The sequence below is a fragment of the Streptomyces sp. NPDC088157 genome (assembly GCF_044741545.1).
In the GTDB taxonomy this organism is placed as follows: domain Bacteria; phylum Actinomycetota; class Actinomycetes; order Streptomycetales; family Streptomycetaceae; genus Streptomyces.
In genome coordinates this window covers 152,458-266,012 of record NZ_JBIUSU010000007.1, presented here as the reverse complement: position 1 = coordinate 266,012, position 113,555 = coordinate 152,458, and the positions used below count along the sequence as shown (strand labels likewise).

Sequence of the window (113,555 nt, the reverse complement as noted above, 5' to 3'; positions counted from 1 at the left end):
CCCGGCGCCCGTGAGGCCGCCCGCCTGACGATGCGTCGTGACGGGGCGGTTCGGGCCCGCAAGCTGTACAGCCCCGCCGTGCTCGCCGACGAGCGCGACCGGGAAGCCCTGCGTGAGATGGCCGCCCACGGCATGCAGATCCGGATCACCGCGACCCCGCTGTCCCGGGGAACCTTCTTCATCGACCGGCGAACCATGATCCTCACCAGCCCCATGACATCCGCACCGGCCGCCCCCGGACGCCGCACCTACACCATGAGCGCCACACCGGCCCTGGTCGACGGGGCGTACGCGCTGTTCGAAGCCGCTTGGGAGAGCGCCACCGACGTCGCGGCTTTCCTGCGCGGGGAATGGCCCAGGATCGACACCCAAAGCGCAAGGGTTTTGCGCGCCCTGGCCTCCGGCGCCACCGACGAATCAGCCGCACGGGAACTCGGCATGTCGTTGCGCACCTACCGCCGCCGGGTCGCCGAACTGCTTCTCGCCCTCAACGCGGGCTCCCGTTTCCAGGCCGGACTACGCGCGGGCGAGATGGGCCTGACCCACGGGTGATCACCGTCATCAACTGACACGCGGTCACGGCTACGGCTGTAGTCGACCACCAGCCCCTACAGGGGTGGTGGTTGCTGCGCGCCAGTGCCGCTGAGGCGGGGGGAGTGTGCCGCTGGCCCTGGCGCTTCGACACGGCGCTGTCCGGATCGCAGAGGATGCCCGGTCTGCCGGCTCCGGCGAGCCACCGGCCTCGGAAGAATCCGATCAGTCAAGCGTGACGCGTCGCAGTTGCCCGCATGGGCGGCGTTGAAATGCCCTCATGGGAACGGCGTGACAGGCTCGGAACCGCGCCGCTCACATCAGGTGGCGGGGCGTTCCAGGTTCGCTGAAAGCAGCCGGTGAGACCACCAACGAGGTCCGCATCGCGAGGAGGCAATGCGCATGCCGGTCGCCACGACTGGATCCGAGGCCGCGTCACCCCCGGACCCGCTGGACCCGCCGACGCTTCTCCGGAGCCGCGGGTACCTGGTGCTTCTGGTGATGTCCGCGCTGATCGGCGTGCCGGTGTCCGCGGCGGCGTTCGGCTTCCTCGCGCTGGTCGACGAACTCCAGCCATTGATCTACACGGATCTGCCGAAGTCGCTGGGGTTCGATGGAACGCCACCCTGGTGGCCGCTGCCGCTGCTCGCCGTAGGGGGACTGCTCGTCGGACTGACGGTTCAGTACCTGCCGGGACACGGCGGCCATGAACCGACAGCCGGATTCAAGACCGCCGGCGCGGCCAAACCCATCGAGCTGCCCGGCATCTTTTTCGCGGCCCTGGCGACGCTCTCCTTCGCGGCCGTCCTCGGACCCGAGTCCCCGCTCCTGGCGCTCGGCGGTGGGCTCGCCGCCGGCGCCGTGCGGATGGTCAAACGGGACCCGCCGGAGCAGGTGAGCGCGGTGTTGGGCGCGGCGGGCAGTTTTGCTGCCATCAGCTCGCTGCTGGGATCACCCCTGCTGGGAGCCTTCCTCCTGATGGAAGCCTCAGGCTTGGGTGGGCAGATGATGGCGCTGGTGTTGGTGCCCGGCCTCCTGGCTGCGGGCATCGGCGCACTCGTCTTCGTCGGACTGGGCTCCTGGACCGGGCTGGGCACCTACTCGCTGGCACTGCACGACGTCCCCGACGCCACGCGCCCGACAGCGGCGGAATTCGGCTGGGCTCTTGTCATCGGACTGTCAGCCGCACTGGTGGGCGTGGGAATCCGATGGCTCGCCGTCCGGCTCAAGACTCACGTCGAGAGGCGACGGGTGCCGGCCACGGTGGTCATGGGCCTGGTCGTGGCGGGGCTGGCGATCGGCTACGCGGAGGGCACCGACAAAGCAGCGACCGACGTGTTGTATTCGGGGCAGACGGCGCTGGATCCACTCCTCACGCACAGCGCGGCGTATTCGGTGGGAGCGTTGTTGCTGCTGATGTTGTGCAAGGGCCTGGCCTACTGCGCATCACTCAGCAGTTTCAGGGGAGGCCCGATCTTTCCCGCGATGTTCTTGGGAGCGGCGGGCGGCATCCTGTTCTCCCACCTGCCAGGGCTGACCCTGATCGCGGGGTTCGCGATGGGTATCGGAGCGATGAGCGCCGCGATGCTGAGGCTTCCGCTGGTCTCCGTCCTGCTCGCCACGCTGCTGATCGGGGCACAGGGGGTCACCGTCATGCCATTGGTGATCGTCGCAGTCGTCGTCTCGTACGTCGCGACGGCGAAGCTCACACCTCCTCCTGCCCCGGAGCCGGGGCAGGAACCGGGGCCACCTCGGCAGCAGCCGTGAGCTCGCTGCGAGCCCCCCGCTCGTCCCGCTCGCGGCAGTCGCCGAGGTCGCCGCGGTCGCCACGTGGCCACCGGCTGGGCCGTCCGCCGGAGCGAAGCGACCTTCGAGCGCCGGGGCCCACCCTCACGGTCATCGCGGTCATCGCGGTCATCGCTCCCGTGGCGGGCGCCGGCCCGCATCGCCGCAGCCGTGGGCAAGATCCGCCAGGCGCTCGCTCTGTCCTCGGCTGGGCCGAACACGCGATCAGACAGGCCGCGGCCGCGCACGGCGCCGTCGTCACGAGGGCGCGGCGACGGCGCCGGGCGAGGGAGCACTCCGATCGCGCCGGGAGGACCACCGGCCGAGAGGGAGGACCACCGGGAACACGGGCAGCCAGGTGCCGGGGACGTCGAGCAGATGGGCCATGGGTGGAGCGGCTTCGCCGGACCTAGCGGGCGAAGGAGCGGCTTCGCCCGACCTAGCGGGCGCGTGACCCGTTCTGAGCGTCGGCCGCGGACTGCCACGCCCGTGCACCCGCCCGGGACGCCTCCTTGGCCTGCTGCCACTTCGCGGCCGCCTGCTGGGCCGGGGGCACGTCCATGTCGCGGATCATGCGCCGACCTGCCGTGAACACGGCGAAGGCCCCGATGGCCATGCCGGCGCATGCCACCACGGCACCGGCCACGGTGAGCACGGCGCCGGTCGTGACGAGCCGGGTGTCGATGTCGATCGTCCGAGGGGACTGGTGGTGGTGCTGGTTCATGTCTCCACCATCCAACGGTGGGAACCATCCCGCATCCCGAACAACGGCTCAGAACGCCGTACCGGATCGGGTGTGCATCGCCAGATGATGCCTGGCCACGCCCTGGACGACGCGACCGCAGGGCCTGGCTGAGCACGCCCGCGTCAGCCGTGAAGCTGTGCATGTGCACGGCCGTTGCCGCCCCCTGCATCTGGCACGGCTGTGGCACGCGGCGATACGACCCCGCAGTCCCCGCTCTGCTTGTTGATCTTGTCGGTCCTGGTGCGGGAGTCTGAGCCGAACCAACCGGAGGGAGACGCAACGTGGCTGTCCCGTGGGGACTCCTGATATCCATTGCTGGAGGCATCACCGCCACCGTTGTGGGCGTCATCGCCGGTGGCGTCGTGGGACGGCGCAGTCAGAACCGTCAGTGGCTCCAGGAGGCACGAACCGCCGCCTACGAGAAGTTCCTCCAGGCCTTCGGGACCGTGGAAATGGAGCTCCGCGAAGCGTTCGTGGACCGACGCGCCCCCGCCGTCGTCTGGGCGCCGTTCAACGCCGCTCTGCAGTCGATGTCCCTGGTGGCAAGCCAGGAGGCGATGGCGGCGGCCGAGCAGATCTGCGACGTCATCGAGGAGTTCACGATCCTGTTCCACGGCAGTCAGCCGGCGCAGCTTGAAGGACTCCGGCCAATCCACAGCGGGTTGTACGAGGCCCACGTGAGGTTCGTCAACGCGGCCCGTCGCTCGCTCGACCCCTCGCAGGAACATCTCGTCCGGGCACTGGGCGGACCGTCATCGTGGCACGGCGTCGAGTCCGCTTGGTCGCTTGGGCACGAGGGGGAGGGGCCCGCAGGATAGGCCGTCTCTCCTCACGGCTGCGCGGCAGGACGGGCATCCTGCACAGCTCCCCACCATCCGCGCGCACGGCATGTGTGCCATAGGTGTGCCGCAAGCGCAGGAGCCCTCCCGTCCGCTGGACGGGAGGGCTCCTGCGCTTGGTGTTTCTCTGTGCCCCCGGCAGGATTCGAACCTGCGACACCCGCTTTAGGAGTTCGATCTGATCCCGCTCCAGCTGCTGTCGGCGACTGGTGCGACGGTCGGACAGAGACGCTGGCGTACGCCCGCGTTCGGCGTCGTTGATGTCAGCCGTGGATGTCAGACGCCTTCTGTTCCGTAGCTCTAGCGGGATCGGTCAGTTACGGCTATTCCGGCCGCTACCGAGCCCCGCAGGGGCGCTACCGGACGCGGGCGATCGCCGGGGTTGCGGTACCTGGCTGCTGTACCGCAGGATCCAAACGGGGGTGACCATGGAACGGCATGTGCTGGAATCGCTGTTGGCCGGTGATGACGAGGCGTCCGTGATTGCTCTGGCCACCCTCCGCAGCGGCGCCACCTACTGGGTGGCGGATCGGGCACAACCCGCAGGCCAGCATGCCGGAGTCTTCACGCGCCGACTTCAGCGCATGCGGATGCACGGACTCGAACCTCTTGGGCTGGAACGAGCAATGCAGCTCATCCGCGAACATGGCCAGCCCGTGCGCACAGGGGTTGTCGATGCTGCCGATCGGACATGGACCACCCTGCTCTTCCTCACCGAGGACTGCAGCGCACTAGTGGCCTGCGCCGGCTGGCCGCTGCCGCTGGCTGCCAGGAAGCCACCGCTTTAGGAGAGAGGCTGGGTAGTAAGGCAGGTGACCTGCGGATATCCCAGCCAAGCAAGTCGACACGATGGTGCCTGCCACTCACCCCTGTTAACCGCGGCTGACCCCTGCATCTGGCACGAATGTGGCACGTGCCGAGCAGACGGCTCGGAGCCCAGCCGGCGTCGCCGTTGTCCAGTGATATCCGCCGTCGCGACTGCGTAAATCCCGGAGCACTCCTGTCGGGTCCCAGGTGATGCTTGACGTTCGGGTCTCACCTGATGCTTGACGGTCGGCCTAGACGACATCGGAAACTTCACGGGGTTTGTTGGCTTTCACATTACGGACGGGGGCGTCGGTCGTGCGCCGGATGACCCGGACCTGGCCGTCCAGCTCGACGGTGATGGCCGAGTCCGAGACATGCGCGGTCACGGTCTGGCCCGCATAGGTCCGTCCCAGCGAGACGACCTGGCGGCAGACCATGATCGTGCCTGTCGCGCTGATCCGCCGCTGCACCCGCACCGGCTCGACGACCGGACGCGGCGGCGGGCCGGCCGGACGCAGTCCCCGCAACCGGCGGACTTCCTCGCCGGTCAAAGGGTTGGGCCGCACTCTCAGCAGTTCCCGCGAGGACGGATCGAAGAACGACAGCGTCTCGTCGTCGATCCGGATGCCGACCTGGCGGCCGCCCAGGATCTCCGCCGCCAGCACCTGGCGCCCGGCCAGGCCACCAGTCCGCTGTTGTTCACGACCCGGTCCACCTCGAACGCGGCCGCATCACCGGCAGGCAGCGGGGCCGGTCCGGCCGGACGTCCGCCCCGGGCCGCCAGCACCGCCAGATCAGAGACGGACAGGTGCGACCGCACCGTCTTGATCCGCGTCCCCGCGACCAGCAGATGGATCACCGATGTGTCGACCCAGAACGTCACCGTCAGCCCCGACCGCGTGGGACCGAGCCAGAACTGCTTGCCCGCAACCTGCAGATTCCCACTCGCAGGCACCACCCGCTCGAACTCCACCGGCCCACCGGACTCTACCGGAACCGGCACCGTCTCAGGCGGATCCGCAGGACCCTCGGGCGCCACATCGGCAGGATCTGCAGTGACGGGCGCCGTCCGCTGCTGCGGCACCAGTGCCAGCACCCCGGGCACCCGCACCCCCAGCACATCCCGCTCCGACTCGGGAACCGGGGCGAACCGATCCGCAGGAGACTGCATGTCCAGCGCCTGATGCGGCCGGACAGAGTTGTACTCCTCAACCCACACATCCAGTGCCGCCTGAGCTGCCTCGATGCTCTCGAACGCACCGCAGTCGTCGAGGAGTTCGCGCCGCAGCGTCTGATGGAACCGCTCGACCTTGCCCGTCGTGGTCGGCGACGCCGGCTGCGTCAGCCGGTGCGCGATCCCGTTCTCCCGGCAGATCCGGTCGAACAGCACCTCACCACCCTGCCCGAACCGGTCGGTGAACTGCTTACCGTTGTCGGTGAGCACCTCCTCCGGCACCCCGAACGCCTGCAGAGCCTGGGCGAACGCCGCGCACACCGCCCGCCCCGTTGCCCGCTCGACCACCGACGCGATCACACAGAACCGGGAATGATCATCCACCCCGGTCACCACCTTCGCCTCGGTCAGCTCCCCAGTGACCGGGTCGACCAGCATCACGCCGCCGACGATGTCCATCTGCCACAGCTGCATCGGCCTATCCCGCTGCCAGCGCTTGTAATCCGACCGCTTCCGGCGCCGCACCCCCGGCTCCACCAGGCCGTGACGGACCAAGATCCGATACACGGTCATCCGCGACGGCACCGGGCTCACCGCCTCGGAACGCTCCAGCACATGAGCGATCCGCCGCGGACCCCACCGAGGATGCTCACGCCGCAACTCGCACACAGCCGCCTCCACCTCGGCAGACGCCTGATGCGGACACGAAGCCGGCCTCCGCGACCGGTCCGCCAACCCGGCCAGACCCGAGGCTTCATACCGGGACTTCCACCCGCTCACCGTCTGCCGCGACACACCCAGCCGAGCGGAGACCTCCGTCACCGTCGCACCCGCCAGGACCGCAAGCACAGCCCGGTATCTCTGCTCGACAACCGACAACTCCACCAGAGCCAATCCCGGCCTCCCCACACGCGCCGAAACAACGCGCACAGCAAAGCCGATCACGGCCACCGTCAACCATCAGCTGGGACCGAAGTGTCAAGCATCTACCGGGACCGGACATCCCGGAGCACTCCTGTGAGTTACGACTTTCTCCACTGATTCAAGCCCCGGCTGCGCTCCGCTCCGCCGGGCGCGCTTCCCGGCTCTGGCTGCGCCCGCGCTCCTGCCTTCGGCCCGCTCGGCGCTGCCGCCGCCGACGCGCGCCCACGTGTGGATAGGGCCGGTGGCCATGAGTCGATCACCGCATAAGCGGCCCACGGTCAAGGCAATGCCTCCGGCGGGGGATCGGCCGGCACCGGGATGGAGGGGGCGCCGCTCTCGACCGCGGGCCCGTGGATGGGAGCTGGGGAGGGTGGTGGGTAGAGGAAGGAGGAGGCTGACACGTGGGTCGCCACTCATGCTCGCGGCCGCCTGTCAGGAGGATGAAACCCCCCATCTACCTGCAAGCTTTCACGAGCCGCGATGGAGAACGCGTCGCGAATTGAACGACACTCCTGAACCGTGTCGGCTGCATCGTCGAAGGGGGCGAAGCCTTCCAAGAGACCGACCACGTCGAAGAGCCTGTTATGGAGTTCTACAGCGGCCGTCGCTTCGCCAGGCGTACCTATCAGCGTGATCTCTGCAACCAGCTCTTCGAGCGCGTCCAGATTCTCGAATGCACTTTCGATTCCATCAACCAGGATGTCGCGGTTGAGAGCGTCGATGACACCAGGGATGCCCTCGTCTGGGATCAATAAGTGGGCTTGATCCGCTTTGACGGACATCCGAGATCAGGGGTTCTGCCCCGGGAGGATGTCCATCATGGAGAGCATGGGGAAGAAGAAGCCACGCCCTCGCCGCTCGTTCACGCCGGAGTTCAAGGCCGAGATCGTCGAGCTGTGCCGGCGCGGTGACCGGTCGGTCGGCCAGATCGCCAAGGACTTCGACCTGACCGAGACGGCAGTGCGGCTGTGGGTCAGCCAGGCCGAAGTCGACGCAGGCGACCTACGGGGTCCCGCGGGTCCATGCCGCCCTGCAACGACAGGGCGAGGACTGCGGACGGCGCCGCATCGCCAGACTGATGCGCGACGCCGGGCTGCAGGGCCGCCACCGCAGGCGACGGCGGCTGACGACCATCCCCGACCCGCGGGCCGCCGCCCGGCCCGACCTCGTCGTCCGCAACTTCGCTCCCGACCCGGACGGCCTCGACACCCGCTGGTGCGGTGACATCACCTACGTTGCCACCGACGAGGGCTGGCTCTATCTGGCCACCGTCATCGACATCGCCTCCCGCCGCGTGGTCGGCTGGTCCACCGCCGACCACCTGCGGACCCAACTGGTCGCCGACGCCCTCACGGCGGCCTGCCGCGAGCGTCGCCCCGCGCGGCCGGTGATCTTTCACTCGGATCGCGGCTGTCAGTACACCTGGGCTTGATCCGCTTTGACGGACATCCGAGATCAGGGGTTCTGCCCCGGGAGGATGTCCATCATGGAGAGCATGGGGAAGAAGAAGCCACGCCCTCGCCGCTCGTTCACGCCGGAGTTCAAGGCCGAGATCGTCGAGCTGTGCCGGCGCGGTGACCGGTCGGTCGGCCAGATCGCCAAGGACTTCGACCTGACCGAGACGGCAGTGCGGCTGTGGGTCAGCCAGGCCGAAGTCGACGCAGGCGAACGCGACGGACTGACCAGCAGCGAACGCGAGGAACTGGCCGCACTGCGGCGGGAGAACCGCCGACTGCGCGAGGACGTCGAGGTCCTCAAGCGGGCGACAGCTTTCTTCGCGAAGGAGACCCGGTGACGGTGCACCCGTTCATCGAGGCGGAAAAGCATGGCGGTCACAGCGTCAAGCGTGCGTGTGAACTGCTGCAGGTCTCCCGAACCGCCTTCTACGCCCGCCGCACCGCCAAGCCGGGGCCGCGGGCGGTCCGGGACACCGAGCTGACCGAGAAGATCACGGAAGTCCATGGGCGGTCCCGTGGAACCTACGGGGTCCCGCGGGTCCATGCCGCCCTGCAACGACAGGGCGAGGACTGCGGACGGCGCCGCATCGCCAGACTGATGCGCGACGCCGGGCTGCAGGGCCGCCACCGCAGGCGACGGCGGCTGACGACCATCCCCGACCCGCGGGCCGCCGCCCGGCCCGACCTCGTCGTCCGCAACTTCGCTCCCGACCCGGACGGCCTCGACACCCGCTGGTGCGGTGACATCACCTACGTTGCCACCGACGAGGGCTGGCTCTATCTGGCCACCGTCATCGACATCGCCTCCCGCCGCGTGGTCGGCTGGTCCACCGCCGACCACCTGCGGACCCAACTGGTCGCCGACGCCCTCACGGCGGCCTGCCGCGAGCGTCGCCCCGCGCGGCCGGTGATCTTTCACTCGGATCGCGGCTGTCAGTACACCAGTCAGCAATTCGCCACGCTGGCAAGGGAGTTCGGCGTCCGCCTGTCCGTCGGCCGCACCGGGCAGTGCTGGGACAACGCGCTCGCCGAGTCGTTCTTCGCCACCATCAAACGGGAATTGCTCGACACGAGCTCCTGGCCCAGCCGGGCCGCTGCCCGCACCGCGATCTTCGACTTCATCGAGGGCTGGTACAACTTGCACCGACTGCACAGCAGCCTCGGCTACCGCAGCCCCGCCGAATACGAGACCGCGCTCGCAGCCTGACCACCACACCGATGGTGTCCGTCAAAGCGGAACAAGCTCACTACAGGCTGTGGGAGCCATGCCGTAAGGCGGGCTCGTCCATCAAGCCCCACACCAGCGTGGCACTGGGATGTGTCGAGGCCCTGGCTGAACTGCACGTGCGCGGCTGGGCTCACGGTGATGTGCAGCCCGCGCACTTCATCGTCGGGCCGGAGCGAACGCACCTCATTGACCTCGCCCTGGCCCAGGGCGGACAGGTCCCCAAGGGGTACGACTTCCCATTCCGCGGCTGCCTCGTCCACTACGAGGCACCGGAGATCGCGCGCAGCGTGCTCGAGACCGGGCAAGCGGAGCCGACGCCGGAAGCCGATATCTACGCGCTCGGGGCCTCGCTGCTCATCTCCGCCACGGGATGGCGGGCGGTCGAGTACCCGGACGACGCTCCACGCCCCGTGCAGCGAGAGGCAGTGGCCAACGGTCGACGTCGGCCCGTGAAGGTGCCCGGTGAGCTGGGCGAACTGGTCGACGCGATGCTCAGCCATTCGCCCGGGGATCGGCCTTCCATCTACGAGGTGGGCAAAGCGCTGATCTGATCCCGAAGCCCCAGCTCGTCTCGCGTCACGTGCGCGGACGCCAACAACAGAAGACCGGACCACCCTCAGCCTCGACAGCATTCCGGGTGGTCCGGTCGCGGAAGCCCTGATCAGGACCCCGGTGCCGATGGTACCGGGGCGGTCGGCGTGCTCGGATTCGGGTGCGGCTACAACCCCTGTCGGCCATGGGGCTGCGGCGCGGTGAACTCATCGGTCTGCGCTGGACCGACGTGGACTTGGACAAGCGCGTCCTGTACGTCCGCCAGCAGACGCAGCGGCGGCGCGGGGTCCTCTATGACGACGACACCAAGAACCGCCGTAACCGTGCCCTTCCGCTCCCGGCCATGTGCATCGCTCCGCTGCGCTGGCACCGGATGCGGCAGGTGGCTGCCAGGCAGCGCGCGGGGGAGTCGTGGGATGACGGCGGCTACGTCTTCGCCACCCGGAACGGCCGTCCGGTCGAGCCGCGCAACGTGTACCGCTCCTTCACTCGAATCGCCGAGTCCGCCGGCCTCCGCGTGATCCGGCTGCACGACGCCCGGCACGGGTGCGCCACGCTCCTCACCGCTGCCGGGGTGGCTCCCCGCGTCGTGATGGAGATCCTCGGGCACAGCCAGATCAGCATCACCATGGACGTGTACACACACGTCGTCCAGGACACCCAGCGCGAGGCCATCAGCCACATGGATCGCCTGCTCAAGAGGCGGCCCGGTCGTGAGTGATCGCCCTCGTTGATGTCAAAAGTGGATGTCAAAGGCCACCTAGGAACGTTCCTAGGTGGCCTTTTCCCTGGTGCCCCCGGCAGGATTCGAACCTGCGACACCCGCTTTAGGAGAGCGGTGCTCTATCCCCTGAGCTACGAAGGCGGGGTCGTGGCCCTGTGGGTCACAGGCGTCAGCCCGTGGCCCTGTGGGTCACAGGCGTCAGCGTACCGGATTCGGGTTGGGGGGTGTGGGGGTCAGGTCAGGGGGACGTGGGTGAAGCGGGCGGCTGTGTGGAGGTCTGTCTCGATGTGGGAGGCGGTCGCGAGCAGGGCCGGGAGGATGTCGTGGACGCACTCCTCGGCCGTGCGGCGGGCGACGTGGGTCGCCGCGTTCAGGGCGGCGATCACCTCGCCCTCCCGGTTGTGGATCGGGACGGCGATCGCGCGTACGCCCTGTTCCAGCTCCTCGTCGGCCAGGGCGTGGGCCGGTGCCGGCTCAGCCAGCAGGAGCCGGCCCATCGACGTCGAGTGGGCCGGGAGCCGCATGCCCACTCCGATGTCCACGCTCATGACGTGGTCCGCGGTCACTCGGGCGGTGTACTGGACCTCGTCGCGCCGTTCCGTCAGGACCGCCAGGGAGGTCGTCTCCTGGATCTCGCTCGCCAGGGTCGTCATATGGGGGGTCGCGACGCGGGGGAGGGACGTGCGGGAGAGGGGTGGGAAGCCGAGGGAGAGGACCTGCGGGGTGAGGGCGAACGTGCGCGGCGAGGTGGGGGCCACCAGGCCCAGGTGCTCGTACGTGATCAGGGCGCGGCGGGCCGTCGCCCTGGCCAGACCCGTCGCCTTCGCGACCTCCGCCAGGGTCAGCTCCGCCCTGCCCTCGTCGAACGCCGTCAGGACGGTCAGGCCTCGGGCCAGGGACTCGATGAACTCGCGGCCCAGTTCCTGCTTGGACGCGCCCGTCCAGGTCGCCAGACCCGCGGGGGCCGGCCCCGGAGCGGGGTGCGGTGCCCGGCGCAGGTCCTCCTCCATCGCCGCCACGGCCGCGCGAAGGCGGGGGAGGAGCGTGTCGCGAAGGTCCGCCGACGTGTGCCGGCTCGTGTGGCTGACGACGTTCGCCACGCACGCGATCCGGGCCGTACGGGGATCCCGCACGGGGACGGAGATCGCCACCAGCCCCGGTTCGATCAGTTGGTCGTCCAGGGCGCAGTTCTCCGCCGCGGCCTGCGCCGTCCTGTCGACGAAGCCCTCGTCGCCCCACGTGCTCCGGGGCGGCAGCGGCGGGACGGTCGGGAAGTCGCTGTTCCTCGGGTCCCGCGCCCTGCGGGTGCGCCACGCCTGCCAGACCTCGTCCGTCCACTCCGCCGCGAACAACGGGCCGGGCGCCGTGCGTTCGGCCGGGAGCAGGTCGCCGATGCGGAAGCTCAGGGACATCGCGCGGCGCCGGGTCGCCTGGTGGATGAAGCGGATGCCGTCGCCGTCGGCGACCGCCAGGGAGACGGACTCGTCCAGTTCGTCGGCCAGGCGGTCCGCACGGGCGGACAGCAACGCGGGCAGGCGCAGCGCCGCCAGGTAGGCGTTGCCCAGCGCCATGACGCGGGGAGCCAGGGCCGCGTCCCGGCCGTCGAGGCGGACGTAGCCCATGTGGGCGAGGGTCGCGGTGATGCGGTCGACCGTGGAGCGCGCGAGGCCGGTGGCCCGCTCCAGTCCGCTGAGGCTCATCGTGCCGCCCGCTCCGGTCAGTTGCCGCAACACGGCGACCCCGCGGATCAGCGGCGCGACGGCCTCCGCCGGAGCCGTCCCTTTCGCCGGGATCATCAGGTCCGGGACCGGGACCGGGACCGGGACCGGACCTGATCCCGGGACCGGGGCGGAGGGGGTCGTCTTCGCGGACATTGGTGCTCGTATCTCCGATACAGGTGGACTGCGTACTGGCCTGGCTGTACGGGCTCGGCTGGCTGTACGGCCTCGCTGCAGGGCTACGGTAGCCCCGGTCGCCCCGCGGCCCGCACGGCGCCGTACCACGGCGTGGCCCCGCACGGCGCCGTACCACGGCGTGGCCCGCACGGCGCCGTACCAGGCGGCATGGCCCAAGGTGCTGCTGGCGGCCACTGCGGCCACCGCGGCCCACGTCAACCGGACATGGCGCCGCGGGCCACTGCGGTCCCTGCGGCCCACGTCGGCCGGACATGGCGCCGCGTAGGACCGCGTGGCACCGCACGGGCGCGCCCGTCCTACCCGCGGCTCACCCGTCGCACCCGCGGCTCACCCGCGGCTCACCCGGCCTCACCCGCGGCTCACCCGTACCCGGTAGGCCCCGTTCAAGTCCGCTCCCACCACCGAGATACGGATGCCCCTCTTGGGGTCCTTGAACGTCTCGCCCGGGGCGAAGGGGGCGTCGGAGAGTTCCGCGTGGACGTTGGGGCTGCGGGTGCAGCCGCCGCTGTCGGTGTGGGAGTCGTAGACGGTGACCGGGCCCATGCCGGTGTCGACGTCGGCGTCGACCTTGTAGATGAGGATGCCCGGGCGGCACACGGTCTCGTCGTTGCCGCCGCGGGCGCGCAGTTCGACGGCGTAACCGGTGCGGTCGCTGACCGGGACGACGACCAGCTTCGGGCCGGCCGGGCGGGAGAGGGGGGTCAGGGGGTGTTCCGTCGTGCCCGGTGTCGCCACGCAGGCGATCTGGGAGGCGTCCAGCCAGCCCAGTTTCCATTTGTGCCAGCCGAGCAGATCGTTGTTGGCGCCCCAGTCCTCGCTCATGATGTCCCAGTGGCCGACCGCGCCCCCGCCCTCCTGGGTGTAGAGGTCGGGCAGGCCGAAGACGTGGCCGTTCTCGTGGGGGAGCACGCGGTAGCCGGTGCGGTCGTAGGAGCCGGAGCCGTCGTCCTGGCGGGAGTAGACGAAGGACGCGTTCGCCACGGTCACCCCGTCGGCGACCGGCGCCTCCGCGTTGCCGGCGAACGTCACCGAGAGGACCGTGTCCAGAGCGGAGGGGCCCGCGTTCGGGGTGACCAGCACGTTCAGCAGGTCGTACGAGCGGAAGTCCACCGCCGGGTCGGCGGCGGCCACGATGTCCTGGACGAGTTCGCGGTAACCCGGATCGAAGGGCGCGCCGCGCTCTATGCCGTACGCGCGGAACGGTTTGGGCATGCGCAGCCAGTGCCGGACGGGGGTCTCGGCGCGGTAGTCGAGACGGCCGTAGGACGCCGTACGGAACCATTGCTCGGTCTGCGGGATGAACTCGCGGTAGCGGCTGAGCGCGCTGCCCCGGCCGGGCGCGTCCGAGAAGTCGATCATCAGGGTGAGGGCGCGGACGGTGCCGGTGGAGCGCGAATAGCCGCTCGACGTGGGCAGTCCCTCGGACATCTGGACGGTCGCGCGCCCGGTGATCATGCAGGGAGCCAGGGCGGAGGAGCGGGCCAGGGAGACGGGGCCCGCGCCTGCCGTCGTCGGGCCGGGGGCCGGAGTGAGATGTCCGGTACCGGCCGACGTGCTGACCGCGAGCGTCACGGCCGTGACGGAGACGAAGGCGGCGACGCGGCGCGGGCGTATCCGGCGGCGGAGCGGCTCGCCTGCGCGGGCCGGAGCGGTCCGCGGGGGCTGCGGCTGCATGCAGGGGCCTTTCGCTCCAGGCAGCCGCCGGTCACCGACTGCACCCTTTCGATCACCCTCCGACGGAGGCCGAGCGGACGCGCGCTGGAGGAGACCGATCGTGGATTACCGGCCGGTACGGCTCGGGCAGTGCTTTCGGCAGTACTTTCGGCGGGGCTCTGGCGGGGCTGCGGCAGGGCTGCGGCGGGGCTCTGGCGGGACTGCGGGGGTGCTTCGGGGGCTTCCAACGGTGCTCCGGAGGTGCTCCGGGGTCTTCTGACGGTGCTCCGGGGGTCTTCTGGCGGTGCTCTTCGGGCGCCGCGACCCCGGGCGCTCGACCCCTCTCCACCCCTCTCCGCCCCCTTCCGTTCCTGGTCGCAGCCCCCTCGGCCTGTTCCGTCGCGGGCGTGACCCAGGTCACATCGAAAAACTTCCGGGTTCGGGAAATAACCGGGGACGCCTTCCCCGTTTAGCCATGTGTCCGAGCGAAACGGGGAGTCGATCCCCGGATCGTCAAAGTCCCGAAATCATCGAAGCGTTCGAAACGTCAGAAGGAGTGCGCCGTGCAGACCGCGACCGCAACCCCCGCCGTGCGCAAGGTGGCCCGGCCCCGCGCCGATGCCCTGCGCAACCGGGAGCGGATCGTCGTCGCCGCCCGCGAGATGTTCGTCGAGTTCGGCGCCGATGTGCCGCTCGACGAGATCGCCCGCAGGGCCGGCGTCGGCAACGCCACGGTGTACCGCAACTTCCCCGACCGTGACGCGCTGGTCCGCGAGGTCGTCTTCTCCGTGCTGGACCACACGGTCCAGCACGGACAGGTCGCCCTCGCCGAGACCGGTGACGCGTTCGGGGCGCTGGAGCGGTTCGTGCACGCAACCGCCGACGAGCGGATCAGCGCGCTGTGCCCGATGATCTCCAGCACCTTCGACGAGCACCACCCCGACCTCGAAGCCGCGCGCGAGCGGGTCGAGCGGATCATCGAGGAGATCATGGACCGCGCGAAGGCGGCCGGGCAGCTCAGGCCCGACGTCGGCGTGGGCGACGTGATGATCGCGGTGGCCCAGCTCAGCAGGCCCCCGGCCGGTACCGCCTGCCTGAACGCCGACCGCTTCGTCCACCGCCACCTTCAGCTGCTCCTTGACGGGATGCGGGCCCCGGCCCCCTCCGTCCTGCCGGGCTCGGCTGTGACCATGGAGGATCTGCGCCAGGCCTGAGCGAGCAGCCGGTGCGCGCAGACGCACCAGCACAACGCGGCAGCACGCATCGACAGCACACATCGGCGGCGCATCGCAGCCGCACAATTCGGCAGCACATCGAGTGAACGGCCCGTCAGCGCGGACGAGCCTCCCCTTACCTCATCTTTTTTCCGTCACGAAGTCCCGAAGCGGGTATCTCCATGTCTGAAACAGCCCAGAAGGCTCCCGGTAAGACGGGCGCCCCGGACGCCAACCGCTGGAAAGCGCTGGCCTTCATCGCCCTCGCCCAGCTGATGGTCGTCCTCGACGCCACCATCGTGAACATCGCGATGCCCTCCGCCCAGCAGGACCTGGGCATCTCCGACGGCAACCGGCAGTGGATCGTCACCGCCTATGCCCTGGCCTTCGGTGGTCTGCTGCTCTTCGGCGGCCGGATAGCCGACCTGTGGGGCCGCAAGCGCGCCTTCGTCGTCGGTCTCGGCGGCTTCGCCGCGGCCTCCGCGCTCGGCGGCGCCGCCGCCAACGAGGCGATGATGTTCGGTGCCCGCGCCCTGCAGGGTGCGTTCGGCGCCCTGCTCGCGCCCGCCGCGCTCTCCCTGCTCGCCGTGATGTTCACGGACGCCAAGGAGCGCGCCAAGGCCTTCGGCATCTACGGCGCGATCGCCGGTGGTGGCGGCGCCGTCGGCCTCATCCTCGGCGGCTTCCTCACCGAGTACCTGGACTGGCGCTGGACGTTCTTCGTGAACATCCCGTTCGCGATCGTCGCCGCGGCCGGCGCCTACTTCGTCATCCGTGAGCCCGAGGGCGGCCGCAACCGTTCCCCCCTCGACATCCCGGGCGTCATCCTCTCCACCCTCGGTCTGGTCTCCCTCGTCTACGGCTTCACCCGCGCCGAGTCGGAAGGCTGGAGCGACTCCCTGACCATCGGCATGTTCGTCGCGTCCGCCGTCCTGCTGGCCACGTTCGTGATCGTCGAGTCGAAGGTCAAGGCCCCGCTGCTGCCGCTGCGCGTGATCACCGAGCGCAACCGCGGCGGTGTGTACCTCTCCCTCGGTCTCGCGATCATCGCGATGTTCGGCCTGTTCCTCTTCCTGACCTACTACCTGCAGATCGTGAAGGGCTACTCGCCGGTCAAGACCGGTTTCGCCTTCCTCCCGATGATCGCGGGCATGATCACCGGCTCCACCCAGATCGGCACCCGTCTGATGACGCGGGTCGCCCCGCGCCTGCTCATGGGCCCCGGCTTCCTGGTCGCCGCGCTCGGCATGCTGCTGCTGACCCAGCTGGAGATCAACACCTCGTACGCGGCCGTGCTACTGCCGGGGATGCTGCTGCTCGGCCTCGGCATGGGTACGGCGTTCATGCCGGCCATGTCCATGGCCACGCTGGGCGTCGAGCCGCGGGACGCCGGTGTCGCCTCCGCGATGGTCAACACCTCGCAGCAGGTGGGCGGCGCGATCGGCACCGCCCTGCTGAACACGATCGCCGCGTCCGCGACGACCTCGTACATCAAGGACCACATCACCGGTGCCGCCTCCAAGCCCCAGCAGCAGCTGGTGCAGCTGGAGGGCATGGTGCACGGCTACACCAGCGCCATCTGGTTCGCCGTCGGCATCCTGGTCGCGGCCGCCGCGATCGCCCTGACCCTGATCAACGCCGGCAAGCCGGACATGGGCGTGGTCGCGGGCTCGGGGGCGGAGGACGCCGAGGACGCGGTGCCGGTGATGGTCCACTGACCCGGCCAAGGAACTGACCCGCCCTCGGGTCTGACCGACCCGGCTACGGGTCCGACCGACTGGGGCGCGGGTCCGACGGACCCGGCCACGGTTCGACCGACCCGGCCACGGGTCTAGCGGAGCCAGGGCAGGTCCGCACCCGCTTCGTTGGGCTGAAGTCCCTCGGCGACGATCTGCATGATCTCGCCGAGGGACTTCTGCTGTTCGGGGGTGAGCCGGTCGAACACCGCGTGGCGTACGACGGCGACATGGCCCGGCGCGGCGCGCTTCAGCACTTCCAGGCCCTGGTCGGTCAGTACGGCGAACTGGCCGCGCTTGTCGGAGTCGCACTCCTCGCGGCGCACCCAGCCGTTCTTCTCCAGCCGGGCGATGGCGTGGGAGAGGCGGGAACGGGTGATCTTCGCGTACTTGGCCAGCTCGGTCATCCGCAGGCGCCGGTGGGTGGAGTCGGCGAGTTTGACGAGGAGGCCGTAGTAGACGTGCGGCATGCCCGCTTCGCGCTGGAGCTGGCGGTCCATGTGATCTTCGAGGAGGGTCGTGGCGTGCACGTAGGAGCGCCAGACGCACTGTTCCTCGGCGGTGAGCCATTGGGGCTCGTCGGCGGATGCGGGTGCCTTCGTCATGTACTCCACTGTAAACGCCTGCTCCTTGAAATTTAAACCAGTTGGGAATATGCTGCGTGATGTTGACGTTTTAGATTTCAAGCAATCCTCGAGAGTGTCCGACGTCAGGGGCCGAGGTCCCGGAAGGAGCAGCCGTCATGTCCACCGCACCCCAGGAGCGTGTCCTGCCCCGGGAGCGCATGCCCGCGCTCTACCTCAGCCACGGCGCCCCGCCCCTCGCCGACGACCCGATCTGGCCCGGCGAGCTCGCCGCCTGGTCCGCCGACCTGCCCCGCCCCAAGGCGATCCTGATGGTCTCCGCCCACTGGGAGGAGGCCCCGCTCGCCCTCGGCGCCGTCGACCCGGTCCCCCTCGTCTACGACTTCTGGGGCTTCCCCGAGCACTACTACCAGGTGAAGTACGACGCCCCCGGCGCACCCGAGCTCGCCGAGAGCGTACGCAAGCTGCTGCGCGCCCCTGGCGTCCCCGTGCAGGACATCCCCGACCGCGGTCTCGATCACGGCGCCTACGTGCCGCTCGTCGAGATGTTCCCGACCGCGGACATCCCGGTCCTCCAGATCTCCATGCCGACCCTCGACCCCGTCAAGCTGATGGAGATCGGCCGCAAGCTCGCGCCGCTGCGCGACGAGGGCGTCCTGATCGTCGGCTCGGGCTTCTTCACCCACAACCTGGCTGCGCTGCGGCACACCGGCGGGGGAGTGCCCACCTGGTCCTCGGAGTTCGACGACTGGGGTCGGCGCGCGCTGGAGACCCGCGACTGGGACGGCCTGCTGGACTTCCTCCACAAGGCCCCGGCCGGACGGTACGCCCACCCCCGCACCGAGCACTTCGCCCCGCTCTTCGTGACCATGGGCGCGGCGGAGATGTCCGGCGAGCTGGACGCGCAGAAGTCCGTGATCGACGGGTTCTGGATGGGAATGGCCAAGCGGTCGGTGCAGTTCGGCTGAACGAGGGGCGGGGTCGTGTCGCGCGGGAGGAGGGTCAGAGCTCCTTCTCGTACCAGGCCACGTCCCAGTAGCGGCCGAACTTGCGACCCACCTCGCGGTACGTGCCCACGTGCCGGAAACCGAAGCGTTCGTGCAGTCGCGCGGACGCTTCGTTGGGCTGCGCGATGCCCGCGTAGGCGCGGTGCAGATCCTCGTGGGCCAGCGCCTCGAAGAGCGCCTTGTAGAGCAGTGTGCCGATGCCGCGCCGACCGGCGTGCGGGGCGACGTAGACCGTCACCTCCACCGAGGTGGAGTAGGCCGCCTTCGGCCGGTAAGGGCTGGATGTGGCGTAACCCAGGATTTCCTGTGAGCTCCCCCGGATGCCCTGTGAGTCCGCTTCCGTGGCAACCATCAGGCGGTACGGCCCGTCTTCAGGGTGGGAGAGCAACCAGGAACGTCGCTCTTCCGGAGTGAAGGTCACGGTGTCGAATGTGATGGGCGTCTCACGTACGTAGTGGTTGTAGAGGCTCGTGAGGGCTTCGAGGTCACCCTCGACCCCCGGCCTGACCTGCACCTCTGTACGTTCTGACAACCTCATACCCCCTCACGTGGTCGGACAGGGTACTGCAAGATCATAAAAATCGGGGTGCGGGTTGGGAATTCTGTCCTGATTCCAGTCGTTGTTTCCATCGGATGCAGGGCACCCGAGGAGAGTGCCGAAAGTGCCGAGCGTCCGTAGGGCAACCCGCTGAACCTCCATCGCAAGGGAGCACGCATGGCAACCCGTGCCGTCGCCCGTCGCAAGTCCGCCACCGGCGAGACGACCGACGCGGCCCGCAGTGTTCGCGCCCATGGCGGCGAGATCGCCGACCGCGACCTGGTCGGCATGTACCTCGACGAGATCGCGCGCACGCCTCTGCTCGACGCCGCCAAGGAAGTCGAGTTGTCACAGATCATCGAGGCGGGTGTGTTCGCGCAGCAGGTCCTCGACGGCGACGAGGAGTCCAGGGCGGACGCCTCTCGCGAGGAGCTCGAGGCCCTGGTCGCCGACAGCGAGCGGGCCAAGGACGTCTTCATCCGTTCCAACCTCCGCCTGGTCGTCGCGGTGGCCCGCCGCTACCCCCGTAGCGGTCTGCCCCTGCTCGACCTGATCCAGGAGGGCAACGCCGGCCTGGTGCGCGCGGTCGAGAAGTTCGACTACCGCAAGGGCTTCAAGTTCTCCACGTACGCCACCTGGTGGATCCGTCAGGCCATCACCCGCTCGATAGCGGACCAGTCGCGCACGATCCGCCTGCCCGTCCACCTGGTGGAGGAGCTCGGCCGGATCCGGCGCGTGCAGCGTGAGTTCAACCGGGAGAACGGCCGCGACCCGGAGCCCGCCGAGATCGCCACCGAGCTCGGTTCGACGTCGGCGCGCGTCACGGACGTCCTGGACTGGGCCCGCGACCCCGTCTCGCTGAACATGGCGGTCGACGACCAGGGCGAGACCCAGTTCGGCGACCTGCTGGAGGACACGTCCGCGGTCTCGCCGGAACAGTCCGTACTGACCCTGCTGCGCAGTGAGGAACTGGACGGCCTGATCGACCGCCTCGAACCGCGCACGGCCTCCATCATCAAGATGCGGTACGGCATTGACGACGGCCGTGAGCGCACGCTGACCGAGGTCGGCAAGGAACACGGTCTGACCAGGGAACGCATCCGCCAGATCGAGAAGCACGCCCTGCTGGAACTGAAGAAGCTGGCCCGCGACACGGGCTTCGAGGCAGCGGCGTAAGGCGGCGCAAGCCTCGAACTCCGCCGGCCGGGGCGCAACGCCCCGCCGGGCGGCGCCGGTTGATGGTCGACCGGTCCTGACAGCGCGCGGGCGGCGCCGGTTGGTGGTCGGCCGGTTCTGAACGCTGACGGGGCGGCACCGGGTGGTCGTCGACCGAGGTGCCTGGCTGCGCGAGGCGGGCCGTGCCACTCGTTCGACCGGAGGCTCGGGCCTGTCGGGACGACGTGGGCCGGGCCGGTTCTCGGCGGCATCCGTGCCGCAGTGGTCGCGGCGTCGGTCGATCGGCACCACGCCGGTGGCGAACGCTCGCACGGACGCAGCCAGCATGTGACGTCGACGGCCAGCGCCAGCCGGTCCGGCTGAGGATCGTGCCGGGGCGGTCAGGCCGGAGCTGTACGGGCTGCGCAGGGAAGCGCAGGATGTTGCGGGGTTGCGGGGTTTGCCGGAGCGGGCCGTCCAGGGGCGGTGCCGGGCTCTCCCGGGTCATGCCGTGCAGGGGGGCTGGACTTCGTCGGCTCGGGACGGACGGGTCGGACTCTGCGGAGTCGGATTGGACTTTGCCGGGTCGGGCTGTGTCGGGTCGGTTTCTCGGGGCACGTTGAGTTGAGGCCGGGGGCTGCGGCGAGTGGGCCTCAGGCGCCCTGTGTGGTCGGGCTTCCGCCCGCGTGCGCCGGGTGGTGAGGAGCCGCGCAAACATGGCGGAGGAACGCCGCTTCAACGAGGAGGAGCGCGGGAACAAGACTTCTGGGCACGGGAGTCCGAGCCGGCACAGGATGTTCGGGCCGACCGGACCTCGTAGCCCTCTGTGAACATCTCCGCCCTACCTGAGCCAAGTCCCGACGCACACATCCCCCCGGCGCCGGGACTCTCCCCGAGCCGGGCTTCGGTGCCTCTCCCCCCAGGCGCCGGAGCCCGGCTCTTTTTCAGGGCCGCTGCCGAGGCCGGGACCGGACGGTCCGAGCCGAGGCCGGGACCGGACGGTCCGAGTACCTGGCCCGAGCGGGAATTGCGGGCGCACATACGCCGCTGGGCATATGACACAGCGGACGAGCACGCCGAGAGGGCGGGGCACCCCGTACCTGAACCACGGGGTGGCCCGCCCGAATGGCAGATTGTGCCACATGGGCATAGCCTGCCGAAGTGATCAGCTCGACCCCGAACCCCGCCTCGCCTTCGCTGACCGAGCGGCGCAAAGCGGCGACCCGCATGGAGATCGCCCGTGCGGCGGCAGGCCTCTTCGTCAGCCGGGGCCTGAAGGCCACCAGGGCCGAGGACATCGCCCAGGCCGCAGGCATCGCCCCACGCACCTTCTACCGCTACTTCGCGACCAAGGAAGAGGCCGTCGCCCCGCTCTACGCGGCGGGCGCGGAGCGCTGGGCGGAGGCGGTCCGCGAGGCCCCGGCCGAGCTGACCGTGCCGGAGGCCCTGGAACACGCGGTCCGGCACACCCTCGTCCCCGGCCGGGGTGTGTCGGGGGCTTCCTGGGAATGGGTCCGCACCCTGATCCGGCTGGCCGGAAGCAGCCCCGCCCTCGGCAAGGTCTGGGCGGAGGTCTGCCACACCTCGGAGGCCACTCTCGCGGAGGTTCTGGCGGAGCGGACGACACCGGCAGTGACGCGGCGGGCCACCCCCGCGTCGCCCTCAGCCCATGACCCCCTCGTCACCCCCGACCCCGATCCCGACGTCACCCCCGACCCCGAGCCCGCGTCCGCCCCCGTTCCCACCTCCACCCCGGTGCGCGCTCCCGACAACGTTGCCTCCCCCTACCGGCGCTTCACCGCGACGGTGGCCAGTGCCGCGGTCCGGGTCGCGGTCGAAAGCTGGGCGGCGACGAACTCGCCTCCCACCGGCCGACAGGGCCCGGCAGAACTGGCGTTGCACAACCTGCGGGCTCTGCAAGGGTTCGCGTGGGAAGAAAGGCCGACGAGGAGGCCTGACGAGGCCTGACGAGGCCTGAGGAGGCGCGACGAGGCTCGACGAGGCGCGACAAGGCTCGACGAGGCCTGACGCGCGCACTCTCCGCGTTCAGTCGCTCAGCGCGCGCCCTTTCCGCGCTCGCCGCCGCCATGGGCACCGCTTCCCCGCTCACCCTCTGCGGGCTCGCTCTCTCCGCCTCCCGCCGCTCGTCCCAACCGTCCGCCCAACTTCTTTACGCAGTCCACCAGTTCCTGCGGCCCCCCGACCGAGAACTCGCAGCCCAGCATCGCCAGCCGCATGGCGACCCACTCCACCGGATCACTGGTCGTCCCCCGAATCCGGCATCCGCCCTCGCCGTTCGGCGGCGCCTGTTCCTGTGCCCGTGGCTGTGCCAGCGCCTCCGCCCGTGGCTCCGCGTCCGCCTCCACCCGTGGCTCTGCTTGCGTTTGTGTCTGCACCTGGGTCCGTGTCCGTGCCTGCGCTCGCGGGTTCGCGACCGGCGTTCCCAGCCACGTCGGCAGTCGTGCGGCGACGAACTCCGGCGGTGCCTCGAACGTGACGTCGAGTTCGTACTCGTAGGCGTCGGACCGCCGTTGGATGGACCGCCGGAGGTATTCCGCCGCGCTCCCCGTCGGCAGCTCGCGCGGAGTGAAGCGGGCGCCGGTCGCGAACGGGTCCCCGACCCGGTCCACGCGGAAGGTCCGCCAGTCCTCGCGGTCGAGGTCGTACGCCACCAGGTACCAGCGTCGGCCTGTGGACACGAGCCGGTAGGGCTCGGTCAGGCGGCGCGATTCGGTGCCGTCCTTCGCGCGGTAGGCGAACCGCAACCGTTCCTGCCCGGCCACCGTGGATGCCATGACGGTCAGCGTTTCGGGGGCGATGCTCGCGCCGTCTCCGCTGGTCAGGGGTGTGGTCGCGGCCTGGAGGGTGGAGACGCGGTGGCGCAGCCGGGCCGGCAGTACCTGCTCCAGCTTGGCCAGGGCCCGTACGGACGCCTCGTCGACGCCCTCCAGCGCGTGCCCGGCCCCCGCCCGCAGGCCGACCGCGATCGCGACCGCCTCCTCGTCGTCGAGGACGAGCGGCGGCATCGCCTTGCCCGCGACCAGCCGGTACCCGCCGTCCGAGCCCAAGGTGGCCTGCACGGGATAGCCCAGGTCACGGAGCCGGTCGATGTCCCGTCGGACCGTGCGGCGGGAGACCCCGAGCCGGTCGGCGAGCTCGCCGCCGGGCCATTCGCGGGGCGTCTGGAGGAGGGAGAGGAGTTGCAGCAGCCGAGCCGGAGTGTCCGTCGTCATGCGTCCGAGGATGCCGCACAACTAGGACACGATCTGACCTAGTGCGGTCCTACTGTCACACCATGACCTCCACGGAGACCTTCCCCGAGAACCCGCCAGAGTCCTCGCCCGAGTCCTCGCCCCACCCGCGAACGGGGCAGGCGGTGCAGGGTGACCGTCGTCGCTGGTTCGCGCTCGCCATCGTGATGACCGCGGCTTTCATGGACCTCGTCGACGTCACGATCGTCAACATCGCCATCCCCTCCATCCAGGAGGACGCGGGCGCCTCCTGGAGCCAGATCCAGTGGATCACCGCCGGTTACGCGCTCGCCTTCGCCGCCGGGCTCATCACCGGCGGCCGGCTCGGTGACATCCACGGTCGCAAGCGGCTGTTCCTCCTCGGTATCGGCGGCTTCACCCTCGCCTCCGCGCTGTGCGGCTTCGCCGCGAACCCGGAGATGCTGGTCGCCTCCCGCATCCTCCAAGGCGCCATGGCGGCGATGATGGTGCCGCAGGTGCTGTCGATCGTGCACGCCACCTTCCCGGCGCACGAGCGGGGAAAGGTCTTCGGTCTGTTCGGCGCCATCGTGGGGCTGGGGGCCGTCTCCGGGCCGCTGCTCGGCGCGCTGCTGACGGAGTGGAACCTGTTCGGTCTGGAGTGGCGGCCGATCTTCCTCATCAACCTGCCGGTCGGCATCGCGGGACTGATCCTCGGCAGCCGCTTCATCACGGAGTCCAAGGCGCCGAAGGCGCTGAAGCTGGACCTCGTCGGCGTCGTCCTGGTCACCCTCGGCCTGCTCATGCTGCTCTACCCGCTCACCCGAGGCCGCGAGCTGGGCTGGCCCGTCTGGGGGTACGTGTCGATGGCGGGCTCGCTCGTCGTCTTCGGGGCGCTGGTCGCGTACGAGAGGCGCAAGGGCGCGCGGGACGGCTCGCCGCTGATCGAGCTCTCCCTCTTCCGGGTGCGCAGCTTCGCGGCGGGCGTCGCCGTGCAGACCGTCTTCGGGGTCGGACTCGGTGTGTTCTTCCTGGTCTGGACGCTGTACATGCAGACGGGGCTCGGCTGGAGCCCGCTGCGGGCGGGTCTGACCGGGGTTCCCTTCTCGCTCGCCGTCTCCACGGCCGCCGGGCTGTCCGTCCAGAAGCTGGTCCCGCGCTTCGGACGCAAGGTTCTCCAGACGGGTGCCCTGGCCATGGCCATGGGAGTGCTCCTCTACATCTGGGAGTCCCAGCGGTACGGCCTCGGCATCACCTCGTGGCAGATGGCGCTCCCGCTGGTCGTCATGGGCGTCGGCATGGGGCTGATCGTCGCTCCGCTGACGGACGCGGTGCTGTCCGATGTGCCGCGCGAGCACGCGGGTTCGGCGTCCGGCCTGATCAACACCGTTCAGCAGATGGGCAACGCGCTCGGGCTCGGTCTCGTCGCGGTCGTCTTCTTCGGCCAGATCGGCGACCGGCTGACCCGAGCCGAGGTGGGCCCCGCCTTCGTGAACGCCTTCGAACACGCTCTGGGCTGGGTGGCCCTGGTCATGGTCGCCATCTTCCTGCTGATGTTCGCCCTGCCCAAGCGCCCGGCCCAGCATGTGGAGGGCGGCGCCACGGACCCCTCGGAGGCGGCCCCCTCCGGGGAGCGGGAGCCCGAGCTCGTCGCCTGAGCCGAGCTTTCCGCGCGAGGGCCCGTCACCGCAGTGGTGACGGGCCCTCACACGTGTTTCCGACCGGCAGCGGGGACGGCGAAGTCCGTTCCTGCCCGAATCGTGCCCGAACCTGTTTACTTTCTGGAAATCCGGGCGTACCTTGCGAGGCGAAACCACAGGTTCGGGCACAAAGCTGATGACGGTCGGAGGAGAACGGACATGTACGCACCGGAGCGGCAGCAGGAGATCCTGCGGCTCGCCCGTGACGGCGGCCGCGTGGACGTCCTGTCGCTGGCCGAGGAGTTCCAGGTCACGGCGGAGACGATCCGCCGCGATCTGAAGGCCCTCGACCGTGCAGGCCTGGTGCGTCGCGTGCACGGCGGTGCCATACCGGTCGGACGCCTCGACTTCGAACCGGACCTCGCCGAACGCGAGGGCACCTCCGCCGACGAGAAGGACCGCATCGCCAAGGCGGCCCTCACTGAACTGCCGTCCGAGGGCACGATGATCCTCGACGCCGGCACGACGGTCGCCCGCCTGGCCGCGGCCCTCCCGCTGGAGGCCTCGCTCACCGTCGCCACACACAGCCTGCCCATCGCGGCCCGCCTCGCGGACCACCCTGGCATCCAGCTCCACCTCGTCGGGGGGCGCGTACGGCACCGCACACGCGCCGCCGTGGATGCGTGGGCGCTGCGTGCGTACGGCGAGATCCGTGCCGACGTCCTGTTCGTCGCCGCCAACGGCTTCTCCACCGAGCACGGGTTGACCACTCCCGACCTCGCCGAGGCCGCGGTGAAGCGGGCGGCCGTCGCCGCCGCGCGCCGCGTGGTGCTGCTCGCCGACTCCGCCAAGCACGGCCAGGAGCACTTCGCCCGCTTCGGCGACCTGAGCGACGTGGACCTGCTCATCACCGACAGCGGGCTGAGCCCCGAGGACGCGGCCGCCATCGAGCGCGGCGGCACGGAAGTAGTACGCGCATGAGCGGCACCGGCTCCCGTGGCACGAGCCCCAGTGCTACGCGTACGGGTGATTCGAGCCCGACGGGCGTGCGTACGAGTGGTTCGAGCATGAGCGGTACGAGCACGAGTGGTTCGAGCATGAGCAGTACGAGCACGAGTGGTTCGAGCATGATCCTCACCGTCACCCCCAACCCGTCCCTGGACCGTACCTACGAGGTCCCCTCTCTCGACCGCGGTGAGGTCATCCGCGCCACCGGCGAGCGGATGGACCCGGGCGGCAAGGGCGTGAACGTCTCGCGCGCCGTCGCGGCCGCTGGGCGGCGCACGGTCGCCGTGCTGCCCCTGGGTGGTGCGCCGGGCGCACTGGTCGCCGATCTGCTCGACGCGCAGGGCATCGAGGTCGCGCCGGTCCCGGTCGCCGGAGCCACCCGCTCGAACATCGCGCTCGCGGAGTCGGACGGCGTCCTCACCAAGATCAACGCGCCCGGGCCCGAGCTCTCGCCGGAGGAACAGGAACTGCTCCTGGAGACGGTGCGCGAGCAGTCGCGCGACGCCGACTGGATCGCCTGCTGCGGGAGCCTGCCCCGGGGACTCGCGCCCTCCTGGTACGCCGAGGTGGTCGCACGGGCGCACGCCGGGGGCGCGCGCATCGCCCTGGACACCTCGGGGCGCGCCCTCCTGGAGGCGCTGCGGGAGCGGCCCGACGTGGTGAAGCCGAACGCCGAGGAGCTCGCGGAGGCCGTCGGGCGCCCTCTGGCCACCGTGGGCGACGCGGTGAAGGCGGCCGAGGAGCTGCGCGAGATGGGCGCCCGCGCCGTGCTCGCGAGCCTGGGCGCGGACGGACAGCTGCTCGTGGAGGACACGGGAACCTGGTTCGCGAGCGCGCGCGTCGACGTCGTACGCAGCAATGTGGGCGCGGGTGACTCCTCCCTCGCCGGCTTCCTCGTCGCCGGCGGCCGCGGCCCCGCGGCGCTCGCCTCCGCCGTCGCGCACGGTGCGGCCGCCGTCCAGCTGCCCGGCAGCGTGATGCCGACCCCGGACGACCTGGACCCGGCGGCGGTGACGGTCACGGCGCACGTGCCGGTGGACCGTGAACTGAAGGAGCCGGTGTCATGACGACGCCTTCCGCGTCCCCTGCCCTCCCGGTGATGCCGGAACTCCCGGTGATGCCTGTGTTGCCGACGTTCCCCGGGAGGCCGTCGATGCCCGGCGAACAGGCCCTTGAGAGGGGGCGTTCCTCGTCACTCGCCGTCCGGCGCGAGCGGCGGGGCCGCCGCCTGAGCCGCGCTGCCGAGCGGGGGAGTCACAGCCCGACCCCTCCGAACCCGTCCGCCACCCCGCGGACGCGGGGCTTCCCCGGCCCCGCCTCCCTCTCCCTCACCTCCCCCCACTGCACCGCCGTGACAACCCCCGTCCCCACCCCCGCCCACCGCCCCGTGCCCCGGGCGATACGCGTGCGAAGGAGCCCGCGATGAGCGACATGATCACCGCGGACCTGGTCGATCTCGACCTGTCCGTCGAAACAAAGGAAGCGGCGGCGCGGTCCCTCGCCGAGCGCATGGTGGCCCTGGGCCGGGTGACCGACCTGGAGGGCTTCCTCGCCGACGTGGCCGCCCGTGAGGCCCAGATGCCCACCGGCCTCGACGGCGGCATCGGCATCCCGCACTGCCGCAGCGCCCACGTCACCGAGCCGACGCTCGCCTTCGGACGCAGCGCCGCCGGCATCGACTTCGGCGCCGCCGACGGCCCCGCCGACCTGATCTTCCTGATCGCCGCCCCCGCCGGCGCGGACGACGCCCATCTGACGATCCTGTCGTCGCTGGCCCGCCAGCTGATGAACGCCGAATTCACCGACGCCCTGCGCTCGGCCGGCGACGCGGCGGCCGCGGCGGCGCTGATCCGCGGCGACGAAGTCCCGGTCGCCGAAGTCCCGGTCGCCGAAGTCCCGGTCGCCGAGGCCCCCGTCGCCGAGCCTTCCGTCGGCGAAGCCCTGCCCGCCGCAGCCGAAGACACTTCCGCAGACTCCGTGTCGGCGTCGGCGGCGGCCTCCGCCGACGCCGACACGGTCACCACCGCGGACGCGCACGCCGACGACACGGACGCCCGGCCCGCGCGCCCCTTCCGGATCGTCGCCGTCACCTCCTGCCCGACCGGCATCGCCCACACCTACATGGCGGCCGAGTCCCTGGAGAACGCGGGCCGTGAAGCAGGCGTCGAACTCGTCGTCGAGACGCAGGGTTCGGCCGGCTTCACCCGGCTCGACCCGGCCGTCATCGCCGCGGCGGACGGCGTGATCTTCGCTCACGACGTCCCCGTGCGCGAGAAGGACCGCTTCGCCGGCAAGCCCACCGTGGACGTCGGCGTGAAGGCGGGCATCAACCGTCCCGCCGCGCTCATCACCGAGGTGCGCGGGAAAGCGGCGCGCGGTGAGGCGACCGCGGCGGCGACCGGCGGCGGGACGCCGGTCGAGCGGACCGGTGAGTCCGGGGACAGCTACGGCACCAAGCTGCGCAAGTGGCTGATGACGGGCGTCAGTTACATGGTCCCGTTCGTCGCCGCGGGCGGTCTGCTGATCGCGCTCGGGTTCGCGATCGGCGGCTGGGAGATCAACAAGGCGCCCTCGGTCATGGAGCACTTCTCCTGGACCCAGGTCGACAGCTGGGGCGCCCTGCTGTTCCAGATCGGCGGGGTCGCCTTCGGCTTCCTCATCCCCGTTCTCGCCGGGTACATCGCGTACGGCATGGCGGACCGCCCCGGTCTCGTGCCCGGCTTCGTCGGCGGCATGATCGCCTCCAACATCGCGGCCGGCTTCCTCGGCGGTCTCGTCGCCGGTCTGCTGGCGGGCGGCATCGTCCTCGCGATCCAGCGGATCAAGATCCCGCCGGTGCTGCGCGGCATCATGCCGGTCGTGGTGATCCCGCTGATCTCCTCGCTGGTCGTCGGCTTCCTGATGTTCGTCGTGGTCGGCAAGCCCATCGCCGAGGCCCAGAAGGGCATGACGGACTGGCTGGCCGGCCTCTCCGGCACCAACGCCGTCCTGTTGGGCGTGCTGCTCGGCCTGATGATGTGCTTCGACCTCGGAGGCCCCGTCAACAAGGTCGCGTACGCCTTCGCCACGGCCGGTATCGCGGTCCAGGACCCCAGCGACTCCGCGATGAAGGTCATGGCCGCCGTGATGGCCGCGGGCATGGTCCCGCCGCTGGGCATGGCGCTCGCGACCACCGTCCGCAAGCAGCTCTTCACCCCGACCGAGCGCGAGAACGGCAAGGCCGCCTGGGTGCTGGGCGCCTCCTTCATCTCCGAGGGCGCGATCCCGTTCGCCGCGGCCGACCCGCTGCGCGTCATCCCGGCCTCGATGGCGGGCGGCGCGGTCACCGGTGCCCTGTCGATGGCCTTCGGCGCCACGCTCCGCGCCCCGCACGGAGGCATCTTCGTGGTCCCGCTGATCGGCAACCCGTTCCTGTACCTGATCGCCATCGCGGCGGGCGTGTGCGTGACGACGGCCCTGGTCGTCGTCCTCAAGGGCCTCCGCAAGCCGGCCCCCGGCGCCTCCGAGCCCGGGATGACGGAAGACCCCGCGGCCACCACGACGGCGCAGACGAAGCAGCCGGTGGCCGCGTGACGTCCGCGGCTGTCCGCGACCGCGTGCGGCTGCATGCCGCTGCCGGCGACTGTCTTGGCCGGTGTCGGCCGCGGGCCGCGGCCATGGGTGACCATCTGCGGTGATTCGCGAATCTCCGCATGGAACGGGCCTATCGCGTGATCTGCGCGATAGGCCCGGCCTGCGAGATACGTCACGGTCCGGGGCCTGGGTCCCGGACCGTGGTGTCTACTGGTTGGTATGCCTGTGCATCTCACGCCCTCTCAGCTGGCGGCCCTGACCGTCCTCGCCGTGGCGTCCATCGCCTGGCTGATGTTCGTGACCCGCCTTCTGCGGCGCGGCCGCTCAGGCAGCGAGACCCACGCCGTGCTCCCCGCCCCGCCGGCCCTGCCCGCCCTGCCGCGCCAGCGGCAGTCCGGTCCCCGCCTGGAGACCGTCGAACTGACCCCGGCGGAAAAGGACGCCTTCGCCGGCCTTGTACGACAGCTCAGTGGTGGCGGCTGAACGGCAGCTGGTGGCGGCGGCTGAACGACAGCTCGGCGGCATTCACTGAACGGCTCGGGATGCCTGCGCCGCCCTGCGTTCCATCGCGTCCCTGGCCGCGGTCTCGGACACGTAGACCTCGCACATGTGCCGCCCGTCGGGCGTAGCCGTGTGCTCGACCTCCCACAGGGAGATCTCCCGGCCGTCACGCAGCAGGAACGCGTGCTCGTAGAGCGAGTAGCCCAGGCCGATCCGTCCCGCCCGGCAGGGACGTCCGAAGGCCTGGGTGATCTGGTGCGCGAAGGCCGACTTCAGCAGCGCGGACGTGTCCGCGTCGGGCCGGTCGGGGTTCTCCGCGCGGCGCAGCAGTCTGCGCGCGTGGTCCGCCGAGTCGTCCGGCACGTACACGTGCCGAGGCCCTGGGACCGGCGAAAGCTGCACCAGCACCGGCAGTTCGAAGTCCGGCGTGTCCGACGGCAGCGGCAGCCGGGCCGTGGCGGCGCGCAGCTCCTCCTCGTCGACGTACACCTCGTGCTGCGGCTCGCTGCCCGGCGCGGTGTTGTGCACGAGCTCCCACAAGGTGAGCGCGCAGCCGTCGGCCAGTAGCCAGGTGTGCCGGTACGTCTCCCGGTGCAGACCCGCGCTGTGGTGCGCGGAGTGCAGGGAACTGTCATGGGCGAGTGCGCAGTCGAGCCGCCGCAGGGCTTCGTCAGGCAGCTCGAACGAGTTCAGGGCGCGACCGAGCAGTCGCGCGAGGTGCTCCTCCGGAGACTCGGGCGACTCGGCTGGTTCGTACGCTGTCGTCTCGTACGGAACGCTCAAGGTTTCTCCCGGCGTTGCTGCATGTCACCTTGTGGGTGCATACCGTAGCCCCTCGGTCGGACATCATGTCCGGGAACCGAGAAAACGTACGCCGTGAAAACGAGGCGGCCGCGCGAAAAATTCCCGCGCGGCCCGACGGCCCGTCAGAAATCGCCGGTCAGAGGGTGTCTCCGGCGATCAAGCGGTGCCCCCTGCGGTCCACTCGGCCCAGGACATGTTCCAGCCGTTGAGCCCGTTGTCCGGGGAGACCGTCTTGTCGGGGGAGTTCTTGACGATCACCACGTCGCCGATCAGCGACTTGTCGTAGAACCACTTGGCGGACGTGTCGCCCTGCGCGCCCTGTACGTCCGCGAGCCCCACGCAGCCGTGGCTGGTGCCGGTGCGGCCGAAGGGAGGGTTGCCCTTGTTGTACCAGTAGTTGCCGTGGATGAAGGTGCCGGACGTCGTCAGGCGCATCGCGTGCGGGACGTCCGGGATGTCGTACTCGGCTCCCAGGTTGACCGTCCGGCTGTTCATCCGCGTCTGGGTGAACTTCTCGGAGATCACCATCTGGCCGTTGTACGTGGTGTGCGCAGCGTCGCCCGTGGAGATCGGAACGGTCTTCAGGGTCTGCCCGTCCCGCACCACCGTCATGGTCTGCGTGTTCGCGTCGACCGTGGAGACCTGCGAGCGCCCGATCGTGAAGGTGACCGTCTTCTTCTGCACCCCGTAGACGCCGTTCGCGCCCTCGACGCCGTCCAGGTCGATCTTCATCGTGACCTTGGAGCCGGCCTTCCAGTACTCCTCGGGCCGGAAGTCGAGTCGCTGCGCCCCGAACCAGTGCCCGGCCACCTGCTGGCCGCTGCTGGACGTGACCGTGATGTGCGACTGCACGGCCTTCGTGTCACCGATGGCCTTGTCGAAGGTGAACGAGACCGGCATGCCGACGCCGACCGTCGTGCCGTTGTCCGGGGTGTAGGTCCCTATGAAGCTGTTGGCCGACGTGACCGTGGTGAAAATGGAGTTGGCGGCGGCGGTCTTGCCGTTCGAATCCTTCGCGGTCGCCGAAATCTGATACTTCGTCCCGCGCTCCAGCTGCTCCTTCGGCTTCCAGGTGCTGCCGTCGGCCGACAGCGAGCCCTCGACGGCCTGCCCCGACCCGGCCACCGTCATCCTCACCTCGGTGATCCGGCCACCACTCGCCTTCACGCCGGTCGCGTTTATCGACGCGCCTGTCGAACCGTCCTTCGCCGAGATGACGATCTTCGCGGTGGACGTCTTGACGCTGCTCCCGCCGCCCTTGGCGTCGTCGGTCTTGTCCTTCGCGGTGGCGCTGCCCCCGCAGGCGGTCAGGGTCAGGGCACCGACCACCAGGGCGGCACAGGCTCCCACTGCGCGCCGCACCGCTTTGTCCGCCGTTGTCACTGGCTGCTCCAGCTTCATGTGATGTGAGTGATCCGCTCCGGTACGTGGAGAAGGAGGGGCCCGGCGGCCAGTGAGGTTCCCTCCGGCCGCCGTTGGCACCATCACGTGACAGAACCCGGACAATCGGCCGCCCCGGTGCCCCGGTCTCCAAGGCGGTGCTCGTCTCGACACTCTTCTCGGGCCGCGGCGTCACCGGCCGCCGTACAACTCCTCGTACGACGGCCACGCCCCGCCCGGCCCGTCCACCGACTCGGCGGCGCGTACGGCCCGTACGATCGCGCGCGTCACCATGTCGGCGCCCGCCGCGAGGACGTCGTTCAGGGCGAGCGGGCGCTCGGGGTCGAGGGGACGGACGCCTGTCGCCAGTGTGAAGACCGTGTCCCCGTCGTTGAGCAGGTGCACCGGCCGCACGGCACGCGCGATGCCGTCGTGCGCCGTGCCCGCCAGTTTCTGCGCCTGTGCCTTCGACAGATCGGCGTCGGTGACGACCACCGCGAGCGTGGTGTTGAGCGGAGGAGGCGCGCTCAGCGCAGCGGCCTCGGCGAGACGCCGGCGCGCGGCCTCGTGCACGCGACCCTCTGGGTACTCCACCCGCCCCTGGAACAACTCCCCGTACAACACGCCCGTCTCAGGATCCGCCACCGACCCCGCCGCGTTGGCCACCACCAGCGCGGCCACCGTGATCCCCGAGTCGAGCAGCACGCTGGCGCTGCCGACCCCGCCCTTCATCGGCCCGACAGCCGCACCCGTCCCGGCGCCCACGCACCCCTCCAGCACCCGGGCCCCGGGAGCGCTCGCCGCGGCCGCCTCCACGGCCGCCCGGCCGGTCGCCGCGTCCGGGCGGGCCCGGAAGTCGCCACCCCGCCCCAGGTCGAAGACACAGGCCGCGGGCACCACCGGCACGACGTGCGCCGGGTCCGTGCCGACGCGGACTCCGCGCCCCCGCTCCTCCAGCCAGGCCATCACACCGGAGGCCGCGTCGAGCCCGTAGGCGCTGCCGCCGGTCAGCACGATCGCCTCGACCCGTTGCACGACATTGCGTGGGTCGAGGGCGTCGGTCTCCTTGGTGCCGGGACCGCCACCGCGCACGTCCACGGCGGCCACGGCACCGCCCGCCGGCGCGAGGACGACCGTCGTACCGGTGAGCCAACCGTCGCCGGTCCGCGTGGCGTGTCCCACGCGCACGCCGGCGACGTCCGTCAGAGCGTCAACTGTCATGGGAGCCAGTCTCGCCCCGCTCGCGCCCCGCGCGGTGGTGTCACACCACGTCACACCACCGCGCTCGAAGTCCGCGCGGAGCTCTCCCGCGACTCCCGCGCGACCAGGCGCGCGGTCAGGGTCGTCCCGGTCGCCACCGCCAGCGCCGACACCAGGCCGGCCGCGAGGACCGCCCACTCGCCGACGAAGGTGCAGCAGATCACCAGCGCCGCGGTGACGGGCAGCACCAGCTGCTGGGGCAGGCCCACCTTGAAGTGGCGTGCGTGCAGCGCCCAGACCGTCAGCAGGTACAACGCCGTCGGCACGGTGACCGCCATCGATGCGGCGCGCGTGGAGAGATGGGCCTCGCCGACCGCCTGCTCGACCGCGACCTCCAGGCCCGCGCCGATGGCCGCGGCCGAGGCGAAGACGAGGTAGTGCCCGTAACCCCACAGGAACGACTGCCTGTTGGAACGCAGATGGCCATGGATGGGCACCACGAAGTAGATCCACCAGGCGGCGAAGACGATCAGCAGCCCTCCCACCGCGATCGGCAGCAACTCGCCCAGCGCGTCGTTCTTCTCGATGCCGGACTTCACGGCGACCGTGGCCGCCGCGATCGTCTCGCCCAGCACGATGATCGTGAACAGCCCGTAGCGCTCCGCGATGTGATGCGGATGCCAGGACGTCGGATGGTCCTTCTCCGCGTAGATCGGCACGCACATCTCCAGCGGTGCCATCACCAGGAACAGCCAGGCCCTGCCGCCCTCGGGCAGAATCAGCAGCCCCAGCCAGCCGATCTGGCAGAGCAGCACACCCCCGGCGTACCGCAGGGCCATCGTCCGCTCCGCGCCCTCGGCGGACCACGCGACGCGCAGCCACTGCGAGCTCAACGCGAACCTCATGATCGCGTAGCCCAACCAGACGGCCACGAACTCGTGGTCCTCGAACGCCCGTGAGACGCCCGCCGCGAGCACCAGGACCCCGGCGATCTGCACCAGCGTGACGATCCGGTACAGCACGTCGTCGTTGTCGTACGCCGAGGCGAACCAGGTGAAGTTCATCCAGGCCCACCAGATGGCGAAGAAGACCATCGCGTAGTTGAGGATTCCCTCGCCCGCGTGGGACTCGGCCACGGCGTGCACCAGTTGGATGCCCGCCTGGGCGATGGCCACCACGAAGCACAGGTCGAAGAACAACTCGAGTGGCGAGGCGACCCGGTGCGTCTCGCCCCGCCCGCGCGCGGTCAGCCTGCGCAACGGCTTCATGCGGCTGGGTGCCGGGGGGACGGGAGTCCCTGAGGGAGGGGGAGTGGCCGACGGGGGCGTGCTGGACGTCATGGGTACCAGCACAGCAGACAACCGTCGGAAAATCTTCCACGGAATCCATGGGTCCGCGGAGTGCGCGGCCGGCGGTCCGGCCCAGACCCGAGCGGGTGCCGGGGCCGTACCCTGGACGGATGAGCACCTCCTCCGCCTCCGAGCCGCGCGACCCGAAGGCCGCGCTGATCTTCGACGACCCGCTGGACCGGCAGTCCTCGGACGACACCGACCGCGGATGGGGCGAGCGGCCGGCCTCCGAGGCCGGCAGCGCCGCCGACCTGAAGCGCTTCCTCGACGAGAAGCCGCCCCACCACGTCTGAAGCCGACGTACCGGGGCGGTGCTCCGACAGGCCCGGTGGCCCCGGCGGAGCACCGACCGCAAGGCTCCCAGGAGCGTTGCTACCGCTCGTTGTGGCCCGTTCCCCGCTGGGCCACCAGGGCGTCGCGAATCTCCTTGAGCACCTCCAGCTCGGTCACCTCGATGACCTCGTGCGTGCCCTCCTTGGCCTTCCTGCGGGCCTCCACCGTCGCCAGGTACTTCGACATGGGCAGGACCATCAGGAAGTAGACGACCGCCGCGGTGATCACGAAGGTCAGGGTCGCGCCGAGGACGGACCCCCACAGGATCCGGACGCCCGTCGCGCTGTCCCCCGTCCCGGTGCACGGACCCTTGAGACAGGAGCTGTAGCTGTCCAGGTTCTTGGTGCCGACCGCCCCGATGAGCGGGTTGATGATCCCCTTCACCACCGAGTTGACGATGTTCGTGAAGGCCGCGCCGATCACCACCGCGACCGCCAGATCGACGACGTTCCCACGCATCAGGAAGGTCTTGAAGCCCTGCCAGACGCTTGCCTTCTTTTCGCTCACCTCGGGGACACTCCTCGCATGTACAGGTTGTGGAACAAACAGCTCCGCAACCTACGTCAACGCCAGGCGGCCGTGTCCAGTGCGGGCCCTCGAAAGAAGGACTCGACGTCACCACAGGGTCACCGCCAGCCGAGCCGTCGCGCTCGCCCCCGCCAGGCGCGCGGCGGTGGACCGGGGCACCGAGAGGACGACCAGCGCCCCGTCGTCAGCCGCGCCGACAGTGCTGTCCAGCGGCTCCGGCACCTTCGTCACCAGTGCCCCGTGCGCGACCACATGAGCGTCGACGCCCGTGCCGCCCACGCCGCCCGTCGCCGTCTGCTCGGCGGCGATGACGTCCACCCGGTCACCGGGGCGCAACAGCCGGACCGTGGCCGCGTCGGCGATCCGTACCGGCGCCGTCACCTTCTCCACGGCGCGAAAGCCATGCTGTGGGGCGCTCGCCGACGCCTGTGCGCGGGCGTGCGCCCCCCTGCGTGCGTCCGCGCGTGACGCACCCTCACCGGGATGCGTGCGCCCCGAGGCGCCGTCCCCCGGGCCGGCCACCACGAGCGCGACTGCGGTCACGGCGAGGCTTAGGGCGAGCGCCCGCCGCCGGCTCCGTACGAGCCGACCCAACCGGTACCGTCCGCCGCGAACCCGCACGGGAGCGAAGGACGGCACCTCGCAGGTGGCCGGAGCGTCCGCGCCGGGTGGGCGCGCCACGAACGGGAAAGGGGAGGGTGCAGGGAAAGGGAACGGACGGGGAGGAGACGGCGGAACGCGGGAGTCGGACATGGATCACCACCTGCGAGGAGGGACGGGCTTGCGAAGCCACGATGAGGCTTCGCGCCGCCGCTCGCCGGAACCGGTGGACCACGGACGGGTTGTGGACAACTCCCTCACCCGAAGGAGAACTTCCGCTCCGAGGACCCGCCTTTCCCGGCCCTGCCGGCGACCCGTCAGGGCAGATCGAACCCCGGATCCAGTCCGCCCAGCGCGTTCACGCACAGGCAGTCCCGCTCCCCGTCGGAGGGCAGCGCGGCCACCGCGTCGAACAGCACGCCCCGCAGCCGGTCCACGTTCGCCGCGAACACCCGCAGCACCTCCTCGTGCGACACGCCCTCACCGCTCTCGGCGCCCGCGTCCAGATCGGTGACCAGCGTCAACGATGTGTAGCAGAGCTCCAGTTCCCGGGCGAGCGCGGCCTCCGGATGGCCCGTCATGCCCACCACCGACCAGCCCTGAGCCTGGTGCCACAACGATTCTGCACGAGTCGAGAACCGCGGCCCCTCGATCACGACCAGTGTCCCGCCGTCCACCGGCTCCCACTCCTGGCCGCGCGCTGCCTTGAGGGCCGCCGAGCGCCCCACCGGGCAGTAGGGATCGGCCAGGGACACGTGCACCACGTGGGGAACCGTGCCGTCGGGCAGGGGCAGCCCGTCGAAGTACGTTCCGGTCCGCGACTTCGTACGGTCGACCAGCTGATCGGGTACGAGCAGTGTGCCGGGCCCGTACTCGGGGCGAAGACCGCCGACCGCGCACGGCCCGAGTATCTGGCGCGCCCCGACCGAGCGCAGTGCCCAAAGGTTGGCCCGGTAGTTGATCCGGTGAGGCGGCAGATGGTGTCCGCGGCCGTGCCGGGGCAGGAAGGCGACCCGTCGGCCGGCGATCTCGCCGAGCAAGAGCGAGTCGCTGGGCGGTCCGTAGGGGGTGTCGACCTGGAGCTCGGTCACGTTGTCGAGGAACGAGTAGAAGCCCGAGCCGCCGATCACGCCGATCTCTGCGTTCGCCTTGTTCGCCATGCGTCGCACCCTAACGGCCCCGGGAAACGCCGAAGACCCCGTCGTCGTACGACGACAGGGTCCCGTGAGCGAGCCTTACGCGGCTGAGCTGCTGCCGGTCGAGGTGCCGGTGCTCGACGACTTCGAGTCCGAGGACGAGGTCGACGAGGTCGACGGCTTCGAGTCGGAGCCGGACGTCGACGTCTTCGTGGACGGCGCCGGCGAGCTGCTCGACGAGGAGCCGCGGCTGTCATTGCGGTAGAAGCCGGAGCCCTTGAAGACGATGCCGACGGCGGAGAACACCTTCTTGAGGCGGCCACCGCAATTGGGGCACTCGGTCAGGGCATCGTCGGTGAACTTCTGCACCGCCTCGAGGCCCTCGCCGCACTCGGTGCACTGGTACTGGTAGGTCGGCACTGTCTTCCTCCTGGCACTCTCACTCAGTGAGTGCTAACGACGGTCTATCTTGACGCATTCCCGAGGATCAGTCCACTGTCACCGGCACGCGGTGACCGACGCCACGTGCGACGGTCACCCCGCGAGGGCGCGTCGCGAGCCGTGAACGCAGTGCCAGCAGGGTCGCCAGGGCCAGCACCGTGCCGCCCATGGGCACCAGGAAACCGGCGCCGCCCCAGAAGCGGTCCTCCAGCTGTCCGGCCACGGTGACGGCCGCCGCCTGCCCGAGCGCGACCGCGCCGGTCAGCCAGGTGAACGCCTCGGTGCGGGCGCCGGCCGGGACCAGGTCCTCGACCAGGGTGTAGCCGGTGATCAGCGCGGGCGCGATGCACATACCGACCAGCAGGCCCAGGCCCGCCAGTACCAGCAGCGAGTGCGCGGCCCACAGGCCGGAGGCGACGAGCGCCAGCGCGGCGTAGGCGACGACCAGACGCCGCCGCGGGGCGACCTTCCAGGCGATGGCGCCGCAGACCAGGCCGGAGAGCATGTTGCCCGCGGCGAAGGTGCCGTACAGGATCCCGTTCAGGCCGGGCTCGCCGATGGACTCGGTGAAGGCGGCCAGCGAGACCTGCATGCCGCCGAACACGGTGCCGATGCCGAGGAAGGTCACGATCAGCACCCGCACCCCGGGGACGCGCAGGGCCGAGGCGTGCTCCACGCGTGCGTGCCCGGCGACGGCGATGTGGGGCTGGGTGCTCTTCCGCGCGGCGAACAGCAGACCGCCGAACAGGGTCAGCGACGCCTCGGTGATCAGGCCGGCGGCCGGGTTGAGGCCGGTGCACAGGGCGGTCGCCAGCAGCGGGCCGAAGACGAAGGTGAGCTCGTCGGTCACGGACTCGAAGGCCGCCGCGGTGGTCATCAGGGGCGAGCCCTTCAGCTGAACGCCCCAGCGGGCCCGCACCATGGGCCCGATCTGCGGCACCGAGGCGCCGGTGGGCACGGCCGCCACGAACACCGTCCACAGGGGCGCGTGACTCAGGGCGAGCACGGTGAGGGTGAGGCCGGACAGGGTGTGCACGAGCACGCCGGGGATGAGTACCGCGCGCTGCCCGTAGCGATCGGCGAGACGCCCGCTGTAGGGCGCGCACAGGGCCATGGAGACACCGGTGACGGCCGCGGCGGCACCGGCCGAGCCGTACGAGCCGGTGGTGTGCTGCACGAGCAGCACGATGGAGATGGTGAGCATCGCGAACGGCTGTCGGGCGGCGAAGCCGGGCAGCAGGAACGTCCAGGCGCCGCGGGTGCGCAGCAGCTGCCCGTATCCCGGGCGGGAAGGGGCCGACGAGTCCTTCGACGGCTCGGTGGTGACCGTGGATGCCACGGCCCGTGCCTTTCTGCCGCCTGGTAGCGCGACCCCGTTCTGTGGACGGAGGCGCCGAGAGCTGTCCTCTTGCGCGTGCTGCGGTAGATGCCGGTGCTCGCCGCACGAGGGTGCTCCGGCCGCCATACGGTCGCGCCAGCTCTGCGTCAGGCAGAGTTGGTTCGATCAAGGTGTGCCTTCATCTTACAGGGATCAAGGCTCTTCACCCCTGTGAAAATGAGCACCATAGGGCGAGTCGCCTCCGAATGAAGGGGGTGTGAACGGTGCGAAACCTGCACTTAACGCGCGCCGCCCGTGCCCAGCCACCCGGCGAGTTTGCCGCCGTGTCCCACGGCGCGCAGTCGCCGTTCGGCCGCGTCGCGGACCGGGTCGGTGGCGACGACGAGAAGTTCGTCTCCGTGCCGCAGCACGGTCGTCGGCAGCGGCACGAACGACGTCCCGTCGCGCACGACGAGGGTGACGGCCGCCCCGGCCGGCAGCCGCAGCTCGTTGACCTCGACGCCGTGCATCTTCGACCCCTCGGGGATCGCCACCGACAGCAGATGCCCGCGCAGTCGCTCCAGGGGCGCCGATTCGACGCCGAGATCGGCGGCCTCGGGGTCCCCGCCCAGCCGCAGCTTGCGCGCCAGCCAGGGCAGCGTCGGTCCCTGGATCAGGGTGTAGACGACGACCAGCACGAAGACGATGTTGAAGATGCGGCGGCTGGCGTCGACGCCGTTCACCATGGGGATCGTCGCCAGGATGATGGGGACGGCGCCGCGCAGCCCGGCCCAGGACATGAGCGTCTGCTCCTGCCAGGGCACCCGGAACGGTGTGAGGCACACCACGACGCTGAGCGGGCGGGCCACCATGGTCAGTACCAGGCCGATGACGAGCGCGGGCAGCACGTCGTCGCCCAGTTCGTGCGGGGTCACCAGCAGGCCCAGCAGCACGAACATGCCGATCTGCGCGATCCAGCCGAGGCCGTCGGCGAACCCGCGGGTGGCCGGCCAGTGCGGCAGTTTCGCGTTGCCCATGACCATCGAGGCGAGATAGACGCCCAGGAAGCCGCTGCCGTGCGCCAGTGAGCCGGCCGCGTAGGCGGTGACCGCGATCGCCATGACGGCGATCGGGTAGAGGCCGGAGGCGGGCAGCGCGACGTGCCTGAGGCCCCAGGAGCCCAGCCAGCCGACCGCGAGGCCGATGGCGGCGCCGATGGCCAGTTCAAGCACTATCTCGCCCAGCAGCAGGTACCAGTGCTCGACGGGGCCCGCTGTGGAGAAGGCGACCACCAGGATGACCACCGGGGCGTCGTTGAAGCCCGACTCGGCCTCCAGCGTGCCCGTCACGCGTGCGGGGAGGGGGATCTTGCGCAGGACGGAGAAGACCGCCGCCGCGTCGGTCGAGGACACCACCGCGCCGATGATCAGCGCCTGTCTCCACTCCAGCCCGGTCACGAAGTGCGCGGCCGTCGCGGTGACGCCGACGCTGACCGCGACCCCGGCCAGTGCCAGCGCCGTGGCGGACGGCAGGGCCGGTTCGATCTCCTTCCACTTCGTGCTGAGGCCGCCCTCGGCGAGGATCACGACCAGGGCGGCGTACCCGATGACCTGGGTCATCTCGGCGTTGTCGAAGTGGATGTTGCCGATGCCGTCCTGGCCCATGAGGACGCCGATGCCCACGTACACGAGCAGGCTGGGGAGCCCGCTGCGCGAGGAGATCCGGACCGCTGCGACGGCGACGAGCAGGACGAGCGAGCAGACGAGCAGGAGCTGGTTGAGGTGGTGGACAGTCAGCGGCAGTTCCCTTCACCGGCGCGCGCGGCTTGAGCGCGGGCGCACATGTGCATCGGATACATCGGACACGAAGCTGCGCGCTCCGGACCCAACTACTTCGTTACCTTACCTAACTCTTGACGATTTCTTGACACTCGCTGAGGGAAGATCGAACACTCCTCCGTGCTGGTACCCGACTCCGCGTCAAGTGGCTCGAGGCCCTGCGCCTATGGTTGCTCCAGCGCTCAGTAGAAAGCACAGCCCGCCCTGCCGCTCGCGTTAGGACAGCAAGGACAGCGATGCCCTCCAACACCACCGCCACATCGGGTGACAAGCCCGGCAAGTCCGGCAGGAAGAAGGGGCGCAAAGCCCGTTTGGTCGTGCTTGTGCTGGTGCTGGCCATCATCGGAGGCATCGCCTACGGCGCCTACTGGTCCATCAGTACCGTCCGCGCGTCCTTCCCGCAGACCAAGGGTTCGATCACACTCGAAGGCCTGACCGGGCCCGTCGACGTGAAACGGGACGGCTACGGCATCCCGCAGATCTACGCGGACTCCGACGAGGACCTGTTCATGGCGCAGGGCTACGTCCAGGCCCAGGACCGGTTCTACGAGATGGACGTGCGCCGTCACATGACCTCCGGGCGCCTGTCCGAGATGTTCGGCAAGGGCCAGGTCGACAACGACGAGTTCCTGCGCACCCTGGGCTGGGACCGGGTCGCCAAGCAGGAGTACGACACCAAGCTGTCGGCCGCCACCAAGAAGTACCTCCAGGCCTACGCCAAGGGGGTCAACGCCTACCTCAAGGGCAAGGACGGCGCCGACATCTCCCTGGAGTACGCGGCCCTGGGTTTCACCAACGACTACAAGCCCGCCGAGTGGACACCGGTCGACTCGGTGTCGTGGCTGAAGGCGATGGCCTGGGACCTGCGCGGCAACATGCAGGACGAGATCGACCGCGCTCTGATGACCAGCCGCCTCGGTCCGGCGCAGATCGCCGAGCTGTACCCGCAGTACCCGTACGACCGTAACCAGGCGATCGTCCAGGAGGGTCAGTACGACGAGCTGACCAAGACGTTCGAGCAGAGCGACGGCCAGAGCGACTCCGACGGCGGCTCCACGAACGGCGGCTCGAACACGTCCTCGGGCTCGTCCTCGGGCACGGACGGCTCGGCCCTGCAGAGCCAGCTCTCGGGCCTCTACAACGTGCTGGACGACCTGCCCACGGCCGTCGGTGTGAACGGCAACGGCATCGGCTCCAACTCATGGGTCGTCGCCGGCAAGTACACGATCACCGGTAAGCCGCTGCTGGCCAACGACCCGCACCTGTCGGCTTCGCTGCCGTCCGTCTGGTACCAGATGGGCCTGCACTGCCGCACCGTCTCCAGCAAGTGCGAGTACGACGTCTCCGGCTACACCTTCGCGGGCATGCCCGGTGTGATCATCGGACACAATCAGACCATCTCCTGGGGCATGACCAACTCCGGCGTCGACGTCACCGACCTCTATCTGGAGAAGCTGTCCGGTGACGGCTACCAGTACAACAACAAGGTGAGGCCCTTCACCACGCGCGAGGAGACCATCAAGGTCGCCGGCGGCGCGTCCAAGACGATCGTCGTGCGGCAGACGGAAGACGGGATGCCCCTGCTGTCGGACCGCGACGACGAACTCGTCAAGGTCGGCAAGAAGGCCACCGTGGACACCGCTGCGCCCGACCGCGGTGACGGCTACGGGGTCGCCCTGAAGTGGACCGCGCTGGATCCGGGCAACTCCATGGACGCCGTCTTCGCCATGGACAGGGCGAAGGACTGGGACGGCTTCCGCGACGCGGCCAAGCAATTCGACGTGCCCTCGCAGAACCTCGTTTACGCCGACACCTCGAACCACATCGGCTACCAGCTGCCCGGAAAGATCCCCACGCGCGCGAAGGGCGTCGACGGCTCGATCCCCGCGCCCGGCTGGAACTCGAAGTACAAGTGGACCGGCACGATCGACTTCGACGAGCTGCCCTACGAGTACGACCCCGCCCGCGGTTACATCGTCACCGCCAACCAGGCCGTGGTCGACAAGGACAAGTACCCCTACACGCTCACCACGGACTGGGGCTACGGCGCACGCAGCCAGCGGATCACCGACCTGATCAAGGGCAAGATCAAGGGCGGCGGCAAGGTCTCCACCGACGACATGCGCCAGATGCAGCTGGACGACGACAGCGAGATCGCCAAGCTGCTCGTGCCCGTGCTGAAGAAGATCAACCTCGACGACCCGGACGTACGCGAGGCGCAGAAACTGCTGGAGAACTGGGGCTTCACCCAGGACGCCGACTCGGCCGCCGCCGCCTACTTCAACGCGGTCTGGCGCAACATCCTCAAGCTGGCCTTCGGCAACAAACTGCCCAAGGAGCTGCGCGTCGAGGACCAGTGCCTGTGGGTCGACCCGGTCAACACCACCGGCCCGGTCGACGACACCGACAAGGTCCGCGAGTGCGGCCAGCGCGACGCCGACCAGGCGCAGCCGGACGGTGGCGACCGCTGGTTCGAGGTCGTGCGCAACCTGATGTCGAAGCCGGACAGCGACTGGTGGACGACGCCTGAGTCGGGCACCCGCCCCGGTGCCGACCACAACCGCGACAAGCTGTTCGCGCGCGCCATGATCGACGCCCGCTGGGAGCTGACCGCCAAGCTCGGCAAGGACATCGACACCTGGAGCTGGGGCCGGCTGCACCGCCTGTTCCTGAAGAACCAGACCCTGGGCACCAGCGGTCCCGGTTTCCTCCAGTACATCCTCAACCGTGGCCCGTGGAAGCTGGGCGGCGGCGAGGCGACGGTCAACGCGACCGGCTGGAACGCGGCCGGCGGCTACGGCGTCGTGTGGGTCCCGTCGATGCGGATGGTGGTCAACCTCGACGACCTCGACAAGTCGAAGTGGATCAACCTCACCGGGGCCTCGGGACACGCCTTCAGCGCGCACTACACCGATCAGACGAGCAAGTGGGCCAACGGCGAACTGCTCGACTGGTCCTTCTCGAAGAAGGCGGTCGACGACAGCACCAGCGACGCCCTGGTGCTCAAACCCTGAGCGACTGACTCACCGTCATGCGGAAGGGGCCCTCCACACGCGCGTGGAGGGCCCCTTCCGCATGACGGCACGCCTGTCAGATGAAGCGGCGCGACCCCGAGGGCGTCACCACCGCGTGCACAGGCCGGTCGTGCGCCTCCTCGGGGACGCGCTCGACGACCTCGGCGTCGTACAGGAGCACCACCAGCGAGGGGCGGGCGCCGGAGTCCGCCAGCCGGGCCAGCACGCGGTCGTAGGACCCTCCGCCCCGTCCCAGCCGCATGCCGCGCTCGTCGACCGCCAGGCCGGGCAGCAGCACCACGTCCGCGGCTGTCACGGCGTCCGGGCCGAGGCGCTCGCCGGCCGGCTCCAAGAGAGTCATCCGGCCGCCGTGTTGGACCCGCGCGAGAGAGCCCTCACCGGCGTAGGCGCCCCAGTCCAGGTCGTTGTCGGGCAGCAGCGCAGGAAGCAGCACGCGCACGCCCCGCGCGTGCAGCGCGTCCAGCAGCGCCAGGGTGCCGGGCTCGGTACCCACGGAGACGTAGGCCGCGACCGTGCGCGCGTGCGCCAACTCGGGCAGCTCCAGGGCGTGCTCGGCCAGCACGACGGCCGCCGCGCGCACGTCATCGGTCGTCAACCTGTTTCTCACGGCGAGGAACCCTCGCCGCAACATACGTTTGTCAGACTCTGGTCCGCCTTCGAGGTGGCTCATAGGTCGCTCCCCCACTCCTCCCACACCGCTCCAATGCGTCCATATGATCATTAATTAACCGGAGCTACAGATCTCTCTCAAAGTCACCGGATAAGGTTGCCGCCATGACTCAGTCGCACCCCAGGATCAGCAAGGCTGTCATCCCCGCAGCCGGCCTCGGCACCCGGTTCCTGCCGGCGACCAAGGCCACTCCCAAAGAGATGCTGCCGGTCGTGGACAAGCCCGCTATCCAGTACGTGGTCGAGGAGGCCGTCTCCGCCGGCCTCGACGACGTCCTCATGGTCACAGGCCGCAACAAGCGCCCCCTGGAGGACCACTTCGACCGCAACTACGAACTCGAGTCGGCCCTCCAGAAGAAGGGCGACGCCGCCCGGCTCGCCAAGGTCCAGCAGTCCAGCGACCTCGCGACGATGCACTACGTGCGCCAGGGCGACCCCAAGGGCCTCGGACACGCCGTCCTGTGCGCGGCCCCGCACGTCGGGCAGGAGCCCTTCGCGGTGCTGCTGGGCGACGACCTGATCGACCCCCGCGACCCGCTGCTCCAGCGGATGATCGAGGTGCAGGAGCTGCACGGCGGCAGCGTCGTCGCGCTCATGGAGGTCGCCCCCGAGCAGATCCACCTCTACGGCTGCGCGGCCGTGGACGCCACCGTGGACAGTGACGTCGTCAAGGTGACCGGGCTCGTCGAGAAGCCGGAACCGGCGGACGCGCCGTCGAACTACGCGATCATCGGACGCTACGTCCTCGACCCGAGCGTCTTCGGCATTCTGCGCGGTACCGAGCCCGGCCGCGGCGGCGAGATCCAGCTCACCGACGCCCTCCAGCAGCTCGCGCAGGACGAGAAGATCGGCGGCCCCGTCCACGGCGTCGTCTTCAAGGGCCGCCGCTATGACACCGGCGACCGCGGCGACTACCTGCGTGCCATTGTCAGACTCGCGTGCGAACGTGAAGATCTGGGTCCGGACTTCCGGTCCTGGCTTCGCAGTTACGTCACCGAGGAGATGTAGCCACTTTGAGCACCGCCGCGCCCCGCCCCACCGGCCAGGACCACCTCTGGTCGGTGGACGAACACCTGGAGGACATCCTCGCCACCGTCCGCCCCCTGGAACCCATCGAGCTGCAACTGCCGGACGCCCAGGGCTGCGTCCTGGTCGACGACGTCACGGTGCCGGTCTCACTGCCGCCCTTCGACAACAGCTCCATGGACGGGTACGCGGTGCGGGTCGCGGATGTCGCGGGCGCGAGCGAGGAGTTCCCGGCGGCTCTGGACGTCGTCGGGGACGTCGCGGCGGGACAGGCGGCCGATTCGCTGTACGTGGGACCCGGCCAGGCCGCCCGGATCATGACCGGCGCCCCGCTCCCGGCCGGCGCCGAGGCAGTCGTCCCCGTGGAGTGGACCGACGGCGGGCTCGGCGAAGGCCCGGTCAGCGGGATGCGCGCCCGCAGTCTCGCCCCCGAACAGGCCTCGGGGCACGTGCGCGTGTACCGGCCCGCCGAGGCACGCGCGCACGTACGCGCGAAGGGCAGCGACGTGAAGGCGGGCGACCGCGCCCTCGACGCCGGGACCGTCCTCGGGCCGCCCCAGATCGCCCTGCTCGCCGCGATCGGCCGGGGCGCCGTACGCGTGCGCCCGCGCCCGCGCGTGGTCGTGATGTCCACCGGCAGCGAACTCGTCCAGCCCGGCGAGGAGCTGGGCAGCGGCCAGATCTACGACTCCAACAGCTTCGCCCTCACGGCTGCCGCCCGGGACGCCGGCGCCATCGCCTACCGGGTCGGCGCGGTCGCCGACGACGCCGACACGCTCCGCTCCACCATCGAGGACCAGCTCGTCCGCGCCGACCTCGTCGTCACCACCGGCGGGGTGAGTGTCGGGGCGTACGACGTCGTCAAGGAGGCGCTGGAGCACGTCGGCGACGAGGACGAGGCGGGCGGCGGTGTCGAGTTCCGCAAGCTCGCGATGCAGCCCGGCAAGCCCCAGGGCTTCGGCTCCATCGGCCCCGACCACATCCCCCTGCTGGCCCTGCCCGGCAATCCGGTGTCGTCGTACGTCTCCTTCGAACTGTTCGTGCGCCCCGCCATCCGCACCCTCATGGGTCTGGAGGACGTCCACCGGCCCACCACGCGCGCGAAGCTGATCGCCGACAAGCCGCTGACCTCGCCGAAGGGCCGCAGACAGTTCCTGCGCGCCACCTACTCCGAAGGCACCGTCCGCCCGGTCGGCGGTGCCGGATCCCACCTGATCGCGGCCCTCGCGCACGCGGACTCGCTGATCGTCGTCCCCGAGGACGTGGAGTCCGTCGAGCCCGGCGCCGACGTCGAGGTGGTCCTCCTCGGCTGAGTCCTCCTGGTTGGGGGTACCGTGTCGCGCACAACAGGCCGGACCGGGAGCGCCACACCACCATGAGCACGCAGGACCGACTCACGCACATCGACGACGCGGGCGCCGCCCGCATGGTCGACGTATCGGCCAAGGACGTCACCGCACGCACCGCGCGTGCCAGCGGGAGGGTCCTCGTCTCGCCCCGTGTGGTCGAGCTGCTGCGCGGCGAGGGGGTCCCCAAGGGGGACGCTCTCGCCACCGCGCGGATCGCGGGCATCATGGGCGCCAAACGCACCCCCGACCTCATCCCGCTGTGCCACCCCCTGGCCGTCTCCGGTGTGAAACTGGATCTGTCGGTCGCGGACGACGCCGTGGAGATCACCGCCACGGTGAAGACGACGGACCGCACGGGCGTCGAGATGGAGGCGCTCACCGCGGTCTCCGTCGCCGCGCTCACCGTGATCGACATGGTGAAGGCGGTCGACAAGGGAGCGGTCATCACGGACGTGCGCGTGGAGGAGAAGACGGGCGGCAAGTCGGGCGACTGGAGCCGGGTATGACACTCGACACGTCGCTCGGCGGCGCTCTGCTCGCTCCGTACAGCGCCCTGGTCGTGACCGCCTCCAACCGGGCCGCCGCCGGCGTCTACGAGGACAGGGGCGGCCCGCTGATCGCCGAGGGCCTGCGCGGCTTCGGCTTCGCCGTCGACGGGCCGCAGGTCGTCCCCGACGGCGACCCGGTGGAGGCCGCGCTGCGGGCCGCCGTCCACGCCGGGTACGACGCCGTCGTCACCACCGGCGGCACCGGCGTCTCGCCCACCGACCGCACGCCCGAGGCGACCCGCGCGGTGATCGACCGAGAGGTACCGGGCATCGCCGAGGCCATCCGGGCGTACGGCCGGGAGAAGGTGCCCACCTCGGCGCTCTCCCGTGGACTGGCCGGACTGGCGGGCGGCACGCTGATCGTCAACCTGCCGGGCTCCACCGGCGGAGTGAGGGACGGCCTGGCCGTCCTGGAGCCCCTGCTGATCCACGCCGTCGACCAGATCCGCGGCGGCGACCATCCCAGACCCAGCCACGGGGGTGCCAGCTGAACAGCTCATCCTGGCCCGTCGAACTGGTGGAGGGCGACATCGTCCTGCGGCCCATAAAGCTGCGCGACCAGCGCGCCTGGCGCGAGGTCAACCGCCGCAACCGGGACTGGCTGCGGCCCTGGGAGGCGACGATCCCGCCGCCCGCGCCCAGCGGGCCGATCGCGCACCGGCCGACCTACCGCCAGATGGTCCGGCACCTGCGGTCCGAGGCGAACGCGGGACGGATGCTGCCGTTCGTCATCGAGTACCAGGGGCGGCTCGTCGGGCAGTTGACGGTCGCCGGGATCACCTGGGGGTCGATGTGTTCCGGGCACGTCGGTTACTGGGTGGACGAGTCGGTGGCCGGCCGCGGCGTGATGCCGACGGCCGTCGCGCTCATCGTGGACCACTGTTTCCGGACCGTCGGACTGCACCGCATCGAGGTCTGCATTCGGCCCGAGAACGGCCCCAGCCGTCGGGTCGTGGAGAAACTCGGATTCCGTGAGGAAGGGCTGCGGCCGCGCTATCTCCACATCGACGGCGCCTGGCGCGACCACCTCGTCTTCGCGCTCACGGCCGAGGAGGTCCCCGAGGGCCTGCTGAACCGGTGGCGGCGCACACGCTCGCAGAAGGCATCCAATTGAATTAGCCGAATAAATGTTCGAAAATGATCGGTTGATCGCACCTGTCGCAAAAAAAGTTCGAAATATCAGCCAGATCGTGCGACACACCGGCCCAATTGGCGGATGGCCTCACGTAAACCCCTCTACCGTGTGAGACGTGAGCAGCAGCGGCCTCATCTACGCAGTCATCGTCGGGGCCTGGGCCGCCTACTTGGTGCCTATGTGGCTCCGTAGGCAGGACGAGCTGAACGAGGCCCGTCCGACGGAACGCTTCAGCACCGCCATCCGGCTGCTTTCCGGACGGGCGGGCATGGAGCGCCGGTACGCCAAGGACCTGCAGGCGCGCTCCACCGAGGAGGGGGAGTCCGACGCCGACGTTCCGGACGTCGCCACCGCATCGGTGGACGTCCGGTCCTTCGCCATGCCTCCGACCCGCCCCCAGGTGAAGACCCCGGTCCAGGAACGCGCTCAGGAACGAGCTCAGGAGCGCGGTCATGACCGCGGCCAGGAGCGGGGGCCGGGACGTCCCGAGTCGGCGCGCGAGCCCGCGCGTGAACCGGCGCGTGAGCCGGCGGCCAAGCCCGCGCAGGACCAACGCGAACGCGAACAGGGCGCCAAATCCACGCGCGAGGGGAGCGCCGCTCCGGCAGGCCGACGCGTACCGGTCGCCCGGCGGACGCCAGCCGAGCAGGCGTCCGCCGCGCGCGCCCAGCGCTCGAAGGCGCTCGCGCGCCGTCGGCGCACCACCGTGATGCTCTTCATCGCCTTCACACTCGGCGCGATCGTCGCGGCGGTCGGCGGGCTCACGTTCCTCTGGGCGCCCGCCGTGCCCGCCGTCCTGCTCAGCGCGTACATCGGGTACCTGCGCTCCCAGGAACGCCGCCGCTTCGCCTACCAGATGGACCGCAGGCGGGCCGAGGTCGCCGCACAGCGCCTGCGGGAACGTCAGTCGCGCCGGCGTGCGCCCGCCTCGGCGAGCGCCTCCTCCGTCGACTCCGGCTCCGACGCCGGCGCAGAGGAGCCGCACGCGGGCCCCGAACCGGAGACCGACCCGGGCCTGCTGGCCCTCGCCGCGGACCGCAGGGCGCTCGTCGAGCAGACCGATCACGCGGAGTGGGTCGACCAGCAGCGCGAGCGGCAGCGCCGGCCCGGACACGGCGAGAGCTGGGACCCGGTACCGGTACCGCTGCCGACGTACGTGACCGCGCCGGTGGCCCCCCGGGCCACCTCCGACGTGGACCTCGGCGCCCCGGACGCGTGGAGCTCGGCCCGCTCGGGTTCGATGGCGCCGGAGCACGAGGCGGCGGACGACGCACCGGCGGGGGAATCCGACGAGGCGGACACCGCGGAGGACCGGGAGGCGGACGGCGACGAGCGCAGCGACGCCCGGCGCGCGGCCTCGGCCCGGCGCTCGCGCGAACGCGGCCGCACTCCGCTGTTCGACCAGTACGAGGACGGCGAGCGGCCCCGGGCCGCCAACGAATGAGGGGCTGCACCCCACGCCCGGCCTCGGAGAACGGATTTCCAAGCAGGTCGACGGGGATGCTAGAGTTTCACTCGTTGCAAGGGCCTGTGGCGCAGTCTGGTAGCGCACCTCGTTCGCATCGAGGGGGTCTGGGGTTCAAATCCCCACAGGTCCACGCATCATAGAGCCCCCGTCGGGTAACCGACGGGGGCTCTATCGTGTTCACGCTGGTTCGCGTCGGGCGGGACGGGTGCCGGGAGTGCGTAGTGCCGGTGCCGTCGACGCCAGTGCGGTGGTTGTCGCGAGCAGGGCGCATGCTCCTGACGTCCAGCCGAGCGCCTGCCAGGGCAGGACGATCGTCGCCGGGGCCGAGAGCAGTCGTAGCGCGCCGCCCAGGCCGGCCAGGTTGACGGCCGTCACCAGCAGGCCCAGCAGCCCGCCCAGCGCCACGGCGGTCAGCGCCTCCGTGGCCGCCAGCCGCAGTACCTGTCCGCCCGTGGCGCCCGCCAGTCGCAGGGCCCTCAGCTCGGGCCTGCGTTCGGCGGCCGCCATGACCAGCGTGTTGGCGAGCGAGATGCCGGTGTAGAGGAGCGCGATGCCCAGGACGAGCAGCATGCCGAGCCGGGTCGTGCGGTTGGTCTCCGGGTAAGCGGCTGCAACCCACTGCGCCCTGTCCGTGACCCGCACCCCGTCGACGGCCCGCAGGCCCGCCGCGACCGCCGCCGCGTCGGCGCCCGCCCGCACCCGTACGTCCACGCGGTCCACGTCGCCGTCTCGTCCGCCGCCCGCGTTGGCCGGGGTGACATAGGCGCTGTTGTCGCCGGTGCCGATGGTCAGCACGGCGGCGATGCGGAGGGTCTTCGGCGTACCGTCCCCGAGCCACACCCGCACCCGCTGTCCCACCCGGTGCAGCACCCACTCCTCGGTCACGACGATCGACCCGTCGTCGAGATCGGTGAGCCGCCCGGCGGTCACCGGCAGCCCCACCGTGGCGGCGAGCAGCGCCGGATCGGCCGCCCGGGCCTCGGACTTCACCAGCGCCACGCCGTCCTCCAGCGTGTACACGGCGGTGGCGGAACTGGCGGACACGACCGTGCCGGGCACCTGCCGGAGCCGCTCGAGTGCCCCTGGACGCAGCGCCGTTCCGCCCTGCGGGGTCACCACGAAGTCGGCGACCGTCTGCTGCCGTACCTCCGTCGCCCGCGCCTCGCCGATCGTGGCCGTCGCGCCCAGCAGGGAGCCCGCGAGCGCCACGGTGACCAGGACGGGCGCGGCCACGGCGGCGGTGCGGCGGGCCCCGGCGACCGCGTGGGCTCGCGTCAACAGGCCGATCACGCCCGGCAGTCGGGGCACCATCGGGCGCACCGTCAGGGGCGAGAGCAGCGCCACCGCCGTGATGAGCAGCATCGGACGGCTGATGTACGACTTGCGGTGCAACAGCTCGCCCGGGTCGGTCACCAGCGCGTACGCCAGGGTCGCGACGGCGGTGAGCAGCAGCGCCGTCCCGCACACGCGCCGTCCTCGGGTCAGGGCGCGCACGTCCACCGACGCCTCGCGCAGCGCCTGCGCGGGGGCGGTCCGTCCGGCCCGCCAGGACGCGGCCAGCGCACCGCAGACGGCGACCAGCAGGCCCGTCCAGAAGGCGAGGTGATACGGCCAGACCCCGGCCGAAGGGCCGCCGATCGCGTACCACTGGGGTGCGAGCCCGCCGTCGACCACCAGCTTCCCCAGGTACGGCGCGCCGTACCCGCCCAGCGCGCAGCCTGTCGCCGAGGCGAGCGTGCCGACCAGCAGGGCCTCCGCCAGGACCGTCCGCCGGACCTGGCCGGGTGTCGCCCCGGCGGTGCGCAGCAGCCCGAACTCGCGGCGCCGCCGGTCGACCGCGAAGGCGAAGGTGGAGGCCACGACGAAGACGGACACGAAGGCGGTCACGCCGCCGGCCGTGCCGAACAGGGCGTTCAGCGCTGTGAGGGCCTCGGCGTCCCGGCCCGCGTCGGCGTCGGCCAGCCGCCGGGCGTCCCCGGTCAGGATCCGGACACCTCCGTCTCCGTCCTCGTCCGGGACCGCTGCCCGTACGGCAGCCGCGTCCGCCTCCACGACCAACTGGTCCGACTCCGGGGCGAGTCGGGCGGCCCGGACGTCCGGGTAGAACACGGCGTGCTCGACGCCCGGTCCGCGCACCGTCCCGACCACCCGTGACGGGCCGTCCGCGGTGCGCAGTCGGGCGCCCACGGTCGCCCAGTCGCCGCTGGTCACCACCTCGTCCGCCGCTTCGGGCGCCCGGCCCGCGGTGAGTACGTAGGGGGCGAAGCGTGCCGTCGACCAGGGGTGTCCGATCAGGTCGCCGGGTGCGGCGGGGGCGCCGTCCACCCGGACCGGGAAGGAGCGGTCCTCGGTGACCGGGCCGAGCGCGCGGAGCGCGGCGACGGTCGCGGCGGGCACCGGACGCGGCCGGGCCAGCGCCTTCGTCCGCTCACCGGTCGCGGTCACCACCCGCAGGGTGTCCTGACCCTTGACCACCACCGGCGCCGCAGCGAAGCGCTCCGGGGCACGCGCGGGTGCCTCCAGTGACGCGGCCAGCGCCTGACCCATCACGGTGAGCAGCGCGACGCCCACCGCGAGGGCGACGAAACTGCCCGCGAAGGCGGCCCAACGGGCGCGCAGGGTGCGCAGGGCGACGCTCAACACGGGGCACCCGCCCGGCCGCCTGACGGGGTGCCCGACGAGGTGCCCGCCACGGGGCGCCCGGACCCGCCGGCCTCGCTCTCCAGCCCCGCCATCCGCGCCGCGATCGCCTCCACGGACGCGTCGGCGCCGTGGAGTTCACCGTGCACGCGGCCATCGACGAGGAAGATCACCCGGTCCGCGTAGGAGGCGGCGAGCGGGTCGTGGGTGACCATGACGACGGTCTGGCCGGCCTCGTCGACCATGGAGCGCAGCAGGGTCAGCACCTGGCGGCCGGTGGCGGAGTCCAGCGCGCCGGTCGGTTCGTCGCCGAACAGGACCTCCGGGCGGGTGATCACGGCGCGGGCCAGGGCGACCCGCTGCTGCTGGCCGCCGGAGAGCCGGTCCGGGCGGTGGCCGGCGCGGTCGGCGAGTCCGACCTGCCGCAGGGCGTCGCGGACCTGTGCCCGGGGCGGGCGGCGGCCGGCGAGCCGCAGCGGAAGGGCGACGTTCTGCTCGGCGGTGAGGGCGGGCAGCAGGTTGAACGCCTGGAAGACGAAGCCGATCCGCTCCCGGCGCAGCAGCGTCAGCCGCCGCTCGCTCAGCCCGGTCAGCTCGGTCCCGTCGATCCGCACCGATCCCGAGGTCGGCCGGTCCAGTCCGGCGGCGCACTGGAGCAGCGTCGACTTGCCCGAGCCGGACGGTCCCATGACGGCGGTGAAGGAGCCCCGGGGGAGGGCGAGGGTGACGTCGTCGAGCGCGGTCACCCCGGTGCCTGGGGCACCGTATCGCCTGCTCACGGACGTCAGTTGGACGGCGTGTGTGGTCATGGCTCCACGAAACCGTGCGCGCCCCTGTCCGGTCTGTCGGGCAGGACCTAGACCTGGGGTAGGGCCAGGCATACCTCCGAACCTCCGTCCAGACCGATGGCTCCGGCGCGCCGCCCCTTCTACGGTGATCCGCATGCAACCGCGAAACGTGTGGCAGGCCCTGCTCCGCCCGGGATACCTGCTGTCGCCGTGGCCCTGGCGGGCCGTCGCCTATCTGCTGACGGGCGCGTTCACCGGAGCCGCCGTCCTCGTGGGGCTGGTCGCGGTGGTGGCGGTGGGCGGAGTCCTCGCGGCCGTCCTCGTCGGACTGCCGCTGCTCGCGGTCGTCGTCTTCGCCGGGCTGCCCGTGGCCGCCCTGGAGCGGCGCCGACTGCGGCTGGTCGACGCGGACGACGCACCCGGCGCGCACGTGGAACCCGCGGTGCCGGGCCTGCGCAGCTGGCTCACCACCCGGCTGCGGGAACGGGCCACCTGGCGGGAACTGGGCCACACCCTCCTCACCGCCTGCCTCCTCTGGCCGGCCGAGGCACTGGTGCTCACGGTCGCCCTGTTCTTCCCTCTCGCGACGATCGCCACCCCGCTGCTGCTCGCGACGGTCGGCGAGGGCCGTGAGACGAAGGTGCTCAAGGTGTGGACGGTCACCGGCTGGCCGACCGCCCTCGGCGCCGCCGCACTGGGCGTGCTGCTGCTGGCCGCGGGCCTGTACGCCCTCGGGGTGGCGGCGGGCGCCCGGGCCGCGCTGACCCGGTTCCTCGTCGCCCCGCGCGCGGGCGACCCGCAGGCCAGGGTCGTCGAACTGACCCGCTCCCGCGCGCGGTTGGTCGACGCGTTCGAGGCCGAACGCCGCCGCATCGAACGAGATCTGCACGACGGCGCCCAGCAGCGGCTGGTCGCGCTCACCATGAACCTCGGCCTGGCCCGGCTCGACGCCCCGCCCGGCGGCCCGCTCGCCGAGCAGCTCGCCCGCGCCCACGAGGAGGCGGGCGCGGCCCTGGCGGAACTGCGCGAGCTGATCCACGGCATCCATCCCCAGGTGCTCGCCGACTACGGCCTGGAAGCGGCCGTCGCCGACGCGGCCGACCGCTCGCCCGTCCCCGTGGACGTGGAGTTCGCCCGGCCGGCCCCGCGGCTCCCGCAGGCAGTGGAGGCCGCCGCCTACTTCGTGGTCCGCGAGGCGCTGGCCAACGTGGCCCGGCACAGCGGGGCGCGGCGCGCACGCGTGCGTGCGGAGCACCGGGCCGGACGGCTGCTCGTCCTGGAGGTGACCGACGACGGCCGGGGCGGGGCCGACAGCGGCCGCGGCACCGGCCTCACCGGGCTCGCCGACCGGGTGTCGGTGCTCGATGGAAGACTGACCCTGACCAGCCCGCCGGGCGGACCGACCCTGCTGCGTGTGGAGATCCCTTGCGAGCCGAGCGAGCCGAGTCAGCCGAGCGAGCCGAGTCAGACCGGTCAGCTGAGTCGGACCGGTCGGCCGAGTCGGACCGGTCGGCCGAGTCGGTCGACCGAACGGCCGACGGACGCGGTGACCGAGGCCTCCGCGTAGTTCTCGCCGAGGACGGCGTTCTGCTGCGCGACGGCCTGACGACGCTCCTCACCCGCTTCGGGCACGAGGTCGTGGCGGCGGTGGGCGACGCGCAGGAGCTGATGGCGGCGGTCGCCGACCACGCGCCCGACGTCGTCGTCACCGACGTCCGCATGCCGCCCGCCTTCCAGGACGAGGGGCTGCGGGCGGCGGTCCGGCTACGCGCGGAGCGGCCCGGACTGCCGGTGCTCGTCCTCAGCCAGTACGTGCAGCGCGCGTACGCGGCGGAACTCCTCGACTCCGGCGACGGCACCGGCGTCGGGTACCTGCTCAAGGACCGGGTCGGCCAGGTGGAGCAGTTCGTGGACGCCCTGTGCGAGGTCGCGGCCGGCGGCACGGTCGTCGACCCGGAGGTCGTACGACAGCTGCTGCGCCGGCGCCGCGACCCGCTGGCCCGGCTGACCCCACGCGAGCGGGAGGTGCTGGCGCTGGTGGCGGAGGGGAGGTCCAACGGAGCGATAGCCCGTCAGCTGGTGGTGTCGGAGGCGGCCGTCGGCAAGCACATCGGCGGAATCCTCACCAAGCTGGACCTGCCTCCGGCGGACGACACCCACCGCCGCGTCCTGGCGGTGCTGGCCTACCTCAGAAGCTGAGGGTCGCCAGTAGCCGCGGTACGTCAGGTTCTTCGGGAGCCGAGTGTGTTCAGCGCCTCTTCGGGCGCCGAGTTCCTTCAGGCGCCGGGTTTCTTCAGGAGCTGAGGTTCTTCAAGAAGCTGAGGTGCTTCAGGGGCCGAGCGGCTTGGCGTAGCAGCGGCTGTTCTCGTACTCGCGGTAGTAGCCGAACTTCGTGCACGGTTCGTACCCGCTGGACGTGTACAGGGCGATGGCCTCCGGCTGTTCCGTGCCCGTCTCGAGGACCATCCGAATACGGCCGGCCGCCCGGGCGTCGTCCTCCAGCGCGGTGAGCATCCGCCGGGCCAGTCCTCTGCCGCGTACTTCCCGGATCACGAACATCCGCTTGAGCTCGGCGTCGCCGTCCTCGTGGCCCTTGCCGTCGTCGTCCTGGCTGCGCCAGCCGCCCGTGGCCACGGGCCGGTCCCGCTCGTCGTAGGCGATGAGGTAGATCCCGCGCGGGCGCTGGAAGTCGGACGGCTCCAGGACCGTGGCGTCACCGCCGTCGCCGTACCGCTCGTGGTACTCGGCCTGGACCTCGTCGTTGAGCTTGACTGCGTCGGGGTGGTCGAAGGGGACCGGACGTATATTCATGCTGCTCACAGTAGTTGTATGCACAATTCTGGAAAAGTGGATTCTGGACCTGGTCCAGTGTGCCGGTATCCGGCCGGAACCCGGCCTGTATCGTGCCCGGGTGCTGACCGTGACCTCCGTGAATGTGAATGGACTGCGTGCCGCCGCGAAGAAGGGCTTCGTGGAGTGGCTCGCGGACACCTCCGCCGACGTGCTGTGCCTCCAGGAGGTGCGGGCCGAGCCGGAGCAGCTGCCGGAGACGGTCCGCGCCCCCGAGGGCTGGTTCGTCACCCACGCCCCGGCCGCCGCCAAGGGCCGCGCCGGCGTCTCCCTCTACAGCCGCCGCGAACCGGACGCCGTCCGCGTCGGCTTCGGCTCGGCCGAGTTCGACGGCAGTGGCCGCTACGTCGAGGCGGACCTGCCCGGTGTGACGATCGCCTCCCTCTACCTCCCCTCCGGCGAGGTCGGCACCGACCGGCAGGACGAGAAGGTCCGCTTCATGGACGAGTTCCTGGCCCACCTCGAGGAGCTGCGAGCCCGCGCCGCCGCCGACGGTCGCGAGGTCCTCGTGTGCGGTGACTGGAACATCGCCCACCAGCAGGCCGACCTGAAGAACTGGCGCTCCAACACCAAGAACTCCGGCTTCCTCCCGGAGGAGCGCGACTGGCTGACCCGGGTCTTCGCCGCCGAGGGCGGCGGCTACGTGGACGTCGTACGGGCGCTGCACCCGGAGGTGACGGGGCCGTACACGTGGTGGTCCTACCGGGGGCGCGCCTTCGACAACGACGCAGGATGGCGCATCGATCTTCACGTCTCGACGCCCTCTCTCGCGGGCAAGGCCGTCAAGGGGTTCGTGGAGCGGGCGGCCACACATGGCGAGCGCTGGTCGGACCACGCTCCTGTCACCGTGGTCTACGACCTCTAGAGCGACCCGGGGGGCGGTCTCTCGTACGACTTGAGGAGGACTCCGACGCGACCTCGAGTGCGTTCCCTCGAGTACGCCCTCCAGGCGAGTGAGGCCCTCAGTGGGCGCGATCCCTAAGTCGCCTTGTGCAAGCGCCGGTCCAGGGCCAGTGAGAGTTCTGCCTCGACCACGCTGTGGGCCAGTGGGCGCAGGCGGGGGAGGTCCTCCTCGGTCGCGTGGCGCAGGATCAGGTCGGTGAAGAGGGCGGCGAGGGCGTCGGCGTGCTCGCGGACCAGGACCCCCGCCGCGAGTACCTCCGCGAGGGGGATGCCCTCGCGGACCAGGGCGGAGGAGACGTCCAGCAGGCGGCGGCTGATGTGGACGATCTCGTCGCCGTCGGTGCCCAGATAGCCGAGGTCCAGGGCGGCGGCGAGGTTCTCCGTGGTGACCTGGCCCTCGAAGCGCGCGGCGAGTTCCTCGGGGGTCAGGCGGACCGGTTCCTCCTCGGTGGGGCCGCCGACGCCGAGCAGGTCGGCGACGCCCCGGCCGTGGTCGAGGGCGTCCGCCAGTTCCGCGATGCCGCTGAGGGTGTGGCCGCGTTCCAGCAGCGCGGCGATCGTGCGCAGACGGGCCAGGTGATGGTCGTCGTACCAGGCGATACGGCCCTCGCGGCGGGGCGGCGCGAGGAGTTTGCGCTCGCGGTAGAAGCGCAGGGTGCGCACCGTGATGCCGGCCTCCCTGGCCAGCTCCTCCGTTCGGTACTCCCGCTTGTCCGTCACGGGCGAAGCCTATGTTGTACCGCCAGTAACTTTCCTTCTCCCGGCCCTACCCCTCAGTACGGAGCTGCTCTACGCTCCCATTGCGCCAGTGTTCACTGGCAGAGTCCGTAGGGTCGCACGCACGGCTAGGAGGTTTCGGGATGACCGAACACGTACGGGTGGCGGTGATCGGGTCCGGCTTCGGTGGGCTGGGGGCCGCCGTGCGGCTGCGCCGCGAGGGGATCACCGACTTCGTCGTCCTGGAGCGGGCGAGCAGCGTCGGCGGGACCTGGCGGGACAACAGCTACCCGGGGTGCGCCTGTGACGTGCCCTCCCACCTGTACTCCTTCTCCTTCGCGCCCAACCCGGAGTGGCCGCGCACCTTCTCCGGGCAGGAGCACATCCGCGCCTACCTGGAGCACGTCACGGATGTCTTCCGGCTCCGTCCGCACCTGCGGTTCGACTCCGAGGTGCTGCGGATGACATGGGACGCGCAGGAACTGCGGTGGGACATCGAGACCGGTGGCGGGCGGTACTTCGCCGACGTCGTCGTGTCGGCCACCGGGCCGCTGTCCGACCCGAAGATCCCGGAGATCCCCGGCCTCGACTCCTTCCCCGGCAAGGTCTTCCACTCGGCCCGCTGGGACCACGACCACGACCTCACCGGGCAGCGCGTCGCCATGGTCGGCACCGGCGCCTCAGCCATCCAGATCGTGCCCGCCGTCCAGCCCGACGTCTCCAGGCTGACGCTCTTCCAGCGCACCCCGCCCTGGGTGATGCCCCGGGTCGACCGGGCGATCAGCGGCGCGGAGCGCGCCCTGCACCGGGCCCTGCCCGTCACCGCCCAACTGCGCCGCGGGCTGCTCTGGGGCATCCGGGAACTGCAGGTCCAGGCGTTCACCAAGCACCCGAACCAACTCGGGTTCGTCGAGCGGCTCGCCAGGCAGAACATGGCCCGCGCCATCAAGGACCCGGCCCTGCGCGCCAGGCTCACCCCCGACTACCGCATCGGCTGCAAGCGGATCCTGCTGTCCAGCACCTACTACCCGGCCCTCGCGCAGCCCAACGTGGACGTCGTGGCGAGCGGGCTGAGCCAGATCCGCGGGTCCACGCTGGTCGCCGCGGACGGCAGCGAGGCCGAGGTCGACGCGATCGTCTTCGGCACCGGCTTCCACGTCACCGACATGCCGATCGCCGACCGGGTGGTGGGCGCCGACGGGCGGACCCTCGCGGAGAGCTGGAAGGACGGCATGGAGGCCCTGCGCGGCGCCTCCGCCGCCGGCTTCCCCAACTGGATGACGATCATCGGCCCCAACACGGGCCTCGGGAACTCCTCCATGATCCTCATGATCGAGTCCCAGCTGAACTACATGGCCGACTATCTGCGCCAGCTCGACGTCCTGGGGGTCCGTCCAGGCCCTCAAGGCACTGGGGGACGACGCGTGGCTCTGGACGCCCGTCCGAGCGCCGTGCACGCCTGGAACCGCCGGGTGCAGGACCGGATGAAGCGCACGGTGTGGAACACGGGCGGCTGCACCAGCTGGTACCTGGACGCGAGCGGCCGCAACACCACCATCTGGCCGGGCACCACGGCCGAGTTCCGGCGGGCCACCCGACGCGTGGACCTTGCGGAGTACGAGGTGCTGCGCGGGCCCGCCGTGAAGACGGCCGCCGAGGAGCCCGTCGAGGAGTCCGTCGACGGGAACGAGGTGACGGCGTGACCTCCCCGGCCGACCCCTCCGGCAAGCCCACCCCCGAGCCCGTCCTCGCGCCGACCACCGCGCCCGCCCGTGAGCTCACCGCCGTCTCCGCCGACGGCACCCGTCTGCACGTCGAGATCCACGGCCCCGCGACCGCGCCCGCCGTCGTCCTCGCCCACGGCTGGACCTGCTCGACCGCGTTCTGGGCGTACCAGATCCGGGAACTCGCCGTGGACCACCGGGTCATCGCCTACGACCAGCGCGGCCACGGACGCACCCTGCCGAGCCCGGCGTGCACCACGGACGCGCTCGCCGACGACCTGGTGGCCGTCCTCGCCGCGACGCTCGCGCCCGGCGAGAAGGCCGTGGTCGCCGGGCACTCGATGGGCGGCATGACGGTGCTTGCGGCGGCCGCCAGGGACGCCTTCCGGGAGCACGCCGCCGCGGTCCTGCTGTGCAGCACCGGCGCCTCACGGCTGGTCGCCGAGTCCACCGTCCTGCCCCTGCGGCCGGGCCCGTTGCGGACCTGGCTGACCCGGCACGTCCTCGGCTCCAGGGCGCCCCTCGGACCCGTCACGCCGGTCGCGAAGCGGATCCTCAAGTACGCCACGATGGGCGCCGGTTCCGCCCCGCACATGGTGGACGCGTGCGCCCGCATCGTGCACGCCTGTCCGCGCAAGGTGCGGCACGCCTGGTCGCACGTGCTGAACGTGCTCGACCTCGACCACGGCGTACGGGAGTTGCGCGTGCCGACCGCGGTGATCGTCGGCACCGGCGACCGGCTCACCCCGCCGGTGCACGCCCGCCGGATCGCCGCCGAGCTCCCGACTTGCGTCGGCCTCACCGAACTGCCCGACGTCGGCCATATGACGCCGGTCGAGGCACCCGACCTGGTCACCGGCCGGATCCGGGAACTCGTCACCACCTACGCACAGTTGAAGGAGGGCGCATGAGCAGGGTCAGCCTCGAAGGACAGGTCGCCGTCGTGACCGGGGCCGCGCGGGGTGTCGGGGAGCTGCTCGCCCGCAAGCTCTCCGCCCGCGGTGCCAAGGTCGCGCTGGTCGGCCTGGAGCCGGACGCGCTCAAGCAGGTCTCCGACCGGCTGCACGGCGACAGCGACCACTGGTTCGCCGACGTCACCGACCACGAGGCGATGACCCGGGTCGCGGCGGAGGTGAAAGAGCGCTTCGGCAAGGTGGACATCGTGGTCGCCAACGCCGGTGTCGCCAACGGCGGACCGTTCGCCGACTCCGACCCGGAGGCCTGGCGCAGGGTCATCGAGGTCAACCTGATCGGCTCGGCGGTCACGGCCCGCGCCTTTCTGCCGCTGCTGCGGGAGAGCCGCGGCTACCTCCTCCAGATCGCCTCGCTCGCCGCGATCACCCCGGCGCCGATGATGACCGCGTACTGCGCGTCCAAGTCGGGTGTGGAGGCGTACGCGCACAGCCTGCGCGCCGAGGTCGGCCACCAGGGTGTCGGGGTCGGCGTCGGCTATCTGTCCTGGACCGACACCGACATGGTGCGGGGAGCCGATCAGGACGAGGTGATGCGGGAGTTGAGGCAGCGGCTGCCGTGGCCGTCGAACAAGACGTACCCGCTGGGGCCGGCCGTCGACCGGATCGTGGCCGGGATCGAGCGGCGCTCGGCGCATGTCTACGGCCAGTGGTGGCTGCGGGGGATGCAGAGCGTGCGCGGCTATCTGCCCGGGATCATCGGGACGGTCGGCCGGCGCGAGATGAAGCGGTTCGCGCCCAGGCTGCAGGGGATGCGGACGGGGCTGGTGGGCGCGGGCGGTTCCGCCGACGAACAGGCGAGGGCTACGCAGCGTAGTTGATCGACATGCGCCGGGTGAGCGCCCGTGTGAATCTGGTCGAGGCCCCACCACGGGGCCCCAACCCCCCTCATCTCCTACAGGAGTGAACCCACATGGGTATGAAGGAAAAGTTCCAGGACCAGTCCGAGCAGTGGAAGCAGCAGGCCAAGCAGAAGGCCGAGCAGGCCAAGGAGCAGGCTCAGCAGCGTGGCAAGCAGCGCCCGGGCGAGCGTCCCGGTGAGCGTCCGGGCGAGCGGGCCGGTGAGCGTCCCGGTGAGCGTTCCGGCGGCCGCCCCGGCGAGCGTCCGGGCCAGCGTCCCGGCCAGGACACGGAGCGTATGCGGCGCGAGGACGACGACCGCATCGGCCAGGACTTCGACGTGTAGCTGAGCTCGGCCACCGTCGTTGACGTGGGGCGCCCTCCTTCCGGGAGGGCGCCCCTGCGCTTTCCGGGAGGCCCCGGTGTTGCGAGGCCCCGGTGTTTCAGGGGCCCCTGCGTTTCAAGGCGCGCTGCGTTTCAAGGCCTCTGGCGCGGCGGCAGGTTGGGGCGGGAGCGGTCGGGGACGTCGTCGTAGGTCGGCGGGGCCGCCGGGGGGGCGGCGTCGAGGAGGTCCAGCGCCAGCCGTACGGCGTCGTCCAGTTGGGCGTGGCGGCCCTCGGCCCAGTCGAGCGGGGTGCGCAGCACCTCGAGGTCGGGGGTGACGCCCTTGTTCTCCACCGACCAGCCGTACGCTTCGAACCAGGCCGCGTTCATGGGGACGGTGATGACCGTGCCGTCACCGAGCTGATGGCGGCCGGTCATGCCGACCACGCCGCCCCAGGTGCGCTGGCCGACCACCGGGCCCAGCTTCAGCAGCTTGAAGGCGGCCGTGATCATGTCGCCGTCCGAGGAGGTCGCCTCGTCCGCAAGGGCCACCACCGGACCCCTCGGCGCGTTCGAGGGGTACGACACCGGCTGCGCGTCGCGGGTGAGGTCCCAGCCCAGGATCCTGCGCGTCAGTTTCTCCACCACCAGCTCGCTGATGTGGCCGCCCGCGTTGCCGCGTACGTCCACGAGCAGCGCGGGCCTGGACACCTCCATCCGCAGGTCGCGGTTGAACTGGGCCCAGCCGGAGCCGCCCATGTCGGGGATGTGCAGGTAGCCGCACCGGCCGCCGCTCAACTCCCGTACCACGGCACGCCGTTTGGCCACCCAGTCCTGGTAGCGCAGGGGGCGTTCGTCGATGAGCGGGACCACGGCGACCCGGCGTGGGCGGCCCGCCTCGCCCTGGGCCGGGGTGAAGGTGAGTTCCACGGTCGTGCCGCCCGCGCCGGCGAGGAGCGGGTACGGGCCGGTCACCGGGTCGACCTCCCGGCCGTCCACGTGCGTGAGCACCGCCCCTTCCCGGATCCCGGTGCCGGCCAGCGGTGAACGGGCCTTGGAGTCGGAGGAGTCGCCGGGCAGGATCCGCCGGACCGTCCAACCGCCGTCCCGGTGTACGAGGTTGGCGCCCAGCAGGCCCTGGAGGCGCTGGTAGTGCGGCGGGCCCTCGTTGCGGCGGGCGGCGGTGACGTACGCGTGGGACGTGCCCAGTTCGCCCAGCACCTCACGCAGCAGGTCGGCGAACTCGTCCGGCGAAGCGACCCGTTCGACCAGCGGCCGGTACTGGGCGAGCACCGCGTCCCAGTCGATGCCGCACATCCCCGGGTCCCAGAAGTAGGCGCGGATCAGCCGCCCGGCCTCCTCGTACGACTGACGCCACTCGGCGCCGGGGTCCACCTCGTGCAGGATGCGCCGCAGGTCGATCCAGACCGTCGAGTCCAGGTCGCCGGACTCGGCCGACGGCACCGCCCGCAGGTCGCCCTCGTCGACCACGACCAGCCGGGAGCCGTCCCCGCTGAGCGCGAACCAGTCGAGGTGGTCGACGAGTTCGGACTTCTTCGCCTTGCTGATGTTGAAGTGCTCGAGCGTCGGCCGCCCGCTGGTGTCGTCCGGGTTCGCGAAGGTCTCGCCCAGCGCGCCCGAGATCGGCCAGCGCAGCCACACCAGCCCGCCGCCCGCCACCGGGTACAGCGCCGAGTACTTGGACGCCGGCACCGGGAAGGGCGTGACCCGGTTCTCCAGCCCCTCGATCTCGACGGTCACGGCCCCGTCGCCGCTCTCGTCGTCCTCCACCGGGTCCAGGCCGCCGGCGGCCGGACGGCCTTCCGGGGTCAGGGCGAAGGGGGAGGGGGTCGCCGAGGACAGCGGCACCAGGTAGGGGCGGCAGCCCAGCGGGAAGGACAGGTCCCCGGTGTGCACGTCGTACACCGGGTCGAAGCCGCGCCAGGAGAGGAACGCCAGGTAGCGGCCGTCCCTGGTGAAGACCGGGTTCTCGTCCTCGAACCGGCCGTTGGTGACGTCCACGATGAACCGGTCCTTCATGCGGGCCATCTTGATCTGCCGCAGCGACCGCCCGATTCCCGGATGCGACCAGGTCAGCCAGTTCCCGTCGGGGGAGAAGGCCAGGTCCCGCACGGGTCCGTTGACCGACGAGATCAGCTCGGTGACCTCACCGCCCGGGTCGGCGGTGCGGCCCGGGTCCCCGGCCTCGGTGACCTCGCCTGCGGCCGCGTCGCCGGGCACCGTGATGTCGTCAGCCACGGTGGTGTCGTCAACCAGGTCGATGTCGTCGGACACGTCGATGTCGTCGGACACGGTGATGAGGAGCAGTCGTCCGTCGTGCGAGGCGACGGCGAGCCGCTCGCCCCGGGGGTCGGACACCATCTCCAGCACCCGGCCGAGCCGCCCGGACGCCAGCCGCCGGGATTCGCGGTCTCCGGTGGCCCGGGGCAGGTAGGCGATCTCGACGGCGTCCTCGCCCTCCGCGTCCGTCACGTAGGCGACCTGGCCGCCCGAGCCGAGCATCTCCGGCAGCCGCACCCGTACCCCGGGGGTGTCGGTGATGGTCCGGGCGGGACCGTCCCGGTGCGTCAGCCAGTACAGGCTGCCGCGTACGACGACGGCGCTCGCCCGTCCCGTCTCGTCCACGGAGATGCCGTCCACGTGCTGGGCGGCCGGGATCTGGTACGGCCGCCGCCCCGCGCGCGGGCCGCTCAGCCGTACGTCGATCCGGCGCGGCCCGGAGTCGGCGGCGAGGTCGTCGACGATCCACAGGTCCCCGGCGCACTGGTACACCACCCGGGTGCCGTCGCTGGAGGCGTGCCGGGCGTAGAAGGCGTCGTGGTCGGTGTGCCGGCGCAGGTCGGAGCCGTCGTGGGCGCAGGAGTAGAGGTTGCCGACGCCCTCGTGGTCGGAGAGGAAGGCGATCCGTCCGCCGACGAAGAGGGGGGAGTGCAGATGCCCGTCGAGGCCTTCCAGGAGTCGCTGCCCGTGCAGCCACAGGCGCCCTGTCGCTCCGCCCCGGTAGCGCTTCCAGCCGGCGGGCTCGTGCGGTGGGGTGCCGGTGAGCAGGAGGGTCCTGTGTTCGCCGTCGATGTCGGCGCTCTGGAGGTCGGAGACCGGGCCCCAGGGGAGTTTCCGGCCGGGGGAGCCGTCGGTGGGGACCTTGTAGGCCCAGGTGAAGTAGGAGAAGGGCTCGCCGTGGGAGGCGACGGCGAGGATGTCGGCGTTCCCGTCCTGGTCGGGGGGTGTCCAGCCGCAGACCTGGGTGTCCGAGCTGCCCCAGTACGTCAGCCGGCGCCCCGGTCCGCCGTCCACGGGCACCAGATGGATCTCCGGGACGAGACTGCGCCAGCTCGTGTACGCGATCCGGCTTCCGTCGGGGGAGAAGCGGGGGTGTCCGGCCTTGGTGCGGTCGACGGTGAGCCGCCAGGCGCGGCCGGGGCCGTCCAGGGGGGCCAGCCAGAGGTCGTCCTCGGCCACGAAGCACAGCAGGTCACCACTGAGGTGGGGCAGACGCAGATAGCTCACCTCCCCATGTTTTTCCGGCGAATGGGGCCGGGCAACTTATGTGTCCTTCACGTTCGTGAGCCAGCACACGTACGAAACGGTTTCGTTTCGCTGATCCTCGGGGTATCTTCTTGGTGTACGAGACGAGTTGGCGATGACGGAGCCGGAAGGTGAGTGGCATGACTGAGATCGCAACGGCGCGTCGCAGTCGCATCACGCCCGAGCGCGAGGCCGAGCTGTACCGGGCCGTGCTCGACCTGCTCCGCGAGGTCGGCTACGACGCCCTCACCATGGACGCCGTCGCCACCCGTACCCGATCCAGCAAGGCGACGCTCTACCGCCAGTGGGGCGGCAAGGCCGAGCTGGTGGCGAAGGCGGTGCGGTACGACAAGCCGGGCGCCTCCGCCGGCGGTGTCGACACCGGATCGCTCAGGGGCGACCTGCATGCCCTCACCATGCGTTCGGACGACTGCGAGATGGAGCAGAACTCCGCGCTGATGCGAGGACTGGCCATGGCCATCCATGGCAATCCGGACCTCCTGAAGGCGTTCAAGGAGCATCTCGTCGAGCCGGAGATGGCGGAGTTCCGCAAGGTGCTCCAGCGGGCGATCGACCGGGGCGAGGTCCTCGCGGACAATCCCGCCCTCGGTTATGTGCCGCACATGATGATCGGCGCGTTCGCCGCCCGCACCATGCTCGACGAACAACCGCCGACGCAGGCCTTCCTCCTCGCGTACATCGACGCCGTGGTCCTCCCTGCCCTCGGCGTCTCCACCACCACCTGACCGTCCCCACGGTCCGCCCATCCTGACGTCACCGCTCACGTCGTCGGGCCGATCACCCCTGCTCTCCCCGCCGGGTTGGTCAACCCTGCCCCTGGGGCCCGTGCAGGAATGCCGGCCCCCACACACACGACCTGACCGGGAGTACGCCTCCGTGGCCACGTTCCTTTACAAGCTCGGCCGGCTCGCCTTTCGGCGACGCCATTTCGTCGCCCTGATATGGGTGGCGCTGCTGACCCTCGCCGGCGTCGGCGCCGCCTCCGCGCCCGCCGCCGGATCGACCTCCTTCTCCATCCCCGGCGTCGAGGCCCAGAAGGCCTTCGACCTGCTGGAACAGCGCTTCCCCGGAGCCAGCGCCGACGGCGCGACCGGGCGCATCGTGTTCAAGGCGCCCGAGGGCCAGAAGATGACGGACGCCGCCAACCGGGCGACCGTCCAGAAGACCGTCAAGACGCTGGGCGACGGCTCCGAGGTCCTCTCCGTCACCGATCCGTTCACGACCAACGCCGTGAGCAAGGACGGAACGGTCGCCTACACGTCGGTGAAGTACGACGCCCCCGGCATGGAGCTGACGGACACGACCAGGGACGCCCTCGAGGCGGCCGGGGACGCGGCCCGGGACACCGGACTGACCGTCGACGTCGGAGGCGACGCCCTCCAGGCCGCCGCCGAGCCCGGTGCGGTCGGCGAGGTCATCGGTCTCGCGATCGCCGCCGTGGTCCTCGTCATGACCCTGGGTTCACTGGTCGCGGCCGGACTGCCGCTGCTGACGGCGATCATCGGCGTCGGAATCGGCGTCTCCACGATCACCGTCCTCGCCAAGGCGCTCGACCTGGGCGACACCACCTCCACCCTCGCGCTGATGATCGGCCTCGCGGTCGGTATCGACTACGCGCTGTTCATCGTCTCCCGTTACCGGAGCGAACTGGCCGAGGGCCGCGACCGCGAGGAGGCGATCGGCCGCGCCACCGGCACGGCCGGCTCGGCGGTGGTCTTCGCGGGACTCACGGTCGTGATCGCACTGGCGGGCCTCTCGGTCGTCAACGTGCCGATGCTGACCAAGATGGGCCTCGCGGCGGCGGGCACGGTCGTGGTCGCCGTCCTCATCGCGCTGACCATGATCCCGGCGCTGCTCGGGTACGCGGGCAAGAAGGTCAGGGCGACCGGCGAGAAGCGCAGGCCGGCCAATGAGAAGAGCGGGCAGGGCAAGCCCGGCCTGGGCGTCCGCTGGGCGAGCTTCGTCATCCGCCGTCCGGCCGCCGTGCTGCTGCTCGGCGTGGTCGGTCTCGGCGCGATCGCCGTCCCGGCCACCCAGCTGGAACTGGGCCTGCCCGACGACGGCTCGCAGCCGACGTCCACGACCCAGCGCCGGGCGTACGACCTGCTGTCGGAGGGCTTCGGCCCCGGGTTCAACGGCCCCCTGATGATCGTGGTCGACGCCCGCAACAGCGACGACCCCAAGGCGGCGGCCACCACGGTGACCGACGGGATCAAAAAGCTCGAGGACGTCGTGACGGTCACCCCGGCGATGTTCAACAAGGCCGGCGACACCGCGACGATCACCGTGATCCCGGACTCCAAGCCCTCCTCGACCCAGACCGAGGACCTGGTGCACGCCATCCGTGACCAGGGCGCCGGCATCCGGGCCGACACGGGCGCGCAGGTGCTGGTCACCGGCACCACCGCGATGAACATCGACTTCTCGCAGAAGCTCAACGACGCGCTGATCCCCTACCTGGGACTGGTGGTCGGCCTGGCCTTCCTGCTGCTGATCGTGGTCTTCCGCTCCATCCTGGTCCCGCTGAAGGCGGCCCTCGGCTTCCTGCTCAGCGTGCTCGCCGCGATCGGCGCCGTGGTCGCGGTCTTCCAGTGGGGCTGGCTCAGCGGTCTGATCGGCGTCGAGGAGACCGGCCCGATCATGTCGATGATGCCGATCTTCATGGTGGGCGTGGTCTTCGGTCTCGCGATGGACTACGAGGTGTTCCTCGTGACCCGGATGCGGGAGGCGTACGTCCACGGCGAGAGCCCGAGCCAGGCCATCGTCACCGGCTTCCGGCACAGCGCCAAGGTGGTGGCCGCCGCCGCGATCATCATGATGGCCGTCTTCGGCGGCTTCATCAGCTCCAGCGAGTCGATGATCAAGATGATCGGCTTCGGTCTCGCGATCGCCGTCTTCTTCGACGCGTTCATCGTGCGCATGGCGATCGTGCCGGCGGTGTTGGCACTGCTCGGCAAGAAGGCCTGGTGGCTGCCGAAGTGGCTGGACCGCGCCCTGCCCAACGTGGACGTCGAGGGCGAGGGTCTGCGGGCCCAGGACGAGGCCGCCTCGTCCGGGGACGGCGACGAGGACCGGGAACTGGTACGCGCCTGACCCACCCGTCCACCGAAGACCGCCGGTGAGGGCTCCGTGGGGACGGGGCGCCCTCACCGGCTTCTTTTTTCGCGGCCGCGCGCCGCGCGCCGCGCCTCGGAACACCGGCCTCCCGCGGAGTGGGCGGTCGGAACACCGGCCTCCCGCGGAGTGGGCGCACATCCCGGCCGCCGTCCCCGGCCCCGGATGCGGACAACTCGTTCGCCTGCCCCATACACCGACCGCTAGCGTGCCGTGCATGACGACGACAGCCGCCCACCCCCGGTTCGCCGAGGCGCTGCACGACCTGGGCCTCGACCAGCTGAACAGTCGTGTCCGCCGCTTCCCCGAGGCGACCCGGGCCGCCGCCGACGTCGTACGGGAGACCACCGGGTACGCGATCGGGGGCGTGCCGCCCTTCGGGCACCGGACGCGGACGCGGGTGCCGGCCGACCGCGACCTGCTCGCGCACGCCGTCGTAGGGGCCGCCGCCGGCAACCCGCACGTCGTCTTCCCGATGGCGCCCCAGGACCTGGTCCGGCACGCCGACGCGACCCTGGTGGACGTGCGCGAGCACACCGCGTGACCCCGCTGGTCACCGCGGCCGTCCTGCTGGCGGCGAGCACCCACGCCTGCTGGAACGCCATCGCCCACCGGATCACCGACAAGCTCGTCGGGTTCACGCTGATCGCCGGTGGCGGCATGCTCATCGGGCTGGCGCTCGTGCCGTTCACCGCGTTCCCGGCGGCCCGCGCGTGGCCGTACCTGCTGTCCTCCGCCGTCGTCCACATCGCCTACTACGTGTTGCTGATGCGGTCGTTCCGGCTCGGCGACTTCGGACAGGCGTATCCCATCGCGCGCGGTTCCGCGCCGCTCGTGGTCACCGTCCTCGCCGCCGTCTTCGCGCACGAGGTGCCGGACGGCTGGGCGGCCGCCGGTGTCGCGCTGTCGTGCGCGGGGCTGACCGGCGTCGCCCTGTGGGGACTGCGCGGCGGGCGGCCGAACTGGGCGGCGATCGGGGCCGCGCTGGCGACCGGGGTGACCATCGCCGCGTACACGGTCATCGACGGGCTCGGCGTCCGCGCCTCCGGATCCTCTCTCGGGTACATCGGCTGGCTGATGGCCGTGCAGGGGGTCGTCATCCCGGCGTACGCCGTCCACCGCTGGCGCGGACGGGCCGTCGCCGGCCTCCGCCCCTTCGCCGCCCTGGGCCTCCTCGGCTCCGCGCTGTCCGTCCTCGCGTACGCCCTCGTCCTGTGGGCACAGACCCGGGCCGAACTGGCGCCGATCGCCGCGCTGCGGGAATCGTCGGTCATCGTCGGAGCGGCCATCGGCGCCCTGTTCTTCAAGGAACGGTTCGGCGCCCCCCGCCTCGTGGCCGCCGGGCTGCTCGTCGTCGGCATCGGGCTGATGCTGCACACCGGTTGAGCCGCTTTCCCGACGTCCTGAGACCGGCGCGTGAGCCGCGTCCCGGAGGTGACCGAGGCCGGTCGGGGCCCGGCTGGTTAGGGTGAATCATGTTCGAGACCACGCCGTTCGCCCCGGGCGAGCTTGACGCGTATTTCCGGCGGATCGGCTGGGAGGGGGACCGCCGTGCCGACGCGGCGACCCTGCGGGGCGTGCATCTGGCCCACAGCCGCGCCATCCCCTTCGAGAACCTGGACCCGTTGCGGGGCACCGTCCCCTCGCTCGCTCCCGGGGACCTGATCGCCAAGCTGGTCCGCGGGGGCCGGCGCGGCGGCTACTGCTACGAGCACAACACGCTGTTCGCGGCCGTCCTGGAGGCGCTGGGCTTCGGCGTGACCCTGCTGACCGCGCGGGTCGTCGTCGGCGCCCAGCGGTTCGAGGAGCGGCCCCGCACCCACATGGCGCTCCTCGTCGAGGTCCCCGCGGACCCGCGGCCGTACCTCGCCGACGTCGGCTTCGGCGCCCCGGGAGCCCTGCTGGAACCCGTTCCGCTCACCACGAACGTCGAGTGCCACGCCGCGGGCCGCCGCCATCGCCTCGTCCACGCCCCGCACCGCGGTCCGCTGGAGCTGTGGGTACTGCAGGCGCGCGGGGGGCTTGGGGCCGACGGAGCCGCCAGGGCCTCCGGTGCCGACGGGGCCTCCGGGGCGAAGGGGGCTTCCGGGGCAGCCGGGGCCTCCGGGGCGGACCGGGCGGACGGGGCGTCCAGTGCGGACGGGGCGGACCGGGCGGACAGGGCGTCCAGTGCGGACGGGGCCTCCGGGGCCTCCGGGGCCTCCGGGGCGTCCAGTGCGGACGGGGCCTCCGGGGCATCCGGTGCGGACGGGGCGTCCGGTGCCGACGGGGCTTCCAGGACGAACGGGGCTTCCAGGACGGACGGGGCCTCCGGGATGTCCGAGGAGGGAGCCTGGCAGGCGCAGTACGCCTTCACGCTCGAACCCTTCGAACGGCCCGACTACGAGGTGATCAACTGGCACATCGCGACCAACCCCCGTTCACCGTTCAACCGCCGCGCCTACGTCCAGCGCGTCACCCCCGACGGCCACCTCCTGCTCGACGGCCCGCTTCTCACCGAGAGCCACGCGGACGGCACCGTCGAGCAGCGCGAGCTCACGGACGAGACGGAGGTGCGCCGGGTCCTCGACGAGCGGTTCGGCATCGCCGTACCGGACGGGACGCGCCTGTTGCCCTGAGCCGACTGGGTGCGTCCGCCCGCTGTCGGGAGCACTCTGGAATGAGGACTTCCGGAGGTGACTCCCAATGACCACTACGCACACCACTGTCGGATGGCATGTCGAGCTGGAGTTCGAGGAGGATGGCCGGCACACGCGCGCGGTCGCGATGGTGCGCCTGCCCGACGGCACCGAGATCAGGACCCACGGGCATGCCACCCGGCACAACGTGGACGTCGACCAGCCACGGGTCGGCGAGGAGATCGCCGGCGCGCGCGCCCTCAACGAGATCGCCATGCAGCTGCTGACCAAGGCCCATGTGGAGATCGACGAGGACTCGGGCCGCAGGTCGCACTCGATCAACGTGTGAGCGGCAGCGGTCGGCAAGCCGGCGGCGGCAGCGGTCGGCAGGTCCGCGGGTCAGCCCAGGGACGTCGTGGCCGTCCGCAGCGCCCGCAGCAGCGCCTGGGCGCGCGGGTCGGCCGTCACGCTGGTCCTGAAGCCGTTGGTGACGTAGCCGAAGGCGATGCCCGACTCGGGGTCGGCGAGGCCGAGCGCGCCGCCGCGGCCCGGGTGGCCGAATGAGGTGGGGGACAGCAGCGGGGACGCGGCTCCGTGCAGCATGTGACCCAGGCCGAACCGGGTGTTCACGACGAGCACCCGGTCCGGGCCCGACGACTGCTCGCCACGTGCCAGGCGCACCGTCTCCGGGCGCAGCAGCCTCGTCCCGCCCTCCACCTCGCCGATCAGGGACGCGTAGAAGCGGGCCAGGCCGTCGGCGGTGGCGATGCCGTTGGAGGCGGGGAGTGCGGCGGCCCGGTAGGCCGGGTCGTTCTCGTCGGGGAGCGGGGTGATCGCGGCGAAGGCGCGGCGGGTGAGGGAGGCGGGATCGGCGTAGGCGGCGGTGACGGCGGGCTTGGGCCGGGTCTTCAACGCCCCCTTCTGCGCGGGCGCGTCCACCTGCCCCACGCGCCCCACCCGCGCGCGCTGCGCCTGCGGCAGTCCGAGCCACAGGTCGGCTCCCACCGGCCCGGCGATCTCGTCGGCGACCCACTCGCCGATGGTCCGCCCGGTGACCCTCCGGACCAGCTCGCCGGTCAGCCAGCTGTACGTCTGCGCGTGGTACCCGTGGTCCGTCCCGGGTTCCCAGGCCGGCGTCTGCGCCGCCACCGCCGCCGCGCCGAGGTCCGGATCGGCCGCCTCGGCGGGCGTCAGCGGCCGGTCCAGGACGGGTACGCCCGCGCGGTGCGCGAGCAGGTGCCGGACGAGTGTCCGCTCCTTGCCGGCTGCCTTGTACTGCGGCCAGTACGTCCCCACGGGCGCGTCCAGGTCGAGCTCACCGCGCTGGTGCAGCAGCAGGAGCACGGCGGCGGCGACACCCTTCGTCGCCGAGCGCACGATCTGCGCGGTGCCCTGCTCCCAGGGCGCCGCGCCGGCCGCGCCGTCCACGTCCCGCGTGCCACCCCACAGGTCGACGACCTTGTGCCCGTCCCGGTAGACGGTCACCGCCGCGCCCCGGTCCCCGAGCACCTCGAAGTTCCGTACGAACGCGTCCCGGACCGGCTCGAAGCCCTCGGCCACCGCACCGCTCACGTTCACGCCCGCACGCCCTCTCGAAGACCGCCTTCAACTCCTGGGGGAACGCCCCCACGGAGCCTGCGATTCCTTCGTGCCGCTAGCCGAGAATGATCGTTACGTCGATGTTGCCGCGTGTGGCGTTCGAGTAGGGGCACACCTGGTGCGCCGCGTCGACCAGCTTCTCGGCGAGCTCCGGGTCGAGGATGGGGAGCGAGACGCTGAGCGCGACGGCCAGCCCGTACCCCTTGTGCTTGTTCGGGCCGATCCCGACCTTCGCCGCCACCGTGGACCCCGCGAGGTCGAAGCCCGCGCGGTTGCCGACGAGGATCAGCGCGTTGTGGAAGCAGGAGCTGTAACCGGCCGCGAAGAGCTGTTCCGGGTTGGTGCCGTTGCCGTCCCCGCCCAGCTCCGGCGGCATCGCCACCTTCAGTTCGATCTGGCCGTCCTGACTGGTCACGAACCCGTCGCGGCCACCGTGCGCGGTCGCCTCGGCGACGTACGTGATCTTCGTCGGACGGGTGTCGACGGTGTCGACGGCGGTGCCTTCGGTCACGGCGGGACCTCCCCCAGAATCTTGCCCAATTACATCGTGCACAAGGTACTCGCCGGTAGGTCGATGTGTGTCTACCAGGGGGTAGTAACCGCGGGTAACTTCAGCTGCGGCCAACGGTAAGCCCCGGGACGGGCGCACCGGCGGCCTCGCGGGCGGGCTCATGCGCGGACGTGAGTGGGCTCATGCGCGGACGTGAGTGGGCTCATGTGCGGACGTGGATGGGCTCATGTGCGGAGCCGATGCCGGGCCCGGGTGGATGCCTCAGCGGGTGCGGTCCGCCGCGCCCTGCGCCCGTTCCGCGAGCCTCCACAGGTCCTCGCGCAACCGCGTGACCTCTGCCGCCTCCAGCCCCGTCGACGCGAGCAGATCGCCGGGTACGCCCTCCGCGCGCCCCTTCAGCTCCTCACCGCGCCCGGTGCACGCGACGAGCACGGAGCGCTCGTCCCGCGCCGAGCGCTCCCGGCGCACCAGCCCCGCCGCCTCCAGTCGCTTCAACAGCGGCGACATCGTGCCGTAGTCGAGGCGCAGGGCCGACGCCAGCTCCTTGACGGTCGTCTCACCGCGCTCCCACAGGACCAGCAGCACGAGGTACTGGGGGTAGGTGAGCCCCAGTTCGTCCAGGAGCGGCCGGTACGCGGCCGTCACCGCTCGCTGGGCCGCGTACAGCGCGAAGCACAGCTGCTCGTCCAGGAGCAGCGTGCCGGCGGCGGGGGGTGCCTCGTTCGTCACGCGCCCATTGTTGCCGAGCGCGGGTCGAACCCGAAGGGCAACTCCAGGCGATGTGCGCGCATGAGGGCGTCGTCGGCGAGCAGATCGCCGGTCCGGCCGTCCGCCGCGATCACACCCTCGCTGAGGATCAGGGCCCGCGGGCACAGCTCCAGGGCGTACGGCAGGTCGTGCGTGACCATGAGCACCGTGACGTCCAACGACCTCAGGATGTCGGCCAGTTCGCGGCGAGAGGCGGGGTCGAGGTTGGAGGACGGCTCGTCCAGGACGAGGATCTCCGGCTCCATCGCGAGCACCGTCGCGACGGCCACCCGGCGGCGCTGGCCGAAGGACAGGTGGTGCGGCGGACGGTCCTTGAACTCCGCCATGCCGACCTGGGCGAGCGCGTGGTCCACCCGCGCCTCCAGCGCCGCCCCCCTCAGCCCGGCCGCCGCCGGTCCGAACGCCACGTCCTCGCGGACCGTCGGCATGAACAGCTGGTCGTCCGGGTCCTGGAAGACGATGCCGACCTTGCGGCGGATCTCGGCCATGTGCTGCTTGCCGACGGGCAGCCCGGCCACCGTCACGGTGCCCGCGCCGCCCGTCAGGATGCCGTTGAGGTGCAGCACGAGGGTCGTCTTGCCGGCGCCGTTGGGCCCGAGCAGCGCGACCCGCTCGCCTCGCGCGACGGCGAAGTCCACGCCGAACAGGGCCTGGTGGCCGTCGGGGTAGGCGAAGGCCAGACCGGCCACTTCCAGGGAGGGCGAAGGCGTCACGGCGTCAGTCACAGGGCCCATCCCAACACGCAGACCATGAGCGCGGCGAACGGGAGGGTCAGCGCGTACGACCACTGCGCCCGAGACGCGGTCACCTCGTCGATCACCGGCATCGAACCGGCGTACCCCCGGCTGACCATGGCCAGATGCACGCGCTCCCCGCGCTCGTAGGAGCGGATGAACAGCGCGCCCGCCGACTTCGCGAGCACCCCCCAGTGCCGCACGCCCCGCGCCTCGAACCCGCGCGACTCCCGTGCGATCCGCATGCGGCGCATCTCGTCGGTGATGACGTCGCCGTAGCGGATCATGAACGACGCGATCTGCACGAGCAGCGGGGGCAGCCGCAGCCGTTGCAGCCCGAGAAGCAGCTCACGCAGCTCCGTGGTGGACGCCAGCAGCACGGAGGCGGCGACACCCAGGGTGCCCTTCGCGAGGACGTTCCAGGCGCCCCACAGCCCGTTGACGCTGAGCGACAGGCCGAGGACGTCCACCCGCTCGCCCTGCGCCACGAACGGCATCAGCACCGCGAACGCGACGAACGGCACCTCGATCAGGAGCCGTTTCAGCAGGAAACCGGCGGGCACACGCGCGCGATGCGCGACGAGGGCCAGCAGGAGCGCGTACAGGCCGAACGCCCACATCGCCTCGCGCGGTGTCGACACCACGACCACCACGAAGGCGAAGGCGGCGGCGAGCTTGGTGTGCGGCGGCAGGCCGTGCACGGGCGAGTGCCCGTGCCGGTACAGCCGGTGCGCGTGCCCCGCGCCCATGACGTCAGACGCCCTCTACGGCCGTGGGCGACACGTCGTCGCCCGCCCGGCGCCTGCGCACCGCCCAGAACACCGCGCTGCCCGCGACGACGGTCGTGCCGACGCCGATCACCCCCGCGAGACCACCGGACAGGCGGGCGTTCGTCACGTCCTTGACGCCGTAGTCGGCGAGCGGGGAGTCGGCGGACGCGTGCGCCCCGGTCTTCTTGTCGATGCCCTTGTCGGCGGCGATCTTCTCCAGGCCGTCGGGGTTCGCGGAGGCGTAGAAGCTGACGAAACCGGCCAGGACGAGGGAGGTGACCAGACCGGTCAACCACAGCGTGCGCCGGGAGGTGCGCGCCGCCACGGGCGCCGGGCGCGCGCCGGCCGGGGCCCCCTCGGCCGCCGGGGCGTCGACGAGTTCGCCGTGCACCCGCAGCTGGAGTTTCTGCCGCAGATCGCGCGCGCCGTAGACGAGATCCGGCCGTACGGCGATGACGGCGCCCACGGTCAGTGCCGTGATCACGGCCTCGCCGATGCCGATCAGCACGTGCACGCCGATCATGGCGGTGGCCACCTTGCCGATCGCCACGTCGGTGGTGCCGCCGATCCAGTACAGGAGCGTGAAGGCCACGGCGGCGGCGGGCACGGACAGCACGGCGGCGACGAAGGACGCGGCCGTGATGGACCGGCGACCGCGGGGCAGCACCTTCACCAGGGCGCGGAAGACGGCGTACGACACGATCGTCGTCACGATCGCCATGTCGGTGATGTTCACGCCGAGCGCGGTCAGTCCGCCGTCGGCGAAGAGGATGCCCTGCATCAACAGGACGACGGACACGCACAGGACCCCTGTGTAGGGGCCCACGAGTATCGCGGCGAGCGCGCCGCCGAGCAGGTGCCCGCTGGTCCCCGCCGCGACGGGGAAGTTCAGCATCTGCACGGCGAAGATAAACGCCGCCACGAGGCCGGCCAGCGGCGCGGTCCGGTCGTCGAGCTCACGCCGCGCGCCGCGCAGACTCACGGCGATGGCGCCGGCGGCGACGACTCCGGTCACGGCGGAGGTCGGGGCGTTGATGAATCCGTCGGGTACGTGCACCCGACGATGATAGTGGCTTAATGCGAATGGTTCGCAAGAGCGAGAAGCTCGTCGATCAGGGTGGCTGCCTCTCGCACGCGTGAGATATGCCGGTGCGAGGAAGCGCAATCCGCAAAATATGCGACATTGGAGGGAGAGCGGATTTACAGCTTCCGCACAGGTCACCCTGCGTGAGAGGGCCGGTCGATGTCTGTAGTCGAACAGTACGCGCGAGCCCATATCGTCACCGACGCCGACCGAGCCGAGGAAGACACGGCCGTACCCGTCGTCCTGCGCTACGACCCCGAGGAACCCCGGTCGGTACGCGTCGGGCTCCCCGACCGCCGCGAGTGGACGTTCTCCCGCAGCCTCCTCGAACAGGGGCTGCGCGCCCCCACCGGCACCGGCGAGGTGCGGGTCTGGCCGTGCGGGCGCGTGCAGGCCGTCGTCGAGTTCCACTCCGCGCACGGCGTCTCGGTGGTCCAGTTCGAGTCGAGGACGCTGCTGCGGTTCCTGCGCCGCACCTACATGGCGACGGCGCAGCAGCCCGTCACCCACCAGGTGTATTGATCACGAGCGTTGTTGACACTCGTGGGCCCGGCACCGGCCGCGGAGGGGTTCCGGTCCGGTCGGGGTGTCAGCCGCCCATCCGCAGCAGGGACGCCACGATCGGTCCGGCCGTGTCGCCGCCGTGGCCGCCCGCCTGTACGACACCCGCGGCCGCCAGGTCGCCGCGGTAGGCGGTGAACCAGCCGTTCGGCTTGTCCTGGTTGTCGACCTCCGCCGAGCCCGTCTTGGCGCCGTAGTCGGGGCCCAGACCGGACATCGCCTCGGCGGCGGTGCCGGCCGCGGCGGTGTAGTTCATCAGCTCCCGCAGCTGCGACAGCGTGGACGACGACATCGTGCGCGAGGCCGTCGCCAGCGTGCGGTCGTCCACGGACGGGGCGACCAGGTACGGCTGGTGGAAGGCGCCCGCCTTCACGGTGGAGGCGACCGACGCCATGTTCAGCGGGTTCATCCGGACCCCGCCCTGGCCGATGAGCGACGCCGCCATCTGGGCCGCCGACTGCACCGGCACCGAGCCGTCGAAGGACGGGACGCCGATGGCCCAGTTGTTCATCGACAGGCCGAACACCTGCTGCGCCTGCTTGGTCAGGCTGTCGTTGCTCAACTCGGGCGCCTGGCTGATGAAAGCGGTGTTGCAGGAGCGCGCGAAGCTCGCCTTGAACGTGCCGCCGGTGATCTGGAAGTCGTCGTCGTTGTGGAACTTCCAGCCGCCGTAGCTGAACGTCTTCGGGCAGGGATGCGCCTTGTCCGCCGACGCCAGGTCCTTCTCGATGAGCAGCGACGAGGTGATGACCTTCATCGTGGAGCCGGGCGCCAGCGAGCCGTTGAACGCGGTGTTGAAGCCGTGACCGGCGTTCGCCACCGCGAGGATCTCGCCCGTGGAGGGGCGCATCACGACGACCGAGGAGCGCGCGGTCGTCGCCACCTGCTGCTCGGCGGCCGCCTGGAGGGTGGGGCTCAGCGTGGTCCGCACGGTGCCCGGAGTGCCCTTGCTGAGCTCCAGCAGCGTCTTGTCGGAGGCCTTCTTCGCCTTCGACGCCTTGCCGCGGACGACTTGGAGCTCCACGCCCGCCTTGCCGCCCGCCTTCTTGCCGTACTTCTCCCGCAGCCCGTCCAGGACCGGTGCCAGGGAGGGGTACTTGGCGACGGTGAGCTCGCCGCCCTTGCTGTCGACGGCCTTGACGGGCGGGGTGCCGGACTCGCCGGTGACGAGCGTGTCGCCGTCCTGGAGGTCCGGGTGGACGACGGACGCGTGCCAGTCGACCTGCGCCTTGCCGTTCTCGGGGTTGCGGACGACGGTGAGGGCGCTGTCGTAGGCGAGCGGCTTGCTGACGCTCTTGTACTTCACCGTGCCCTTCACGGAGAACGGGACCTTGGTGCCGCTGGGCGTGCCGGCGGTGAGGGTGACGCCCGTGATGCGGGCGTCCTTGGTGTAGCCGGTCAGGAGGGCGGTGGCGGCCGCGGAGTCGTCCGTGGCGGCGGCCGCCCCGGTCACCTTGCCCTGCTGCCAGGCCGACAGGAACCGTGCGGCCGTGGACTTCGCCTCGGTCGCCGACGGCGGGTCGGCCCTGACCCTGGGCACCTGCCTGCCGTTGGCGGCCGCGGCCGACCCCTCGTCGGCCGCCGCTCCGCCGCCGTACAGCGCGTAGACACCGAGCCCCGCCCCGCCGACCACGACGGCGATCATGCCGCCGACCACGGCGGGGCGCCGCTTACTGCGCCGCTCTTCGACGCGCCTTCTCTTGCCCACTGCCAGATCCTCCGGATCCCCAGGGGCTTTCCCCCCAGCCCCGCTGCCCTCACCGACCCCAACGACGGCAACCACACTAGAGTCCCGCGCTGTGAGGGTGACGTCACGTGTGACGTCAGCCACCGTCCCCGACGGTTCAGCCCGCCCGGAGCACGTCCACGACGATCGGGCCGGACGCGTCGACGCCGTGCCCGCCGTCCTGGGTCATCGCGGCGGCCGCGACGTCCCCCCGGTACCCGGTGAACCAACTGTCGGACTTGTTCTGCCCGTCGACCTCGGCGGAACCGGTCTTCGCGCCGATCCGGCCGCTCAGCCCGGCCATCACCTGGGCCGCGGTGCCGCTGGTCGCGGTGCGGTTCATCATGGAGCGCAGTTGCTGAACGGTGCTCGACGACAGGCCACGCGCGTGTGCCGGCGTCCGCCCGTCGAGGCTGAGCGGCACGATCACCGGCTGCCGGAAGGCGCCCGTCATCGCGGTCGCCGTCACCGACGCCATGTTCAGCGGGTTCATCTGGACCTGGCCCTGGCCGATCAGCCCGGCCGCGGTGTCCGGTCCTCCGGCGGCCGGCACGGAGCCGTCGAACGAGGGGATGCCGGTCTGCCAGTCGAGGCCGATCCCGAAGCGGTCCTTGGCCTCGGCGGTCAGCGAGTCGACCTTCACCTCGTCCGCGAACTTCACGAACGCCGTGTTGCAGGAGCGGGCGAAGCTCTCGGAGAGGGTCGCGTTCTCGTCCGGCTTCATGTCGGTGATGTTCTTGAAGGTCTGGCTCTCGGAGACGGCCGAGGGCGGACAGGGCGCGGGACCGTTCGCGGTGGTGAGCCCGTTGTCGATGAGGGTCGCCGCGCTGATGATCTTCATCGTGGAGCCGGGCGCCACCTCCCCCAGGAAAGCGGCGTTCCAGCCGTCCGTCCGGTTGTTGGCGACCGCCAGCACCTCTCCGGTGCTCGGCTTGACGGCCACCACCGACGACTGGGCGTACTTGCGCACCGCCTTCTCGGCGGCCGCCTGCACGCTCGCGCTGAGGGTGGTGGGCAGCTTGCCCGCCTTGCCCTCGGCGAGGGGCAGCAGCGGTGTGTCGGCGGTGTCCGGGGTGGCGTGTCTGACGGCCAGCTCGATGCCGGCCGTCCCGCCCGCCTTCTCGCCGTACTTGGCGCGCAGCTCGTCCAGGATCGGCCCGAGGGAGGGGTACTTCTCCTTCGTCAGCACCTTGCCGTCACGGTCCACGGCCTCGATCGGCGGCGCCGCCGACGCGCCCGTGACCAGCGTGTCGTCCATGGACTTCAGCCCGGGATGGACGACCGACGGCTCCCAGTCCACCAGCGCCTTCCCTGTGGTGACGCCCCGTACGACCGTCAGCCGGCTCTTGTAGGCGAGCGGCTTGGACTTCCCGTCGTACGACACGGTCGCCCTGACGCTGTACGGCACGCTGTCACCGACCGCCGCGCCCGGTGTGATCTTCACTCCGGTGATGTGCGCCGCCTGGCCGTACGAGGTCAGCAGGGGCTCGGCCTTCGCCGCGTTGTTGGTGAGGTCGGCGGCCGCGGCGGCCTGCCCCTTCTCCCAGGCGGCGAAGAACTTGCTGCTCGTGTCCTTCACCTCGGACCCGCTGGGCGGCCCGGTCTTCACGACGGCCGGCTCGCTGCCCGCCGACCCGTCGCCCCCGTTCCCGCCCCCGTTCAGCGCGTTCACGAAGTTGAAGGCCCCGTATCCCGCCCCGCCCACCATCACCGCGAAGACCGAGCCGACTACGGCCGCTTTGGCCCCCTTGCGCATGTGCATCCTCCCCGTTGACCCCGCCGCTGCCCTCGCGGGCCTTTCTGAACGTGTTCAGAAAGTTGCGCTCAGGGTCACAGTAAGCGGAAAGGACGGCTCACGGAGCGAGAGTTTCCGCAATCGTTAGACCCACGTATCCAGCCACATACGTGAACGCCAGTCGTCGATCGGGATCGCCTGGCCGGTGTACAGGGGCCAGAAATAGATGAAGTTCCAGGCGATGAGCAGGACGAGGACGCCCGCGCCCGTGGCTCCCGCCACCCGGCGGGTGTCGCTGGAACCCGGTGGGCCGACGAGGGCGCCGATCATCATCGCCACCGCCAGGCACAGGAAGGGCAGGAAGACGACGGCGTAGAAGAGGAAGATCGTGCGTTCCTGGTACATGAACCACGGCAGGTAGCCGGCCGCGACGCCGCAGACGATCGCGCCCGCACGCCAGTCGCGTCGGAAGAGCCAGCGCCACAGGACGTACAGGAGCGCGAAGCAGGCCGCCCACCACAGCAGCGGGGTGCCGATCGCGAGGACCTCACGGGCGCACTTCTCGCCCGCGTCGGCCGGACAGCCGTCCGTGCCGGGGGCGGGGGACTCGTAGAAGTACGAGACCGGGCGGCCCAGGACGAGCCAGCTCCACGGGTTCGACTGGTACGTGTGCGGCGAGGTGAGGTGGGTGTGGAACTCGTAGACCTCGTGCTCGTAGTGCCACAGGCTGCGCCACCAGTCGGGGAACAGCCAGGTCCAGTTGCCGCCCTTGCCATCGGTGGCCGCCCAGTTGCGGTAGTAGCCGCCCTTGCCGTCGGTGGCGGACAGGATCCAGCCCGTCCAGGACACCAGGTAGGTGACCAGCGCCACCGGGACCGTGGCCAGGAACGCGAGGCCCGTGTCGCGCTTCAGCACCGCCAGATACGGGTGCCGGGCGCCCGCCACCTTGCGCGAGCCGGCGTCCCACAACACCGCCATCAGGCAGAACGCGACCAGGATGTACAGGCCGTTCCACTTCGTGCCGATGGCCAGGCCCAGCATCAGGCCCGCGGCCCAGCGCCAGGGCCGCCACCCCAGGCCGGTCGTCTCGGCGATGTGCGGGTCGGGACGACAGCGGCCGTCCACGTCCGACGGGAGCGCGGCGGCGAGCCTCTCGCGCGCCCTGTCCCGGTCGACGACCAGGCAGCCGAACGCGGCCAGCACGAAGAACATCAGCACGCCGTCGAGCAGCGAGGTGCGGCTCATCACGAAGGCGAGCCCGTCGACCGCCATCAGCGCGCCCGCCAGGCAGCCCAGGAAGGTGGAGCGGAAGATCCGGCGGCCGATCCGGCAGAGCAGCAGGACGCTGAGGGTGCCGAGCACCGCCGTCATGAACCGCCAGCCGAACGGGTCGAACCCGAAGATCAGTTCGCCCAGTCCGATCACGTACTTGCCGACCGGCGGATGCACGACGTACGCCGCGTCCGTCGGGATCGTCACGTGCCCGCCCGAGGAGAGGATGACGTCGTTGGCGTTCTTGTCCCAGTTGACCTCGAACCCCCGGTGGACGACCGCCCACGCGTCCTTCGCGTAGTACGTCTCGTCGAATATCACCGCCTTGGGGCTGCCCAGGTGCCAGAACCGCAGCACGCCCGCAAGCAGCGTGACCAGCAGCGGACCGCCCCAGGACGACCAGCGCGCGATCCGGTCCGTCCACCGGGGCGGGAGGCCCAGCGCCTGCCACAACCGGGGGCTGGGCTGCGCGAACGGCGGCACCAGCCGCTCCCGGACGTCGGCGGAGGGCTCCGCGGTGTATCCGAAACGGCGCAGCCGTTGCTGCCACGACGGCCGCTGATCGGGCGGCGTCGGGCCCTGCCGGTAGTCCGTGGAGTCCATGGAGGACGCGGTACTGGTCACCGCGCCATCGTAGGGAACAGGTCTGTGTGAGTCCCGTGCATGGGCCCCAACCGGCCTGGTCGATCGAGTGGGGCCCGCCCTGCGAGGATGGAAACGTGACAGCTACGCCCGGAATCCTCGTCCTTGCCGGTACTCCCATCGGCGACGTCTCCGACGCCCCGCCCCGGCTCGCCGAGGAGCTGGCCGGGGCCGACGTCATCGCCGCCGAGGACACGCGCCGGCTGCGGCGGCTGACCCAGGCGCTGGGCGTGACGCCCAAGGGGCGGGTCGTGTCCTACTTCGAGGGCAACGAGACCGCCCGTACCCCCGAGCTGGTCGCCGAACTGGTCGGCGGCGCGCGCGTGCTGCTCGTCACCGACGCCGGGATGCCGTCCGTCTCCGACCCCGGGTACCGGCTGGTCGCCGCGGCCGTGGAGCAGGACATCCGGGTCACGGCCGTCCCCGGCCCGTCGGCGGTGCTCACCGCGCTGGCCCTGTCCGGGCTGCCCGTCGACCGGTTCTGCTTCGAGGGGTTCCTGCCGAGGAAGGCGGGGGAGCGGCTGTCCCGGCTGCGGGAGGTCGCGGAGGAACGCCGGACCCTCGTGTACTTCGAGGCCCCGCACCGGCTCGACGACACCCTCGCCGCGATGGCCGAGGTGTTCGGCACGGACCGGCGGGCCGCCGTGTGCCGTGAGCTGACCAAGACGTACGAGGAGGTGAAGCGCGGCCCGCTCGGCGAACTGGCGGAGTGGGCGGCCGAGGGCGTGCGCGGCGAGATCACCGTCGTCGTCACCGGGGCGCCCGAGCGCGGGCCCGAGGAGCTCGACGGGGCGGAGCTGGTACGGCGGGTGCGGGTGCGCGAGGAGGCGGGCGAGCGCCGCAAGGAGGCCATCGCGGCGGTGGCGGCGGACGCGGGGCTGCCGAAGCGGGACGTGTTCGACGCGGTGGTGGCGGCGAAGAACGCCGGAGCTCCGTGACCGCCTGCGCCGGGATGCCGTGACGGTCGCCGCCCGGACGCTGTGACGGCTGTTGCCCCGGTGGTGTGAAGGGGCTCACACCCCCTCTGAGCAGGGCGCATGTCGTCTGAGCGTGCGCCCCATGTGCGGGCAAAGGGCTGCGGGCGTTGGGGCAAGGGACGCCCAAATCGGCTTCAACAGTGCACAGGTCGAGTGCATTCGCCCAGGGGGAGGCGTCCACTGGATGACGGGACTTCAACCGTCCCACCGGCGGACCACAGGAGCGGTCATGAGTGAGATCACAGGGCAGACCGGCCTCCGCGGCGGCGCGAGCGCCGTCGTCAACGAGTCGTACTCCTTCGCCTGCATGCGCTGCGGGCACGGCTGGGAGCAGGCCTACGAGATAGAGCACCACATCGACGCCGACGGCCACGAGTTCGTCCTCTACGTGGCGGACGGCCGGGTCGTGCCGTCGCCGCTGAGCCGCCCCGCGTGCCACAACTGCGACGGGCACGTCGTGCGCATCATGGCGGCCGGGCAGGTCTCCTCGGTGCTCAGCGCGGCCCGTCAGCACAAGGCGCCCCCGGCCGGACCGGCGGAGGCGCCGGTGACGGCGGCCGAGGAGCAGCCCGGGACGCGCGTCGAGGGACAGCCGCAGCACCACTGGCACCTGTCCGACCTCCTGCACCCGTTCCGCAAGGCGAGCTAGCCGGGAGGGCGAGCCCCTTCCGTAGGATCGGGGCATGCCTTCGAACGCCGACAAACGCGCCGCCAAGAGCGCCGCACCGCCGCTCCCGGCCCCTCTCGGGGTACCGGTCGCCGACTCCCACACCCACCTCGACATGCAGTCGGGCACGGTGTCGGAGGCCCTCGCGAAAGCCGCGTCGGTCGGTGTGACGACGGTCGTCCAGGTCGGCTGCGACGTACGGGGCTCCCAGTGGGCGGCCGAGACGGCGGCGGTCCACGACAGCGTCCACGCCGCGGTCGCCCTGCACCCGAACGAGGCGCCGCGCATCGTGCACGGAGACCCCGACGGCTGGTCCCGGCAGGGCGCGCGGACGCCGGGTGGCGCCGGGGCGCTCGACGAGGCGCTCGCGGAGATCGACCGCCTCGCCGCGCTTCCGCACGTCAAGGGCGTCGGCGAGACGGGACTCGACCACTTCCGCACCGGCCCCGAGGGCAAGGAGGCCCAGGAGCACTCCTTCCGCGCCCACATCGAGATGGCCAAGCGGCACGGCAAGGCCCTGGTCATCCACGACCGCGACGCGCACGCGGACGTCCTGCGCGTCCTGAAGGAGGAGGGCGCTCCCGAGCGCACCGTCTTCCACTGCTACTCCGGCGACGCCGAGATGGCCGAGATCTGCGCCCGCGCCGGATACTTCATGTCCTTCGCCGGCAACGTCACCTTCAAGAACGCCCAGAACCTCCGGGACGCCGTCGCCGTGGCCCCGCCGGAACTGCTTCTGGTGGAGACCGACGCCCCCTTCCTGACCCCGGCGCCCTACCGCGGACGGCCCAACGCCCCGTATCTCGTGCCGGTCACCGTGCGCGCCATGGCAGCCGTACGGGACATCGACGAGGACACCCTGGCCACCGCACTCGCCGCCAACACCGCACGCGCGTTCGGCTACTGATCACCCGTCCCTCGTCGAACACAACTCTCAGTAGCCGCGCCACTTTGGAGAGTGACCGTCGCTCCGCTAGGTTCTGGGGGCCCGATCCGGACCCCTCCCCTGGAGCGTCGGCGTGAGCAACTCGCAGTACCTCGACTACGAGCCGTACGGCGGTGGTGAGCCGTACGTCGACCTGCACAACGCCGAGACGATCGCGTACGGCGTGTACGCGGCGCCCGGGACGTACGACGACACGTACCGGCCCGCGTACGAGGCGTACGAGACGTACGAGGCGCCGCCCCCGCCTCCCGAGACCCTTCAGCTCCCCGAGCCGGTCCAGCTCCCGGAGCCGGTCCAGCTCCCGGAGCCGGTCCAGCTCCCCGAGCCGGCCGGGTTCGCCGAGACGGTCCGGCTCACCGGGACCGCCCGGTTCGCCGAGCCGGTCCAGTCGGCCGGGACCGCCCCCTACGCCGAGACGGTCCGGCTCTCCGGTCCGGTGCTGCCCCGGCTGTCGCCGCTTCCCCGGCAGGAGGCGGGACGGCGGGCCGCGCGTCGGCGCAGGACGCGCTCCGCCGAGCGCCCGGAGTCCACGATGCGCCGACTGCTCCCGCAGGCACTGGTCGTCGCGTTCCTGGCCGGCGGCACCACCGCGTTCGTCGCCGAGGACAAGGCGGTCGAGCTGACCGTCGACGGCAAGCCGCGCACCCTGCACACGTTCGCCGACGACGTGACCGAACTCCTGGCGGAGGAGGGCGTACGGGTGGGCGGGCACGACGTGGTCGTGCCCGCCGCCGGCACCGACCTCGCCAGCGGCGACGAGGTCGCGGTGCACTACGGGCGGCCCGTCCGGCTCACTCTGGACGGCCACCGGCACGAGGTGTGGACGACGGCGCACACGGTGGAGGAGGCACTCCGGCAGTTCGGGGTGCGCGCGGAGGGCGCGTACATGTCCGTCTCGCGCTCCCAGCGGATCGGACGCGCCGGGCTCGCGCTGGACGTGCGCACCGAGCGCTCGGTCACGGTCATGGCCGACGGCCGGGCCCGCACCGTCCGCACCAACGCGGCGACCGTGCACGAGGCGGTGGAGGCGGCCGGGATCACCCTGCGCGGGCAGGACACCACGTCCGTCGCGCCCGGCAGCTTCCCGCGCGACGGGCAGACGGTGACCGTGCTGCGGATCACCGGCACCCAGGAGGTGCGGGAGGAGCAGATCCCGTTCCAGGTGCGCCGCTCCGACGACGCCTCGCTGTTCAAGGGCACGGAGGTGGTGGAGCGCGCCGGGCAGCCCGGGCTGCGGCGGATCACGTACTCCCTGCGCACCGTCAACGGCGTGCGGCAGACACCGCGGCGGATCCGCGACGAGGTCGTGCGCGAGCCCCGCGAGCAGGTGGTGAAGGTCGGGACGAAGCCGCTGCCGGCGTCCGTGCGGGGCGCCGACGGCCTGGACTGGCAGAGCCTCGCGGTCTGCGAGTCGGGCGGCCGGCCGAACGCGGTCGACCCCTCGGGCACGTACGGCGGGCTGTACCAGTTCGACACCCGCACCTGGCAGAGCCTCGGCGGCAGCGGACGGCCTCAGGACGCCCCGGCGGCGGAGCAGACGCTCCGCGCGAAGAAGCTGTACGTGCGACGCGGGGCGAGTCCCTGGCCGCACTGCGGGACGCGGCTGCACGGGTGAGAGGTGCGGCGGCGGACGGTGTCCGTGCGCCCCCGTACCCTTGTCCCGTGAGTACCAGCCCCGCCCCCGACGCCCTCCTGGGCCCCGCCGACATCCGTGAGCTGGCGGCGGTCCTCGGCGTGCGTCCCACCAAACAGCGCGGCCAGAACTTCGTGATCGACGCGAACACGGTCCGCCGTATCGTCCGCACCGCGGAGGTCCGGCCCGACGACGTGGTCGTCGAGGTCGGCCCGGGGCTCGGCTCGCTCACCCTGGCGCTGCTGGAGACCGCCGACCGGGTCACGGCCGTCGAGATCGACGACGTCCTGGCCGGCGCGCTCCCCGCGACGATCGCGGCGCGCATGCCGGAGCGCGCGGAGCGCTTCGCGCTGGTGCACTCCGACGCGATGCGCGTGACCGAGCTGCCCGGCCCCGCCCCGACCGCGCTGGTCGCGAACCTGCCGTACAACGTGGCCGTGCCCGTGCTGCTGCACATGCTGGAGACCTTCCCGAGCATCGAACGCACCCTCGTCATGGTCCAGTCGGAGGTCGCCGACCGGCTCGCCGCCGGGCCCGGCTCGAAGGTGTACGGCGTGCCGTCCGTGAAGGCCAACTGGTACGCCGAGGTCAAGCGGGCCGGCGCCATCGGGCGCAAGGTCTTCTGGCCCGCGCCGAACGTGGACAGCGGGCTGGTGTCGCTGGTGCGGCGGACCGAGCCGATCAGGACCACGGCGTCGCGGCGCGAGGTCTTCGCGGTCGTCGACGCGGCGTTCGCCCAGCGCCGCAAGACCCTGCGGGCCGCGCTCGCCGGGTGGGCGGGATCCGCGGCCCGCGCGGAGGCGGCCCTCGTGGCGGCCGGCGTCTCGCCGCAGGCGCGCGGCGAGGCCCTCACCGTCGAGGAGTTCGCCCGGATCGCCGAGGCCGCGCCGCCTCCGCAGACGTCGCCCGACTCGCCCGCGCCCCTCGAGACCCCGGCGCCCCTCGGATCCGCGAAGCGGAAGGACTCCGAGTGAGCGTCACCGTACGGGTGCCCGCCAAGGTCAACGTGCAGCTCGCGGTGGGCGCCGCCCGCGCGGACGGCTTCCACGACCTGGCGAACGTCTTCCTCGCGGTCGGTCTGTACGACGAGGTCACCGTGACCCCCGCCGACGGGCTCCGCGTCACCTGCGTGGGCCCGGACGCCGGCCAGGTCCCCCTGGACCGTACGAACCTGGCGGCGCGGGCCGCGATCGCGCTGGCCGAGCGGTACGGCCGTACGCCCGACGTGCACCTGCACATCGCCAAGGACATCCCCGTCGCCGGGGGCATGGCGGGCGGCAGCGCCGACGGCGCGGGTGCGCTGCTGGCCTGCGACGCGCTGTGGGGCACCGGCGCCTCCCGCGAGGAACTCCTCGGCATCTGCGCCGAGTTGGGCAGCGATGTGCCGTTCAGCCTGGTCGGCGGCGCGGCCCTCGGCACCGGGCGGGGCGAGCGGCTGACGGCCCTGGAGGCCGGCGGCTCCTTCCACTGGGTGTTCGCGATGGCCGAGCGGGGCCTGTCGACGCCGGCGGTGTTCCGGGAGTTCGACCGGCTGGCGGAGGGCCGGGAGGTCCCCGAGCCGGTGGCTTCCCGGCACCTCCTCGACGCCCTGGCCGAGGGCGACCCCGACGCCCTCGCGGCCACCCTCTCCAACGACCTCCAGCCCGCCGCGCTGTCGCTCTTCCCCGAGCTCGCCGACACCCTCGCCGCCGGCCGGGCGGCCGGCGCCCTCGCCACCCTCGTCTCGGGCTCCGGTCCGACCACGGCGCACCTCGCCCGCGACCCGGACGCGGCGGTGAAGATCGCGGAGGCGCTGCGCGTCTCGGGCACCTGCAAGGACGTGCGGGTGGCGGCGGGACCGGCGCCGGGGGCGACCGTCGTCGGGGGCGCGCGGTAGTCCGACTGCACGAGTCATTCGGCTGCCGGACATCGGGCTGCCGGACAACGAGTCATTCGGCTGCCGGACATCGGGTCGCCGGAAATCGGGCTGCTCCGAGTGGCCCGTGCCCTCTAGGCTCCCCCGGCCGGTACCACCGGGGAGCCGGGCTGGGAGGAACGTGTATGGGGTCGGCCGATCTGGTCGCGGCCGTGCGGCGCGGGGACGTCGAAGCCGTCTACCACCTGATCGACGGCGTGGAGGACGCGAACGCCTGTGACCCGGCCGACGGCGTTCCGCTGCTCTGCGTGGCCGTGGCGGCCTACGACGAACCGGTCGCCGAGGTGTTGGTCAAAGCAGGAGCCGATCCGCTGCGCCCCCTGGCCCGGGTGCCGGGCGGGGACCCCGGGCTGCCGGGCGGGGACACCGCGCTGACGCGGGCGGTGGACGGCGGCTGCTCCTGGATGACCGGCACGCTGCTGCCGGAACCCGTGCGCCTCGACGCCGACACGCGTGCCGACCTGCTGGCCCGCGCGCGGTACTGGGCCGAGGCGGACCTCGCAGCCGAGCTGCGGCGCAGGACGGGAGCGACCGGGCCGGCCGAGCGAGGACGCGTGCGGAACGACTCCTGGTCCTCCGGCTACGAGCGGTACACGCTGGGCGGGCAGACCGTGTGGGACGGCCACCCCGGCGTCCTCACCCAGCTCGAGGAGCGCTTCGGGATCCGTACGCCGTTCGACGAACTGGTCTTGCGAGCCCTCAGCCGCCCGGACCGGGACCACGGCGCCTGGTCCGACGTCGTCATCCACCTCGCCCGGCGTCAGGACGCCGAGACCTGGGCCGCGGCCAAGGCGTTGCGTGACCACCCCGACCGGCTCCGCCGTGTCTTCGCCGCGGATGTGCTTCGCTGTCTCGTCATGGGGTTCGGGACCATGACCGACGCCGTGAGCGGGCGACGGTCGGCCGTGGTCGAGAAACCCGCGTCCGAGGTGTTCCTGCCCTGGGCCCTGGAGGAACGCGACCCCGAGGTGCTCGCCATGGTGCTGTCCGGGTTGAGCGAGGGCGGGGAGGAGGACCCCGACCGCATCGCGGAGTGCGAGGCCGTCGCTCTGTCGTACGCCGGGCATCCCGACCCCCGGGTGCGCAGGGAGGTGCCCGACCTGTTGCCGTTCGGGCCCACGCCCGTGCCGCCCGGGAAGCTGGCGACCGTCTACGCGCTGGCGCGCGATCCCGATCCCGCCGTGCGCGAACGGACGGCCTACTGGCTGGCGAGCTGCACGGCGCAGGCGCCCGGTCTCACCGACGTGCTCGCCGGTCTCGGCGACGACGAGCTGCGCGAGACCCGGGTGCACGCCGCCTGGGGGCTCGCGCGGCGCGGCGACCCACGCTGCGTGGAGGCCGAACGCCGGCTTCTGCCCCTCGACCCCGACGGATGGCCGGACGGCGACCTCATGCGGGCGATGTGGCGGTACGAGGAAGGCATGCGGGAAGGGTCGGGTGAGGGCGTGCGGGAAGAGTCGGGTGAGGGCGTGCGGGGAGGGGCGCGTGAAGGCGTGCGCGAGGGAGTGTCCGCCGGGGGCGCGCAACCGGCCGCCGCCGCAGGCGATGCACCGGCCGACATCGGGGAACAGGGGGCGTGAGCGCTCGCAGGCGCGCTGGGACGGCCGACGTGCGCGACGCTCACGAGCCTGTCCGCGCGATGCGTGCGCCCCGCGCGTCCGTTCGTCGGAGGCCTCCGCCGTCGGGGTTCCCGCGGCGGGGCTCGCGCTGCGGCCCCGAGGGGTCCCCTTGGGGGGCTTCCCCGGGCCCCCGGACGGGCCGTCCCCGGACGGGCTGAGTGGCGCCACGCGCCGCCGGATTACCCTGGAGGGTCGATCGACCCCCCGGGCAGGAGAGAAATGGCCGTCAATCTGGTCAATGTCGAGAACGTCAGCAAGGTGTACGGGACCCGTGCGCTCCTCGACGGCATCTCGCTCGGCGTGTCCGAAGGGGACCGGATCGGCGTCGTGGGCCGCAACGGCGACGGGAAGACCACGCTGATCCGCATGCTCGCCAAGCTGGAGGAGGCCGACACCGGCCGGGTCACGCACTCCGGCGGGGTACGCCTGGGCGTTCTCACCCAGCACGACTCGCTCGACTCCACCGCGACCGTCCGGCACGAGGTCATCCGGGACATGGAAGACCACGAGTGGGCCGGCAACGCCAAGGTCAGGGACGTGCTCACCGGGCTCTTCGGCGGGCTCGACCTGCCCGGGTTCCCGCAGGGCCTGGACACCGTGATCGGCCCGCTCTCCGGCGGTGAGCGCCGGCGGATCGCGCTCGCCAAGCTGCTGATCGAGGAGCAGGACCTGATCGTCCTGGACGAGCCGACCAACCACCTCGACGTCGAGGGCATCTCCTGGCTCGCCCGGCACCTGCGCGAGCGCCGCTCCGCGCTCGTCTGCGTCACCCACGACCGCTGGTTCCTGGACCAGGTCTGCACGCGCATGTGGGACGTGCAGCGCGGCGACGTCCACGAGTACGAGGGCGGCTACTCCGACTACGTCTTCGCGCGCGCGGAGCGTGAGCGTATCGCCGCGACGGAGGAGACCAAGCGGCAGAACCTGGTCCGCAAGGAGCTCGCCTGGCTGCGTCGCGGAGCCCCCGCGCGGACGTCCAAGCCGCGGTTCCGCGTCGAGGCCGCCAACGAGCTCATCAAGGACGTGCCGCCGCCCCGCGACAGCAGCGAGCTGATGAAGTTCGCTTCCTCACGCCTCGGCAGGACCGTCTTCGACCTCGAGGACGTCACCGTCCAGGCCGGCCCCAAGGTGCTGCTCAAGCACATCACCTGGCACCTCGGCCCCGGCGACCGCATCGGCCTCGTCGGCGTCAACGGCGCCGGCAAGACCTCCCTGCTGCGGGCCCTGGCCGAGGCCGCCCGCACCGAGGGCGAGGTACAGCCCGTGGCCGGCCGGGTCGTCGTGGGCAGGACCGTCAAGCTCGCCTACCTCTCCCAGGAGGTCGGCGAACTCGACCCCGGGCTGCGGGTCCTGGAGGCCGTGCAGCAGGTGCGGGAGCGCGTCGACCTCGGCAAGGGCCGCGAGATGACCGCCGGGCAGCTGTGCGAGACGTTCGGCTTCAACAAGGACAAGCAGTGGACGCCGGTGGGGGACCTGTCGGGCGGTGAGCGCCGTCGCCTGCAGATCCTGCGCCTCCTCATGGACGAGCCCAACGTCCTCTTCCTCGACGAGCCCACCAACGACCTCGACATCGAGACCCTCACCCAGCTCGAGGACCTCCTCGACGGCTGGCCCGGCTCGATGATCGTCATCTCCCACGACCGCTTCTTCGTCGAGCGGACGACGGACCGGGTCTTCGCCCTCCTCGGCGACGCCGCCCTGCGGATGCTCCCGCGGGGCATCGACGAGTACATCGAGCGCCGGCAGCGGATGGAGGAGACCGCGGCCGCCTCGGCTCCGGCGGCCGTCGCGAAGCCCGTGACCGAGAAGAGCGCCGCGGACCAGCGCGCCGCCAAGAAGGAACTCCAGAAGATCGAGCGGCAGTTGGACAAGGTCTCCGACAGGGAGTCCAAGCTGCACGCCCAGATCGCCGACAACGCCACCGACTTCGAGAAGGTCGCGAAACTGGACGCCGAGCTGCGGGAGTTGACCGGGGAGCGCGAGGAGCTGGAGCTGCGGTGGCTGGAACTCGCCGAGGACGCGTGAAGGGTGCGTGAAGGCGCATAACGACGGCATCACAGGCCGGTTCTCCCTTGGGAACAGGGGTGGATCGGCCCCTGGAGCCGTCGGTCACGGGTGATAGAAAGAGCCGTCTGAGAACTTTCTGAAGACGGCTCCGGGTGGGTCACTGACCTGGGGGCGTGGCTAAAAAACAGTGACATAGGGGGAACACGCTGATGGCTCAGCCGCCCAATCAGCCGCCGCAGCAGGGTGGTTTCGGAGCACCGCAGGACCAGCCGCAACAGCCGCCGGCAGCGCCGTCGCAGGGTGGCTTCGGCGCACCTCAGGGGCCGCCGCAGCCGCCCCAGGGCCCGCCCGCCCAGCCGCCGCAGCCGGGCTACGGCTACCCGCAGCAGCAACCGCCGCAGCAGCCCGGACCGTACGGTCAGCCCCAGCAGCCGGGCCCCTACGGCCAGCCCGGTCCCTACGGCGGCCAGCCCGGCCCCTACGCCCAGCCGGGGCCGTACGGTCAGCAGAGCGGGCCCTACGGCCAACAGCCCGGTTACGGCTATCCGCAGCCGCCCCAGTTCCCCGGCGCGCCCGGCGCCCCCGGTACGCCGCCGGGCGGTCGCAACCCCTTCAAGGGGCGGCCCGCGCTGGTGATCGGGGCCGCGGTGGCGGCGCTGCTGGTGATCGGCGGGACGGTGTACGCGGTCACGAGCGGCGACGACAAGGACGGCAAGAAGCCGGTCGCGGGGCCGAGCGACGACGGCAAGGCGACGTCGACGTCCAGCGGCGGACCGGTGAACCCCGGTGACGGCGGTGGCGACGGCGGCGAGGACACCGAGGACTTCAACGCGGACCGCAAGGCCGGCGAGGCGAAGGTGCTCTGGTACAAGGAGGCGCCCGACGCGCCCGCCTCCGGCGCCGACGCCCCCGGCATGTGGATCACCTCCAAGGCGGCCGTGAAAGCGGCGTACAAGGAGGTCGTCGCGTACAACGTCGGCGACGGCAGGCCGACCTGGGACACCATCGCCCTGCCGCAGAAGATCTGCGCGGTCACCCCGCAGAAGACGGCGGACGACAAGGTCGTCGTGGCGTACATGAGCGGTACCAGCGACCGCGCCAAGTGCAACCAGCTCCAGCAGATCGACCTCGGCACCGGCGCCAAGGGCTGGAAGGGCGTAGTCGCGGACGGCGCGCTGTTCGACAGCGCGATCAGCGTCGAGCTGTCGCTGACGGGCAACACGCTGATGGTGGGCCGCTCGCAGTCCGGCACGGCGTACGACGTCCGGACCGGCAAGAAGCTGTACGACAAGCAGAAGTACGGCGACGCCTGTTTCCCGACGGCGTTCGCGGGCGGGGCCCGGCTGTTCGCGGTGGCGTCCTGCAACGCGACCGAGGCCGATGAGCACGACGAGATCCAGGAGCTGGACCCGGCGACCGGCAAGGCCAAGTGGACCCAGAAGTTCGACAAGGGCTGGTCGGTCTCGAAGACGTACTCCGTCGACCCGCTGGTGGTCTACAGCACCAACGAGGACAAGAACAGCTGGAACATCGCCACGTTCAAGCCGGACGGTTCGTACCGCTCGCAGGTCGGCTTCGACGAGGACTTCGCCCCCGAGTGCGACTCCGGCTTCCTCCAACGCAACCTGACGGGCTGCACGGGCACGGCCTCCGACGCCAACACGCTCTACCTGCCGACCGAGTCGAACAGCGGTCCCAACGAGATCGTGGCGATCGACCTCTCCACCGGCAAGGAGAAATGGCGTGTGAAGTCGCCGACCGACGAGGCGATGCTGCCGGTGAAGGTCGAGGGCGGCAAGCTCGTCGCGTACGTCGAGCCGTCGTACGACGCGGCCGGTCGGGTGGTGGGCATTCCGACGGCCGGGGCCGCGCACACGCCGACGACGCTGATGCAGCTGCCCGAGAGCACGGCCGAGATCGAGAACGGCTTCTTCTCGCGTGACCTCGCCTGGGTCGACGGGCGCCTCTACCTCTCCTCCACCCGGCTGACGGGCAACGACGAGTCGAAGGAGAAGCTGATGCTCGCCTACGGCAAGTGAGGCGGCCCGCCGCTCTTCCTGCCCCGTCGACGTCCCCGCCCTGCCCCGTCCGCCCGAGCTTTCCGAGCGTTCTCCCGAGGTATCCACACCATGACCCAGCCGCCGCCCCCACCGCCGAACCAGCCCCCGCAGCAGGGCGGCTTCGGCCCGCCCCAGCCGCCGCAGGACACGCCGCCGCAGGACACGCCGCCGCAGGACGCCGCGCCCAAGGACGTGACACCTCAGGACGCGGCGCCCCAGGACACGGCGCCGCAGCCTCCCGCTCCCAACCTGGCGAAGGCCCCGGAACCGGGCTACGGCTACCCGCAGGCACCCCAGGCACCCCAGGCACCCCAGGCACCCCAGGCACCCCAGGCACCGGCGCCCGCGGCTCAGCACCCGCAGCCGCCCCAGCCTCCGCAGGCTCCTCGAACGCCTCCGCCTCCGGCCCCGTCCGGCCCTCCGCAGCAGCCCCAGCCGGGGTACGGCTACCCGCAGGCGCCGGGCGGGCCGGCCACGCCGCCGCAGCCCCCGGCCGCCAACCCCGGCTACGGCTACCCGGCCCAGCCCGGCCCGCCCACACCCCCCATGTACGGTCAGCCCCAGCAGCCGAACCCGTACGGCGGGCCGACGGCCCCCTACGGCCAGCAGCCCGGCTACGCCTACCCGGGTCAGCCGGGTCAGCCCGGATATCCGGCCGCTCAGCCGGGTTACGGCTACCCGGGCCAGCCCACGATGCCCATGCACCCGCAGGCCGGCGGCCCCGGGCAGGGACCGGGCGGTGGCGTCGGCAAGAAGTTCAACGCGCAGGTGGCGATCATCGTCGCGGCGGTCGTCGCGATCGCGCTGATCGTCGGCGGCGGCGTCTGGTACTCGAAGTCCGGTGACGGCGGCAAGAAGGAAGAGGCGGGCCCCGCCGGCCCGACCGGCGGCGGAGGTGACACCGGCGGCACGGGAGGCACCGGCGGCACGTCCTCCGGCGGCAGCGAGAAGGTGCCGGCCGACCCCGCCTCGAAGGTGCTCTTCAAGCTCCCGATGCCCGTGGTCAAGAAGGACGACAGCGTCGGCATCAAGGGCTCCTGGGTGACCGACAAGGCGTACGTGAAGACGGGCGTCAACGAGGTCGCCGGCTACGACCCGGACAAGGGCACCCGGCTCTGGACGGTCAAGCTGCCCGGCCCGGTGTGCGAGGCCAGCAGGTTCGCCACCGACGACCACCGCACGGCGATCACCTTCCAGGCGAGCACCGCCGAGACGGCCGCCTGCGACCAGATCGCGGCGATCGACCTCGCGGCGGGCAAGCAGCTGTGGAGGAAGACCGTCAACTCGGGCGACTACCCGGTCCGCTTCGACAACGTCACGGTCAGCGCGAAGACGGTCGCCCTCGGCAGCACCAGCGGCGGTGCCGCCTTCGACATCGACTCCGGCAAGGTGCTGTGGTCGCCGAAGCCCGCCGACACCTGCTACGACGCCGGTTACGGCGGCGGCCCGAAGCTGGTCGCGGTGCGCAAGTGCGGCTCCTACGACAACCCCGAGCTGCACATCCAGACCATCGACCCGGTGTCCGGGAAGGTCCTCTCCGAGTACAAGCTGGCCACGGGCATCGAGTACGCGTCCGTCGTGTCGAGCGACCCCCTGGTGGTGGCCGCCGACGTCGGTGACAGCGCAGGTGACGGCAGCGGCATCTCGGACTTCTTCTCCATCGACAACAAGACCGGCAAGCTGCGCACCCGTATCTCGGTCCCGGGCGACCAGTACGCGGCCGACTGCGAGGGCATCACCAGGATCGAGGCCTGCACGGGCATCGCCGTCGGCAACGACCGGATCTACGTCCCGACCGAGGAGCACGACGGCACCGGCGACTACAGCCGGACCAACGAGGTCATCGCTTTCGACCTGGCCACCGGCAAGCAGACCGGCCAGCGCGCGGACGCCGGCGACGGCTACACGATCTACCCGCTGCGCATGGACGGCAGCAACCTGATCGCCTACAAGCGGCCGCCGTACGACAAGGGCGGCCAGGTCGTCAGCATCGCCGGAGGCTCCTTCAAGGAGACCAAGCTGCTGCAGAACCCGTCCACGGAGTCGGTGCGCGACCTGGAGTCCAACCTGTCCCCGGAGTACTCCGAGGTCGTCTACTCCCAGGGTCACCTCTACATGTCGGAGGTGTACGCCGACGACGGGGGCACCTCGGGTGATCCGCAGTACCTGGCGGTCGCGTACGGCGCGGGCAGCTGATCGTCTGAATTGCCGTGACGGCCCCGCCCCTGTTCAGGGGCGGGGCCGTTCATTTATCGCCCATGACCCTCGAATGTGAGGAATTTCGGCGATCCGGGGCACTTCTCTCCGGTAGGGGGAGCGCAACGTCGAACAAGCGTGTAGCTTCCGGGGGCATGAAGAACGGGGTGCCGGGGGGCACCCCTTTGTCGGTCCGCGTGGAGTGCGTGGGTCCGTGTGGGCATCCATGGGGGGACTGGGGGGTTGCTCGATGGGAGTGCGGCTGATGGTGGTCGACGACCACCGACTGCTCGCCGAGGCACTGGCCTCGGCTCTCAAACTGCGGGGGCACCGGGTGCTCGCCGCGGCGGCGCCGGCCGCGGGCGCGGCGGAGCTGGTGATCACCCGCGCCCCGGAAGTGTGCCTGCTGGGCACGGCGGTCCCGGCCGAACCGGGAATATTCGACCCGGTGGTCCGCATCAAGCGGGAGCGGCCACAGGTGGCGGTGCTGGTCCTGGGCCCGGTACCGAACCCCCGCGGCATCGCGGCGGCCTTCGCGGCGGGCGCCTCCGGCTACGTACGCCACGACGAACGCATAGAGGGCGTGGAGCGGGCCATCATGAAGGCCCGCGCCGGCGAGGCGGCGGTGGCTCCGCAGCTGCTGCAGGGCGCGTTCAGCGAGTTGCTCAACCCGGCGGCCCAGCCCGACGACGAGGGGCAGCGTCTGCTCCAGATGCTCACGCCGCGCGAGGTCGAGGTCCTGGTCCGGGTCGCCGACGGCGAGGACACCCGTCTGATCGCCGCCGGCATGGGCATCGCCCCGTCCACGGCCCGCACCCACGTCCAGCGGGTCCTGATGAAACTCGGCGTCGGCTCCCGTCTGGAGGCGGCGGCCCTGGCAGCCCGCACGGGCCTCCTGGACCGGGCGGGGCCGTTGCCGCACGCGTCCCGGGAACCGGCGACCGAACCGGAGCGGCCCGCATGAGGGCACGCACGGTCGTCTGGCGCGGTGCCCGCCTCGGCGCGCTCATCGGGGCGTGGCCGGCGGGCATCGCCGGTGTTCTGTGCCTGGTGGCGGCGTTCGTCTTCGTGGTCGGCGATCTGTACGGAACCGCGTACGCACTGGCGTTCGTGGGCGGCTGCGCCGTCCTGGGCAGCATGGGGGCGGGCATCACCGTGGGCACGGCCACCGGCCTCGCCCTGGCGTACGCACCCCGTCGGATGCTGACGAACGCCTCGCTGCGCGGCCTGCTGGCGGCGCTCACCGCGGGGCTGTTGACGGCGGCGCTCACCGGCGCGGCCCTGACCGCGTGCGGCGACATACTCGCGAGCATCCGTCCCTCGGACCAACTCCTCGTCTGGTCCCCGGCCCTGGCGATGGCCCTGCTGGCGGCGGCCCGAAGCGGCGAGATCGCCGGCTGCGGCACCGACCGCTGATCAGTGGCCGAGGCCGGCGCGTATCCCCGCCGGGAGGTGGCCGAGGGCGCCGGGGGTGGTGGTGAGAGCCGTCGCCGGGGCGTCGCTCTCGCGCAGATGGAGGGCGGTGGGGGCGGGAGAGGCGGCGAGTTCGACGCAGGTGTTGCCCTCGGTGCCGCCCGAGAACGTGGACTCCCCACGCCGTACTGCACACCAAGGGCCCCGCGTGCCTACGCCTCCGCTTCCGGGACGGCGTCCTCCAGATCGGCGCCTGGGGCGCGGACCCCGTACCGCCCGAGCCGCCGGGACGGCCTGAGGGGCTGACCGATGCGGAGAGCGGGCGCCTAATGGCGCTGGTGCGGGCCTGCGCCGACCTCTGGCACTGGCAGCCGCTGTCGCGGATGGGCCATCCAGGCAAGCTCGTGTGGTGCGAATTGACGGTTGCGTAGACACGCGCGGCGGTGGAGGTGCAGAACGGACCATTGGGACATACGGTCTGTAATCGTACCGTTTCGTTCCGTAACGAAACACGTCACTCAGCCGGAAAAGGGAATGTAATGCGCAAGCTTCACAAGACCGCACTCGTGGCTGCCATGATCGGAAGCCTCACCCTGGCCGGGGCCGGAATCGCCTCCGCCGGCGACTCGGACGGCGGCTCGGACGGCGGCTCCAGGCAGTGCGCCAACCACGTGGAGAACATCTCGTTCGGTCTCCTCAACCTGCCGAACCTGAGCCTCCCGATCCTCGGGTCGTCGTCGAACCAGACCGCGAACCAGCAGATCTGCAACAACGGGGACGACGCCATCAACGCGAACGTCGCCGAGCACGAGTAGAGGAACTGAGCCGGCTCCGGGACCCGACACGTCGGGTCCCGGAGCCGGCTCGCTTCATGACCTGCGGTTCCGGCGCCGCTATCCGCCTCGGGGCGACTCCCCGTCCACCGCCTCCGGCGGCAGCGTCGGCGTCACCGGCGCCGCGGGCCTCAGCTTGAGCCAGGCCAGGAAGAAGATGCCCAGGGCCAGCATGCCCAGGCCGGTCCACAGGTTGATGTTGATTCCCTGGGCCTTGTCGATCTCCGCGTCGCTGTCCGTGAGGCCGGCGATCGTGACGATCACGCCGTAGACGACGAACAGGCCGCCGATGATGCGGCGCAGGTCGAAGATGCGGGCCGCGGTCGCGGACTTCTCCTCGAGTTCCGTGACCTCCCGCTGGACGTCGGCCTCGGAGTACCCCGCCCGCCGCAGCCGCTCGGCAGCCTCGGCGCGCTCAGACGGTTCGAATTGCTCGGACATGGTCTCTCCAGTCTCCCGCAGCAGTCGCGGCCGGGCTCAGAACGAGAACGGGATGTAGCAGGCGGCGGCCAGGATCACCGCGCCCCAGCCCAGCAGGGCCGGGCGCCGGTACCAGGCGTCGTCGCCCGCCGCCGGCGGCTCGGCCATGCCGGGGGAGACGGTTCCGTAGACCAGGCCCTGGAGCTCCTCGGCCGGCTTGGGGGCCGTGAACAGCGACACGATCACCATCACCACCGCGCCCGCCACGAAGCCCGCGATCGCCGACACGAAGTTCGCGCCCTGGTCGGTGGGGATGCCGATGATGTCCTGCTTGTAGAGGACGAAGTAGTTCACCATCGCCGCCGTGGTCCCCGCGAGCAGCCCCCAGAAGCCCGACTTCTTCGACGCCCGCTTCCAGAACATGCCGACGATGAAGACCACGAACATCGGCACGTTGAAGAAGGAGAACAGGGTCTGGAGGTAGCTCATGATGTTCGAGAAGGACGACGCCAGGAACGCCGTGCCCACCGACGCGGCCACGCCGATCGCCGTGATCAGGCGACCGAACCGGACGTAGTAGGCGTCGTCCCGCCCCAGCACCACGTACTTCGCCCAGATGTCCGTCGTGAACACCGTGTTGAACGACGAGATGTTCGCCGCCATGCCCGCCATGAACGCCGCCAGCAGACCCGTCACCGCGATGCCCAGCACGCCGTTCGGCAGCAGTTCCTGCATGAGGTACGGGATCGCGTCGTTGTACTGGAGGTCCGAGCCGCTCGTGCCGATCTTCGGCACCAGTACCGCCGCCACCAGGCCCGGGATCATCACCAGGAACACCATGAAGATCTTCGGGTAGGCCGCGATGAGAGGGGTGCGCCGGGCCGCCGACAGGTTCTTCGCCGACAGGGCGCGCTGCACCTCGGCGAAGTTCGTCGTCCAGTAGCCGAAGGACAGGACGAAGCCGAGGCCCAGCACGATCGTCAGCCAGTTCGCGCCCAGCGGGTTGGCGCTGCCGACGCCCGTGCCGCCCCACGCGGTGACGAAGTCGTCCCCGTGCGTCGCGGTCAGCTTGTCGGTCAGGCCGCCCCAGCCGCCCACCTTCTTCAGGCCCAGCACCGACAGCGGGATGAGGGCCGCCAGGATCACGAAGAACTGGAGAACCTCGTTGTAGATCGCCGAGGAGAGGCCGCCGAGCGTGATGTACGCCAGCACGAAGAAGCCCGCCACCACGATCGCCACCCACTGCGGCCAGCCCAGCAGCGCCTCGACGACGATCGCCAGCGCGTACAGGTTCACCCCGGCGATCAGGATCGCGGCGAACGCGAACAGGGCCGAACTCAGCAGGTGGGCGGCCTTGTCGAAGCGCAGCAGCAGCATCTCGGGGACCGAGCGGACCTTGCTGCCGTAGTAGAACGGCATCATCACCAGGCCCAGGAACACCATCGCCGGGATGGCGCCGATCCAGTACCAGTGGACGGTGTACGCGCCGTACTGCGCGCTGTTCGCGGCCATGCCCAGGATCTCGGTGGCGGCCAGGTTGGCCGAGATGAACGCGAGGCCCGTGATCCAGGCGGGCAGGGAGCGGCCGGAGAGGAAGAAATCGAGGCTGGTCTTCACCGAGCGCCGGGCGGCGAAGCCGATGCCCAGGACCACGACGAAGTAGATGCCGAGGATCGTGTAGTCGAGCCAGTTCGTCGGGAGGCGTAGCTCCGCCGACAGCTGCGCTGCCGTCTGTGTGGGGGTTCGCATGCCCTGCTCACTTCTTTTGGTGTTCTTTGTTTGGTTGTGAGGGTGACTCGCGTGGGGGTTTATGGTTTTATGTGTTTGGTTCTGTTGGAAGCTTCGCTAGGTGTACGGATCTGGGTCCGCGGGTCCAGAGGTACGGAGGAGAGTCGCGGTGAAGAAGACCTCGACCCGCTTGGCCGACGGTCGTGAGCTGATCTACTACGACCAGCGGGACGACTCGGTGCGCGACGCGGTGGACAGACGTCCGCTGGACCCCACGGTCACCACTTCGGAGGTACGGCGCGACCCGCTGCTCGGCGATTCCATCGCCGTCGCCTCGCACCGGCAGGGGCGCATCTACCACCCGCCGGCCGACGAGTGCCCGCTCTGCCCCTCCCAGGGCGACCGGCTCAGCGAGATCCCCGACTCGTCGTACGACGCCGTCGTCTTCGAGAACCGTTTCCCCTCCCTGGCCGGCGACTCCGGGCGCTGCGAGGTGGTCTGCTTCACCTCCGACCACAACGCGTCCTTCGCCGATCTCACCGAGGAGCAGACGCGACTGGTTCTCGACGCGTGGACGGACCGGACGTCCGAGCTGTCTCATCTGCCCTCCGTGGAACAGGTGTTCTGCTTCGAGAACCGCGGCGCCGAGATCGGTGTGACTCTGGGTCACCCGCACGGGCAGATCTACGCCTACCCGTTCACCACTCCGCGCACCGCCCTGATGCTGCGCTCGGTCGCCGCGCACAAGGAGGCGACCGGCGGGGAGAACCTCTTCGACGCCGTTCTGAAACGTGAACTCTCCGACGGGCGGGTGGTCCTGGAGGGTGAACACTGGGTCGCGTTCGTGCCGTACGCGGCGCACTGGCCCTACGAGGTGCACCTCTACCCGAGGCGCCGGGTGCCGGACCTGCTCGCCCTCGACGAGGACGCGCGCACAGAGTTCCCCCAGGTCTACCTGGAACTCTTGAGGCGCTTCGACCGGATCTTCGGCGAAGGTGAACCGCCCACGCCGTACATCTCCGCCTGGCACCAGGCGCCGTTCGGCGCGCTGGAGGAGTTCGAGGGTGTCAACCGGGACGACTTCGCGCTCCATCTCGAGCTTTTCACCATTCGCCGCACTTCCGGCAAGCTGAAGTTCCTCGCGGGCTCCGAATCGGGCATGAACGTCTTCATCAACGACGTGCCGCCGGAGTTCGCGGCCCAGCGACTGCGAGAGGTAGCGAGTTCATGAGCGGCACCACCGGCACGAGCGGCAAGTATCTGGTCACGGGTGGCGCGGGCTACGTCGGCAGCGTGGTCGCCCAGCACCTGCTGGAGGCCGGCCACGAGGTCGTCGTCCTCGACAACCTCTCCACCGGTTTCCGTGAGGGCGTCCCGGCGGCTGCCTCGTTCATCGAGGGCGACATCCGCGACGCCGCCAAGTGGCTCGACGACTCCTTCGACGCCGTGCTCCACTTCGCCGCGTTCTCGCAGGTCGGCGAGTCCGTCGTCAAGCCCGAGAAGTACTGGGACAACAACGTCGGCGGCACCATGGCCCTGCTCGGCGCCATGCGCGAGGCCGGCGTGCGCAAGCTGGTCTTCTCGTCCACGGCGGCCACGTACGGCGAGCCGGAGCAGGTCCCGATCGTGGAGAGCGCGCCGACGAAGCCCACGAACCCCTACGGCGCCTCGAAGCTCGCCGTCGACCACATGATCAGCGGGGAGGCCGCCGCCCACGGGCTCGGCGCCGTCTCGCTGCGGTACTTCAACGTGGCCGGCGCGTACGGCGAGCAGGGTGAGCGCCACGACCCCGAGTCGCACCTCATCCCGCTCGTCCTCCAGGTCGCGCAGGGCCGCCGCGAGGCCATCTCCGTCTTCGGCGACGACTACCCGACGCCCGACGGCACCTGCGTCCGCGACTACATCCACGTCGCCGACCTCGCGGAGGCCCACCTCCTCGCCGTCGCCGCCGCCAAGCCGGGCGAGCACCTCATCTGCAACCTCGGCAACGGCAACGGCTTCTCCGTCCGCGAGGTCATCGAGACCGTCCGCGAGGTCACCGGCCACCCGATCCCCGAGGTCGTGGCCCCCCGCCGCGGCGGCGACCCGGCCGTCCTGGTCGCCTCGGCGGCCGCCGCCCGCGAGCAGCTGGGCTGGAACCCGTCCCGCGCGGATCTCGCGGGTATCGTCGCGGACGCGTGGGAGTTCGCGCAGCACATCGCAAGCAGTGCGGCAAGGGAGCAGTAGTGGGGGCACAGGAAGTACGCGAGGGATTCGTCCGGCTGTACGGGGCCGAGCCCGACGGCGTCTGGGCGGCGCCCGGCCGCGTCAACCTCATCGGTGAGCACACCGACTACAACGACGGCTTCGTGATGCCCTTCGCGCTGCCGCACATCGCCGTCGCGGCGGTCTCACGGCGCGAGGACGGCGTCCTGCGGCTGCACTCGGCCGACCTCGACAGCGGCGTCGCCGAACTCCGGCTCGACGAGCTGACGCCCGAGTCCGACACCGGCTGGACGGCCTACCCCGCCGGAGTCGTCTGGGCCCTGCGCGAGGCCGGCCACGCGGTGACCGGCGCCGACATCCACCTGTCCTCGACGGTCCCGTCGGGCGCGGGCCTGTCGTCGTCCGCGGCCATCGAGGTCGTCGTGGCCCTGGCGCTCAACGACCTCTACGACCTCGGGCTCCCGGGCTGGCAGCTCGCCCGCCTGTGCCAGCGCGCCGAGAACGTCTACGTCGGCGCCCCCACCGGCATCATGGACCAGACGGCGTCCGCGTGCTGCGAGGCCGGCCACGCGCTGTTCCTCGACACCCGCGACCTCGCCCAGAAGCAGATCCCCCTGGACCTCGCCGCCGAGGGCCTGCGTCTGCTGGTCGTCGACACCCAGGTCACGCACGCCCACAGCGGCGGCGAGTACGGCAAGCGCCGGGCCGGCTGCGAGAAGGGCGCCGCGCTCCTCGGCGTCGACGCGCTGCGCGACATCGCGTACGCCGACCTCGACGCGGCCCTCGCCCGCCTCGGCGACGAGGAGGAGGTCCGCCGTCTGGTCCGCCATGTGGTGACGGAGGACCAGCGCGTGGAGCAGGTCGTCGCCCTACTGGAGTCGGGCGGCGACACGCGTGCCGTCGGGCCTGTCCTGACGGCGGGTCACGCCTCGCTCCGGGACGACTTCCGGGTCTCCTGCGCCGAGCTGGACCTCGTCGTCGACACCGCCCTCGCCCACGGGGCGCTGGGTGCGCGGATGACCGGCGGGGGCTTCGGCGGGTCGGCGATCGTGCTGGCCGAGGCCACCGATGTCGAGACGCTCACCAAGGCCGTCGAAGAGGCGTTCGCGGCCGCGGGGCTCAAGGCTCCGCGAGTGTTCGAGGCGGTGCCTTCCGCGGGGGCGCGGCGGGTCGGCTGAGCGTTGACCGTGGGGGCGGCGGGTGTGCGAGTGGATCTCGCCCCCGCCGCCCCTTCCCGTTCCGACCCTGGGGGCTGCGCCCCAGACCCCCTTCGGCCCTGAACGGGCCTCGTCCTCAATCTCCCCCAGAGGGGGTACCCCGAGGCGGGCCGGTGGGGCTGCCCAGCCTCTTCGTCAGGGTGAACTCCGTGATTCCCGGCGGGTAGTCCTCGATCACGCACACCACCTCGTAGCCTCGCCGCTGGTAGAACTCCGGGGCCTGGAAGTCCCAGGTCTCCAGGCGTGCCCGGTCACAGCCGCGCTGTTCCAGGGCCACGCGTTCCGCTTCGGCGAGGAGGCGGCTGCCCAGGCCCGTGCCCCGGTGCCGGGCGTCGACCCAGAGGTAGGTGACGTGCAGCCAGGTCGTCCAGGTGTGGCCCACCAGGCCGCCGGCCAGTTCGCCGCCGGGGTCGGAGGCCCAGACGTGCAGCGGTGACTCGCGTTCGGCGGGGGTGCCGCGCAGGGCGCGCAGGGTCGGGGACGCCTCGGTGTTGGTGGCGAGCAGCCGGGAACGGAGAAGATCGCGGCGGGTCCTGTCGACTTCTGTCTCAAGACGAAACATGCGGCACACCATAAACGCGGTGGCCGAACCAATCCTGCAATTCGCCTTCCGCCGTACGCCCGCGGCCCTACCCTGTGAGCAGTGCCGGTGGGGGCCGGTGCTGATCAGGGGGCGAGACAGTCGGGTACGGCGCCCGCGGTGGGGGTAACAGTCTCTGCACGGCGGCGGCCGTCGCGGTAGTGGCACCCCCTCCGGGCGTCGTATCCGCGCCGGTCGACGTGCTCCATCTCCGGACCTTGGGGTATCCCCTGCTCTGTCAAGGAGCTTGGGGAAGGGGGTTTCGTGGTTCGTATCCGAGTTCTGGTCGTCGACGACCACCGTATCTTCGCCGAGTCGCTCGCCGCGGCACTGGCCGCCGAGCCCGACGTCGACGTGTCCGCGGCCGGCAGCGGCCCGGCGGCGCTGCGCAGCCTGGAGCGCGCGGCCGCCGAGGGGCGCCGGTACGACGTGCTGCTCGTCGACGCCGACCTGGGCTGCGCGCTGCCGGGCATACGGCCCGCCGTGCCCGTGCAGGAGGTGGGGGAGGACGGGCTCGTCGACGGGATCTCGCTGGTCGTGGGGGTCCGCAGTGCCCAGCCCCAGGTCCGGATCGTCGTCCTCGCCGAGAAGGACGATCCGCGGCGCGCGGCCCTCGCCCTCCAGGCCGGGGCGTCCGGCTGGGTGGCGAAGGACTGTTCGCTGTCCCGCCTGCTGACGGTCATCCGGGGCGTGCTGCGCGAGGAGACCCATCTGCCGCCGGCCCTGCTCACCGGCGTCCTGCGGGAGCTGACGGCCGCTCGCAAGCACCGCACCGAGAGCGAACGACTGGTCGAGTCCCTCACGCCGAGGGAGCGGGAAGTGCTGCGCTGCATGGTCGCGGGGCTGGGCAGGAAGGCGGTCGCGGAGCGGCTGTACCTCTCCCCGCACACCGTCCGCACCCACATGCAGAACGTCCTGGGCAAGCTGGGCGTGCACTCCACCCTCGCCGCGGTCGCCCTCGCGCGGCGGGCGGGCGTCGGACCGGTCGACCTAGCCGGGGATGTTGTCGAACGGGGCGGTCAACTGGCGTAGCAGGCCCGCCAGTTCGCCGCGCTGCGCCTGGGAGAGCTCGGCCAGGATGGCCCGTTCCTGGTCGAGCAGTCCCGCGAGCGCCTGGTCGGCGCGGTCCTTGCCGTCGTCCGTGAGGCGGACGAGCACACCCCGGCGGTCGCTCGGGTCCGGCAGGCGCTCCACCAGCCCCTTCTTCGCGAGCCGGTCGATGCGGTTCGTCATCGTGCCCGAGGTCACCAGGGTCTGCGTCAGCAGCTGGCCGGGCGAGAGCTGGTAGAGCGCCCCCGCGCGCCTGAGCGCCGTCAGGACGTCGAACTCCCAGGGCTCCAGCTGGTGCTCGGCGAACGCCAGACGGCGTGCGCGGTCCAGGTGCCGGGCCAGTCTGCTCACCCGGCTGAGTACCTCCAGCGGCTCCACGTCGAGGTCCGGGCGCTCCCGGCGCCACGCTGCGACCAGCCGATCGACCTCGTCCTCCATGACGATCAGTGTAGTGGTTCTGTCGACATGAAGTCTCTTGATATCGAGTCTCTTGACATCAAGATAAATGCAGAGGGAAAGTACGACGCATGACGACCAACCCCACCTGGGATCCCGCCCAGTACCTGCGTCACGCCGGCCACCGCGCCCGACCCTTCGCCGACCTCCTCGCCCGCGTCCCCGACCTCCCCGGCGACCCGCCCCGCATCGCCGACCTCGGCTGCGGCCCCGGCAACCTCACCGCCGTCCTCGCCGACCGCTGGCCCACGGCCCGTGTCACCGGCTACGACAACTCGCCCCACATGCTCGCGGACGCGGCGGCCCACGCGGGCGCACGCCTCGACTTCGCCCACGCCGACCTCACCACCTGGGCGCCGCAGGAGACGTACCACCTGCTCGTCTCCAACGCCGCCCTCCAGTGGGTGCCCGGCCACCTCGACGCCCTCCCCGGCTGGCTGGACGGCCTCGCCCCCGGCGGCGCCCTCGCCTTCCAGGTCCCCCACAACATCGACGCGCCCCTGCACGCCCTCATGCGCGAACTCGGCGACAGCGCCCGCTGGAAGAGCCGCCTCGGCCATGTCCTGCGCCACGAGGACTCCGTCCACGCCCCCGGCGTCTACCTCGACCGGCTGGCCCGCCTCGGCTGCGCGACCGACGTCTGGACGACCACCTACCTGCATGTGCTCCAGGGCGACGACCCCGTCCTCGACTGGGTCAAGGGCACCGGCCTGCGCCCCGCCCTCGACGCCCTCGCCGACGACCCCGAGGCCCGCGACGCCTTCGTCGCCGAATACCGGGACCTGCTCCGCGAGGCCTATCCGGGCGCCGAGTACGGCACCGTCCTGCCGTTCCGCCGCCTGTTCGCCGTGGCCACCAAGGCGGGCTGACATGCTGACCGCCGTCGACCATGTGCAGCTCGCCGCCCCGCCCGGCTCCGAGGAACCGCTGCGCCGCTTCTACATCGACACCCTCGGCATGACGGAGGTCCCCAAGCCGCCGGTGCTCGCGGCCAAGGGGGGATGCTGGTTCCGCGCCGGGGCCGTGCACCTGCATCTGGGGATCGAGCCGGGATTCAGACCCTCCGGGAAGGCCCACCCCGGACTGCGGGTCACCGGCATCGACGCGTACGCCGCCCGGCTGGAGGCCCACGGCACACCGGTCACCTGGGACACGCATCTGCCGGGACACCGCCGCTTCTACGCCCGGGACCCGGTCGGCAACCGGCTGGAGTTCCTGGAGCCCGCCGACGGTGTTTGAGAGGCGTGGGCGGGGTCACCCGTAGTGCTGAGACCACACGCAGACCTGACTGGGAGTGATGGACAGTGGCAGGCGAGCAGAAGTCCAAGGCGAAGATGGAACAGGCCAAGGGCAAGGCGAAGGAAACGGTCGGCCGCGCCGTGGGCAACGAGAGGCTCGAGGCCGAGGGCCGTGCCGACCAGGCGAAGGGTGACGCCCGCCAGGCCAAGGAGAAGACCAAGGACGTCTTCAAGGACTGACAGGCACTGACGGCGCCGACGGCGCCGACGGGCATCTGTGAGCGCGGACGCGCCGCAGGCGCCTACGGCACACGTATGCGGGCGGGTCCCCGACCTTCGTGGTCGGGGACCCGCCCGCGGTACGTGTGGGGTCCCGTCGGCCGCCGTTCCCGTCCCGCCGGTCGCCGCGACCGCTAGGCCTTCCGGCGCCCGATCAGGTGCGGCTTGGCCTCCAGCCCGTCCAGGCCGTGCCAGGACAGGTTCACCAGGTGCGCCGCGACCTCCGCCTTCTTGGGGCGGCGTACGTCCAGCCACCACTGGCCGGTCAGGGCGACCATGCCGACCAGGGCCTGGGCGTAGAGGGGAGCCAGTTTCGGGTCGAAGCCGCGGTTCTTGAACTCGCGGCCCAGGATGTCCTCCACCTGCGTCGCGATGTCGGAGATCAGCGAGGCGAACGAGCCCGTCGACTGCGGGATGGGGGAGTCACGGACCAGGATGCGGAAGCCGTCCGTGTACTCCTCGATGTAGTCGAGGAGCGCGAAAGCCGCCTGTTCCAGCAGCTCCCGCGGATGGCCTGCGGTCAGGGAACTCGTCACCATGTCCAGCAGACGGCGCATCTCCCGGTCCACCACGACCGCGTACAGCCCCTCCTTGCCACCGAAGTGCTCGTACACCACCGGCTTGGAGACTCCGGCCTTCGCCGCGATCTCCTCCACCGAGGTGCCCTCGAAGCCCTTCGCCGCGAACAGGGTGCGACCGATCTCCAGCAATTGCTGCCGGCGCTCCGCCCCCGTCATACGAGTGCGTCGCGCGCGCCGCGGCTTCGCTTCACCACTGGGACTGGAGGTACTGCTGGGATCGGTCGCCACGCCGTCAATCATGCCGCCTCGGCGGTCGCCTTCCCCCGCCGGGAACCGTCCTCACCCGAGTTGCGACGCGAATCGATACGCGAGCGTGACGGCCAGCGCACGTCGTACGCCCAGCCGAGCATCTCGAACCACCGGATGAACCGAGCCGAGGAGTCCAGCTGGCCCCGCATCACGCCGTGCCGCGCCGACGTGGGGTCCGCGTGGTGCAGGTTGTGCCACGACTCGCCGCAGGACAGGATCGCCAGCCACCAGACGTTGCCGGACCGGTCCCGCGACTTGAACGGGCGCTTGCCCACCGCGTGGCAGATCGAGTTGATCGACCAGGTCACGTGGTGCAGCAGGGCGACCCGCACCAGCGAACCCCAGAAGAACGCCGTGAACGCGCCCCACCAGGACATCGTGACCAGCCCGCCCACCAGCGGCGGCAGCGCCAGCGACAGGATCGTCCAGTAGACGAACTGCCGGGACACCGCGCGGATCGCCGGGTCCTTGATCAGATCCGGCGCGTACTTCTCCTGCGACGTCTGCTCCTCGTCGAACATCCAGGCGATGTGTGCCCACCACAGGCCCTTCATCAGGGCCGGGAGCGTGTCGCCGAACCGCCACGGCGAATGCGGGTCGCCCTCCGCGTCGGAGAACTTGTGGTGCTTGCGGTGATCCGCCACCCAGCGCACCAGCGGACCCTCCACCGCCATCGAACCCATGACCGCCAACGCGATCCTGAGCGGCCGCTTCGCCTTGAACGAACCGTGCGTGAAGTACCGGTGGAAACCGATCGTGATGCCGTGGCAGCCGAGGTAGTACATGAAGACGAGCAGGCCGAGGTCCAGCCAGCTCACCCCCCAGCCCCACGCCAGCGGTACCGCCGCCAGCACCGCGAGGAACGGGACGACGATGAAGATCAGCAGCATGATCTGCTCGATCGAACGCTTCTGCTCGCCACCCAGAGTGGCGGAGGGCGTGGGAGTACCGTCGGGCGCCTTCAAAGGGTCATCGATCACGTTGGAGCTGCCTGTGGTCATGCGCGTCCCCTGGGGGGTCTTGGATTGAGGGTGGTGCCGTGACACCACGACCGCGGAAGGTCACACGGCGAACCGGTGTGACCCTTCCTACGGTCGCGTAACCTACGGCATCGTAAGTATGGCAGTGCGCCGCCCGGCGGCAAGAGCCCGCCAACCTGCGCGTCCCCGCGGACACCTATCCTTGGAGACAGTCGGACAGCGCGGTCCGCTCTCTTTTCTTCCCGGATGTCCGGCCCCTATGCGACGCCCGCCTCGGTGCCGACGTCCGAGTTCCCACCCGGACGAGCTTCAACACTGCAAGGAGCCGCACCTGTGAGCAGTGCCGACGACCTTGGCCAGGCCACCACTACGAACAGCACCGAGCTGCGCGCCGACATCCGCCGACTGGGTGACCTCCTCGGTGAGACCCTCGTCCGGCAGGAGGGCCCCGAGCTCCTCGACCTCGTCGAGAAGGTCCGCCGCCTCACCCGCGAGGACGGCGAAGCCGCCGCCGAACTGCTGCGGGGCATCGAACTGGAGACCGCGGCCAAGCTGGTCCGCGCCTTCTCCACCTACTTCCACCTCGCCAACGTCACCGAGCAGGTCCACCGCGGCCGCGAACTGCGCGAGCGCCGCGCCGCCGAGGGCGGACTCCTCGCCCGCACCGCCGACCGGCTCAAGGACGCGGACCCCGAGCACGTCCAGCGGACGGTCCGCCACCTCAACGTCCGCCCCGTGTTCACGGCGCATCCCACCGAAGCCGCGCGCCGGTCGGTACTCAACAAGCTCCGGCGCATCGCCGCACTCCTCGAGACCCCCGTCATCGAGGCCGACCGCCGCCGCTACGACACCCGGCTGGCCGAGAACATCGACCTCGTCTGGCAGACCGACGAGCTCCGGGTCGTCCGTCCCGAGCCCGCCGACGAGGCCCGCAACGCCATCTACTACCTAGACGAGCTCCACGCGGGCGCCGTCGGCGACGTCCTCGAGGACCTGACGGCGGAACTGGAGCGCGTCGGCGTGAAGCTCCCCGACGACACGCGCCCCCTCACCTTCGGCACCTGGATCGGCGGCGACCGGGACGGCAACCCCAACGTGACCCCCCAGGTCACCTGGGACGTCCTCATCCTCCAGCACGAACACGGCATCAACGACGCCCTGGAGATGATCGACGAGCTCCGCGGGTTCCTCTCCAACTCCATCCGCTACACCGGCGCCACCGAAGAACTCCTGACGTCACTCCAGGGCGACCTCGAACGGCTGCCCGAGATCAGCCCCCGCTACAAGCGTCTCAACGCCGAAGAGCCCTACCGGCTCAAGGCCACCTGCATCCGGCAGAAGCTCGAGAACACCAAGCAGCGCCTGGCCAAGGGCATCCCCCACGAGCCCGGGCGCGACTACCTCGGCACCAGTGAGCTCCTCGCGGACCTCACCCTCATCCAGACCTCCCTGCGCGAACACCGCGGCGCTCTGTTCGCCGACGGCCGGATGAACCGCACCATCCGCACCCTCTCCGCCTTCGGCCTCCAGCTCGCCACCATGGACGTCCGCGAGCACGCCGACGCCCACCACCACGCCCTCGGCCAGCTCTTCGACCGCCTCGGCGAGGAATCCTGGCGCTACACCGACATGCCCCGCGAGTACCGCACCAAGCTCCTGGCGAAGGAGCTGCGGTCCCGCCGCCCGCTGGCGCCCACCCCGGCCCCCGTGGACGCCGCCGGCGAGAAGACCCTCGGCGTCTTCCTCACCGTCAAGCGGGCCCTGGAGGTCTTCGGACCCGAGGTCGTCGAGTCCTACGTCATCTCCATGTGCCAGGGCGCCGACGACGTGTTCGCGGCAGCGGTCCTGGCCCGCGAGGCGGGACTCGTCGACCTGCACGCCGGCTGGGCCAAGATCGGCATCGTGCCGCTCCTGGAGACGACGGACGAGCTCAAGGCCGCCGACACCATCCTCGAGGACATGCTCTCCGACCCCTCCTACCGGCGCCTCGTCGCGCTGCGCGGAGACGTCCAGGAGGTCATGCTCGGCTACTCCGACTCCTCCAAGTTCGGCGGCATCACCACCAGCCAGTGGGAGATCCACCGCGCCCAGCGCCGCCTGCGCGACGTCGCCCACCGCTACGGTGTCCGACTGCGCCTCTTCCACGGCCGCGGCGGCACCGTCGGCCGCGGTGGCGGCCCCTCCCACGACGCCATCCTCGCCCAGCCCTGGGGCACCCTGGAGGGCGAGATCAAGGTCACCGAACAGGGCGAGGTCATCTCCGACAAGTACCTCATTCCCTCCCTGGCCAGGGAGAACCTGGAGCTGACGGTCGCCGCGACCCTGCAGGCCTCGGCCCTGCACACCGCCCCCCGCCAGTCCGACGAGGCCCTCGCCCGCTGGGACGCCGCCATGGACGTCGTCTCCGACGCCGCCCACGCCGCCTACCGCACCCTCGTCGAGGACCCCGACCTCCCGCCGTACTTCTTCGCCTCCACCCCCGTCGACCAGCTCGCCGACCTGCACCTCGGGTCCCGCCCGTCCCGCAGGCCCGACTCCGGCGCCGGCCTCGACGGCCTGCGCGCCATCCCCTGGGTCTTCGGCTGGACCCAGTCCCGCCAGATCGTCCCCGGCTGGTTCGGCGTCGGCTCCGGGCTGAAGGCACTGCGCGACGCCGGTCTCGACACCGTCCTGGACGAGATGCGCGACCAGTGGCACTTCTTCCAGAACTTCATCTCCAACGTCGAGATGACCCTCGCCAAGACCGACCTGCGCATCGCCCAGCACTACGTCGACACCCTCGTCCCCGACGACCTCAAGCACGTCTTCGACCGGATCAAGGCCGAACACGCCCTGACCGTCGCCGAGGTACTGAAGATCACCGGCGAACCGGAACTGCTCGACGCCACCCCCGTGCTCAAGCAGACCTTCACCATCCGCGACGCCTACCTCGACCCCATCTCCTACCTCCAGGTCACCCTGCTCAAGCGCCAGCGCGACGCCGCGGCCGCCGGCGCGGAACCCGACCCGCTCCTCGCCCGCGCCCTCCTCCTCACCGTCAACGGCGTCGCCGCGGGCCTGCGCAACACCGGCTGACCCCACACCCGCCGGACACGTGACGAAGGGGTGGGGCCCCCGGGGGGGGGGCCCCCCCCGGGCGCCCCCCCCGAACCACACCACCCCCGGCGGGCGCCCGTGCGCCACCACCCGCC

General features: G+C 71.2%; 99 protein-coding genes, 3 tRNA genes and 6 pseudogenes (1 of these 108 running past the window's edge). 65 read left to right on the top strand and 43 right to left on the bottom strand.

Annotated features, from left to right (window positions below; all coding sequences use genetic code 11):
* A protein-coding gene (locus ACIPFH_RS28120; protein ID WP_401830636.1) for a DNA-binding response regulator crosses the window boundary here: on the top strand, positions 1–552 show its 3' portion. 114 nt of this gene lie to the left of the window's left edge; the window shows 552 of its 666 coding nt (coding positions 115–666); the start codon falls outside the window, past its left edge; its stop codon occupies positions 550–552.
* A 381-nt stretch (positions 553–933) separates the two neighbouring features.
* Positions 934–2,298: a chloride channel protein gene (locus ACIPFH_RS28115; protein WP_401830634.1), complete on the top strand. Its 1,365-nt coding sequence runs from the start codon at positions 934–936 to the stop codon at positions 2,296–2,298.
* A gap of 457 nt (positions 2,299–2,755) precedes the next feature.
* Here ACIPFH_RS28115 and ACIPFH_RS28110 read toward each other — a convergent pair whose 3' ends face one another.
* On the bottom strand, positions 2,756–3,040 hold the full coding sequence (locus ACIPFH_RS28110) for a hypothetical protein (protein ID WP_401830632.1): 285 nt from the start codon (positions 3,038–3,040) through the stop codon (positions 2,756–2,758).
* 302 nt (positions 3,041–3,342) lie between these two features.
* Here ACIPFH_RS28110 and ACIPFH_RS28105 point away from each other — a divergent pair, with 302 nt between their 5' ends.
* Positions 3,343–3,879, top strand: a complete 537-nt coding sequence (locus ACIPFH_RS28105; RefSeq protein WP_401830631.1) for a hypothetical protein — start codon at positions 3,343–3,345, stop codon at positions 3,877–3,879.
* A 154-nt stretch (positions 3,880–4,033) separates the two neighbouring features.
* Here ACIPFH_RS28105 and ACIPFH_RS28100 read toward each other — a convergent pair.
* Positions 4,034–4,094 (bottom strand) — tRNA-OTHER (locus ACIPFH_RS28100).
* 234 nt (positions 4,095–4,328) lie between these two features.
* Here ACIPFH_RS28100 and ACIPFH_RS28095 point away from each other — a divergent pair.
* Positions 4,329–4,688, top strand: a complete 360-nt coding sequence (locus ACIPFH_RS28095; RefSeq protein WP_401831136.1) for a hypothetical protein — start codon at positions 4,329–4,331, stop codon at positions 4,686–4,688.
* Between the two features lie 270 nt (positions 4,689–4,958).
* Here the strand turns inward: ACIPFH_RS28095 and ACIPFH_RS28090 are convergent, their stop codons facing one another.
* The 3 genes and pseudogenes from ACIPFH_RS28090 to ACIPFH_RS28080 all read right to left on the bottom strand — a co-directional run bounded on the left by ACIPFH_RS28090 (position 4,959) and on the right by ACIPFH_RS28080 (position 7,587).
* Positions 4,959–5,234: a hypothetical protein gene (locus tag ACIPFH_RS28090; protein WP_401830629.1), complete on the bottom strand. Its 276-nt coding sequence runs from the start codon at positions 5,232–5,234 to the stop codon at positions 4,959–4,961.
* 242 nt (positions 5,235–5,476) lie between these two features.
* A pseudogene (locus tag ACIPFH_RS28085) lies at positions 5,477–6,760 on the bottom strand (IS481 family transposase); the annotation flags it as partial.
* 458 nt (positions 6,761–7,218) lie between these two features.
* Positions 7,219–7,587, bottom strand: coding sequence for a hypothetical protein (locus ACIPFH_RS28080; protein WP_401830628.1), 369 nt, complete (start codon positions 7,585–7,587; stop codon positions 7,219–7,221).
* A 103-nt stretch (positions 7,588–7,690) separates the two neighbouring features.
* Between ACIPFH_RS28080 and ACIPFH_RS28075 the strand changes: the two are divergent.
* The 6 genes and pseudogenes from ACIPFH_RS28075 to ACIPFH_RS28050 form a co-directional block, all read left to right on the top strand.
* A pseudogene (locus ACIPFH_RS28075) lies at positions 7,691–7,747 on the top strand (hypothetical protein); the annotation flags it as partial.
* Between the two features lie 61 nt (positions 7,748–7,808).
* Positions 7,809–8,237, top strand: a pseudogene (locus tag ACIPFH_RS28070) (IS3 family transposase); the annotation flags it as partial.
* A 54-nt stretch (positions 8,238–8,291) separates the two neighbouring features.
* Positions 8,292–8,600, top strand: a complete 309-nt coding sequence (locus ACIPFH_RS28065; protein ID WP_037724813.1) for an IS3 family transposase — start codon at positions 8,292–8,294, stop codon at positions 8,598–8,600.
* Entirely contained in the window at positions 8,597–9,469 is an 873-nt protein-coding gene (locus ACIPFH_RS28060) for an IS3 family transposase (protein WP_401830626.1), read from the top strand. The genes ACIPFH_RS28065 and ACIPFH_RS28060 overlap by 4 nt, the downstream gene beginning before the upstream one ends.
* Before the next feature lie 41 nt (positions 9,470–9,510).
* A pseudogene (locus tag ACIPFH_RS28055) lies at positions 9,511–10,041 on the top strand (protein kinase family protein); the annotation flags it as partial.
* 155 nt (positions 10,042–10,196) lie between these two features.
* Complete coding sequence (locus tag ACIPFH_RS28050) at positions 10,197–10,763, top strand: tyrosine-type recombinase/integrase (RefSeq protein WP_401831134.1); 567 nt, start codon at positions 10,197–10,199, stop codon at positions 10,761–10,763.
* Between the two features lie 68 nt (positions 10,764–10,831).
* Here ACIPFH_RS28050 and ACIPFH_RS28045 read toward each other — a convergent pair.
* The 3 genes from ACIPFH_RS28045 to ACIPFH_RS28035 all read right to left on the bottom strand — a co-directional run bounded on the left by ACIPFH_RS28045 (position 10,832) and on the right by ACIPFH_RS28035 (position 14,356).
* Positions 10,832–10,907: transfer RNA gene (locus ACIPFH_RS28045), tRNA-Arg, on the bottom strand.
* A 92-nt stretch (positions 10,908–10,999) separates the two neighbouring features.
* A complete protein-coding gene (locus ACIPFH_RS28040) occupies positions 11,000–12,640 on the bottom strand; it encodes a helix-turn-helix domain-containing protein (protein ID WP_401830623.1) in 1,641 nt (546 codons plus the stop codon).
* 390 nt (positions 12,641–13,030) lie between these two features.
* On the bottom strand, positions 13,031–14,356 hold the full coding sequence (locus ACIPFH_RS28035) for a M6 family metalloprotease domain-containing protein (protein WP_401830621.1): 1,326 nt from the start codon (positions 14,354–14,356) through the stop codon (positions 13,031–13,033).
* A 542-nt stretch (positions 14,357–14,898) separates the two neighbouring features.
* Between ACIPFH_RS28035 and ACIPFH_RS28030 the strand changes: the two genes are divergently transcribed.
* Together ACIPFH_RS28030 and ACIPFH_RS28025 are read left to right on the top strand one after the other, a co-directional pair.
* The gene (locus ACIPFH_RS28030; RefSeq protein ID WP_401830618.1) at positions 14,899–15,549 is read left to right on the top strand and encodes a TetR/AcrR family transcriptional regulator; all 651 of its coding nucleotides are present in this window, start codon (positions 14,899–14,901) and stop codon (positions 15,547–15,549) included.
* 182 nt (positions 15,550–15,731) lie between these two features.
* Complete coding sequence (locus ACIPFH_RS28025) at positions 15,732–17,267, top strand: MFS transporter (RefSeq protein ID WP_401830617.1); 1,536 nt, start codon at positions 15,732–15,734, stop codon at positions 17,265–17,267.
* A gap of 113 nt (positions 17,268–17,380) precedes the next feature.
* Here the strand turns inward: ACIPFH_RS28025 and ACIPFH_RS28020 are convergent, their stop codons facing one another.
* A complete protein-coding gene (locus ACIPFH_RS28020) occupies positions 17,381–17,890 on the bottom strand; it encodes a MarR family winged helix-turn-helix transcriptional regulator (protein ID WP_401830615.1) in 510 nt (169 codons plus the stop codon).
* A 137-nt stretch (positions 17,891–18,027) separates the two neighbouring features.
* Here ACIPFH_RS28020 and ACIPFH_RS28015 point away from each other — a divergent pair, with 137 nt between their 5' ends.
* Complete coding sequence (locus tag ACIPFH_RS28015; RefSeq protein WP_401830612.1) at positions 18,028–18,837, top strand: dioxygenase; 810 nt, start codon at positions 18,028–18,030, stop codon at positions 18,835–18,837.
* 34 nt (positions 18,838–18,871) lie between these two features.
* On the opposite strand, the gene ACIPFH_RS28010 is transcribed toward ACIPFH_RS28015, so the two are convergent.
* The gene (locus ACIPFH_RS28010; protein WP_401830610.1) at positions 18,872–19,414 is read right to left on the bottom strand and encodes a GNAT family N-acetyltransferase; all 543 of its coding nucleotides are present in this window, start codon (positions 19,412–19,414) and stop codon (positions 18,872–18,874) included.
* 177 nt (positions 19,415–19,591) lie between these two features.
* Between ACIPFH_RS28010 and ACIPFH_RS28005 the strand changes: the two genes are divergently transcribed.
* Both ACIPFH_RS28005 and ACIPFH_RS28000 read left to right on the top strand, forming a co-directional pair.
* Positions 19,592–20,590, top strand: a complete 999-nt coding sequence (locus ACIPFH_RS28005; protein WP_401830608.1) for an RNA polymerase sigma factor RpoD/SigA — start codon at positions 19,592–19,594, stop codon at positions 20,588–20,590.
* Between the two features lie 1,206 nt (positions 20,591–21,796).
* Entirely contained in the window at positions 21,797–22,537 is a 741-nt protein-coding gene (locus ACIPFH_RS28000; RefSeq protein ID WP_401831132.1) for a TetR/AcrR family transcriptional regulator, read from the top strand.
* Between the two features lie 86 nt (positions 22,538–22,623).
* On the opposite strand, the gene ACIPFH_RS27995 is transcribed toward ACIPFH_RS28000, so the two are convergent.
* Positions 22,624–23,802: a helix-turn-helix transcriptional regulator gene (locus ACIPFH_RS27995; protein ID WP_401830606.1), complete on the bottom strand. Its 1,179-nt coding sequence runs from the start codon at positions 23,800–23,802 to the stop codon at positions 22,624–22,626.
* 62 nt (positions 23,803–23,864) lie between these two features.
* Here ACIPFH_RS27995 and ACIPFH_RS27990 point away from each other — a divergent pair, with 62 nt between their 5' ends.
* From ACIPFH_RS27990 to ACIPFH_RS27970, 5 genes are all read left to right on the top strand, one after another.
* Positions 23,865–25,436 carry an MFS transporter gene (locus ACIPFH_RS27990; RefSeq protein WP_401830603.1) on the top strand — a complete coding sequence of 524 codons (1,572 nt, stop codon included), beginning with the start codon at positions 23,865–23,867 and terminating at the stop codon, positions 25,434–25,436.
* 201 nt (positions 25,437–25,637) lie between these two features.
* Positions 25,638–26,399 carry a DeoR/GlpR family DNA-binding transcription regulator gene (locus ACIPFH_RS27985; protein WP_401830602.1) on the top strand — a complete coding sequence of 254 codons (762 nt, stop codon included), beginning with the start codon at positions 25,638–25,640 and terminating at the stop codon, positions 26,397–26,399.
* Between the two features lie 146 nt (positions 26,400–26,545).
* Positions 26,546–27,493, top strand: coding sequence for a 1-phosphofructokinase (pfkB, locus tag ACIPFH_RS27980; RefSeq protein WP_401831131.1), 948 nt, complete (start codon positions 26,546–26,548; stop codon positions 27,491–27,493).
* 355 nt (positions 27,494–27,848) lie between these two features.
* Positions 27,849–29,999 carry a fructose-specific PTS transporter subunit EIIC gene (locus tag ACIPFH_RS27975; RefSeq protein WP_401830600.1) on the top strand — a complete coding sequence of 717 codons (2,151 nt, stop codon included), beginning with the start codon at positions 27,849–27,851 and terminating at the stop codon, positions 29,997–29,999.
* Positions 30,000–30,218: 219 nt separating this feature from the next.
* Entirely contained in the window at positions 30,219–30,482 is a 264-nt protein-coding gene (locus tag ACIPFH_RS27970) for a hypothetical protein (protein ID WP_356255427.1), read from the top strand.
* Positions 30,483–30,524: 42 nt separating this feature from the next.
* Here the strand turns inward: ACIPFH_RS27970 and ACIPFH_RS27965 are convergent, their stop codons facing one another.
* From ACIPFH_RS27965 to ACIPFH_RS27950, 4 genes are all read right to left on the bottom strand, one after another.
* Positions 30,525–31,283, bottom strand: coding sequence for a DUF6227 family protein (locus tag ACIPFH_RS27965; RefSeq protein ID WP_401830598.1), 759 nt, complete (start codon positions 31,281–31,283; stop codon positions 30,525–30,527).
* 177 nt (positions 31,284–31,460) lie between these two features.
* Positions 31,461–32,687: an Ig-like domain-containing protein gene (locus tag ACIPFH_RS27960; protein WP_401830597.1), complete on the bottom strand. Its 1,227-nt coding sequence runs from the start codon at positions 32,685–32,687 to the stop codon at positions 31,461–31,463.
* 189 nt (positions 32,688–32,876) lie between these two features.
* The gene (locus ACIPFH_RS27955; RefSeq protein ID WP_401830595.1) at positions 32,877–33,905 is read right to left on the bottom strand and encodes a P1 family peptidase; all 1,029 of its coding nucleotides are present in this window, start codon (positions 33,903–33,905) and stop codon (positions 32,877–32,879) included.
* Between the two features lie 50 nt (positions 33,906–33,955).
* Positions 33,956–35,224 carry a low temperature requirement protein A gene (locus ACIPFH_RS27950; RefSeq protein ID WP_401830593.1) on the bottom strand — a complete coding sequence of 423 codons (1,269 nt, stop codon included), beginning with the start codon at positions 35,222–35,224 and terminating at the stop codon, positions 33,956–33,958.
* 119 nt (positions 35,225–35,343) lie between these two features.
* On the opposite strand from ACIPFH_RS27950, the gene ACIPFH_RS27945 reads away from it, so the two are divergent.
* On the top strand, positions 35,344–35,526 hold the full coding sequence (locus tag ACIPFH_RS27945; protein ID WP_401830590.1) for a hypothetical protein: 183 nt from the start codon (positions 35,344–35,346) through the stop codon (positions 35,524–35,526).
* 79 nt (positions 35,527–35,605) lie between these two features.
* Here the strand turns inward: ACIPFH_RS27945 and mscL are convergent, their stop codons facing one another.
* The 6 genes from mscL to ACIPFH_RS27915 all read right to left on the bottom strand — a co-directional run bounded on the left by mscL (position 35,606) and on the right by ACIPFH_RS27915 (position 41,391).
* Positions 35,606–36,073, bottom strand: a complete 468-nt coding sequence (gene mscL / locus ACIPFH_RS27940) for a large conductance mechanosensitive channel protein MscL (protein ID WP_401830588.1) — start codon at positions 36,071–36,073, stop codon at positions 35,606–35,608.
* A 108-nt stretch (positions 36,074–36,181) separates the two neighbouring features.
* A complete protein-coding gene (locus tag ACIPFH_RS27935; protein ID WP_401830585.1) occupies positions 36,182–36,847 on the bottom strand; it encodes a hypothetical protein in 666 nt (221 codons plus the stop codon).
* A gap of 164 nt (positions 36,848–37,011) precedes the next feature.
* Positions 37,012–37,854, bottom strand: a complete 843-nt coding sequence (locus ACIPFH_RS27930) for an S-methyl-5'-thioadenosine phosphorylase (protein WP_401830582.1) — start codon at positions 37,852–37,854, stop codon at positions 37,012–37,014.
* Between the two features lie 75 nt (positions 37,855–37,929).
* Positions 37,930–38,250 (bottom strand): FmdB family zinc ribbon protein, encoded by a 321-nt coding sequence (locus ACIPFH_RS27925; protein WP_356255402.1) that lies wholly within the window; start codon positions 38,248–38,250, stop codon positions 37,930–37,932.
* Positions 38,251–38,317: 67 nt separating this feature from the next.
* Positions 38,318–39,610 (bottom strand): MFS transporter, encoded by a 1,293-nt coding sequence (locus ACIPFH_RS27920; protein WP_401830580.1) that lies wholly within the window; start codon positions 39,608–39,610, stop codon positions 38,318–38,320.
* A gap of 278 nt (positions 39,611–39,888) precedes the next feature.
* Positions 39,889–41,391 carry a potassium/proton antiporter gene (locus ACIPFH_RS27915; protein WP_401831129.1) on the bottom strand — a complete coding sequence of 501 codons (1,503 nt, stop codon included), beginning with the start codon at positions 41,389–41,391 and terminating at the stop codon, positions 39,889–39,891.
* Between the two features lie 272 nt (positions 41,392–41,663).
* On the opposite strand from ACIPFH_RS27915, the gene ACIPFH_RS27910 reads away from it, so the two are divergent.
* Entirely contained in the window at positions 41,664–44,441 is a 2,778-nt protein-coding gene (locus tag ACIPFH_RS27910) for a penicillin acylase family protein (protein ID WP_401830579.1), read from the top strand.
* A 76-nt stretch (positions 44,442–44,517) separates the two neighbouring features.
* On the opposite strand, the gene ACIPFH_RS27905 is transcribed toward ACIPFH_RS27910, so the two are convergent.
* Positions 44,518–45,132, bottom strand: coding sequence for a 5-formyltetrahydrofolate cyclo-ligase (locus ACIPFH_RS27905; RefSeq protein ID WP_401830577.1), 615 nt, complete (start codon positions 45,130–45,132; stop codon positions 44,518–44,520).
* Between the two features lie 104 nt (positions 45,133–45,236).
* Between ACIPFH_RS27905 and galU the strand changes: the two genes are divergently transcribed.
* From galU to ACIPFH_RS27870, 7 genes are all read left to right on the top strand, one after another.
* Positions 45,237–46,139, top strand: a complete 903-nt coding sequence (gene galU / locus ACIPFH_RS27900; RefSeq protein ID WP_401830575.1) for a UTP--glucose-1-phosphate uridylyltransferase GalU — start codon at positions 45,237–45,239, stop codon at positions 46,137–46,139.
* Between the two features lie 5 nt (positions 46,140–46,144).
* Positions 46,145–47,470 carry a gephyrin-like molybdotransferase Glp gene (gene glp, locus ACIPFH_RS27895; protein ID WP_401830572.1) on the top strand — a complete coding sequence of 442 codons (1,326 nt, stop codon included), beginning with the start codon at positions 46,145–46,147 and terminating at the stop codon, positions 47,468–47,470.
* Between the two features lie 62 nt (positions 47,471–47,532).
* A complete protein-coding gene (gene moaC / locus ACIPFH_RS27890) occupies positions 47,533–48,012 on the top strand; it encodes a cyclic pyranopterin monophosphate synthase MoaC (RefSeq protein WP_401830569.1) in 480 nt (159 codons plus the stop codon).
* Complete coding sequence (locus ACIPFH_RS27885; protein ID WP_401830567.1) at positions 48,009–48,545, top strand: molybdenum cofactor biosynthesis protein B; 537 nt, start codon at positions 48,009–48,011, stop codon at positions 48,543–48,545. Before moaC ends, ACIPFH_RS27885 begins: the two co-directional genes overlap by 4 nt.
* Positions 48,546–48,571: 26 nt before the next feature.
* Positions 48,572–49,168, top strand: coding sequence for a GNAT family N-acetyltransferase (locus ACIPFH_RS27880; protein WP_020128382.1), 597 nt, complete (start codon positions 48,572–48,574; stop codon positions 49,166–49,168).
* A gap of 136 nt (positions 49,169–49,304) precedes the next feature.
* A complete protein-coding gene (glpR, locus tag ACIPFH_RS27875) occupies positions 49,305–50,633 on the top strand; it encodes a gephyrin-like molybdotransferase receptor GlpR (RefSeq protein WP_401830565.1) in 1,329 nt (442 codons plus the stop codon).
* 80 nt (positions 50,634–50,713) lie between these two features.
* Positions 50,714–50,787 (top strand) — tRNA-Ala (locus tag ACIPFH_RS27870).
* Positions 50,788–50,834: 47 nt separating this feature from the next.
* On the opposite strand, the gene ACIPFH_RS27865 is transcribed toward ACIPFH_RS27870, so the two are convergent.
* Positions 50,835–53,300, bottom strand: coding sequence for an FtsX-like permease family protein (locus ACIPFH_RS27865; protein WP_401830563.1), 2,466 nt, complete (start codon positions 53,298–53,300; stop codon positions 50,835–50,837).
* Positions 53,294–54,106 carry an ABC transporter ATP-binding protein gene (locus tag ACIPFH_RS27860; RefSeq protein WP_401830560.1) on the bottom strand — a complete coding sequence of 271 codons (813 nt, stop codon included), beginning with the start codon at positions 54,104–54,106 and terminating at the stop codon, positions 53,294–53,296. The genes ACIPFH_RS27865 and ACIPFH_RS27860 overlap by 7 nt, the downstream gene beginning before the upstream one ends.
* Before the next feature lie 133 nt (positions 54,107–54,239).
* On the opposite strand from ACIPFH_RS27860, the gene ACIPFH_RS27855 reads away from it, so the two are divergent.
* Both ACIPFH_RS27855 and ACIPFH_RS27850 read left to right on the top strand, forming a co-directional pair.
* Positions 54,240–55,652, top strand: coding sequence for a sensor histidine kinase (locus ACIPFH_RS27855; protein ID WP_401830557.1), 1,413 nt, complete (start codon positions 54,240–54,242; stop codon positions 55,650–55,652).
* 20 nt (positions 55,653–55,672) lie between these two features.
* Complete coding sequence (locus tag ACIPFH_RS27850; RefSeq protein ID WP_401831127.1) at positions 55,673–56,284, top strand: response regulator; 612 nt, start codon at positions 55,673–55,675, stop codon at positions 56,282–56,284.
* A gap of 129 nt (positions 56,285–56,413) precedes the next feature.
* On the opposite strand, the gene ACIPFH_RS27845 is transcribed toward ACIPFH_RS27850, so the two are convergent.
* Positions 56,414–56,896, bottom strand: coding sequence for a GNAT family N-acetyltransferase (locus ACIPFH_RS27845; protein ID WP_401830555.1), 483 nt, complete (start codon positions 56,894–56,896; stop codon positions 56,414–56,416).
* 100 nt (positions 56,897–56,996) lie between these two features.
* Between ACIPFH_RS27845 and ACIPFH_RS27840 the strand changes: the two genes are divergently transcribed.
* The gene (locus ACIPFH_RS27840) at positions 56,997–57,800 is read left to right on the top strand and encodes an exodeoxyribonuclease III (protein WP_401830553.1); all 804 of its coding nucleotides are present in this window, start codon (positions 56,997–56,999) and stop codon (positions 57,798–57,800) included.
* A 113-nt stretch (positions 57,801–57,913) separates the two neighbouring features.
* On the opposite strand, the gene ACIPFH_RS27835 is transcribed toward ACIPFH_RS27840, so the two are convergent.
* Entirely contained in the window at positions 57,914–58,558 is a 645-nt protein-coding gene (locus ACIPFH_RS27835; RefSeq protein ID WP_401830551.1) for a MerR family transcriptional regulator, read from the bottom strand.
* A gap of 140 nt (positions 58,559–58,698) precedes the next feature.
* Here ACIPFH_RS27835 and ACIPFH_RS27830 point away from each other — a divergent pair, with 140 nt between their 5' ends.
* The 4 genes from ACIPFH_RS27830 to ACIPFH_RS27815 all read left to right on the top strand — a co-directional run bounded on the left by ACIPFH_RS27830 (position 58,699) and on the right by ACIPFH_RS27815 (position 62,436).
* A complete protein-coding gene (locus ACIPFH_RS27830; RefSeq protein ID WP_401830550.1) occupies positions 58,699–60,258 on the top strand; it encodes a flavin-containing monooxygenase in 1,560 nt (519 codons plus the stop codon).
* Complete coding sequence (locus ACIPFH_RS27825; RefSeq protein ID WP_401830547.1) at positions 60,255–61,190, top strand: alpha/beta fold hydrolase; 936 nt, start codon at positions 60,255–60,257, stop codon at positions 61,188–61,190. Before ACIPFH_RS27830 ends, ACIPFH_RS27825 begins: the two co-directional genes overlap by 4 nt.
* Positions 61,187–62,071, top strand: a complete 885-nt coding sequence (locus ACIPFH_RS27820; RefSeq protein WP_401830545.1) for an SDR family oxidoreductase — start codon at positions 61,187–61,189, stop codon at positions 62,069–62,071. Before ACIPFH_RS27825 ends, ACIPFH_RS27820 begins: the two co-directional genes overlap by 4 nt.
* A gap of 92 nt (positions 62,072–62,163) precedes the next feature.
* Entirely contained in the window at positions 62,164–62,436 is a 273-nt protein-coding gene (locus ACIPFH_RS27815) for a hypothetical protein (protein WP_401830542.1), read from the top strand.
* A 131-nt stretch (positions 62,437–62,567) separates the two neighbouring features.
* On the opposite strand, the gene ACIPFH_RS27810 is transcribed toward ACIPFH_RS27815, so the two are convergent.
* On the bottom strand, positions 62,568–65,942 hold the full coding sequence (locus ACIPFH_RS27810; protein ID WP_401830540.1) for a S41 family peptidase: 3,375 nt from the start codon (positions 65,940–65,942) through the stop codon (positions 62,568–62,570).
* Between the two features lie 158 nt (positions 65,943–66,100).
* Here ACIPFH_RS27810 and ACIPFH_RS27805 point away from each other — a divergent pair, with 158 nt between their 5' ends.
* The 6 genes from ACIPFH_RS27805 to ACIPFH_RS27780 all read left to right on the top strand — a co-directional run bounded on the left by ACIPFH_RS27805 (position 66,101) and on the right by ACIPFH_RS27780 (position 72,062).
* The gene (locus ACIPFH_RS27805; RefSeq protein WP_401830538.1) at positions 66,101–66,706 is read left to right on the top strand and encodes a TetR/AcrR family transcriptional regulator; all 606 of its coding nucleotides are present in this window, start codon (positions 66,101–66,103) and stop codon (positions 66,704–66,706) included.
* A gap of 151 nt (positions 66,707–66,857) precedes the next feature.
* Positions 66,858–69,074, top strand: coding sequence for an MMPL family transporter (locus tag ACIPFH_RS27800; protein WP_401830537.1), 2,217 nt, complete (start codon positions 66,858–66,860; stop codon positions 69,072–69,074).
* A gap of 238 nt (positions 69,075–69,312) precedes the next feature.
* Positions 69,313–69,639: a YbaK/EbsC family protein gene (locus ACIPFH_RS27795; protein WP_401830535.1), complete on the top strand. Its 327-nt coding sequence runs from the start codon at positions 69,313–69,315 to the stop codon at positions 69,637–69,639.
* On the top strand, positions 69,636–70,481 hold the full coding sequence (locus ACIPFH_RS27790) for an EamA family transporter (RefSeq protein WP_401830532.1): 846 nt from the start codon (positions 69,636–69,638) through the stop codon (positions 70,479–70,481). The genes ACIPFH_RS27795 and ACIPFH_RS27790 overlap by 4 nt, the downstream gene beginning before the upstream one ends.
* Positions 70,482–70,570: 89 nt before the next feature.
* Complete coding sequence (locus ACIPFH_RS27785; RefSeq protein WP_401830530.1) at positions 70,571–71,713, top strand: arylamine N-acetyltransferase; 1,143 nt, start codon at positions 70,571–70,573, stop codon at positions 71,711–71,713.
* Between the two features lie 67 nt (positions 71,714–71,780).
* Positions 71,781–72,062, top strand: a complete 282-nt coding sequence (locus ACIPFH_RS27780; protein ID WP_356263414.1) for a DUF1876 domain-containing protein — start codon at positions 71,781–71,783, stop codon at positions 72,060–72,062.
* A 50-nt stretch (positions 72,063–72,112) separates the two neighbouring features.
* Here the strand turns inward: ACIPFH_RS27780 and ACIPFH_RS27775 are convergent, their stop codons facing one another.
* From ACIPFH_RS27775 to ACIPFH_RS27750, 6 genes are all read right to left on the bottom strand, one after another.
* Positions 72,113–73,291 carry a serine hydrolase domain-containing protein gene (locus ACIPFH_RS27775; RefSeq protein ID WP_401830528.1) on the bottom strand — a complete coding sequence of 393 codons (1,179 nt, stop codon included), beginning with the start codon at positions 73,289–73,291 and terminating at the stop codon, positions 72,113–72,115.
* Positions 73,292–73,367: 76 nt separating this feature from the next.
* Complete coding sequence (locus ACIPFH_RS27770) at positions 73,368–73,823, bottom strand: organic hydroperoxide resistance protein (RefSeq protein WP_356263408.1); 456 nt, start codon at positions 73,821–73,823, stop codon at positions 73,368–73,370.
* A gap of 261 nt (positions 73,824–74,084) precedes the next feature.
* Positions 74,085–74,552, bottom strand: coding sequence for a MarR family winged helix-turn-helix transcriptional regulator (locus tag ACIPFH_RS27765; protein ID WP_401830525.1), 468 nt, complete (start codon positions 74,550–74,552; stop codon positions 74,085–74,087).
* On the bottom strand, positions 74,549–75,325 hold the full coding sequence (locus ACIPFH_RS27760; protein WP_401830523.1) for an energy-coupling factor ABC transporter ATP-binding protein: 777 nt from the start codon (positions 75,323–75,325) through the stop codon (positions 74,549–74,551). Before ACIPFH_RS27760 ends, ACIPFH_RS27765 begins: the two co-directional genes overlap by 4 nt.
* Complete coding sequence (cbiQ, locus tag ACIPFH_RS27755; protein WP_356263399.1) at positions 75,313–76,074, bottom strand: cobalt ECF transporter T component CbiQ; 762 nt, start codon at positions 76,072–76,074, stop codon at positions 75,313–75,315. Before cbiQ ends, ACIPFH_RS27760 begins: the two co-directional genes overlap by 13 nt.
* 4 nt (positions 76,075–76,078) lie before the next feature.
* A complete protein-coding gene (locus ACIPFH_RS27750; RefSeq protein WP_401830521.1) occupies positions 76,079–77,152 on the bottom strand; it encodes an energy-coupling factor ABC transporter permease in 1,074 nt (357 codons plus the stop codon).
* 186 nt (positions 77,153–77,338) lie between these two features.
* Between ACIPFH_RS27750 and ACIPFH_RS27745 the strand changes: the two genes are divergently transcribed.
* Positions 77,339–77,701: an SsgA family sporulation/cell division regulator gene (locus ACIPFH_RS27745; RefSeq protein WP_401830519.1), complete on the top strand. Its 363-nt coding sequence runs from the start codon at positions 77,339–77,341 to the stop codon at positions 77,699–77,701.
* 67 nt (positions 77,702–77,768) lie between these two features.
* Here the strand turns inward: ACIPFH_RS27745 and ACIPFH_RS27740 are convergent, their stop codons facing one another.
* From ACIPFH_RS27740 to ACIPFH_RS27730, 3 genes are all read right to left on the bottom strand, one after another.
* Positions 77,769–79,448 carry a penicillin-binding transpeptidase domain-containing protein gene (locus tag ACIPFH_RS27740; RefSeq protein ID WP_401830516.1) on the bottom strand — a complete coding sequence of 560 codons (1,680 nt, stop codon included), beginning with the start codon at positions 79,446–79,448 and terminating at the stop codon, positions 77,769–77,771.
* 136 nt (positions 79,449–79,584) lie between these two features.
* Complete coding sequence (locus tag ACIPFH_RS27735) at positions 79,585–81,222, bottom strand: penicillin-binding transpeptidase domain-containing protein (protein ID WP_401830514.1); 1,638 nt, start codon at positions 81,220–81,222, stop codon at positions 79,585–79,587.
* A gap of 123 nt (positions 81,223–81,345) precedes the next feature.
* A complete protein-coding gene (locus ACIPFH_RS27730; protein WP_401830511.1) occupies positions 81,346–83,097 on the bottom strand; it encodes a dolichyl-phosphate-mannose--protein mannosyltransferase in 1,752 nt (583 codons plus the stop codon).
* Between the two features lie 95 nt (positions 83,098–83,192).
* On the opposite strand from ACIPFH_RS27730, the gene rsmI reads away from it, so the two are divergent.
* The 12 genes from rsmI (at position 83,193) to ACIPFH_RS27670 (ending at position 98,551) form a co-directional block, all read left to right on the top strand.
* On the top strand, positions 83,193–84,053 hold the full coding sequence (rsmI, locus tag ACIPFH_RS27725; RefSeq protein ID WP_401830508.1) for a 16S rRNA (cytidine(1402)-2'-O)-methyltransferase: 861 nt from the start codon (positions 83,193–83,195) through the stop codon (positions 84,051–84,053).
* A 268-nt stretch (positions 84,054–84,321) separates the two neighbouring features.
* On the top strand, positions 84,322–84,741 hold the full coding sequence (locus ACIPFH_RS27720; RefSeq protein WP_401830505.1) for a hypothetical protein: 420 nt from the start codon (positions 84,322–84,324) through the stop codon (positions 84,739–84,741).
* A 34-nt stretch (positions 84,742–84,775) separates the two neighbouring features.
* A complete protein-coding gene (locus ACIPFH_RS27715) occupies positions 84,776–85,666 on the top strand; it encodes a TatD family hydrolase (protein ID WP_401830503.1) in 891 nt (296 codons plus the stop codon).
* A gap of 112 nt (positions 85,667–85,778) precedes the next feature.
* A complete protein-coding gene (locus tag ACIPFH_RS27710) occupies positions 85,779–87,320 on the top strand; it encodes a ubiquitin-like domain-containing protein (RefSeq protein WP_401830500.1) in 1,542 nt (513 codons plus the stop codon).
* A 47-nt stretch (positions 87,321–87,367) separates the two neighbouring features.
* Positions 87,368–88,312 carry a 16S rRNA (adenine(1518)-N(6)/adenine(1519)-N(6))-dimethyltransferase RsmA gene (gene rsmA, locus ACIPFH_RS27705; RefSeq protein WP_401830497.1) on the top strand — a complete coding sequence of 315 codons (945 nt, stop codon included), beginning with the start codon at positions 87,368–87,370 and terminating at the stop codon, positions 88,310–88,312.
* On the top strand, positions 88,309–89,214 hold the full coding sequence (locus ACIPFH_RS27700; protein WP_401830495.1) for a 4-(cytidine 5'-diphospho)-2-C-methyl-D-erythritol kinase: 906 nt from the start codon (positions 88,309–88,311) through the stop codon (positions 89,212–89,214). The genes rsmA and ACIPFH_RS27700 overlap by 4 nt, the downstream gene beginning before the upstream one ends.
* Positions 89,215–89,378: 164 nt before the next feature.
* Entirely contained in the window at positions 89,379–90,833 is a 1,455-nt protein-coding gene (locus tag ACIPFH_RS27695) for a hypothetical protein (RefSeq protein WP_401830492.1), read from the top strand.
* A 258-nt stretch (positions 90,834–91,091) separates the two neighbouring features.
* Positions 91,092–92,897, top strand: a complete 1,806-nt coding sequence (locus ACIPFH_RS27690) for an ABC-F family ATP-binding cassette domain-containing protein (RefSeq protein WP_401830490.1) — start codon at positions 91,092–91,094, stop codon at positions 92,895–92,897.
* Between the two features lie 191 nt (positions 92,898–93,088).
* A complete protein-coding gene (locus tag ACIPFH_RS27685) occupies positions 93,089–94,918 on the top strand; it encodes a PQQ-binding-like beta-propeller repeat protein (protein WP_401830487.1) in 1,830 nt (609 codons plus the stop codon).
* Positions 94,919–95,008: 90 nt separating this feature from the next.
* Complete coding sequence (locus ACIPFH_RS27680) at positions 95,009–97,135, top strand: PQQ-binding-like beta-propeller repeat protein (protein ID WP_401830486.1); 2,127 nt, start codon at positions 95,009–95,011, stop codon at positions 97,133–97,135.
* A gap of 250 nt (positions 97,136–97,385) precedes the next feature.
* Entirely contained in the window at positions 97,386–98,099 is a 714-nt protein-coding gene (locus ACIPFH_RS27675) for a LuxR C-terminal-related transcriptional regulator (RefSeq protein ID WP_401830483.1), read from the top strand.
* Positions 98,096–98,551 carry a hypothetical protein gene (locus tag ACIPFH_RS27670; RefSeq protein WP_401830481.1) on the top strand — a complete coding sequence of 152 codons (456 nt, stop codon included), beginning with the start codon at positions 98,096–98,098 and terminating at the stop codon, positions 98,549–98,551. Before ACIPFH_RS27675 ends, ACIPFH_RS27670 begins: the two co-directional genes overlap by 4 nt.
* On the opposite strand, the pseudogene ACIPFH_RS27665 reads toward ACIPFH_RS27670, so the two are convergent.
* Positions 98,552–98,710 (bottom strand): annotated as a pseudogene (locus ACIPFH_RS27665) (DUF397 domain-containing protein); the annotation flags it as partial.
* A gap of 17 nt (positions 98,711–98,727) precedes the next feature.
* Between ACIPFH_RS27665 and ACIPFH_RS27660 the strand changes: the two are divergent.
* A pseudogene (locus ACIPFH_RS27660) lies at positions 98,728–98,979 on the top strand (ATP-binding protein); the annotation flags it as partial.
* A 108-nt stretch (positions 98,980–99,087) separates the two neighbouring features.
* Positions 99,088–99,363 (top strand): hypothetical protein, encoded by a 276-nt coding sequence (locus tag ACIPFH_RS27655; RefSeq protein ID WP_401830480.1) that lies wholly within the window; start codon positions 99,088–99,090, stop codon positions 99,361–99,363.
* A gap of 78 nt (positions 99,364–99,441) precedes the next feature.
* On the opposite strand, the gene ACIPFH_RS27650 is transcribed toward ACIPFH_RS27655, so the two are convergent.
* Together ACIPFH_RS27650 and ACIPFH_RS27645 are read right to left on the bottom strand one after the other, a co-directional pair.
* Positions 99,442–99,822: a hypothetical protein gene (locus tag ACIPFH_RS27650; RefSeq protein WP_401830478.1), complete on the bottom strand. Its 381-nt coding sequence runs from the start codon at positions 99,820–99,822 to the stop codon at positions 99,442–99,444.
* A 36-nt stretch (positions 99,823–99,858) separates the two neighbouring features.
* A complete protein-coding gene (locus ACIPFH_RS27645) occupies positions 99,859–101,550 on the bottom strand; it encodes a sodium:solute symporter family protein (protein ID WP_401830476.1) in 1,692 nt (563 codons plus the stop codon).
* Positions 101,551–101,698: 148 nt separating this feature from the next.
* Between ACIPFH_RS27645 and galT the strand changes: the two genes are divergently transcribed.
* From galT to galK, 3 genes are read left to right on the top strand one after another with little or no spacing between them, the layout of a single operon-like run.
* Positions 101,699–102,760 (top strand): galactose-1-phosphate uridylyltransferase, encoded by a 1,062-nt coding sequence (galT, locus tag ACIPFH_RS27640; protein WP_401830473.1) that lies wholly within the window; start codon positions 101,699–101,701, stop codon positions 102,758–102,760.
* Positions 102,757–103,755 (top strand): UDP-glucose 4-epimerase GalE, encoded by a 999-nt coding sequence (gene galE, locus ACIPFH_RS27635; protein WP_401830471.1) that lies wholly within the window; start codon positions 102,757–102,759, stop codon positions 103,753–103,755. The genes galT and galE overlap by 4 nt, the downstream gene beginning before the upstream one ends.
* Positions 103,755–104,912 (top strand): galactokinase, encoded by a 1,158-nt coding sequence (gene galK, locus ACIPFH_RS27630; protein WP_401830468.1) that lies wholly within the window; start codon positions 103,755–103,757, stop codon positions 104,910–104,912. The genes galE and galK overlap by 1 nt, the downstream gene beginning before the upstream one ends.
* Before the next feature lie 115 nt (positions 104,913–105,027).
* Here galK and ACIPFH_RS27625 read toward each other — a convergent pair whose 3' ends face one another.
* Positions 105,028–105,513 (bottom strand): GNAT family N-acetyltransferase, encoded by a 486-nt coding sequence (locus tag ACIPFH_RS27625; protein WP_401830466.1) that lies wholly within the window; start codon positions 105,511–105,513, stop codon positions 105,028–105,030.
* A 282-nt stretch (positions 105,514–105,795) separates the two neighbouring features.
* Here ACIPFH_RS27625 and ACIPFH_RS27620 point away from each other — a divergent pair, with 282 nt between their 5' ends.
* The gene (locus ACIPFH_RS27620) at positions 105,796–106,563 is read left to right on the top strand and encodes a LuxR C-terminal-related transcriptional regulator (protein WP_401830465.1); all 768 of its coding nucleotides are present in this window, start codon (positions 105,796–105,798) and stop codon (positions 106,561–106,563) included.
* Here the strand turns inward: ACIPFH_RS27620 and ACIPFH_RS27615 are convergent.
* Complete coding sequence (locus tag ACIPFH_RS27615; protein ID WP_356261144.1) at positions 106,522–107,019, bottom strand: MarR family transcriptional regulator; 498 nt, start codon at positions 107,017–107,019, stop codon at positions 106,522–106,524. The two genes, ACIPFH_RS27620 and ACIPFH_RS27615, sit on opposite strands and share 42 nt — an antisense overlap.
* Positions 107,020–107,108: 89 nt before the next feature.
* On the opposite strand from ACIPFH_RS27615, the gene ACIPFH_RS27610 reads away from it, so the two are divergent.
* The 3 genes from ACIPFH_RS27610 (at position 107,109) to ACIPFH_RS27600 (ending at position 108,515) form a co-directional block, all read left to right on the top strand.
* Positions 107,109–107,906, top strand: a complete 798-nt coding sequence (locus tag ACIPFH_RS27610; protein ID WP_401830462.1) for a trans-aconitate 2-methyltransferase — start codon at positions 107,109–107,111, stop codon at positions 107,904–107,906.
* A 1-nt stretch (position 107,907) separates the two neighbouring features.
* Entirely contained in the window at positions 107,908–108,276 is a 369-nt protein-coding gene (locus ACIPFH_RS27605; protein ID WP_401830459.1) for a VOC family protein, read from the top strand.
* 65 nt (positions 108,277–108,341) lie between these two features.
* The gene (locus ACIPFH_RS27600; protein WP_356261135.1) at positions 108,342–108,515 is read left to right on the top strand and encodes a CsbD family protein; all 174 of its coding nucleotides are present in this window, start codon (positions 108,342–108,344) and stop codon (positions 108,513–108,515) included.
* Between the two features lie 173 nt (positions 108,516–108,688).
* Here the strand turns inward: ACIPFH_RS27600 and ACIPFH_RS27595 are convergent, their stop codons facing one another.
* Positions 108,689–109,375 carry a TetR/AcrR family transcriptional regulator gene (locus ACIPFH_RS27595; protein WP_356265247.1) on the bottom strand — a complete coding sequence of 229 codons (687 nt, stop codon included), beginning with the start codon at positions 109,373–109,375 and terminating at the stop codon, positions 108,689–108,691.
* A complete protein-coding gene (locus ACIPFH_RS27590) occupies positions 109,372–110,385 on the bottom strand; it encodes an acyl-CoA desaturase (RefSeq protein WP_401830455.1) in 1,014 nt (337 codons plus the stop codon). Before ACIPFH_RS27590 ends, ACIPFH_RS27595 begins: the two co-directional genes overlap by 4 nt.
* 312 nt (positions 110,386–110,697) lie before the next feature.
* Here ACIPFH_RS27590 and ppc point away from each other — a divergent pair, with 312 nt between their 5' ends.
* The gene (ppc, locus tag ACIPFH_RS27585) at positions 110,698–113,439 is read left to right on the top strand and encodes a phosphoenolpyruvate carboxylase (RefSeq protein WP_401830454.1); all 2,742 of its coding nucleotides are present in this window, start codon (positions 110,698–110,700) and stop codon (positions 113,437–113,439) included.
* Positions 113,440–113,555 lie beyond the last annotated feature (116 nt).

What these genes read in the sequence shown, in the direction of transcription:
- ACIPFH_RS28110 (WP_401830632.1), bottom strand. Translation starts at nt 3,040, where the DNA reads ATGAACCAGCACCACCACCAGTCCCCTCGGACGATCGACATCGACACC.
- ACIPFH_RS27625 (WP_401830466.1), bottom strand. Translation starts at nt 105,513, where the DNA reads ATGTTTCGTCTTGAGACAGAAGTCGACAGGACCCGCCGCGATCTTCTC.
- ACIPFH_RS27615 (WP_356261144.1), bottom strand. Translation starts at nt 107,019, where the DNA reads ATGGAGGACGAGGTCGATCGGCTGGTCGCAGCGTGGCGCCGGGAGCGC.
- pfkB (WP_401831131.1), top strand. Translation starts at nt 26,546, where the DNA reads ATGATCCTCACCGTCACCCCCAACCCGTCCCTGGACCGTACCTACGAG.
- ACIPFH_RS27760 (WP_401830523.1), bottom strand. Translation starts at nt 75,325, where the DNA reads ATGGGCCCTGTGACTGACGCCGTGACGCCTTCGCCCTCCCTGGAAGTG.
- ACIPFH_RS27970 (WP_356255427.1), top strand. Translation starts at nt 30,219, where the DNA reads ATGCCTGTGCATCTCACGCCCTCTCAGCTGGCGGCCCTGACCGTCCTC.
- ACIPFH_RS27595 (WP_356265247.1), bottom strand. Translation starts at nt 109,375, where the DNA reads ATGATTGACGGCGTGGCGACCGATCCCAGCAGTACCTCCAGTCCCAGT.
- ACIPFH_RS27815 (WP_401830542.1), top strand. Translation starts at nt 62,164, where the DNA reads ATGGGTATGAAGGAAAAGTTCCAGGACCAGTCCGAGCAGTGGAAGCAG.
- ACIPFH_RS28065 (WP_037724813.1), top strand. Translation starts at nt 8,292, where the DNA reads ATGGAGAGCATGGGGAAGAAGAAGCCACGCCCTCGCCGCTCGTTCACG.
- ACIPFH_RS27720 (WP_401830505.1), top strand. Translation starts at nt 84,322, where the DNA reads ATGAGTGAGATCACAGGGCAGACCGGCCTCCGCGGCGGCGCGAGCGCC.
- ACIPFH_RS28010 (WP_401830610.1), bottom strand. Translation starts at nt 19,414, where the DNA reads ATGAGGTTGTCAGAACGTACAGAGGTGCAGGTCAGGCCGGGGGTCGAG.
- ACIPFH_RS27995 (WP_401830606.1), bottom strand. Translation starts at nt 23,802, where the DNA reads ATGACGACGGACACTCCGGCTCGGCTGCTGCAACTCCTCTCCCTCCTC.
- ACIPFH_RS27860 (WP_401830560.1), bottom strand. Translation starts at nt 54,106, where the DNA reads ATGACCACACACGCCGTCCAACTGACGTCCGTGAGCAGGCGATACGGT.
- ACIPFH_RS28080 (WP_401830628.1), bottom strand. Translation starts at nt 7,587, where the DNA reads ATGTCCGTCAAAGCGGATCAAGCCCACTTATTGATCCCAGACGAGGGC.
- ACIPFH_RS28115 (WP_401830634.1), top strand. Translation starts at nt 934, where the DNA reads ATGCCGGTCGCCACGACTGGATCCGAGGCCGCGTCACCCCCGGACCCG.
- ACIPFH_RS27910 (WP_401830579.1), top strand. Translation starts at nt 41,664, where the DNA reads ATGCCCTCCAACACCACCGCCACATCGGGTGACAAGCCCGGCAAGTCC.
- ACIPFH_RS28025 (WP_401830617.1), top strand. Translation starts at nt 15,732, where the DNA reads ATGTCTGAAACAGCCCAGAAGGCTCCCGGTAAGACGGGCGCCCCGGAC.
- ACIPFH_RS28040 (WP_401830623.1), bottom strand. Translation starts at nt 12,640, where the DNA reads ATGTCCGCGAAGACGACCCCCTCCGCCCCGGTCCCGGGATCAGGTCCG.
- ACIPFH_RS27855 (WP_401830557.1), top strand. Translation starts at nt 54,240, where the DNA reads ATGCAACCGCGAAACGTGTGGCAGGCCCTGCTCCGCCCGGGATACCTG.
- ACIPFH_RS27680 (WP_401830486.1), top strand. Translation starts at nt 95,009, where the DNA reads ATGACCCAGCCGCCGCCCCCACCGCCGAACCAGCCCCCGCAGCAGGGC.
- ACIPFH_RS27590 (WP_401830455.1), bottom strand. Translation starts at nt 110,385, where the DNA reads ATGACCACAGGCAGCTCCAACGTGATCGATGACCCTTTGAAGGCGCCC.
- ACIPFH_RS27780 (WP_356263414.1), top strand. Translation starts at nt 71,781, where the DNA reads ATGACCACTACGCACACCACTGTCGGATGGCATGTCGAGCTGGAGTTC.
- ACIPFH_RS28095 (WP_401831136.1), top strand. Translation starts at nt 4,329, where the DNA reads ATGGAACGGCATGTGCTGGAATCGCTGTTGGCCGGTGATGACGAGGCG.
- ACIPFH_RS27830 (WP_401830550.1), top strand. Translation starts at nt 58,699, where the DNA reads ATGACCGAACACGTACGGGTGGCGGTGATCGGGTCCGGCTTCGGTGGG.
- moaC (WP_401830569.1), top strand. Translation starts at nt 47,533, where the DNA reads ATGAGCACGCAGGACCGACTCACGCACATCGACGACGCGGGCGCCGCC.
- ACIPFH_RS27605 (WP_401830459.1), top strand. Translation starts at nt 107,908, where the DNA reads ATGCTGACCGCCGTCGACCATGTGCAGCTCGCCGCCCCGCCCGGCTCC.
- ACIPFH_RS28005 (WP_401830608.1), top strand. Translation starts at nt 19,592, where the DNA reads ATGGCAACCCGTGCCGTCGCCCGTCGCAAGTCCGCCACCGGCGAGACG.
- ACIPFH_RS27745 (WP_401830519.1), top strand. Translation starts at nt 77,339, where the DNA reads ATGTCTGTAGTCGAACAGTACGCGCGAGCCCATATCGTCACCGACGCC.
- ACIPFH_RS27950 (WP_401830593.1), bottom strand. Translation starts at nt 35,224, where the DNA reads ATGACGTCCAGCACGCCCCCGTCGGCCACTCCCCCTCCCTCAGGGACT.
- cbiQ (WP_356263399.1), bottom strand. Translation starts at nt 76,074, where the DNA reads ATGGGCGCGGGGCACGCGCACCGGCTGTACCGGCACGGGCACTCGCCC.
- ACIPFH_RS27690 (WP_401830490.1), top strand. Translation starts at nt 91,092, where the DNA reads ATGGCCGTCAATCTGGTCAATGTCGAGAACGTCAGCAAGGTGTACGGG.
- ACIPFH_RS27655 (WP_401830480.1), top strand. Translation starts at nt 99,088, where the DNA reads ATGCGCAAGCTTCACAAGACCGCACTCGTGGCTGCCATGATCGGAAGC.
- ACIPFH_RS27990 (WP_401830603.1), top strand. Translation starts at nt 23,865, where the DNA reads ATGACCTCCACGGAGACCTTCCCCGAGAACCCGCCAGAGTCCTCGCCC.
- ACIPFH_RS27675 (WP_401830483.1), top strand. Translation starts at nt 97,386, where the DNA reads ATGGGAGTGCGGCTGATGGTGGTCGACGACCACCGACTGCTCGCCGAG.
- ACIPFH_RS27715 (WP_401830503.1), top strand. Translation starts at nt 84,776, where the DNA reads ATGCCTTCGAACGCCGACAAACGCGCCGCCAAGAGCGCCGCACCGCCG.
- ACIPFH_RS27975 (WP_401830600.1), top strand. Translation starts at nt 27,849, where the DNA reads ATGAGCGACATGATCACCGCGGACCTGGTCGATCTCGACCTGTCCGTC.
- ACIPFH_RS27805 (WP_401830538.1), top strand. Translation starts at nt 66,101, where the DNA reads ATGACTGAGATCGCAACGGCGCGTCGCAGTCGCATCACGCCCGAGCGC.
- ACIPFH_RS28015 (WP_401830612.1), top strand. Translation starts at nt 18,028, where the DNA reads ATGTCCACCGCACCCCAGGAGCGTGTCCTGCCCCGGGAGCGCATGCCC.
- ACIPFH_RS27685 (WP_401830487.1), top strand. Translation starts at nt 93,089, where the DNA reads ATGGCTCAGCCGCCCAATCAGCCGCCGCAGCAGGGTGGTTTCGGAGCA.
- ACIPFH_RS27905 (WP_401830577.1), bottom strand. Translation starts at nt 45,132, where the DNA reads ATGAGCCACCTCGAAGGCGGACCAGAGTCTGACAAACGTATGTTGCGG.
- ACIPFH_RS27985 (WP_401830602.1), top strand. Translation starts at nt 25,638, where the DNA reads ATGTACGCACCGGAGCGGCAGCAGGAGATCCTGCGGCTCGCCCGTGAC.
- ACIPFH_RS27735 (WP_401830514.1), bottom strand. Translation starts at nt 81,222, where the DNA reads ATGCGCAAGGGGGCCAAAGCGGCCGTAGTCGGCTCGGTCTTCGCGGTG.
- galE (WP_401830471.1), top strand. Translation starts at nt 102,757, where the DNA reads ATGAGCGGCACCACCGGCACGAGCGGCAAGTATCTGGTCACGGGTGGC.
- ACIPFH_RS27695 (WP_401830492.1), top strand. Translation starts at nt 89,379, where the DNA reads ATGGGGTCGGCCGATCTGGTCGCGGCCGTGCGGCGCGGGGACGTCGAA.
- ACIPFH_RS27670 (WP_401830481.1), top strand. Translation starts at nt 98,096, where the DNA reads ATGAGGGCACGCACGGTCGTCTGGCGCGGTGCCCGCCTCGGCGCGCTC.
- galU (WP_401830575.1), top strand. Translation starts at nt 45,237, where the DNA reads ATGACTCAGTCGCACCCCAGGATCAGCAAGGCTGTCATCCCCGCAGCC.
- ACIPFH_RS27930 (WP_401830582.1), bottom strand. Translation starts at nt 37,854, where the DNA reads ATGGCGAACAAGGCGAACGCAGAGATCGGCGTGATCGGCGGCTCGGGC.
- ACIPFH_RS28020 (WP_401830615.1), bottom strand. Translation starts at nt 17,890, where the DNA reads ATGACGAAGGCACCCGCATCCGCCGACGAGCCCCAATGGCTCACCGCC.
- ACIPFH_RS27795 (WP_401830535.1), top strand. Translation starts at nt 69,313, where the DNA reads ATGACGACGACAGCCGCCCACCCCCGGTTCGCCGAGGCGCTGCACGAC.
- ACIPFH_RS27820 (WP_401830545.1), top strand. Translation starts at nt 61,187, where the DNA reads ATGAGCAGGGTCAGCCTCGAAGGACAGGTCGCCGTCGTGACCGGGGCC.
- ACIPFH_RS27885 (WP_401830567.1), top strand. Translation starts at nt 48,009, where the DNA reads ATGACACTCGACACGTCGCTCGGCGGCGCTCTGCTCGCTCCGTACAGC.
- ACIPFH_RS27610 (WP_401830462.1), top strand. Translation starts at nt 107,109, where the DNA reads ATGACGACCAACCCCACCTGGGATCCCGCCCAGTACCTGCGTCACGCC.
- ACIPFH_RS27650 (WP_401830478.1), bottom strand. Translation starts at nt 99,822, where the DNA reads ATGTCCGAGCAATTCGAACCGTCTGAGCGCGCCGAGGCTGCCGAGCGG.
- ACIPFH_RS27645 (WP_401830476.1), bottom strand. Translation starts at nt 101,550, where the DNA reads ATGCGAACCCCCACACAGACGGCAGCGCAGCTGTCGGCGGAGCTACGC.
- ACIPFH_RS27945 (WP_401830590.1), top strand. Translation starts at nt 35,344, where the DNA reads ATGAGCACCTCCTCCGCCTCCGAGCCGCGCGACCCGAAGGCCGCGCTG.
- ACIPFH_RS27935 (WP_401830585.1), bottom strand. Translation starts at nt 36,847, where the DNA reads ATGTCCGACTCCCGCGTTCCGCCGTCTCCTCCCCGTCCGTTCCCTTTC.
- ACIPFH_RS27845 (WP_401830555.1), bottom strand. Translation starts at nt 56,896, where the DNA reads ATGAATATACGTCCGGTCCCCTTCGACCACCCCGACGCAGTCAAGCTC.
- ACIPFH_RS27785 (WP_401830530.1), top strand. Translation starts at nt 70,571, where the DNA reads ATGTTCGAGACCACGCCGTTCGCCCCGGGCGAGCTTGACGCGTATTTC.
- ACIPFH_RS28035 (WP_401830621.1), bottom strand. Translation starts at nt 14,356, where the DNA reads ATGCAGCCGCAGCCCCCGCGGACCGCTCCGGCCCGCGCAGGCGAGCCG.
- ACIPFH_RS27955 (WP_401830595.1), bottom strand. Translation starts at nt 33,905, where the DNA reads ATGACAGTTGACGCTCTGACGGACGTCGCCGGCGTGCGCGTGGGACAC.
- ACIPFH_RS28000 (WP_401831132.1), top strand. Translation starts at nt 21,797, where the DNA reads ATGGAGATCGCCCGTGCGGCGGCAGGCCTCTTCGTCAGCCGGGGCCTG.